This window comes from Parvibaculum sp. MBR-TMA-1.3b-4.2 (assembly GCF_053628815.1).
The window spans coordinates 2,979,647-3,088,555 of record NZ_JBRJHC010000001.1; the positions used below are offsets into that span (position 1 = coordinate 2,979,647).

The 108,909-nt window shown below is 62.7% G+C and carries 110 protein-coding genes, 1 tRNA gene, 1 other RNA gene, 1 pseudogene and 1 riboswitch (1 of these 114 running past the window's edge); of the genes and pseudogenes, 69 read left to right on the plus strand and 44 right to left on the minus strand.

The genetic code is table 11. From position 1 onward, the window contains the following. Positions 1 to 199, plus strand: the 3' end of a protein-coding gene (locus tag ACSSVQ_RS14200; protein ID WP_454184045.1) for an alpha/beta fold hydrolase. The gene continues 836 nt to the left of window position 1, outside the view; the window shows 199 of its 1,035 coding nt (coding positions 837–1,035); its start codon lies off the left edge, out of view; it ends in the stop codon at positions 197 to 199. 15 nt (positions 200 to 214) lie between these two features. On the opposite strand, the gene pyk is transcribed toward ACSSVQ_RS14200, so the two are convergent. Both pyk and ACSSVQ_RS14210 read right to left on the minus strand, forming a co-directional pair. Further along, positions 215 to 1,633, minus strand: a complete 1,419-nt coding sequence (pyk, locus tag ACSSVQ_RS14205; protein WP_454184046.1) for a pyruvate kinase — start codon at positions 1,631 to 1,633, stop codon at positions 215 to 217. Between the two features lie 19 nt (positions 1,634 to 1,652). Beyond that, a complete protein-coding gene (locus ACSSVQ_RS14210; RefSeq protein ID WP_454184047.1) occupies positions 1,653 to 2,993 on the minus strand; it encodes a glycerate kinase type-2 family protein in 1,341 nt (446 codons plus the stop codon). Positions 2,994 to 3,097: 104 nt separating this feature from the next. Between ACSSVQ_RS14210 and ACSSVQ_RS14215 the strand changes: the two genes are divergently transcribed. The 3 genes from ACSSVQ_RS14215 (at position 3,098) to ACSSVQ_RS14225 (ending at position 4,674) form a co-directional block, all read left to right on the plus strand. After that, positions 3,098 to 3,919 carry a hypothetical protein gene (locus ACSSVQ_RS14215; protein WP_454184048.1) on the plus strand — a complete coding sequence of 274 codons (822 nt, stop codon included), beginning with the start codon at positions 3,098 to 3,100 and terminating at the stop codon, positions 3,917 to 3,919. Positions 3,920 to 3,942: 23 nt separating this feature from the next. Then, complete coding sequence (locus ACSSVQ_RS14220) at positions 3,943 to 4,242, plus strand: DUF1244 domain-containing protein (RefSeq protein ID WP_454184049.1); 300 nt, start codon at positions 3,943 to 3,945, stop codon at positions 4,240 to 4,242. A 144-nt stretch (positions 4,243 to 4,386) separates the two neighbouring features. Further along, positions 4,387 to 4,674: a DUF2312 domain-containing protein gene (locus ACSSVQ_RS14225; protein ID WP_454184050.1), complete on the plus strand. Its 288-nt coding sequence runs from the start codon at positions 4,387 to 4,389 to the stop codon at positions 4,672 to 4,674. A gap of 78 nt (positions 4,675 to 4,752) precedes the next feature. On the opposite strand, the gene ACSSVQ_RS14230 is transcribed toward ACSSVQ_RS14225, so the two are convergent. After that, positions 4,753 to 5,478, minus strand: a complete 726-nt coding sequence (locus tag ACSSVQ_RS14230) for a hypothetical protein (protein ID WP_454184051.1) — start codon at positions 5,476 to 5,478, stop codon at positions 4,753 to 4,755. Between the two features lie 121 nt (positions 5,479 to 5,599). Here ACSSVQ_RS14230 and ACSSVQ_RS14235 point away from each other — a divergent pair, with 121 nt between their 5' ends. The 3 genes from ACSSVQ_RS14235 to ACSSVQ_RS14245 all read left to right on the plus strand — a co-directional run bounded on the left by ACSSVQ_RS14235 (position 5,600) and on the right by ACSSVQ_RS14245 (position 9,196). Further along, positions 5,600 to 6,529, plus strand: a complete 930-nt coding sequence (locus ACSSVQ_RS14235) for a hypothetical protein (protein WP_454184052.1) — start codon at positions 5,600 to 5,602, stop codon at positions 6,527 to 6,529. A 243-nt stretch (positions 6,530 to 6,772) separates the two neighbouring features. After that, positions 6,773 to 8,584: an alpha/beta fold hydrolase gene (locus ACSSVQ_RS14240; RefSeq protein WP_454184053.1), complete on the plus strand. Its 1,812-nt coding sequence runs from the start codon at positions 6,773 to 6,775 to the stop codon at positions 8,582 to 8,584. A 141-nt stretch (positions 8,585 to 8,725) separates the two neighbouring features. Further along, positions 8,726 to 9,196: a hypothetical protein gene (locus tag ACSSVQ_RS14245; RefSeq protein ID WP_454184054.1), complete on the plus strand. Its 471-nt coding sequence runs from the start codon at positions 8,726 to 8,728 to the stop codon at positions 9,194 to 9,196. Positions 9,197 to 9,312: 116 nt separating this feature from the next. Here the strand turns inward: ACSSVQ_RS14245 and ACSSVQ_RS14250 are convergent, their stop codons facing one another. Next, positions 9,313 to 10,848 carry a sigma-54-dependent transcriptional regulator gene (locus ACSSVQ_RS14250; RefSeq protein WP_454184055.1) on the minus strand — a complete coding sequence of 512 codons (1,536 nt, stop codon included), beginning with the start codon at positions 10,846 to 10,848 and terminating at the stop codon, positions 9,313 to 9,315. A 374-nt stretch (positions 10,849 to 11,222) separates the two neighbouring features. Between ACSSVQ_RS14250 and ACSSVQ_RS14255 the strand changes: the two genes are divergently transcribed. From ACSSVQ_RS14255 to ACSSVQ_RS14300, 10 genes and pseudogenes are all read left to right on the plus strand, one after another. Next, a complete protein-coding gene (locus ACSSVQ_RS14255; protein ID WP_454184056.1) occupies positions 11,223 to 12,065 on the plus strand; it encodes an OmpA family protein in 843 nt (280 codons plus the stop codon). 220 nt (positions 12,066 to 12,285) lie between these two features. Then, entirely contained in the window at positions 12,286 to 14,121 is a 1,836-nt protein-coding gene (locus ACSSVQ_RS14260; RefSeq protein WP_454184057.1) for a M3 family oligoendopeptidase, read from the plus strand. Then, positions 14,121 to 15,551, plus strand: a complete 1,431-nt coding sequence (locus ACSSVQ_RS14265) for an ABC1 kinase family protein (RefSeq protein WP_454184058.1) — start codon at positions 14,121 to 14,123, stop codon at positions 15,549 to 15,551. The genes ACSSVQ_RS14260 and ACSSVQ_RS14265 overlap by 1 nt, the downstream gene beginning before the upstream one ends. A 154-nt stretch (positions 15,552 to 15,705) precedes the next feature. Further along, a complete protein-coding gene (locus ACSSVQ_RS14270) occupies positions 15,706 to 15,852 on the plus strand; it encodes an aa3-type cytochrome c oxidase subunit IV (RefSeq protein WP_293328807.1) in 147 nt (48 codons plus the stop codon). 167 nt (positions 15,853 to 16,019) lie between these two features. Continuing rightward, positions 16,020 to 17,153, plus strand: a complete 1,134-nt coding sequence (locus ACSSVQ_RS14275; RefSeq protein ID WP_293328806.1) for a Re/Si-specific NAD(P)(+) transhydrogenase subunit alpha — start codon at positions 16,020 to 16,022, stop codon at positions 17,151 to 17,153. Positions 17,154 to 17,167: 14 nt separating this feature from the next. Beyond that, a pseudogene (locus tag ACSSVQ_RS14280) lies at positions 17,168 to 17,470 on the plus strand (NAD(P) transhydrogenase subunit alpha); the annotation flags it as partial. A gap of 15 nt (positions 17,471 to 17,485) precedes the next feature. Continuing rightward, positions 17,486 to 18,898, plus strand: a complete 1,413-nt coding sequence (locus tag ACSSVQ_RS14285) for an NAD(P)(+) transhydrogenase (Re/Si-specific) subunit beta (protein ID WP_454184059.1) — start codon at positions 17,486 to 17,488, stop codon at positions 18,896 to 18,898. 101 nt (positions 18,899 to 18,999) lie between these two features. Continuing rightward, positions 19,000 to 19,377 (plus strand): DUF4345 family protein, encoded by a 378-nt coding sequence (locus ACSSVQ_RS14290; protein WP_454184060.1) that lies wholly within the window; start codon positions 19,000 to 19,002, stop codon positions 19,375 to 19,377. 22 nt (positions 19,378 to 19,399) lie between these two features. After that, entirely contained in the window at positions 19,400 to 19,750 is a 351-nt protein-coding gene (locus ACSSVQ_RS14295; protein WP_167090543.1) for a DUF6614 family protein, read from the plus strand. 5 nt (positions 19,751 to 19,755) lie between these two features. Further along, on the plus strand, positions 19,756 to 20,238 hold the full coding sequence (locus ACSSVQ_RS14300) for an N-acetyltransferase family protein (protein ID WP_454184061.1): 483 nt from the start codon (positions 19,756 to 19,758) through the stop codon (positions 20,236 to 20,238). Positions 20,239 to 20,243: 5 nt separating this feature from the next. On the opposite strand, the gene ACSSVQ_RS14305 is transcribed toward ACSSVQ_RS14300, so the two are convergent. Both ACSSVQ_RS14305 and ACSSVQ_RS14310 read right to left on the minus strand, forming a co-directional pair. Next, positions 20,244 to 21,848: a Rieske (2Fe-2S) protein gene (locus ACSSVQ_RS14305; RefSeq protein WP_454184062.1), complete on the minus strand. Its 1,605-nt coding sequence runs from the start codon at positions 21,846 to 21,848 to the stop codon at positions 20,244 to 20,246. Between the two features lie 94 nt (positions 21,849 to 21,942). After that, entirely contained in the window at positions 21,943 to 22,563 is a 621-nt protein-coding gene (locus ACSSVQ_RS14310) for a TetR/AcrR family transcriptional regulator (protein WP_454184063.1), read from the minus strand. A gap of 80 nt (positions 22,564 to 22,643) precedes the next feature. On the opposite strand from ACSSVQ_RS14310, the gene ACSSVQ_RS14315 reads away from it, so the two are divergent. Then, positions 22,644 to 23,714, plus strand: a complete 1,071-nt coding sequence (locus tag ACSSVQ_RS14315; RefSeq protein WP_454184064.1) for an aromatic ring-hydroxylating oxygenase subunit alpha — start codon at positions 22,644 to 22,646, stop codon at positions 23,712 to 23,714. A 60-nt stretch (positions 23,715 to 23,774) separates the two neighbouring features. On the opposite strand, the gene rpsU is transcribed toward ACSSVQ_RS14315, so the two are convergent. Next, positions 23,775 to 24,014: a 30S ribosomal protein S21 gene (rpsU, locus tag ACSSVQ_RS14320; protein WP_205305178.1), complete on the minus strand. Its 240-nt coding sequence runs from the start codon at positions 24,012 to 24,014 to the stop codon at positions 23,775 to 23,777. A gap of 66 nt (positions 24,015 to 24,080) precedes the next feature. Between rpsU and def the strand changes: the two genes are divergently transcribed. Continuing rightward, positions 24,081 to 24,746, plus strand: coding sequence for a peptide deformylase (gene def / locus ACSSVQ_RS14325; RefSeq protein ID WP_454184065.1), 666 nt, complete (start codon positions 24,081 to 24,083; stop codon positions 24,744 to 24,746). Further along, the gene (locus ACSSVQ_RS14330) at positions 24,739 to 25,401 is read left to right on the plus strand and encodes a COQ9 family protein (protein WP_454184066.1); all 663 of its coding nucleotides are present in this window, start codon (positions 24,739 to 24,741) and stop codon (positions 25,399 to 25,401) included. Before def ends, ACSSVQ_RS14330 begins: the two co-directional genes overlap by 8 nt. Before the next feature lie 15 nt (positions 25,402 to 25,416). Here ACSSVQ_RS14330 and ACSSVQ_RS14335 read toward each other — a convergent pair whose 3' ends face one another. From ACSSVQ_RS14335 to purE, 3 genes are read right to left on the minus strand one after another with little or no spacing between them, the layout of a single operon-like run. After that, entirely contained in the window at positions 25,417 to 26,088 is a 672-nt protein-coding gene (locus ACSSVQ_RS14335) for a PAS domain-containing protein (RefSeq protein WP_454184067.1), read from the minus strand. Positions 26,089 to 26,127: 39 nt separating this feature from the next. Further along, positions 26,128 to 27,270, minus strand: coding sequence for a 5-(carboxyamino)imidazole ribonucleotide synthase (locus tag ACSSVQ_RS14340; protein ID WP_454184068.1), 1,143 nt, complete (start codon positions 27,268 to 27,270; stop codon positions 26,128 to 26,130). Between the two features lie 3 nt (positions 27,271 to 27,273). Continuing rightward, positions 27,274 to 27,789: a 5-(carboxyamino)imidazole ribonucleotide mutase gene (gene purE / locus ACSSVQ_RS14345; protein WP_454184069.1), complete on the minus strand. Its 516-nt coding sequence runs from the start codon at positions 27,787 to 27,789 to the stop codon at positions 27,274 to 27,276. A 282-nt stretch (positions 27,790 to 28,071) separates the two neighbouring features. Between purE and ACSSVQ_RS14350 the strand changes: the two genes are divergently transcribed. Next, the gene (locus ACSSVQ_RS14350) at positions 28,072 to 28,716 is read left to right on the plus strand and encodes a GGDEF domain-containing protein (RefSeq protein WP_454184070.1); all 645 of its coding nucleotides are present in this window, start codon (positions 28,072 to 28,074) and stop codon (positions 28,714 to 28,716) included. 21 nt (positions 28,717 to 28,737) lie between these two features. Here ACSSVQ_RS14350 and ACSSVQ_RS14355 read toward each other — a convergent pair whose 3' ends face one another. Next, positions 28,738 to 28,944 (minus strand): YdcH family protein, encoded by a 207-nt coding sequence (locus tag ACSSVQ_RS14355; RefSeq protein ID WP_293328794.1) that lies wholly within the window; start codon positions 28,942 to 28,944, stop codon positions 28,738 to 28,740. A 113-nt stretch (positions 28,945 to 29,057) separates the two neighbouring features. On the opposite strand from ACSSVQ_RS14355, the gene ACSSVQ_RS14360 reads away from it, so the two are divergent. Continuing rightward, the gene (locus ACSSVQ_RS14360) at positions 29,058 to 29,564 is read left to right on the plus strand and encodes a TIGR02444 family protein (RefSeq protein WP_454184071.1); all 507 of its coding nucleotides are present in this window, start codon (positions 29,058 to 29,060) and stop codon (positions 29,562 to 29,564) included. Positions 29,565 to 29,568: 4 nt separating this feature from the next. Here the strand turns inward: ACSSVQ_RS14360 and ACSSVQ_RS14365 are convergent, their stop codons facing one another. Then, positions 29,569 to 30,168, minus strand: coding sequence for a UbiX family flavin prenyltransferase (locus ACSSVQ_RS14365; protein WP_454184703.1), 600 nt, complete (start codon positions 30,166 to 30,168; stop codon positions 29,569 to 29,571). Positions 30,169 to 30,368: 200 nt separating this feature from the next. Between ACSSVQ_RS14365 and ACSSVQ_RS14370 the strand changes: the two genes are divergently transcribed. Beyond that, on the plus strand, positions 30,369 to 30,545 hold the full coding sequence (locus ACSSVQ_RS14370; protein WP_293328792.1) for a DUF465 domain-containing protein: 177 nt from the start codon (positions 30,369 to 30,371) through the stop codon (positions 30,543 to 30,545). A gap of 92 nt (positions 30,546 to 30,637) precedes the next feature. Here the strand turns inward: ACSSVQ_RS14370 and ACSSVQ_RS14375 are convergent, their stop codons facing one another. Further along, the gene (locus ACSSVQ_RS14375; protein ID WP_454184072.1) at positions 30,638 to 31,396 is read right to left on the minus strand and encodes a sulfite exporter TauE/SafE family protein; all 759 of its coding nucleotides are present in this window, start codon (positions 31,394 to 31,396) and stop codon (positions 30,638 to 30,640) included. Between the two features lie 109 nt (positions 31,397 to 31,505). Between ACSSVQ_RS14375 and ACSSVQ_RS14380 the strand changes: the two genes are divergently transcribed. The 3 genes from ACSSVQ_RS14380 (at position 31,506) to ACSSVQ_RS14390 (ending at position 34,838) form a co-directional block, all read left to right on the plus strand. Next, positions 31,506 to 31,988 carry a hypothetical protein gene (locus ACSSVQ_RS14380; RefSeq protein WP_454184073.1) on the plus strand — a complete coding sequence of 161 codons (483 nt, stop codon included), beginning with the start codon at positions 31,506 to 31,508 and terminating at the stop codon, positions 31,986 to 31,988. A 66-nt stretch (positions 31,989 to 32,054) separates the two neighbouring features. Beyond that, positions 32,055 to 33,956, plus strand: a complete 1,902-nt coding sequence (locus ACSSVQ_RS14385; protein WP_454184074.1) for a propionyl-CoA synthetase — start codon at positions 32,055 to 32,057, stop codon at positions 33,954 to 33,956. A gap of 39 nt (positions 33,957 to 33,995) precedes the next feature. Beyond that, positions 33,996 to 34,838, plus strand: a complete 843-nt coding sequence (locus tag ACSSVQ_RS14390) for an SDR family NAD(P)-dependent oxidoreductase (protein WP_454184075.1) — start codon at positions 33,996 to 33,998, stop codon at positions 34,836 to 34,838. 56 nt (positions 34,839 to 34,894) lie between these two features. Here the strand turns inward: ACSSVQ_RS14390 and ACSSVQ_RS14395 are convergent, their stop codons facing one another. Together ACSSVQ_RS14395 and ACSSVQ_RS14400 are read right to left on the minus strand one after the other, a co-directional pair. After that, positions 34,895 to 35,665 carry a DUF1013 domain-containing protein gene (locus ACSSVQ_RS14395; protein WP_454184076.1) on the minus strand — a complete coding sequence of 257 codons (771 nt, stop codon included), beginning with the start codon at positions 35,663 to 35,665 and terminating at the stop codon, positions 34,895 to 34,897. Between the two features lie 124 nt (positions 35,666 to 35,789). After that, positions 35,790 to 36,794 (minus strand): NAD(P)H-quinone oxidoreductase, encoded by a 1,005-nt coding sequence (locus tag ACSSVQ_RS14400; RefSeq protein ID WP_454184077.1) that lies wholly within the window; start codon positions 36,792 to 36,794, stop codon positions 35,790 to 35,792. 142 nt (positions 36,795 to 36,936) lie between these two features. On the opposite strand from ACSSVQ_RS14400, the gene ACSSVQ_RS14405 reads away from it, so the two are divergent. Together ACSSVQ_RS14405 and rcdA are read left to right on the plus strand one after the other, a co-directional pair. Continuing rightward, a complete protein-coding gene (locus ACSSVQ_RS14405; protein WP_293328786.1) occupies positions 36,937 to 37,134 on the plus strand; it encodes a DUF1192 domain-containing protein in 198 nt (65 codons plus the stop codon). Positions 37,135 to 37,536: 402 nt separating this feature from the next. Beyond that, complete coding sequence (rcdA, locus tag ACSSVQ_RS14410; RefSeq protein WP_293328785.1) at positions 37,537 to 38,091, plus strand: protease adaptor protein RcdA; 555 nt, start codon at positions 37,537 to 37,539, stop codon at positions 38,089 to 38,091. Between the two features lie 87 nt (positions 38,092 to 38,178). Here rcdA and rpmE read toward each other — a convergent pair whose 3' ends face one another. Continuing rightward, the gene (rpmE, locus tag ACSSVQ_RS14415; protein ID WP_167090499.1) at positions 38,179 to 38,397 is read right to left on the minus strand and encodes a 50S ribosomal protein L31; all 219 of its coding nucleotides are present in this window, start codon (positions 38,395 to 38,397) and stop codon (positions 38,179 to 38,181) included. 313 nt (positions 38,398 to 38,710) lie between these two features. On the opposite strand from rpmE, the gene ACSSVQ_RS14420 reads away from it, so the two are divergent. Both ACSSVQ_RS14420 and ACSSVQ_RS14425 read left to right on the plus strand, forming a co-directional pair. After that, complete coding sequence (locus tag ACSSVQ_RS14420) at positions 38,711 to 40,552, plus strand: ABC transporter transmembrane domain-containing protein (protein ID WP_454184078.1); 1,842 nt, start codon at positions 38,711 to 38,713, stop codon at positions 40,550 to 40,552. A 38-nt stretch (positions 40,553 to 40,590) separates the two neighbouring features. Continuing rightward, complete coding sequence (locus tag ACSSVQ_RS14425) at positions 40,591 to 41,694, plus strand: strictosidine synthase family protein (protein WP_454184079.1); 1,104 nt, start codon at positions 40,591 to 40,593, stop codon at positions 41,692 to 41,694. Positions 41,695 to 41,814: 120 nt separating this feature from the next. On the opposite strand, the gene ACSSVQ_RS14430 is transcribed toward ACSSVQ_RS14425, so the two are convergent. The 7 genes from ACSSVQ_RS14430 to thiE all read right to left on the minus strand — a co-directional run bounded on the left by ACSSVQ_RS14430 (position 41,815) and on the right by thiE (position 47,860). Continuing rightward, positions 41,815 to 42,837, minus strand: a complete 1,023-nt coding sequence (locus ACSSVQ_RS14430) for a peptidoglycan -binding protein (protein ID WP_454184080.1) — start codon at positions 42,835 to 42,837, stop codon at positions 41,815 to 41,817. Between the two features lie 4 nt (positions 42,838 to 42,841). Then, positions 42,842 to 43,756 carry a flagellar motor protein MotA gene (locus tag ACSSVQ_RS14435; RefSeq protein ID WP_293328781.1) on the minus strand — a complete coding sequence of 305 codons (915 nt, stop codon included), beginning with the start codon at positions 43,754 to 43,756 and terminating at the stop codon, positions 42,842 to 42,844. A gap of 11 nt (positions 43,757 to 43,767) precedes the next feature. Next, positions 43,768 to 44,193 carry an OmpA family protein gene (locus ACSSVQ_RS14440; protein WP_454184081.1) on the minus strand — a complete coding sequence of 142 codons (426 nt, stop codon included), beginning with the start codon at positions 44,191 to 44,193 and terminating at the stop codon, positions 43,768 to 43,770. Positions 44,194 to 44,396: 203 nt separating this feature from the next. Further along, on the minus strand, positions 44,397 to 45,200 hold the full coding sequence (locus tag ACSSVQ_RS14445; RefSeq protein WP_454184082.1) for an inositol monophosphatase family protein: 804 nt from the start codon (positions 45,198 to 45,200) through the stop codon (positions 44,397 to 44,399). Positions 45,201 to 45,226: 26 nt separating this feature from the next. Beyond that, a complete protein-coding gene (efp, locus tag ACSSVQ_RS14450) occupies positions 45,227 to 45,790 on the minus strand; it encodes an elongation factor P (RefSeq protein ID WP_293328778.1) in 564 nt (187 codons plus the stop codon). 295 nt (positions 45,791 to 46,085) lie between these two features. After that, entirely contained in the window at positions 46,086 to 47,192 is a 1,107-nt protein-coding gene (locus tag ACSSVQ_RS14455; protein ID WP_454184083.1) for a tetratricopeptide repeat protein, read from the minus strand. After that, positions 47,189 to 47,860, minus strand: a complete 672-nt coding sequence (gene thiE, locus ACSSVQ_RS14460; protein ID WP_454184084.1) for a thiamine phosphate synthase — start codon at positions 47,858 to 47,860, stop codon at positions 47,189 to 47,191. The genes ACSSVQ_RS14455 and thiE overlap by 4 nt, the downstream gene beginning before the upstream one ends. A 380-nt stretch (positions 47,861 to 48,240) precedes the next feature. Between thiE and ACSSVQ_RS14465 the strand changes: the two genes are divergently transcribed. Further along, positions 48,241 to 48,708 carry a hypothetical protein gene (locus ACSSVQ_RS14465; protein WP_454184085.1) on the plus strand — a complete coding sequence of 156 codons (468 nt, stop codon included), beginning with the start codon at positions 48,241 to 48,243 and terminating at the stop codon, positions 48,706 to 48,708. Between the two features lie 64 nt (positions 48,709 to 48,772). On the opposite strand, the gene ACSSVQ_RS14470 is transcribed toward ACSSVQ_RS14465, so the two are convergent. From ACSSVQ_RS14470 to tkt, 4 genes are read right to left on the minus strand one after another with little or no spacing between them, the layout of a single operon-like run. Further along, positions 48,773 to 49,792 carry a class I fructose-bisphosphate aldolase gene (locus tag ACSSVQ_RS14470; RefSeq protein ID WP_454184086.1) on the minus strand — a complete coding sequence of 340 codons (1,020 nt, stop codon included), beginning with the start codon at positions 49,790 to 49,792 and terminating at the stop codon, positions 48,773 to 48,775. A gap of 31 nt (positions 49,793 to 49,823) precedes the next feature. Next, the gene (locus tag ACSSVQ_RS14475) at positions 49,824 to 51,035 is read right to left on the minus strand and encodes a phosphoglycerate kinase (RefSeq protein ID WP_454184087.1); all 1,212 of its coding nucleotides are present in this window, start codon (positions 51,033 to 51,035) and stop codon (positions 49,824 to 49,826) included. Positions 51,036 to 51,054: 19 nt separating this feature from the next. After that, the gene (gene gap, locus ACSSVQ_RS14480; protein WP_293328771.1) at positions 51,055 to 52,062 is read right to left on the minus strand and encodes a type I glyceraldehyde-3-phosphate dehydrogenase; all 1,008 of its coding nucleotides are present in this window, start codon (positions 52,060 to 52,062) and stop codon (positions 51,055 to 51,057) included. A gap of 25 nt (positions 52,063 to 52,087) precedes the next feature. Continuing rightward, positions 52,088 to 54,055 (minus strand): transketolase, encoded by a 1,968-nt coding sequence (gene tkt / locus ACSSVQ_RS14485; protein ID WP_454184704.1) that lies wholly within the window; start codon positions 54,053 to 54,055, stop codon positions 52,088 to 52,090. A gap of 557 nt (positions 54,056 to 54,612) precedes the next feature. Here tkt and ACSSVQ_RS14490 point away from each other — a divergent pair. The 22 genes from ACSSVQ_RS14490 (at position 54,613) to thiD (ending at position 74,473) form a co-directional block, all read left to right on the plus strand. Further along, positions 54,613 to 54,879, plus strand: a complete 267-nt coding sequence (locus ACSSVQ_RS14490) for a DUF4164 family protein (protein WP_293328770.1) — start codon at positions 54,613 to 54,615, stop codon at positions 54,877 to 54,879. Positions 54,880 to 54,908: 29 nt separating this feature from the next. Next, positions 54,909 to 55,268, plus strand: a complete 360-nt coding sequence (locus tag ACSSVQ_RS14495) for a cell division protein ZapA (RefSeq protein ID WP_293328769.1) — start codon at positions 54,909 to 54,911, stop codon at positions 55,266 to 55,268. A gap of 63 nt (positions 55,269 to 55,331) precedes the next feature. Then, positions 55,332 to 55,488, plus strand: a non-coding RNA gene (ssrS, locus tag ACSSVQ_RS14500) — 6S RNA. 39 nt (positions 55,489 to 55,527) lie between these two features. Next, positions 55,528 to 56,124 carry a 5-formyltetrahydrofolate cyclo-ligase gene (locus ACSSVQ_RS14505; protein WP_454184088.1) on the plus strand — a complete coding sequence of 199 codons (597 nt, stop codon included), beginning with the start codon at positions 55,528 to 55,530 and terminating at the stop codon, positions 56,122 to 56,124. Positions 56,125 to 56,193: 69 nt separating this feature from the next. Next, on the plus strand, positions 56,194 to 57,018 hold the full coding sequence (locus tag ACSSVQ_RS14510; RefSeq protein ID WP_454184089.1) for a TIGR00282 family metallophosphoesterase: 825 nt from the start codon (positions 56,194 to 56,196) through the stop codon (positions 57,016 to 57,018). Positions 57,019 to 57,029: 11 nt separating this feature from the next. Further along, entirely contained in the window at positions 57,030 to 58,073 is a 1,044-nt protein-coding gene (locus tag ACSSVQ_RS14515) for a glycosyltransferase family protein (protein WP_454184090.1), read from the plus strand. A 416-nt stretch (positions 58,074 to 58,489) separates the two neighbouring features. Then, positions 58,490 to 59,236, plus strand: a complete 747-nt coding sequence (locus ACSSVQ_RS14520; RefSeq protein WP_454184091.1) for a YebC/PmpR family DNA-binding transcriptional regulator — start codon at positions 58,490 to 58,492, stop codon at positions 59,234 to 59,236. A 72-nt stretch (positions 59,237 to 59,308) separates the two neighbouring features. Further along, entirely contained in the window at positions 59,309 to 59,830 is a 522-nt protein-coding gene (gene ruvC / locus ACSSVQ_RS14525) for a crossover junction endodeoxyribonuclease RuvC (RefSeq protein WP_454184705.1), read from the plus strand. Continuing rightward, positions 59,827 to 60,450: a Holliday junction branch migration protein RuvA gene (gene ruvA, locus ACSSVQ_RS14530; RefSeq protein WP_293328764.1), complete on the plus strand. Its 624-nt coding sequence runs from the start codon at positions 59,827 to 59,829 to the stop codon at positions 60,448 to 60,450. The genes ruvC and ruvA overlap by 4 nt, the downstream gene beginning before the upstream one ends. Beyond that, on the plus strand, positions 60,447 to 61,490 hold the full coding sequence (ruvB, locus tag ACSSVQ_RS14535) for a Holliday junction branch migration DNA helicase RuvB (protein ID WP_454184092.1): 1,044 nt from the start codon (positions 60,447 to 60,449) through the stop codon (positions 61,488 to 61,490). The genes ruvA and ruvB overlap by 4 nt, the downstream gene beginning before the upstream one ends. Further along, positions 61,487 to 61,978, plus strand: coding sequence for a YbgC/FadM family acyl-CoA thioesterase (locus tag ACSSVQ_RS14540; protein WP_454184093.1), 492 nt, complete (start codon positions 61,487 to 61,489; stop codon positions 61,976 to 61,978). The genes ruvB and ACSSVQ_RS14540 overlap by 4 nt, the downstream gene beginning before the upstream one ends. 207 nt (positions 61,979 to 62,185) lie before the next feature. After that, entirely contained in the window at positions 62,186 to 62,911 is a 726-nt protein-coding gene (gene tolQ / locus ACSSVQ_RS14545; RefSeq protein ID WP_293328761.1) for a protein TolQ, read from the plus strand. A 3-nt stretch (positions 62,912 to 62,914) separates the two neighbouring features. Continuing rightward, the gene (gene tolR / locus ACSSVQ_RS14550; RefSeq protein WP_454184094.1) at positions 62,915 to 63,379 is read left to right on the plus strand and encodes a protein TolR; all 465 of its coding nucleotides are present in this window, start codon (positions 62,915 to 62,917) and stop codon (positions 63,377 to 63,379) included. An 8-nt stretch (positions 63,380 to 63,387) separates the two neighbouring features. Continuing rightward, positions 63,388 to 64,272 carry a hypothetical protein gene (locus ACSSVQ_RS14555; protein WP_454184095.1) on the plus strand — a complete coding sequence of 295 codons (885 nt, stop codon included), beginning with the start codon at positions 63,388 to 63,390 and terminating at the stop codon, positions 64,270 to 64,272. 22 nt (positions 64,273 to 64,294) lie between these two features. Next, positions 64,295 to 65,656 (plus strand): Tol-Pal system beta propeller repeat protein TolB, encoded by a 1,362-nt coding sequence (gene tolB, locus ACSSVQ_RS14560; RefSeq protein WP_454184096.1) that lies wholly within the window; start codon positions 64,295 to 64,297, stop codon positions 65,654 to 65,656. 359 nt (positions 65,657 to 66,015) lie between these two features. Then, positions 66,016 to 66,528, plus strand: coding sequence for a peptidoglycan-associated lipoprotein Pal (pal, locus tag ACSSVQ_RS14565; RefSeq protein WP_293328758.1), 513 nt, complete (start codon positions 66,016 to 66,018; stop codon positions 66,526 to 66,528). 166 nt (positions 66,529 to 66,694) lie between these two features. Beyond that, positions 66,695 to 67,618 (plus strand): tol-pal system protein YbgF, encoded by a 924-nt coding sequence (ybgF, locus tag ACSSVQ_RS14570; protein WP_454184097.1) that lies wholly within the window; start codon positions 66,695 to 66,697, stop codon positions 67,616 to 67,618. An 8-nt stretch (positions 67,619 to 67,626) separates the two neighbouring features. Continuing rightward, entirely contained in the window at positions 67,627 to 68,934 is a 1,308-nt protein-coding gene (gene tilS, locus ACSSVQ_RS14575) for a tRNA lysidine(34) synthetase TilS (RefSeq protein WP_454184098.1), read from the plus strand. Between the two features lie 210 nt (positions 68,935 to 69,144). Next, the gene (gene ftsH / locus ACSSVQ_RS14580; protein WP_293329240.1) at positions 69,145 to 71,076 is read left to right on the plus strand and encodes an ATP-dependent zinc metalloprotease FtsH; all 1,932 of its coding nucleotides are present in this window, start codon (positions 69,145 to 69,147) and stop codon (positions 71,074 to 71,076) included. 73 nt (positions 71,077 to 71,149) lie between these two features. After that, a complete protein-coding gene (folP, locus tag ACSSVQ_RS14585; protein ID WP_454184099.1) occupies positions 71,150 to 71,971 on the plus strand; it encodes a dihydropteroate synthase in 822 nt (273 codons plus the stop codon). A gap of 253 nt (positions 71,972 to 72,224) precedes the next feature. After that, positions 72,225 to 73,571 (plus strand): phosphoglucosamine mutase, encoded by a 1,347-nt coding sequence (gene glmM, locus ACSSVQ_RS14590; RefSeq protein WP_454184100.1) that lies wholly within the window; start codon positions 72,225 to 72,227, stop codon positions 73,569 to 73,571. Positions 73,572 to 73,618: 47 nt separating this feature from the next. Then, positions 73,619 to 74,473: a bifunctional hydroxymethylpyrimidine kinase/phosphomethylpyrimidine kinase gene (gene thiD / locus ACSSVQ_RS14595; protein WP_454184101.1), complete on the plus strand. Its 855-nt coding sequence runs from the start codon at positions 73,619 to 73,621 to the stop codon at positions 74,471 to 74,473. Here thiD and ACSSVQ_RS14600 read toward each other — a convergent pair. Continuing rightward, a complete protein-coding gene (locus tag ACSSVQ_RS14600) occupies positions 74,462 to 75,886 on the minus strand; it encodes an aminotransferase-like domain-containing protein (RefSeq protein WP_454184102.1) in 1,425 nt (474 codons plus the stop codon). The genes thiD and ACSSVQ_RS14600 overlap by 12 nt on opposite strands. Before the next feature lie 134 nt (positions 75,887 to 76,020). Between ACSSVQ_RS14600 and ACSSVQ_RS14605 the strand changes: the two genes are divergently transcribed. Continuing rightward, positions 76,021 to 76,818: a PhzF family phenazine biosynthesis protein gene (locus ACSSVQ_RS14605; RefSeq protein WP_454184103.1), complete on the plus strand. Its 798-nt coding sequence runs from the start codon at positions 76,021 to 76,023 to the stop codon at positions 76,816 to 76,818. Positions 76,819 to 76,855: 37 nt separating this feature from the next. Beyond that, complete coding sequence (locus tag ACSSVQ_RS14610) at positions 76,856 to 77,449, plus strand: LysE family translocator (RefSeq protein WP_293329071.1); 594 nt, start codon at positions 76,856 to 76,858, stop codon at positions 77,447 to 77,449. On the opposite strand, the gene ACSSVQ_RS14615 is transcribed toward ACSSVQ_RS14610, so the two are convergent. Further along, on the minus strand, positions 77,446 to 78,342 hold the full coding sequence (locus ACSSVQ_RS14615) for a DMT family transporter (RefSeq protein WP_454184104.1): 897 nt from the start codon (positions 78,340 to 78,342) through the stop codon (positions 77,446 to 77,448). The two genes, ACSSVQ_RS14610 and ACSSVQ_RS14615, sit on opposite strands and share 4 nt — an antisense overlap. A gap of 205 nt (positions 78,343 to 78,547) precedes the next feature. Here ACSSVQ_RS14615 and ACSSVQ_RS14620 point away from each other — a divergent pair, with 205 nt between their 5' ends. Beyond that, entirely contained in the window at positions 78,548 to 79,720 is a 1,173-nt protein-coding gene (locus ACSSVQ_RS14620) for a phosphoserine transaminase (protein WP_454184105.1), read from the plus strand. Between the two features lie 150 nt (positions 79,721 to 79,870). After that, positions 79,871 to 81,448: a phosphoglycerate dehydrogenase gene (gene serA, locus ACSSVQ_RS14625; protein ID WP_293329074.1), complete on the plus strand. Its 1,578-nt coding sequence runs from the start codon at positions 79,871 to 79,873 to the stop codon at positions 81,446 to 81,448. A gap of 72 nt (positions 81,449 to 81,520) precedes the next feature. On the opposite strand, the gene ACSSVQ_RS14630 is transcribed toward serA, so the two are convergent. Then, positions 81,521 to 82,408 carry a hypothetical protein gene (locus ACSSVQ_RS14630; RefSeq protein WP_454184106.1) on the minus strand — a complete coding sequence of 296 codons (888 nt, stop codon included), beginning with the start codon at positions 82,406 to 82,408 and terminating at the stop codon, positions 81,521 to 81,523. A 195-nt stretch (positions 82,409 to 82,603) separates the two neighbouring features. On the opposite strand from ACSSVQ_RS14630, the gene ACSSVQ_RS14635 reads away from it, so the two are divergent. The 3 genes from ACSSVQ_RS14635 to ACSSVQ_RS14645 all read left to right on the plus strand — a co-directional run bounded on the left by ACSSVQ_RS14635 (position 82,604) and on the right by ACSSVQ_RS14645 (position 85,673). Beyond that, positions 82,604 to 83,896: an adenylosuccinate synthase gene (locus ACSSVQ_RS14635; protein WP_454184107.1), complete on the plus strand. Its 1,293-nt coding sequence runs from the start codon at positions 82,604 to 82,606 to the stop codon at positions 83,894 to 83,896. Between the two features lie 4 nt (positions 83,897 to 83,900). Further along, a complete protein-coding gene (locus ACSSVQ_RS14640; protein WP_454184108.1) occupies positions 83,901 to 84,716 on the plus strand; it encodes a CPBP family glutamic-type intramembrane protease in 816 nt (271 codons plus the stop codon). Between the two features lie 174 nt (positions 84,717 to 84,890). Continuing rightward, a complete protein-coding gene (locus ACSSVQ_RS14645) occupies positions 84,891 to 85,673 on the plus strand; it encodes a CPBP family intramembrane glutamic endopeptidase (protein ID WP_454184109.1) in 783 nt (260 codons plus the stop codon). Between the two features lie 53 nt (positions 85,674 to 85,726). Here the strand turns inward: ACSSVQ_RS14645 and ACSSVQ_RS14650 are convergent, their stop codons facing one another. After that, entirely contained in the window at positions 85,727 to 86,137 is a 411-nt protein-coding gene (locus ACSSVQ_RS14650) for an MAPEG family protein (RefSeq protein WP_293328545.1), read from the minus strand. Positions 86,138 to 86,325: 188 nt separating this feature from the next. Continuing rightward, a riboswitch (TPP riboswitch) is annotated at positions 86,326 to 86,438 on the plus strand. An 82-nt stretch (positions 86,439 to 86,520) separates the two neighbouring features. Between ACSSVQ_RS14650 and thiC the strand changes: the two genes are divergently transcribed. After that, positions 86,521 to 88,377 carry a phosphomethylpyrimidine synthase ThiC gene (thiC, locus tag ACSSVQ_RS14655; protein WP_454184110.1) on the plus strand — a complete coding sequence of 619 codons (1,857 nt, stop codon included), beginning with the start codon at positions 86,521 to 86,523 and terminating at the stop codon, positions 88,375 to 88,377. Between the two features lie 65 nt (positions 88,378 to 88,442). Continuing rightward, on the plus strand, positions 88,443 to 88,817 hold the full coding sequence (locus ACSSVQ_RS14660; RefSeq protein WP_454184111.1) for a bleomycin resistance protein: 375 nt from the start codon (positions 88,443 to 88,445) through the stop codon (positions 88,815 to 88,817). Positions 88,818 to 88,906: 89 nt separating this feature from the next. On the opposite strand, the gene ACSSVQ_RS14665 is transcribed toward ACSSVQ_RS14660, so the two are convergent. Further along, positions 88,907 to 89,719: a hypothetical protein gene (locus ACSSVQ_RS14665; protein WP_454184112.1), complete on the minus strand. Its 813-nt coding sequence runs from the start codon at positions 89,717 to 89,719 to the stop codon at positions 88,907 to 88,909. A 209-nt stretch (positions 89,720 to 89,928) separates the two neighbouring features. Here ACSSVQ_RS14665 and ACSSVQ_RS14670 point away from each other — a divergent pair, with 209 nt between their 5' ends. Further along, a complete protein-coding gene (locus ACSSVQ_RS14670) occupies positions 89,929 to 90,435 on the plus strand; it encodes a mismatch-specific DNA-glycosylase (protein ID WP_454184113.1) in 507 nt (168 codons plus the stop codon). On the opposite strand, the gene ACSSVQ_RS14675 is transcribed toward ACSSVQ_RS14670, so the two are convergent. The 3 genes from ACSSVQ_RS14675 to ACSSVQ_RS14685 form a co-directional block, all read right to left on the minus strand. Then, a complete protein-coding gene (locus ACSSVQ_RS14675; protein WP_454184114.1) occupies positions 90,425 to 91,195 on the minus strand; it encodes a sulfite exporter TauE/SafE family protein in 771 nt (256 codons plus the stop codon). The two genes, ACSSVQ_RS14670 and ACSSVQ_RS14675, sit on opposite strands and share 11 nt — an antisense overlap. Positions 91,196 to 91,436: 241 nt before the next feature. After that, entirely contained in the window at positions 91,437 to 93,167 is a 1,731-nt protein-coding gene (locus ACSSVQ_RS14680; RefSeq protein ID WP_454184115.1) for an N-acyl-D-amino-acid deacylase family protein, read from the minus strand. An 11-nt stretch (positions 93,168 to 93,178) separates the two neighbouring features. Then, positions 93,179 to 93,997: a TetR/AcrR family transcriptional regulator gene (locus ACSSVQ_RS14685; protein WP_454184116.1), complete on the minus strand. Its 819-nt coding sequence runs from the start codon at positions 93,995 to 93,997 to the stop codon at positions 93,179 to 93,181. Positions 93,998 to 94,143: 146 nt separating this feature from the next. Between ACSSVQ_RS14685 and msrA the strand changes: the two genes are divergently transcribed. Continuing rightward, the gene (gene msrA, locus ACSSVQ_RS14690; RefSeq protein WP_454184117.1) at positions 94,144 to 94,800 is read left to right on the plus strand and encodes a peptide-methionine (S)-S-oxide reductase MsrA; all 657 of its coding nucleotides are present in this window, start codon (positions 94,144 to 94,146) and stop codon (positions 94,798 to 94,800) included. Between the two features lie 9 nt (positions 94,801 to 94,809). Here the strand turns inward: msrA and ACSSVQ_RS14695 are convergent, their stop codons facing one another. From ACSSVQ_RS14695 to ACSSVQ_RS14705, 3 genes are all read right to left on the minus strand, one after another. Next, positions 94,810 to 95,928 (minus strand): AI-2E family transporter, encoded by a 1,119-nt coding sequence (locus tag ACSSVQ_RS14695; protein ID WP_454184118.1) that lies wholly within the window; start codon positions 95,926 to 95,928, stop codon positions 94,810 to 94,812. Between the two features lie 93 nt (positions 95,929 to 96,021). Then, positions 96,022 to 96,927 (minus strand): RNA polymerase sigma factor RpoH, encoded by a 906-nt coding sequence (gene rpoH / locus ACSSVQ_RS14700; RefSeq protein WP_454184119.1) that lies wholly within the window; start codon positions 96,925 to 96,927, stop codon positions 96,022 to 96,024. A gap of 167 nt (positions 96,928 to 97,094) precedes the next feature. Beyond that, positions 97,095 to 98,132, minus strand: coding sequence for an RluA family pseudouridine synthase (locus tag ACSSVQ_RS14705; RefSeq protein WP_454184706.1), 1,038 nt, complete (start codon positions 98,130 to 98,132; stop codon positions 97,095 to 97,097). An 88-nt stretch (positions 98,133 to 98,220) separates the two neighbouring features. Between ACSSVQ_RS14705 and ACSSVQ_RS14710 the strand changes: the two genes are divergently transcribed. The 4 genes from ACSSVQ_RS14710 to ACSSVQ_RS14725 all read left to right on the plus strand — a co-directional run bounded on the left by ACSSVQ_RS14710 (position 98,221) and on the right by ACSSVQ_RS14725 (position 102,483). Next, the gene (locus ACSSVQ_RS14710; protein WP_454184120.1) at positions 98,221 to 98,622 is read left to right on the plus strand and encodes a DUF6476 family protein; all 402 of its coding nucleotides are present in this window, start codon (positions 98,221 to 98,223) and stop codon (positions 98,620 to 98,622) included. Positions 98,623 to 99,147: 525 nt separating this feature from the next. Continuing rightward, positions 99,148 to 99,223, plus strand: a tRNA-Glu gene (locus ACSSVQ_RS14715). 163 nt (positions 99,224 to 99,386) lie between these two features. Then, entirely contained in the window at positions 99,387 to 101,330 is a 1,944-nt protein-coding gene (locus ACSSVQ_RS14720) for a glycosyltransferase family 2 protein (protein WP_454184121.1), read from the plus strand. Continuing rightward, the gene (locus ACSSVQ_RS14725; RefSeq protein ID WP_454184122.1) at positions 101,320 to 102,483 is read left to right on the plus strand and encodes a hypothetical protein; all 1,164 of its coding nucleotides are present in this window, start codon (positions 101,320 to 101,322) and stop codon (positions 102,481 to 102,483) included. The genes ACSSVQ_RS14720 and ACSSVQ_RS14725 overlap by 11 nt, the downstream gene beginning before the upstream one ends. Before the next feature lie 13 nt (positions 102,484 to 102,496). Here ACSSVQ_RS14725 and ACSSVQ_RS14730 read toward each other — a convergent pair whose 3' ends face one another. The 5 genes from ACSSVQ_RS14730 to cysQ form a co-directional block, all read right to left on the minus strand. After that, complete coding sequence (locus tag ACSSVQ_RS14730) at positions 102,497 to 103,276, minus strand: hypothetical protein (protein ID WP_454184123.1); 780 nt, start codon at positions 103,274 to 103,276, stop codon at positions 102,497 to 102,499. 226 nt (positions 103,277 to 103,502) lie between these two features. Further along, positions 103,503 to 103,910, minus strand: a complete 408-nt coding sequence (locus ACSSVQ_RS14735) for an MAPEG family protein (RefSeq protein WP_454184124.1) — start codon at positions 103,908 to 103,910, stop codon at positions 103,503 to 103,505. 77 nt (positions 103,911 to 103,987) lie between these two features. Then, positions 103,988 to 104,908 carry a hypothetical protein gene (locus tag ACSSVQ_RS14740; RefSeq protein WP_454184125.1) on the minus strand — a complete coding sequence of 307 codons (921 nt, stop codon included), beginning with the start codon at positions 104,906 to 104,908 and terminating at the stop codon, positions 103,988 to 103,990. Positions 104,909 to 105,016: 108 nt separating this feature from the next. After that, positions 105,017 to 105,667, minus strand: coding sequence for a DUF1134 domain-containing protein (locus tag ACSSVQ_RS14745; protein WP_454184126.1), 651 nt, complete (start codon positions 105,665 to 105,667; stop codon positions 105,017 to 105,019). Positions 105,668 to 106,174: 507 nt separating this feature from the next. Then, complete coding sequence (cysQ, locus tag ACSSVQ_RS14750) at positions 106,175 to 107,002, minus strand: 3'(2'),5'-bisphosphate nucleotidase CysQ (RefSeq protein ID WP_454184127.1); 828 nt, start codon at positions 107,000 to 107,002, stop codon at positions 106,175 to 106,177. A 256-nt stretch (positions 107,003 to 107,258) separates the two neighbouring features. Between cysQ and chpT the strand changes: the two genes are divergently transcribed. Next, entirely contained in the window at positions 107,259 to 107,906 is a 648-nt protein-coding gene (gene chpT / locus ACSSVQ_RS14755) for a histidine phosphotransferase ChpT (protein ID WP_454184128.1), read from the plus strand. Between the two features lie 117 nt (positions 107,907 to 108,023). Here the strand turns inward: chpT and ctrA are convergent, their stop codons facing one another. After that, complete coding sequence (gene ctrA, locus ACSSVQ_RS14760; protein WP_167090362.1) at positions 108,024 to 108,737, minus strand: response regulator transcription factor CtrA; 714 nt, start codon at positions 108,735 to 108,737, stop codon at positions 108,024 to 108,026. Positions 108,738 to 108,909: the final 172 nt, after the last annotated feature.

Sequence of the window (108,909 nt, forward strand, 5' to 3'; positions counted from 1 at the left end):
TCATTCCTATGCCTTCCACAATGCTGTGAAAGGCTCGGAACTCGTCAAACTCAAAGGGGTGGGGCACATGCCCCATTACGAGCGGCGGGAGGTTGTCGCGGATGCGGTGCTGAGGCTCGTGCGCGGGCAAGCGCCGCGTCGAGGCGAGGTCACGGTGCAGCCGGATGAAAGCGTTGAAATCCGCGAAGCGGCGGACTGACCGGGGATCCGGCGTCTAGCGATCCACGAAGGCGATCCGCAGCATGTTCGTCGCGCCGGGTGTGCCGAGCGGTACGCCCGCGGTGATGACGATGCGCTCGCCGGGCTGGGCGAGACTTTCCTCAAGCGCAATGCCGCAGGCGCGTTCCACCATGTCGTCGAGATCTTTCGCATCCGCCGTCAGCACGCAGTGAAGGCCCCAGACAAGGGTGAGGCGGCGCGCAGTCTCCCGTATGGGGGTCAGCACGAGGATCGGGATCAGGGGCCGCTCTCGCGCCGCGCGAAGCCCCGTGGAGCCTGAATTGGTCCAGCAGGCGATGGCGGCGGCATTGAGCGTGTCGGCCACGGAGTGCGCGGCGGCGCTGATGGCGTCCGCGCCGGTCGCTTCGGGTTCGGTGCGCTGGGCATAGATGATGCCGGGATAGGTCGGGTCGGCTTCGACGGATTCCGAGACGCGGCTCATCATGTGTACGGCTTCGACGGGAAACTGGCCCGCCGCCGATTCCGCCGAGAGCATGATCGCATCCGCCCCCTCGAAGACGGCGGTCGCCACGTCCGACACTTCTGCGCGTGTGGGCGTAGGCGAGGAAATCATCGATTCCAGCATCTGGGTCGCCACCACCACCGGCTTGCCGGCGCGGCGGGCGGCGCGGGTCAGGCGCTTCTGCCAGCCGGGCACCTGCTCCAGCGGCAGCTCCACGCCGAGATCGCCGCGCGCCACCATGATGGCGTCGGAAATTTCTAGAATTTCTTCCAGATGGTTCAGCGCCTGCGGCTTCTCGATCTTGCCGAGAATGGCGGCGCGTCCCTGAGCGATCTTGCGAGCTTCGGCAATGTCGTCCGGGCGCTGGATAAAGGACAGTGCGATCCAGTCCACGCCAAGATCCAGCGCGGCGTCGAAATCGCGGCGGTCCTTTTCGGTGAGAGCCTTCAGCGGCAGGATCGTGTCGGGGCAGCTCACGCCCTTGCGGTTGGTGAGGCGGCCGCCGACCAGCACTTCCGTATCGACGAACTCCTTGCCTTTCTTCGTAACGCGCAGCCGGATCTTGCCGTCATCGAGCAGCAGTGCGTCGCCTTCCATCAGCGCATCGAATATTTCGGGATGCGGCATGGGCGCGCGCTCGCGCGTGCCGGGCTCCTTTTTCATGTCGAGGCGGAAAGAGTCGCCGTTTTCCAGCATGGCCGCGCCGTCATGCATTTCGCCGATGCGCAGTTTCGGACCCTGCAGGTCGGCGAGAATGCCGATGGGACGGCCCACTTCCGCTTCGACCTGCCGGATGGCGCCATGCAGGCGCTTGAGGCCTGGATGATCGAGATGGCTCATATTCAGCCGGAAGACATCCGCGCCGGCCTCCCAGAGTGCGCGGATCATTTCCGGGCTGTCGGAAGAGGGGCCGAGCGTTGCGATGATTTTGACGTTGCGCCTGCGTGTCACGGGGGGCTCCAAGGGTCTTTCATTCCTGAGACGAAGGGGATTCGTCCGGTTCGACAAGGATGACCCGAAAGTCATTCACATTCGTGAACGAAGGGCCGGTCTTCAAGAGATCGTCTATTCTGGCGAAGAATGCGCCGGAGTTATGTCGGTCGAGGTGTTTTTTAGCGTCCAGCCCGGCTTTGGCGGCGCGTGAAAGCGTATCCGGCAGCGCAAAGGCGCCTGCCGGGTCGTTAGCGTCGCCCGATCCGCCGTCGATCCCGTCGGTGTCGGCGGCCAGCGCGGCGATCCCGGACGCGCCGTCGAGGGCGAGTGCCAGGGCCAGCGCATATTCCTGGCTCGGGCCGCCTTGCGTGCCCGGTTCGGCATTGGGGCCGAAAGTGACCGAGACTTCGCCGCCCGACAGGATGGCCGTGCGCACGCCCTCGTTTCGGAGCTTCAGGGTGAGGGCGGCGTGCTTCGCGGCGACCTCGCGCGCCTCGCCCTCCACGGCGTCGCCCAGCAGCAAGGGTTCGTATCCCCGCTCGCGGGCGAGCGTCGCTGCCGCTTTGAGGGCGGCGTTGCCGCTGGCGACGATGCGGTAGCTGTCTTCCGCGAAAGCGGGATCGCCAGGCTTGGGCGTTTCGCCCGCCGCGTCGAGCGCGGCGGCGATACGGGCCGCGATCCCGCCATCCAGATGCTTTTCGAGCCGGGCGAGGATCGCGCGGGCTTCATCCAGTGTCGTCGGATCGGTGACGGTAGGGCCGGAGGCGATGGTGCTGGGATCGTCGCCTGCCACGTCGGAGATGGTGAGCGTCGTGCAGGGCGCGGGGTGTATGGCGGCGGCAAGCCGTCCGCCCTTGATGCGCGATAGATGTTTGCGCAGGCCGTTCATGGCGGTGATGGGCAGGCCGGCTGCGAAGAGTGCGCGGGTGACGGCCTGCTTGTCGGCGAGCGTCAGCCCTTGCGCCGGCAGCGTTGCGAGGGCGGACCCGCCGCCCGACAGCAGCACAAGCGCGCGGTCGTGCAGGGTCAGGCTTTCGGCAAGGGCCAGCAGGCGGGTGCTGCCGTCCAGCCCCGCTTCGTCGGGGACGGGATGTGCGGCTTCGATCACCTCCACATGGCGGGTGGGGCAAGCATGGCCGTAGCGGGTGAGCGCAAGGCCGCGAATTTCGGTGCCGGGCCAGTATTCGTCGTACCAGTCTTCCGCGGCGGCAGCCATGGAGGCGGCGGCCTTGCCGATGGCGAAGATGACGAGACGGCCCGGATTTTCAGGCGGGGCGGGCAGGCAGGGCGGCAGGCATTGTGCAGGCAGGGCCGCGCGCAGACCCGCCTCGTAGAGGGCGGTGAGCTGCTTTCGCCATTCGTCGTTTTGCGCGCGCATCAAGTCTCCTGCATTCGCTGCCGATGCGTTTACGGGCCGATCCGGTATTATGCGCCGCGCAAGGATTTGTCACGTTAGAGATCGTTTCAGGAGAGGAGACCCGTTTGTCCCCGGCCATATCCGACCGCCGCGATGCCGTGCGTTTTGCGCTCGCCTATCCGTTCGAGAAACCGCAAGGCTCCTTCGTCTGGGCCGACGGGCGGGTGCTGCCGCTCGACACGCTCGATCTCGGCAATCTGGGCGATACGCGGGTGCGCTCTCCTGCGGGAAACGGCGCGCTGGGCGAGTTGATGTCGGCGCTCTATGGCGATGAGAGGGCCGGGCAGGAAGAGTGGCTCGACGAGCGCGTGATCGTGCTGGCGCATGGCTCCAACTCCGCGCCGGAGCGGCTTTTGCAGAAATTCCCCGGCGGGGAGGGGGTGCCCGAGATCGTGCCCGTGCTCAAGGCGCGGATCGACGACTGGGCGGTGGTCTATGCGGCGGCACTTTCAGGCTATGCCTCCATACCGGCGACGCTCGAGCCGGTGGACACCGCATCGGCGGAGGTGCATGTGACGCTGCTCACGCGGCGTCAGCTCGAGATCATGAATGCGACGGAGGATCTCGGCGTCGAGTATAATTTGCACCGTATCGATTCATCGCTTCTCTATCTGGAAGACCTCCATGCCTCTTCCGGTCTTGAAGTGGATGCCTATATCTCGTGTCATGGGGCGATGAGGATGGACGGAAAGCCGGTGGCGCTTGCCGCCGTGCCCCAGTCCGGCCACGGGTTTGAGGCGCTGGTCCAGCCCGACATGCAGAAGCGTCTCCACGGTCTGACCGCGCCGGAGTTGCCTTTCGACGATTTCGTGGCGGGCAATATCAAGGGCGAAGCAGGCCGTGCGCGAACGCTCGAGGCGATTGCGCGGCATTGCCGGAGCGAGTGATCAACGGGAAAGCGAGGCGAAAGATGGACAAGCAGACGCAAACGGAACTCGAAGCGGCGGCCTTTCGCAGGCTCCTCCAGCATTTGCGTGAGCGCCACGATGTGCAGAATATCGATCTGATGATCCAGGCGGGCTTCTGCCGGAACTGCCTTGCCAACTGGTACAAGGATGCGGCGGCGGAAAAGGGTCTCGATCTCTCCAAGGATGACGCCCGCGAGATTGTTTATGGAGAACCTTTCGCCGACTGGAAGGCCAAGTACCAGAAGGAAGCGACGCCGGAACAGCAGGCGGCTTTCGAGGCGGCCTCCAAGGCTCATGGCTGATTAGGCGTGGATAAAGGAGCGCGCATATTGCGGCACATCCGATATCCACAGTTTTTTGAAATGCATTTCTTGCCGGATGGCAGCGCAGTCCTATATCGTCCCGGCCCTTGATCCTTAAAATCGCAAGAAGGCGGGACGGCGCACATGGCTGACGGCAACACACCTGTGGAGACCAATGTGAATACGGGCGTGAATACGGGTGGCGTGGCGCAGGACCAGCTGCGTTCGATCGTGGAGCGCATCGAGCGGCTGGAAGAAGAAAAGGCCGCCATCGCCAACGATATCAAGGAAGTCTATGCCGAAGCCAAGGGCAACGGCTTCGACACCAAGACGCTGCGGCAGGTCGTACGCCTGCGCAAACAGGACAAGGCCGAACGCCAGGAGCAGGAAGCGGTTCTGGAACTCTATATGCACGCGCTCGGTATGGTGTAGAGAACGTAGATATCCCGGATAGGCGCCACTGGCGGACGCATCCTGTCCGAACCTCTCCTGATTTTTCTGCGTTCCGTTTTACTGCGCGGTCGGATCGAATGCCGTGCCGTCGCCTATCTCATTCAGTGTTGGCGGGCTGTGCCTTGCGAAGCTGCTCCAGGTGAATTTCGTCTGGTCGGAATCGATCGACGAGACACCGTGTTTTCTGCGCCCTGTCAGAAAATTGTAGCTGTCTGAGGAAATGGAACCGTCCGCGCGGTTCACCTCGTAGCTGTCGAAGCCAATCAAGACGAAATGCCCGTCCTGCCACCGAAAGGTGAAGCCGAGGCGTCCCATGCCGGAGCTCGTGCCGGAAAAAAGCCCGAGGGACACATGCAATGTGTCGTTTTCGATCCGCACACCGCCGCCGGTCACACTGTCGATAACGTCTTCGAGAGCAGGGGAGTCGTGACGCGGTATCAGGCGGTGGTTGCTCGCGATTCTTCGATATTGACCGTCTCCATCGGAGAAATAGATCGCGAGCATATAGGGGTTGGTGTCGAAGGATTGAGACGGTCTCAGTGCGGGGTCGTTGTCGCGCAGCAGGAGAGCGAAATCCTTGTGCCCGTCCCGGTTCAAGTCGCCCCACACTAAGGAAGAAGACCGCCACCCATCGGGTACGACAGCTTGCGCCCTGTCTACCATGGGAGGGAGGGTCGGATAGGCAACCGGACGGATATTTGCGGAGACGGCGGGAGCAGCAGCGCCGCACAGGACCGACAGGAACGCCCCGAAAGCAACAGAACGGGATCCAGGTGTTCGCATCGCACACTTCCTTGCTGAAAGGCGTTGTCGCATCGATTGCAGTTTCCGGGATCGGGCGTGCGTCCACAATGATGCCACAAGCATAGGAATACTATCCGCGGACGCAAATGAGGAGCTCGCCATGAAAAGAAAACATCGCCCAGGCAACAAGTTTCAGGTGCTCACCGTGACGGCGCTTATGGCCGGATCATTTGGAATGTCCGCTCAAGCGGATGCGGCCACGAATGTGGCGCCCGAAACGCCGCCGATCCATATTCAGCAGGAGGCCTGGGTGGTGAGAGATGACGCACCGGCAGTCCGGCAAGATTACGAAGAAGCCGCGGCGGTGTGCCGCAAAGCAGGAGCGGCCCTCGACTTCACGCCGCTGAGTTCCGATGCGATCGCCAAGTTGGGGCATACCTATTACGACATCTGGTATGAGGGCTCCAACATGTCGATCCATTCGGTCAGCTGGGGATTCAAGATGGGGCCCTCAGGCACAAAACAGTGCCACTTCACAGAGATCCGCAGTGAACGTGAGGCCGTCGCCAATGCGCATGGGGCGTATTCGATCAATCTGGACGATGGCACAGTCGTAAGAGATCCGGCGTATCGGGTTGTCCGAAACGCCGCCCCTGCGGGGAGCCAGGCACAAGAGACGAAAGCCCAAACCGAAGAAGCCGCGGTGATGGCCGAGTTGAGAAAGCAAGGCTATGGCGGCATAGCCGATCAGGCGGAGACAACGACATCCCAGACGACAATCGCCGGCCAACCGTGCCTGATGACAAAACGCAAGGATGGGGGAAGCGCGTGCTTCTGGTCCGGCGGTGCAAAATGGGGCTTCAAGGATGAAGGGTCTATCGACGACATCGGATACATCTCCGGCTATGACCCGGATCTGACCCATGTCGACGAGGTGCAGCTTCCCGGCGCGGAGATTCCGCTATCGTCCAAACCCTCAGATGGTGTCGGCACGCAACTTGTCACCAACCAGATGACGGTAGGCCAGAACCCCGAGGCCGATCCGTTCAAGGTTCCGGACGACCTGCGGTCGAAAACGTCAATACGTTAGGCTTGCCATTATATGAATGGTATCGAGAGCTATCCGGGCTCGGTGCGGTCTGAGCCGGACAGTCCTTTGATTATTCATTCGTCTACGGATGAGTTCGGCCGATCGAAGGTCTCGGGCGCGATGTGTTGCGGCGGTCCGGGCGGGGGTCGTCGTTTCCCTTTTATCTTTCGTCCAAACTTGGCAAGCTATGGGGTGCTGGCGCCTTCGTCTTGAACGCGGCCCGGCAGGCGTTCGGGGGTGGATGTGGCCGATAAAGAGGCCGGCAATCGCGAAAGCGGGGCCGGGGAGCCGAATATAGTGGACGGTGTGGAAGCTGCCGCCGCGGACATGAATTTCTCCGCGGTGGTCGATGCCGTCTACACCTATGCCTCCGACCCCTATCACTGGGAGGAGATGACGCGCTTCCTCAGGCAGATCGAGCTGGGCGAGGAGCAGCCGGACATGGCTGCCTCGGTGGAAAATATCCGGTCGCATCTGGAACGCGCGCAGGAGATCGCAGGCCGGCTCCATGGCGAACAGGCGGAGGACGATGTCTCCCGCTCCTATGCCTATCTCGTTTTCGGGCGAAACAGGCGGGTGCTTGCCCGCTCGCGCGGCGCGGAGGTTTTTCTGGCGCCCTATGCGGCGCAGGGTGTGTCGCCGGGCGCGCGGCTTTCCTTTTCGATGCCGGAGAACGAGGCAAGGCTGGGCGAGGTAATCGGGCAGCTCAAATCCACGGCGGATGGATTGCCCCTGCTGTTCCGTCTTTATGACGAGGCGGGAGACGAGTCGGTCGTCGGCTATGCGGTGCCGGAAGCCAACCTTCCGCGCGGTCTGCGCGATACGATTTCGCTGCCGATGGAAGAGCGTGACGGGGCGATAGCCATTATCGCGCCGGAACCGGACCCGCCCGCGCGGCGCAACCATGTCTTTCGCCGGGCGCTGGGCCTCAGCCGCGCAGAAGCAAGGCTGGCCTCGCATCTCCAGGAGGGGCTGTCGCTGAAGGAGGCGTCGGAGGATCTGGGCGTCACCGTCAATACCGCCCGAAATCAGCTCAAAAGCATCTTCGAAAAACTCGGCATCAACCGGCAGAGCGATCTCGTCCGGCATCTGACGCAGTTGAGCCAGCTATCGGCCTATATCCGTTTCGGAACCGAGGAAGAGGCGAAAATCGCAGGTTTCGGGACGGCCATTCACGATGTGCCGCACCGTTTCGTCGAGCTGAACGACGGGCGGCGCATTGCCTATCGCGTTTATGGACGTCTCAATGGAACGCCAGTGGTGCTGATGCAAAGCTCGCTCAGGAGCAGCCTGGTCTGGCACAGGGAGGCGCAATCGGCCGCGGAACTCGGCGTCAGGCTGATCGTTATCGAGCGGCCGGGGACCGGCTATTCGACCGCCGACCCCGAGATGACATTCGAAAGTGCGGCGCGCGATGTCGAGGAATGGGCGGACAAGATCGGGCTTGAAAAGTTTTCCCTGCTGACGCGGTCGTCCTCCGCGCCTTTCGGGCTCGCGGTTGCCGCGCGCATGGGATCGCGCATCGTGAAATACATGATGGTGGCGCCGCGTTTCGGGGCGCCGGAAGGCGAGCCGGGGCGGCGCGGCATGCTCGGCTATTTCTTCAGCAATCTGCGCCGCTATCCCTGGGTGCTGGATTCCACGCTTTTCATTCTGCGGGCCAAGATGTCCCGGCGTTTCATGCGGCCGCTGGTTTTCAGCTTTTTCGAGCAGTCCCCGCGAGACATCGCCTATCTGGAGGACGAGCCGGACCTGGTGGAAGACATGATCGACGCCGTGATGGAATCGGTGGCGCTGACCTATAGCGGGCTGCTGAGGGAATCGGCGCTTTTTCTGGAGGGTGTGAACATCGATCTGACGGGGCTTTCTGCGCCGCTTCACATCTGGCATGGGGAAGAAGACCGGATCGTGCCGCTGGCGGAACTTCGGCGCCGGATCGATGAGATGAAGCTCGAGCTTGCCGAATTCCGCACCATAGCGGGTGAGGGGCATGCCGTGGTCTCGCGTCTCCACCGGGAGGTTCTGGAAGCGCTTGTCGGAGACGATGCCGGTTAGGCAACGCCCTCCGGCCGCCGGGTGGCTCCGGCGATTTATGGTCCATTTGCACTATTAAGCCATGTGCCTCGGCCACTTACCAATTGTCGCATGCTGGCGGACGGACATGGGGTGCCGTCCGGGCAATGGAGACAATGGGTCATGAAAAAGATCGCGATTGCAGGTTTTGCAGCGGGGCTGGCGGTGATGCTGGCCGGGTGCCAGACAACGGGTATCGGCGGGGCGAACACGGCGGCCGCCTATATGGGCGCGGCCAATGCGGCCAGCGGGGCCTATATGGGCGGCGGCGGTGCGCCGGCTGGTTCCACCATGGCGGCCTCGCAGGTGGATGACGGCAAGAAGAGTTGCGAGCAGCTCCGGGCTGAAATCGAAGAAACGCAGGCTATCGAACAGGCGGCGAGCTCGGATGCGTCGAGCGCCGCGATGACGTCGACCGTGTCGAATGTGGCGACGTCTTTCGTCGGCTATTTCGGGGGCGTGGGCGCCATGCAGGCTACGAACGCGGCCGGGCAGCTCACCGGGCAGCAAAAGGCTCAGGCCGAGCAGCGTGCCCGCGACGCAGGCGTTCGCCGCCAGGTGCTGACAGGGATCTATCAGGGAAAGAACTGCTGAAGCTGGGGATGGCGTCGACGGTATCCGCGGGCTGCCGTCCGGCGTGACACCCGAACGCCCACCCCTGGCGGCATGCGGATGGGAGGGGAAGCGCTTGCGCTTCCCCTCTTTCCATATCAGCGTTCGCGAACTTCGAGGCCGAGATCGCGGACCTTGCGGTACAGCGTGGAGCGGCCGATGCCCAGACGGCGGGCAACTTCGGTCATGTGGCCGCGATATTTCTCGATGGCGAGGCGGATCATTTCCGCCTCGATATCCTCAAGCTTGCGCACATTGCCCGCATCGTCGGTGACGGAAATGCCGTCTACGAAGTTGGAGCGGGCAAAATCGGCCAGCGTGTGCTGCTGCGGCGCGGGCTGCGGGCGATAGGCCGGCTGCTCGGCGGCAACAGGCGCCGCCGCCGGCGCCTCGTTGTAATAGTCCGGTTGCGGGGCAGGGGCCGGAGAGGCGGACGCTTCGGCATAGCCGCCGATCATGCTGGCGACCTGCGGGAAGTCGTCCACGTTCAGGCTTTCGCCGTCCGCCAGCACGATCGCACGGAAGACCGTGTTTTCGATCTGCCGCACGTTTCCCGGCCAGTCGAAGGCGCGCAGCATGGCCAGCGCCTGATCGGAGATGCCGATCACCTGCTTGTTTTCCTCCGCGGCGAGGCGTCGAACGAAATGCGCGACGAGTTCGGGAATGTCTTCCTTGCGTTCGCGCAGCGGCGGCACATGGATGGGGAAGACGTTCAGCCGGTAATAGAGATCTTCGCGGAAGCGGCCTTCCTTGACCATTTCGAGCAGGTCGCGGTTCGTCGCCGAGATGAGGCGGATATCGACCTTGACCGGCTTCTTGGAGCCGACGGGATCGACTTCGCCCTGCTGCAGGGCCCGCAGGAGTTTCACCTGCATGTCGAGCGGCAGTTCGCCGATTTCATCGAGGAAGAGGGTGCCGCCATTGGCTTCCTGGAACTTGCCGGCATGCTTGTCGGCAGCGCCGGTGAAGGCGCCTTTTTCATGGCCGAAGAGAATGCTCTCGACGAGATTTTCCGGGATGGCGCCGCAGTTCACGGTCACGAAGGGTTTGCCGGCCCGGTCGCTCTCGCCCTGAATGGCCGAGGCGATCAGCTCCTTGCCGACACCGGATTCGCCTTCGATGAGGATCGGAATGTTGGACTGCGCGGCGCGCTTGCCGAGGCGGATGACGTTTTCCATCGCCTTGCTGGAGGCGATGAGGTCTTCGAAGGTGAGTTTGCCCTGCTGCTTCTTCTGCAAACGGGAGATTTCACCCGTCAGCGCGTTGACCTTGAGCGCGTTGCGGATCGACACATGCAGGCGTTCGGGGCTGACGGGCTTCACCACGAAATCCGTCGCGCCCGCGCGCATGACATTCACCACCGTCTCGATGCCACCATGGGCGGTCAGCACGATGACCGGCAGGTTGGGCTTTTGCGGTGTGACGCGCTCCAGCACTTCAAGGCCGCCCACGCCCGGCATGACCAGGTCGAGCACCATGAGCGATATTTCCGAGCCCGACGGCCCCTGAAGGTAGTCGAGGGCAGCCTCGCCGCTCTCCACGGGCACCGCGCGATAGCCGTCGCGCTTCACCACTTCTTCCAGGATGCGGCGCTGAGCGGGATCGTCGTCCACGATCAGAATCGATTGTGTCATTCTCGTCCTCGATTATGGGCAGTCCCGCTACTTGGTTCGGGAGATGGCCTTGGCTCAGGCTCTATACTGGGGGGCATTGGTAAAAGGCCGCTTAATCCCGGGACACGAAGTGCCAAAAAGGGGCGATTCCGTAAAAGGACAGCATTACTGACCTAATATGACGCTAATTTGGGCGGATATTATGGAATTTGCGCATTCGTTAACGCCGCACTGTGGCCGCCACGGCACGACTGACGCAGAAATGTCATATCGACTGCGATAGCTGTTGAAGGGATTGGGGATTCCTGCAACCAATTGACCGAGCGCTTTCCAGAATGGGCCGGTCCTAGGACGGCCTATGCGGGGGCATGTGCGAAATAGTGACGGAGATGGGGATGAAAATCTTTTCCCGGCTGACAGCGTTGGCCTCCCTCCTTGTGTTGGCAGGCTGCGGCACGTGGACGGCCGAATCCTACCTGCATGAGGACATTCAGGGAGATACGTTCAACGCGTGCCTCGCGCGCGAATATCAGGATCGCGCCACGTCCGAGGCTTATGTGGATTGCAACTGGGTGGACACTGCCCAGATCGTGAAGAAGGGTCGTGCCGCTGCGGCCGGCCAGAATGTGATGCCGTACGATCCGGCCACCATGGGCGTTCTGCCGGGCGATCTCCCGGAACTTCAGGATGCTCGTCAGAAGCTGCTCGCAGCTCTCGACGATGGCGGACGCACGAGCGAACGTGCCTGCGCCTGCGCCAAGGCGCAGCGTTATTATGATGGCTGGGTGGAACAGGCGAGCGACAACAAGCTCGGCGAAAACGGTTCCTGGCTCGGTGGCGAAGGTGGTCCGGTGCAGCCGGGTCGCGTGGAAGCCGAGAAGGCCGCTTTCTGGGAAGCTCTGACCGACTGCCAGAAGAAGGCTGCCGGCCCCTGGACCATCTATTTCGGTTTCGACAAGTACAACCTGACGCCGGAAGCCCAGGCCGTGATCGACCAGATCGTGTCCGAGACTTCCACGCCGCTGGCTGTGGTTGGTCACACCGATACGTCCGGTTCCAGCGCCTACAACCAGGCTCTTGGCCAGCGTCGTGCCGACTCGGTTGCCGGTGCTCTTTCCGCTCAGGGCAAGGAACTGTGCGAGAAGGCTTCGAAGGGCGAAACGGACCTCGCCGTGCAGACCGGCGACGGTGTGCGTGAGCCGCTCAACCGCCGCGCGGTTGTGACGACCTGCCAGTAAAACGGTAGCGTCATCGAAAAGATCGGGCCCCGGCAGCGATGCCGGGGCCCTTTTTCGTGCGGGTTCCGCTCCGTTGCGCCGGTACCCTGCGGGCGGCGTCATTAAATTACCGCGCTTTCGTTGAAGGCTTGTGCCGGGCGCTCAATATAGGATTGAGTGTCCTTGTCGCCCCTTCCGCCGCTTGCGCCTTTTTTGTCCAGTCACCCGGAGCCGCCCCACCATGAGTAACCTCTCCCCCCAGGAAGCCGCCGGTCTGCCCAATGCGGCCAATGACGACCTGTCGCTCGGCAAATTGCCGGTCTGGGACCTCGCCGATCTTTATGCCGGGCCGGACGCGCCGGAGGTGTCGCGCGATTTCAGGCGGGCGGAGGAGGCGGCCCAAACCTTCGCCGCCAATTTCCGCGGGCGGGTGGAGGAGATCGCATCCTCTCCGCGCGGCGGGGACGTGCTGGCGTCGATGATCGAGACCTATGAGACGATCGAGGATCTGCTCGGGCGGCTCATCTCCTATGCGGGGCTTCGCTATGCGGGCAACAGCGTCGACCCCGCGCGGGCGAAGTTCTATGGCGATACGCAGGAGCGCGTGACCGCGATTTCCACGGAGCTTCTTTTCTTCACGCTGGAACTCAACCGGATCGAGGATGAGGTGATGGAGCGCGCGCTGGAGAGCCCGGCGCTGGCGCATTACGAACCCTGGCTGCGCGATCTCAGGGCGATGCGGCCCTATCAGCTTTCCGACGAGGTCGAGACCCTGCTGCACGAGAAAAGCGTCTCGGGGCATGCCGCATGGAGCCGCCTTTTCGACGAGACGATGGCGCGACTCACTTTCGAAATCGATGGCGAGAAGCTTCAGCTGGAAGGCGCGCTGCACCGGCTTTCCGACAAGGACCAAGCCACGCGCGAAAAGGCTGCTCATGCGCTTTCTGCTGTGTTCGCGGAGAATGCGGGCCTTTTCACGCTCGTCACCAATACGCTGGCCAAGGACAAGGAAATCGAGGACCGCAAACGCGGGTTCACCGATATTGCCCAGTCCCGCCACATCGCCAACCGCGTGGAGCCGGAAGTGGTCGAGGCGCTGGTGGGCGCCGTGGCGGACGCCTATCCGCGCCTGTCGCATCGCTATTATGCGATGAAGGCGAAATGGCTCGGCGTCGACCGTCTGGAATATTGGGACCGCAATGCGCCGCTGCCGGAAACGGATGACGAAGTCATCTCATGGGACCGGGCGCGCGATACCGTGCTGGAGGCCTATGGCGGGTTCACGCCGGAGATGGCGCGAATCGCCACGCCGTTTTTCGAAAAGGGCTGGATTGATGCGCCGCTCAGGCCCGGCAAGGCGTCCGGCGCCTTCGCACATCCGACCGTGCCGAGTGCGCATCCTTATGTGTTGCTCAACTATCAGGGCAAGACGCGCGATGTGATGACGCTTGCCCATGAACTCGGTCATGGCGTGCATCAGGTGCTGGCGGCAAAGCAGGGCGCGCTGATGGCCGATACGCCGCTGACGCTTGCCGAAACCGCCAGCGTCTTCGGCGAGATGCTGACCTTCCGCAAGCTGCTGGCGGGGGCGAGCGATCCGGCGCGGCGCAAGGCGATGCTGGCGGGCAAGGTCGAGGACATGCTCAACACCGTGGTCCGTCAGATCGCTTTTTACAGTTTCGAGCGGCGCATCCATGAAGCGCGCCGCGAGGGCGAACTCACCTCCGAAGATATCGGCCGCATCTGGATGGAGGTGCAGGGTGAAAGCCTCGGTCCGGCGGTGCATCTCGGCGAGGGCTATGAGCATTACTGGTGCTACATCTCGCACTTCATCCATTCGCCCTTTTACGTCTACGCTTATGCGTTTGGCGATTGCCTCGTGAATTCGCTCTATGCGGTTTATGAGCGCGCGCCGGAGGGCTTTGCGGAGCGCTATATGCAGATGCTGGCGGCGGGCGGAACGCTGCGCCACAAGGAACTTCTGGCGCCTTTCGGTCTCGATGCGAGCGACCCTGCCTTCTGGCAGCAGGGGCTTTCGGTGATCGAACGCTTCATCGACGAGCTGGAGACGCTTTGATGGCGGATCGGCCTTCCGGCGACGGAGACCGCCCGGCACGGGATGCGGAAGGCAATCGCCTCGGGCGGCGGCTGCAGCGTTATGCGCAGGTCGGCGGCGGCATGAGCGGCGTTGCCGCGCGGCTCGTCGGCAACCGGCTTTTCGGTGACAGGCTCAACGAGAGTACGGCGCGCGAGCTGCGCGAGGCGCTGGGCGGCATGAAGGGGCCGATCATGAAGATCGCCCAGCTTCTGTCCTCCATTCCCGAAGCCGTGCCGAAAGAATTTGCCGAAGAACTGTCTCAACTCCAGTCCTCCGCCCCGCCCATGGGCTGGCCCTTCGTAAAGCGCCGCATGCGTGCCGAACTCGGCGCCGACTGGCAATCGCATTTCAAGTCTTTCGAGCGCGACGCGGCGTTTGCGGCGTCGCTGGGCCAGGTGCATCGTGCGGTGGCGCCGGACGGACGCGCGGTCGTTTCCAAACTGCAATATCCGGACATGCAGTCCGCGGTGGAGGCCGATCTCAGCCAGTTGCGTGTGCTGTTGCAGATCTTTCGCCGCGTGGACAGTGCGATCGACACAAGGGAAATCTATCAGGAACTGTCCGAAAGGCTGCGCGAGGAACTCGATTATGAGCGCGAGGCGGCGCATATGCGGCTTTACGATCTCATCTTCGAGGCCGATCCGCGCATCATCGTGCCGGCGCCCGTGCCGGAACTGAGCACGAAGCGACTGCTGACCATGACGCGGCTTGATGGCGAGCCGATCCTGTCCTTCCGCGATCATCCGCTGGAAGACCGCAACGAGATTGCGCGCTCCATGTTCGCGGCCTGGTGGCATCCCTTCGCGCGCTATGGCGTCATCCATGGCGATCCGCATCTGGGCAATTACACGGTGCGGACGCAGGACGACGTGCCGGCCCAGAGCAGCACCAACAAGGGCGGCGCCAGCGAGAGCGGTTGGGCGATCAACCTGCTCGACTATGGATGCATCCGCATCTTCCCGCCGGCCTTCGTCGCGGGCGTGATCGAGCTCTACCACGCCATCGCGTCGGATGATCGCGACCGGGCGGCGGCGGCCTATGAGCGCTGGGGCTTTACCGGGCTCAACAATGAGATGATCGACACGCTCAATATCTGGGCGAAATTCATCTATGGGCCGCTGCTGGACGACCGGGTGCGCTCGATTGCCGACGGGGTGAGCCCGGCCGAATATGGCCGCAAGGAAGCCTATCGTGTGCATCAGGCGCTGAAGGAACTCGGGCCCGTGACGCCGCCGCGCGAATTCGTCTTCATGGACCGGGCGGCAATCGGCCTCGGGGCGGTGTTCCTGCATCTGGATGCCGAGTTGAATTTCCATGAAATGTTCATGGAGGCGATCGAGGGCTTCGACGTGGCGGCGCTCGAGACGCGCCAGCGCGAAGCGCTCGACGCGGCGGGTGTTCCAGCCTGACCGCCGTGAGGCTGCGTGAACGGAATTGCACAATAGGTTGAAGGGGTTTGGGCAAGAGCGGCCGGTCGATTTGCTTGCCGAGCGGAACACCTTTGCTATAGTCCGCACGCTCTGAATACCGGTACGAGCAGCAAAATAGAGGGGCGTTACGCAGATGGAAAAATTGGCTCAAGAGGGCTGGGGCGAGGAAATGGATGCGCAGGAGCATCTCGCCACCTATGAAGGCTTCATTACGTTCTCGAAGTACGGCACGGCTGCCGTGGCTCTTTTCGTAATCTTTCTGGCGATCGTTACGCTCTGATCGCCGAAGTTTGTGGGCGGGGACTTGACGTTCTCGCTCACCTGTATATTTACGAATAATTCTAATTTGCGACTGGCTGCCCGCTCGGGGAGCCCGTCCCGCTTTGCGGACCTCGAGTTTCGGTCCGCGTTCCCAGATGGCGGAATGACCCCAAGAGGCGGAAATTCATGAAGCTAGCAATTCCGAAAGAACGGTCCGATGGCGAGACCCGCGTCGCAGCGTCGCCGGAGACTGTGAAGAAGCTTGTCGGCCTCGGTGTCGATGTGGTGCTCGAAACGGGAGCCGGCGTCGCGGCGTCGCTGCCGGATGCGCTGTTCGAGGAAGCCGGTGCCAAGATCGGCTCCAGCCTCGAAGAGACGCTCAAGGATGCGGACCTCGTCTTCAAGGTTCGCGGGCCCTCCGACGAAGAGCTGGGGATGATGAAGCAGGGCGCCGTGCTGGCGGCCACGCTCAATCCCTATGACAACAAGGACCGGCTGAAGGTCTACGCCGAAAAAGGCATCACGACCTTTGCGATGGAGCTGATGCCGCGCATCACGCGCGCCCAGTCCATGGACATCCTGTCCTCGCAGTCGAACCTTGCGGGCTACAAGTCGGTCGTCAACGCGGCGGCGCATTACAGCCGCGCCTTTCCGATGATGATGACGGCGGCGGGCACGATTGCCGCGGCACGCTGCTTCGTGATGGGTGTCGGCGTTGCGGGCCTGCAGGCGATTGCGACCGCGCGGCGTCTCGGCGCCGTCGTGAGCGCGACCGATGTGCGCTCGGCGACCAAGGAGCAGGTGGAAAGCCTCGGCGCGACTTTCGTCATGGTCGAATCGGAAGAATCCGGCGATGCCGCCGGCGGCTATGCCAAGGAAATGAGCGAGGACTATCAGCGCCGTCAGGCCGAACTCGTCGCTTCGCACATCAAGAAGCAGGACGTGGTCATCACCACGGCGCTCATTCCGGGCCGTCCGGCGCCGCGTCTTCTCACCGAAGAGATGGTGAAGACGATGAAGCCCGGCTCCATCATCGTCGATCTCGCCGCCGAACGCGGCGGCAACTGCGAACTGACCGAAGCCGGCCAGATCGTCGAGAAGCATGGCGTGACCATCATCGGCGAACTGAACCTCGCCGGTCAGCTCGCGACCGATGCGTCGGCGCTTTACGCCAAGAACCTTTTCAACTTCATCACCCCTCATATCGACAAGGAGAGCGGCACGCTCACCATCGATTGGGAAGATGAGACCGTCACCGGCACGGCGCTGACGCGCGAGGGCCGAGTGATCCATCCCTCATTCACCGAAGGAGGCAACTGATGGAAGCGGCCGTTATCGATCCTTTTGTTTTCCGTCTGGCGATCTTCGTGCTCGCGATTTTCGTCGGTTATTACGTGGTCTGGAGCGTGACCCCGGCATTGCATACGCCGCTCATGTCCGTGACCAATGCCGTCTCTTCGGTGGTGATCGTCGGTGCGTTGATCGCCGTCGGTCTCGATGCGACGCAGGCCGGCGATTCCGGTCTTGTCTCCAAGGGCTTCGGCTTCATTGCCGTCATCCTTGCCGCGGTAAACATCTTCGGTGGCTTCCTCGTCACCGCGCGGATGCTTGCCATGTACAAAAAGAAACAGCGGTAAGAGGGGCCCAAAGACATGTCAGCCAATCTCGCGGCACTGCTCTATCTCGCATCGGGCGTGCTCTTCATCCTCGCGCTGCGCGGGCTCTCCTCGCCGGTAACCTCCCGGCAGGGCAACATTTACGGCATGGTGGGTATGGCGATCGCCATCGGCACCACGCTGTTCCTGCTTCAGGCGCAGAACACGCTCACCTGGCTGCTGATCGTCGTCGGTCTGGCCATCGGTGGCGGTATCGGCGCCATCATCGCGCGGCGCATCGCCATGACGGCGATGCCGCAGCTCGTGGCGGCGTTCCATTCGCTGGTCGGTCTCGCGGCGGTGTTCATCGCCTGGTCGGCCTATCTGGCACCCGAAGCCTATGGCATCGGCACACTGGGGGCGATCCATGCGTCCAACCTGATCGAAATGTCGATCGGCGCGGCCATCGGTGCGATCACCTTCTCCGGCTCGCTCATCGCCTTTGCCAAGCTCAACGGCAATATGTCGGGTGCGCCGATCATGCTGCCCGCGCGTCACCTCATCAATATCGTGATCGCGGCGGCCATCGTCGCGGGCGTGATCTGGATCGTGCTGGATCCGGCTAACCAGTCGGTCGAGCTTTTCCTCTTCATCACGCTGGCGGCCTTCCTGATCGGCTTCCTGCTGATCATCCCGATCGGCGGCGCGGACATGCCGGTGGTGGTGTCCATGCTCAACTCCTATTCGGGTTGGGCGGCGGCCGGTATCGGCTTCACGCTGGGCAATCTCGCGCTCATCATCACGGGCGCGCTGGTCGGCTCTTCGGGTGCGATCCTGTCCTACATCATGTGCAAGGGCATGAACCGCTCCTTCATCAGCGTGATCCTGGGCGGCTTCGGTGCCGATGCGGGCGCAGCGGCCGGTGCGGGGCAGGCGGAAACGCGGCCCGTGAAGCAGGGGTCGGCGGACGATGCGGCCTTCATCATGAAGAATGCCAGCTCCGTCATCATCGTGCCCGGTTACGGCATGGCGGTGGCGCAGGCCCAGCATGTGCTGCGCGAAATGGCCGATCTGCTGAAGGAAGAAGGCGTGAAGGTTTCCTACGCCATTCATCCCGTGGCGGGCCGTATGCCCGGCCATATGAATGTGCTGCTGGCGGAAGCTAATGTGCCTTACGACGAAGTCTTCGAGCTGGAAGACATCAACAGCCAGTTCGGTCAGACCGATGTGGCTTTCGTCATCGGCGCCAACGACGTGACCAACCCCTCGGCGAAATCCGATCCGCAGAGCCCGATCTACGGCATGCCGGTTCTCGACGTCGAAAAGGCGGGCACGGTGCTCTTCGTCAAGCGCGGCATGGGCTCGGGCTATGCGGGCGTCGAAAACGAACTCTTCTTCCGCGACAACACGATGATGCTGTTCGGCGATGCGAAGAAGATGGTCGAAGGCATCATCAAGCAGCTCGACTGATCCGTCGCCTGACGGAATACTGGACGAACAGGGCGGGCGGTGTTCACATGAGCACCGCCCGTTTTCTATGCGGTTATCCAATCTCAAGGGGGGACTGAAACATGGTCTGGATCGCGCGAATCGCCGTGGCGCTGGTGGGACTCTTTTCGCTGGCCATGGGGCTGATGGCGCTTGCCTCGCCCGTGCAGCTCGGGACGACGCTGGGGATAGGGGCTTTGACGCCGCTGGGGCTCAATGCGCTCCGGGCGGATCTCGGCGCCTTCTTCCTTGCGAGCGCCATAGCAAGCGCGCTGGCGCTCATTGCCGGCCGGGCAAGCTGGATGTGGGGCGTGGCGTGCCTTTACGGCCTTGCGGTTGCCGGACGCTTCCTTGGTATCCTCGTCGACGGCGCGCCGGAGGGAATCGCGCAGCCGGTCACGGTGGAGCTGGTGCTGGTCGTCCTGTCGGTATTCGGTGCAAAGACGCTCGGCCGGAAATGACGTCCTCTGAAGGAGAGAGCGCATGGACATCTATCACATCTGGTGCGGGCTGAAGCCGGACGTCCGGGACCATGAATTCGTCGACGCTTTTTCGAGTTATATGGAGCTTCTGGAGCGCGAAGGCGTGATCGCGGGCTGGCGTCTGACGCGCAAGAAGCTCGGCCTCGCGCCCGCGCATCTCGGCGAGTTCCACATCATGATCGAGGTGCAGGACCTGACCCAGCTCGATACCGCCTTCAACTGGGTGGCAAGCCGCGCCGAGCCAGTGGAGGGCGAGCATTACGGGCTGAACTCGCTGGTGGAGAATGTCAGCTTCGCCCTCTATCGCGATTTCCCCGATCCCGTGCGGGAATATGGGGAAGAAAGGTTCTGAAGGCTGTGAGCGATATCCTTATCCGTAATGCCGTTTTTCCGGCGGACGGAGAAGCGGTGACCGGCCTTATCGGCGAGTTGAACGATGCGGAATCGCAGATCGAGCCTAACCGGGCCGATGCGAGTGCAGCGGCGGCGCATTTCGGCTGGCTGCGGGATCATGTCGAGCGCCATGACGGCGAATGGCTCGTTGCCGAGCAGCAGGGCTGGATCGCGGGGTTCGGTTGCTACATCGTCGAGGAAGCAAATGGCGCCTATATCCGCCCGGCATTCCGGCGATACGCCATGATCCTCGATGTGAGCGTGACGGCGGATGCGCGCGGGCAGGGGATCGGGCGGCAGCTCATTCAGGAAATCGAGGACCGTGCAGGCGAGCGCAGGCTTGGCGAGGTTCGTCTGGGCGTGCTGGGCGGCAATGCGAATGCGATCCGCCTCTATGAAGAACTCGGCTATGGCGACTATGAGCGCGTGATGCGGAAGCTGCTTTAGAGGTTCTACTCGTCGGCGACGAAATCGAGCGCCTGATGGGCGGAACGTAGCGCATGGCGGCGCTTCAACGGCGTATGCAGGAAGCGGTTTACAGCCGCCAGCATAAGCGGTACATGGGCGCCATCCGGGTCTTCAAGCCATTCGTCGCGCGCGGCCATGAGCGTCTTCAACAGATGCGCCGAGACGATCGGTTCGGTCTGACCGTGATCCAGCATGCCAATCAATTCGCTCTCGAAGAATGCTGCAGGGTCTTCAACGCTCCAGCCTGAAACGTCTTGCGCGCCATCGGTATAAGCGGCGTTCCTGCCGATGAAACAGGCCATTTGCAGCAAGCCTTGCGGCCATAGATCGGGCTGGGCGCCGCAAAGTTCGCGCACCGCATGAGCGAAGGTGAGCATATGGGTAAAGTCCAGCCAGCCTACATTGTCCGACACCGCATTCCTGATCTGCTCCTGCCGGCTTGCGTCGAAATGCAGGAACTGCCACATGGCGGCTTCCAGCAGGACTGCGTGAAGACGCTGTGGCGGCAGCGCGGATGCCTTGACGGTCATGTCGAGCGCGTGCCGGATGGAGGCCGAGCGTAGCTCTTCCGGCGACGGGCATTCCTCGCCTTTTCTGTCCCATCGCATGAGAGCGTCGCCATAGAAGCGGAACTCGGGGATCAGGTCTTCCCGCGTCGCCAGAACCAGAGAGCGAATGAGCGGATAGAGGATGGCGGGCGCGGCCTTTTCGCCGAGGCGGTCGATCAGCGTTCCCGCTTTTTGCACATAGATTGCCGAATGGCCGAAATCGGCATAGTGGGCGAGCGCCGCGCGGGCGAGGGCGGGTCGGAGGGTCTTGAAGTCCGCTCCTGTCTTCAACGCCGTGCGGACAAGGCTGATCGCTCTTTTCTCGTTCTCTTCCTCTATGGCGGCGGCAAGCTGGTCGGCATCGAAGGCGGCGGTGCCTTCAGGGTAGGGGAATTCGTTCTCCCGCAGCGTGTCCCAACTCAGATGAGCTAGGATTTCGAGCAATGGCACGAATAGCTCGGTTTCCCCGCTTGCGGAAACGGGGTGCGTTTCGCGCAGCCGGAGCCATTCCGCCGCCGCGGGATGGGCATGTGTCATGCCGAATTCAAAACGTGGGGACGCTACTTCCAGGGCGTGGCGGATGGCGTCCAGCGGATCGCCGCCCAGCTTGATGAAGCGGGCCAGCTCGCGCGCCATGCGGTCGTACTCGAAGCGATGCGATGCCGCCATGAGACGATGCAGGGCCTGCGCCCTGCCATGTTCGGCAGGTGGGTCCGAGATGTCGATCCAGATTTCCTCGCCGCGCAGTTCGGTGGGATAGACGCGAAGATCGTCACCGCCAAGCAGCGTCCTGCCCGAGGCGAGGTCGAATTTCCAGTTGTGCCAGTTGCAGGTGAGCGTGCAGCCGGAAGAGGTTTCCGACAGGCTGCCTTCCGACAGCGGATAGCCTTCATGCGGGCAGCGATTATTGCAGGCGAAGATCCGGTCGCCCGACAGGAAGAGTACGATCTGGCGGCCTTCAAGCCTGACGATTTTTCGTCCCGTCCCGGCGAGATCTTTCAGACGCGCGGCCAGGACCATATCGGGTTCCGTATCGCTCATAGCCTCCTCCCGGCTATTTCTTGAAGAACTCTGGGACGTGGAAAGGCGGGAGGCAAACGTAAATGCGGGATATTTTCTGCAACCGGCGTGGCTTTTACGCAGGCCGCGTTGCGACTGCCAGCGCGGCGGCGACGATTTCTTCCATCAGCGGTCCGGGGGTTTCGGCATGCGGGCGGCCGGGGCCGATCATCAGGCCGCTGCCTTCCAGCATGCCGACTATGATTTCGGCGCGGTGGCGGATTTGGGTCTCCGGCAGGGCGGGGGTCAGCCGGGCGATGGCTTCCGAGAGCAGGTCGAGTTCGGTTCGGTAGAGTTCGGCCATGGCCGCTTTCGCATGGTCGTCATGCGCGGCCAGCGCCCAGAATTCCCAATAGAGAATGGAGCCCTCGGGTTTCCTGATGTCGTCCAGCACATAGCGGATAAGGGCCTCGAAGGCGGCTTCGGGGGCTGCGTCCTGTGCCGGCCATGTCTCGCTCGCCTGGCGGTGGCGTGCGCAGATATGGTCCGCCAGTGCCGCCACCAGCGCCGATTTCGACGGGAAATAATACTGGAGATTGCCGAGCGCGATGCCGCAGCGCTCGGCCAGCCTGCGCATGGTCAGGCCGGAATAGCCCTCCTCGATCATCATCCGCTCCGCCTCGTGCAGCACGCTTTCCATGCGCTCGCGGCCGCGATTCCGGGCGGGCAGGGGGGCGGGAGAGGCTGGGTCGGTCATGCCGCCAGCATAGCCCGTGTTGACAATTAGGTCGATTGACTTAATTTAGGTCATATGACTTATTTTGAGGGATTGGCGTGATGTCGGGAACGAATGTCTATGCGGGTGTGTCGGACAGGATGGAAACGGCGATGTCGTTGCCGCCTGCGGCTTTTCGGGATAAGGCGGTCTTCGAAGCGGAAACGGACAGGATCTTCCGGCGCCAGTGGATGCCGGTGGCGCGGGTCGAGCAACTCGCCGAAGCGGGCGATTTCCTGACGCTCGATCTGGCGGGCGTGCCGCTCATCCTGTCGCGCGATGAAGAGGGCGTGTTTCATGCGCTGTCGCGGGTCTGCCGTCATCGCTCCATGCCTGTGGCGGAGGGCGAGGGCAATGTGAAAGCCTTCACCTGTCCCTATCATCTCTGGCGCTATGGGCTCGATGGACGGCTTCTCTCCGCCCCCGCCATGGAGCGGTCGGAGGCGTTCGATCAGGGCAAGTGCGGCCTGCCGTCCTTTGCGGTCGATGTCTGGCAGGGCTGGATCTTCGTCAATCTGGATGAGGGGGCCGCGCCGCTTGCCGCCGCTCTGGAAGGGCTCACGCCGCTGGTCGCGGAGGACGGGCTTGCCGATATGCGCATCGTTAGCTCCCTGACCTTTCCCTCGCCCTGGAACTGGAAAGTGCTGGTGGAGAACTTCATCGAGTCCTACCACCATATCGGCCCGCATGCGGAAAGCCTGCAGCAGAGCAATCCCGCGTTCGGCACCTATGTGCCGGAGCTGCCGGAGGGCACGAATTTTACGGCGCTGGAAAATCCGCCGGTCGAGGGCGCGGACCCGTTCTCTGTCTATGTCGGCTTTCCCGCCTTCCTTCTGGTCGTGCTGCGCGGCGAAACGACGTCCGCCGTCTGGTATCGGCTCGATATCCGCGACGAGGCCAGTTTCGACCTCACGATCAACATTCTGATGAAGGAGCCGGAAGCCTCCGATGCCGAACTTGTTGCGGGTACCGCGGAGGTGCTGCGCCATATCCATATCGAGGACATTGCCGTTTGCGACGGGGTGCAGGCGGGGCTTTCAAGCCCGGTGGCGGCGGCCGGCCCGCTCAGCCATCTGGAGCGCGGTCTCTGGCATTTTCATCGCTACCTGAAGCGCGTGACGGGTAACGGATAAAACAAAAACGCCCCCGGAAATCCGGGGGCGTTCTCGCTTGATCCTGACGGATCGAATTTCTTATTTGCGGCCGATGCCGGCTTCACGCTGGGCGCGCTTGCGAGCGAGCTTACGGGCGCGGCGAATGGCTTCCGCCTTTTCGCGAGCGCGCTTCTCGGAGGGCTTCTCGTAGAAGTTCCGCAGCTTCATTTCGCGGAAAACACCCTCGCGCTGAAGCTTCTTCTTCAGGGCCTTCATGGCCTGATCGACATTGTTGTCGCGGACGAGTACCTGCACGAGAAAATCCTGCTTATGGTTCAATAAGTTAGTCGCGGACCCGTTTTCAGGGCCCGCGACAGGGGGCTTAAGTATCAAAAGAATCGGGGTTTGTCCACACTGGCCCTCAAAAGCATCGACGAAAAGCGTCGAAATGCCCGACTTGCCGGAACGGGGCGCAGCTTACATATTCGCGGCATGGCCATTCGCAAGATCGCCCGTATGGGCCATCCGGTGCTCGCCCGGAAGGCCGAAAAGGTTCCCGATCCGACCTCCGAGGAGGTACGGACGCTGGTGCGCGACATGATCGAGACCATGATCGACGCCAATGGCGCCGGTCTCGCCGCCCCGCAGGTGCATGAGCCCTGGCGGATCGTCGTCTTTCAGGCACCGCCGGAGCGCGCGCCGGAAGGTGTGGATGAAGAAGAGCAGTTCGACCATACCGCGCCCCTCACCGTGCTGGTGAACCCGGAGATCGAGATCATGAGCCCGGGCACCGAAGAGGGCTGGGAGGGGTGCCTGTCGGTTCCCGGTCTTCGCGGGCTCGTGCCGCGATCCACCCATATCGCCTATCGCGGGGTGACGCCCAGGGGCGAGACCATCGAGCGCGAGGCGCGGGGGTTTCATGCCCGTGTCGTGCAGCATGAATGCGACCATCTGGACGGTATTCTCTATCCTCAGCGGATGGACGATCTGTCGAAGCTGATTTTCGAGAGCGAGGCGAAGCACTGGCTGGACCTGGCGCAGGAACGGGAGCCGGACGAACGGGATGCCTGAAAAGATGACGTCGAAGGACAAGAACCGCGCCGCCATATTGAAAGCGGCCCTGCCGCATGTGGCGTTCGACGGATGGACGCCCGCCGTGATGCGTCAGGCGGCGCAGGAGGCGGGGATCGGTCATGAGGCGATGCGCGTTGCCTTTCCCGGCGGCGTGAACGATCTCATCGACTATTTCCTGGCCGATGGCGACCGCCGCATGGCGGAGACGCTGGCCGGCCGGGGTCTCGACAATATGAAGATCCGCGAAAAGGTGACGCTCGCGGTGCGCAGCCGGATCGAGGCCGATGCGGATCATCGCGAGGCGCTGCGCCGCGCCGTGAGCTATGCCGCGCTGCCCGTGGCCGGCGCGCTGGGGCCGCGCTCGCTCTACCGGACGGTCGATGCCATCTGGCGGGCGGTCGGCGATACGTCGGCCGATTTCAATTTCTATACGAAGCGCGCTATTCTGGCCGCCGTCTATTCGGCGGTGACGCTGCATTGGCTGGGCGACGAAACGGAAGATTTCTCGAGCACATGGGCGTTTCTCGACCGCCGTATCGAGGATGTGATGCGGATCGAAAAGGCCAAGGCCGGACTTCGAGGGTTTGCGGAGAAGCTGCCCGATCCCGTCGGGCTGATGGGCCGCCTGCGCTATCCCGGCACGCGCGGATAAGGTGCCGGGCCCTCCCTAATAGGGGGTGCCGAAGCCGAGATCGATCCAGGTGAATTCAGTGATCGCGGTCGCAATGGCCGCGCTTTCCGGCGGGCTCTTGTAGTCGATCATCTCGCCGGGGGCGTGCATGCCGATGACCTTCGGTGTCCCGTCCGGCAGGGGTTTCAGCGGCAGATAGAGGCTCTGGATCGAGCTGTGCCGTCCGGAGGTGTTCACATTCTCATAACGCCCGAAAAAGCCGCAGGGGCGCGTCACCGCTTCGGCAAAACTTCTGGCGAGCGTGTCGCGGATGGACGGGTCCATCATTTCGTAGAGGTTCATGCCGGTCGGGTTCATGCCCAGGCGTTCGCAGGCGCGCGTACCCACAAGCCGGTAGCGGATATCGTAGGGGCCTTCGACCGTCAATTTGCTCATATCCGGCATCCAGGGTGCCAACTTGGTGAGCCGGAGCTGGCCTCCATCGGGGAGAATCTCGTCCCCGGCGCTTTCGCGCCAGCACTCCATCAATATCCGAAAAGACGGGGTGTCGAAGGAAGGCGTCGAGGTGCTTCCTGCTTCATAGGGAGCGTACTCCGTCATGAATGCCTGGAAGTCTGCGTCTCTTTTTCCCGTCAAATGGGCATATTTCATCGCCCGTTTCCCCGCCATTCCCGCGAGCGTCGCGCGGGTTGCGCGTTTTAGTGGCATCCCGAACCGGGACCGAAAAACCACATTGAAAAATCGAGGTTAATTCGGCGTTACCGCGGGGCGCTCTCCGATCGGGAAAAGCCGGGTGACATGTCCCATTTTCCGGCCCGCCCGGATTTCCGCCTTTCCATAGAGGTGGATGGCGCAGCCCGGGTCGGCGGCAAGCGCCGTCCAGTCGGCGGCGTCCTCTCCAATCAGATTGGTCATCACCGCGTCGCTATGGCGGGCGGCGGAGCCCAATGGCCAGCCGCAAATGGCCCGGACATGCTGTTCGAACTGTCCGACAAGGCAGGCATCCATGGTCCAGTGACCGGAATTATGGACGCGGGGGGCGATTTCATTGACCAGCAGCCGGTCCTTGTCGCCCTTGCCATTGGATGGCAGCAGGAAGAGTTCCACGCCCATCACGCCCACATAATCCAGCTCGCGGACCAGGGTCGAGGCGATTTCGATGGCCTCGGCAGCGATCCCGGGCGTCAGCGTGGCGGGGGCAAAGCTGCGGTCCAGTATGTGGTTCTTGTGAACGTTCTCCACCGGGTCGTAGGCCGCGATAGCGCCGTCCTGCCCGCGGGCGACGATGACGGAGATTTCCCGCTCGAACGGCACGAAGCCTTCCAGAATGGCGGGGGCGTTGCCGATCTCGTCGAGGGCGGCTTGCGGCGCGGTGCCCGCTTCGATCCGGGTCTGGCCCTTGCCGTCATAGCCGAAACGGCGCGTCTTCAGGATGGATGGCGTGCCGAGATCGGCGATGGCCTGAGCAAGGCCCGCCGCATCGTCGACGGCGCGGAAGGGGGCGGTGCGGATGCCCTGTTCGGCGATGAAGGTTTTCTCCGCCAGACGGTCCTGCGCCGTCGCCAGCGCCAGCGCGCCGGGGCGCACCGGCGCATGTTCCGTCAGGATACGAACCGTTTCAGCCGGCACATTCTCGAATTCATAGGTCACGACATCGACATTGTCGGCGAAGCGGGCAAGGGCTTCCGCATCGTCATAGGCGGCGACCGTCTTTTCGGCGGCCACGTCGAAGGCGGGAGAGTTCTCGTCCGGGCAATAGACATGCACGGTGAGGCCGAGTTCGGCGGCGGCGGTGGCGAGCATGCGGCCGAGCTGGCCGCCGCCCAGAATGCCGATGCAGCCGCCCGGGGCGACCGGCTCTCCTGTCGAAGCGTTGACGGTGCGGTTCATGGCTCAGGCCGGTGCGTCGCCGATGGAGGCCGATTGCTTCGCCCGGTATTCGTCGAGGCGGGCCGCCAAGGCGTCGTCGTTCAGCGCCAGCACGGCTGCTGCCAGCAAGGCGGCGTTCTTGGCGCCCGCATCGCCGATGGCGAGCGTGCCGACCGGAATGCCGCCGGGCATTTGAACGATGGACAGAAGGCTGTCCTGGCCCGACAGCGCGCGGCTTTGCACAGGCACGCCGAAAACCGGCAGCGGCGTGAGCGAGGCCGTCATGCCGGGCAGATGGGCCGCGCCGCCTGCGCCTGCTATGATGACCTTGAGACCGCGCTCACGCGCTGTGCGCGCATAGTCGTACATGCGGTCCGGGGTGCGGTGTGCGGAGACGATCCGGGCCTCGTGAGGGATGCCGAGCGCCTCCAGAATGTCGGCGGCGTTCTTCATGGTCGGCCAGTCGGACTGGCTTCCCATGATGATGCCGACAAGGGGGCTTTCGGCCGGATCTTTGTCTGTGGAGCCCGATACAGCCATTTTCTGTCCGTTGCGCTGGCGGCGCTATTTGCCGCGCGGAAAGGCGGGGAGTATAGGCATGGAGACGTCTTTGACAAGATTCGGACCGACGTGGAGGTTTTGCTGCCCGGGAATTATGGAAATGTGTAGTCAGAAGTGGCATTTTCAGGGGATAGCAGGCCATCACAGGGGCTCGGAGGCACCGCGATGAAACTGGGCGGCATAGGGTCTACCCGGTCGACGACTTCACGCTCGCGAAGCGCAGCTTCTGCCGCGTCGGACGGTGACGGGCGGGAGGCTTCGGTGCGCCATGTGCAAGACAGCGTCCAGGTGCTGGGTATCCCTGAGGAAGAGCTGACCCCGAAAGTGCGAGATGCCCTGATGGGCCTCATGCAGGAGGTGGAAGAGCTTCGCCGCAACGTGTCGGAAATACAGAAGCGTCTGCGCGAAGCGGAACATCTGGCCGACCACGACCCGCTGATCCCCGTGCTGAACCGCCGGGCCTTCGTCCGGGAGATCGGCCGCGTCGTCGCCATGGGCAAACGCTATGGGGATACGGCGGGGATCGTCTATCTCGACATCGACCGTTTCAAGGAAATCAACGACCTCCATGGCCATGCGGCAGGCGATGGTGTGTTGAAATTCGTGGCCTCGCAGACGGCTGCCCATATCAGGGACACCGACATCATGGGCAGGCTGGGTGGCGACGAGATCGCCGTTCTTCTTGCGCATACGGATGAAAAGAATACGCAGGCCAAGGCGCGTGAGCTGAAGGCGCTGATCGGTGCGGAGCCTTTCAATTATGAAGGCGTCGCCATTCCGGTAACGGTCTCCGTGGGCGCCACGTCCTTTGGCGGCGAGGATAATCCGGACACGGCGCTTTCGCGGGCGGATGCGCGGATGTATCTCGACAAGAAGCAGATGGACGAGGGCGGCAAAGGCCGTTGATCGTCCCGTTGCCTGAATATGTCAGGCGATGATATCGGGAAAGAGAATATCGTCTATTTCCTGAATGCGGTCGCGCAGGACGAGCTTGCGCTTCTTCAGCCGCTTCACCTGAAGCTGATCGGGCATGGGCAGCGTTTCGAGCGCCAGGATCGCGTCATCGAGGTCGCGGTGTTCCAGCTTCAGTTGCGCCAGTTCGTTGCGCAGATCTTCTTCGTCCTGTTCGGTCATGCGGCGAGCCATGCGAGAGGGGCGACAAGTGCAACCCGTTTCATACCCCTACATGGTATGGGGGAACAAGCGCGCTTCGCGGAAAGGCCGGACGGGAAATGGAGCATGACGCCATGAACGAGGCAAATCGGTTCAGGACTTTCTCATCGAGCTATTACGGCCGGCCCGGCGTGGAGCATGCCCTGCTGACGCTGCAGGACGAGCACGGGCTGGAGGTCAATCTCGTTCTGCTTTGCCTGTTCGCGGCGTCGGAGGGCTATCCGGCCTTTGGCGAGGAGGCGTTCGGAACCTTCGGGCGCATTGCCGGGCGCTGGTCGCACGAGGCGGTGGAGCCGCTGCGCCGGGCGCGGCGCGGGCTCAAGACCATGTTGCCCGACGAGGCGGCGGCCGCCCTTCGCGAAAAGGTGAAGGCGCTGGAACTCGATGCTGAATTCGCCATGCAGGACGCGCTGGAGGCGGCCCTGCGCGCGCAGGGCGCGCCCGGTTCCGACGCGGCGGGTGCGCGCGGGACGGCGCTGCACAATCTTCAGGCCTATCTGGCGGATAAGGGCATGGCGCTGGGCGCGACGCGCGAAGGGCTTTTCCAGCTCCTGCTGGATGCCGCGTTCGGGGCGCGGTGAGCGGTCAGGAAGGTTTTTTGCCGCGCGATGCCGGCCGGCGCCTGCCGCCCGTCAGGTCTTCGCCCCAGCGCTTCGTCTCGTCGGCTTCCAGACCGAAAAGATCCAGCACGCGCGCGGTGGACTGGGTCACGATATCGTCCACGCTTTCGGGGTTGGCGTAAAAAGCGGGCACAGGCGGGGCGATGATGGCGCCCATCTCCGAAAGCTGGGTCATGCTGCGCAGATGGCCGGTATGAAGCGGTGTCTCGCGGACCATCAGCACCAGCCTCCGCCTTTCCTTCAGCACGACATCGGCCGCCCGGGTAAGGAGGCCGGAGGTTACGCCTGTCGCGATTTCGGACATCGAGCGGATCGAGCAGGGGGCGACCACCATGCCCATGGTCTTGAAGGAGCCGGAGGAAATCGCTGCGCCCACATCGTCCTGCCGATAGACGGTGTGAGCGAGTTTTTCGACGTCTTTCGGATTGAAGGGTGTCTCGTAGCCGATGGTCATTTCCGCGGCCCTGGACAGGACGAGATGCGGCTCGACATCAAGCGAATTCAGCATCTGCAGAAGACGAATCCCGTAGGTCACGCCGGACGCGCCCGAGATGCCGACGATCATGCGCCGGGGCGGGTTTTGCGGCGCCGGGCCGGATGTTATGGAGCCCGTCTCTCCGGATTTCGGCTTTCTGCTCATATTTCAATTACTTACGTTGAATCAGCCGGAATAATCCACAGCTTTTTTACAGGACCGTTCGACAGCGGTTGCAAAAGGAGTCAGAATTTTTGTCCCCTCCAGCGTAACGAAAGGTAGGTCGCAATATGGCACTGGATTCTCACATTGCCGAACTTCGTGATCGACATAAGGCTCTGGAAGAGGAGATCAACAGCGAGCTGCTTCATTCCAGCAGCGACGATCTCCACATCGCGGAACTCAAGAAGAAAAAACTCAAGCTGAAAGAGGAAATCGAGCGATTAGGCACCGAAACGGCCGCCTGATCGTCGGCGCAAACGGATAGATGGGAGCGCCGGGCTATTGCCCGGCGCTTTTGTATTTGGAGGCTCCGGTGTATTGGCGGCCGCCGGGGGGATCAGGCCAGAAGCGCCGATCCGCCGTCCCAGAGCAGCTTCAGCCCCACCAGGAACACCAGGATATAGGCTAGCCGGTAGAACGGCTTTTCCGGGATGACATGCAGCGCCTTGATGCCGAGCAGCATGCCGATGGGCGCCAGCGGCAGCAGGATGGCGGAAGTTTCCAGATTGCCGACGGAAAGCTCGCCCAGATAGGCATAGGGCGGCAGCTTGATGAGGTTCACCAGCCAGAAGAAAAAGACGCTGGTGCCGACATAGAGCTTCTTGTCGAGCTTTTGCGGCAGCATATAGACCTGAAAGGGCGGGCCGCCCGCATGGGCGATGAAACTGGTGAAGCCGCCAATGCAGCCCCAGACCGAGCCCTTCACGGCATGGGGCGGTTTGGGCGCTTGCGCGGCGCGCCGGCCGATCCAGTGGTCGAGCGCGAAGATGACCGCGATGCCGCCGACTAGCAGCAGGATGACGGCTTCCGACAGATAGCGCGCCGTGAGCGCGGCAACCAGGATGCCGAGCGCGGCGCCGGGCACGAGGATTTTCAGATTGTGCCGGTCGAAGCTGTGGCGATAGGCCCAGATGCCGATCACGTCCATCGCGCAGAGAATGGGCAGCATGATGCCCGCCGCCTGCAGCGGCGGCACGGCGAGCGCCATGAGAGGTACGCCCAGAATGCCAAGGCCGCCTGCGAACCCTCCCTTGGAGAGACCGACGATCAGCATGGCGGGGATGGCGGCTGCGTAAAACCAGGGGTCGGTAATCATGGCCGGTGTTCTAGCGGGATTTGGCAGCCGGTGCAGCCGTTGCGTGGATTTTCTGTTCCCGTGGGGGTGGGTATAGTCGTTTCTCGAAATGCCCAGTGTGGGGGGACACATGTTGAGGCGTATTCTGGCAATTGTGAGCTTCGCACTTGCCATTCATCTGCTGGCGGAGGCGCTGTTGGCGCTCAGGGATTTTCCGGTGCCGCTTGGACCGGCTATCCACCATCCCGAACGGGTTGTCCGCAATCTCGGCGGGCTTGTGTTCTTGATTTTGGTCTGGAGCGCGACATTTATATTTCCCTTGGTAGGGACCGTCGCATCATTTTGCAGCGGCGTTCATCTCTACCGGGGTTTGCGAGCGCATGCTCCCCTTTGGCGTCTGTTGTGGGTCTCCAATAGTGCTTTCATGATTTTCACAGTTTTGTACCTGTTATTCGTCCAATTTGTCGCGAACCATCGAGCCTCGATCCGCTTCGCCCCCCTCGCGGATTATGTCAGCTATTATAGCGTGCTGCTGGTACCGTTTTCCGTGATCGCGATCTATCTGATCATCCTGTTCTCGCGCGGTGCCGATGCCGATCTGTCGCAGGACTGAGCGACTCCCTGAACCCCATCACCCGTGCTAAAAAAGTTCCAACAATGAATACGGGAGAGCGGCACGATGGGACGCTACAGTGACGTTTACGAGAGCTGGCAGAAAGATCCGGAAGGATTCTGGCGCGATGCCGCGGGCGAGATCGACTGGTTCACGCCCGTCGACAAGGTCCGCGAGATGCGCGATGGCGGGCTGGCCGACTGGTTTGCCGGGGCAAGCTGCAACACCTGCTGGAATGCACTCGACCGTCACGTAGAGGCGGGACATGGCGACCGTCTCGCGCTCATCTACGATTCAGCGATGATGGGCAAGGTGAAGAAGTTCACCTATGCGGAGCTGACGGACAAGGTTGCGACTTTCGCGGGCGTGCTCAAGAGCAAGGGTGTCGGCAAGGGCGACCGCGTCATCGTCTATATGCCCATGGTGCCGCAGGCCGCGGTGGCGATGCTCGCCTGCGCCCGCCTCGGGGCGATCCACTCGGTCGTGTTCGGCGGCTTCGCGGCCAAGGAGCTGGCGACGCGCATCGACGATGCCAAGCCGAAGCTCATCGTGTCCGCCTCCTGCGGGCTCGAGCCGGGCCGCGTCATCGCCTACAAGCCGCTGCTCGACCGCGCCATCGAGATGGCCTCGCACAAGCCCGAGGCCTGCATCGTCTTCCAGCGCGAGATGGAAGAGGCCTCCCTGGTTGAGGGCCGCGACTTCGACTGGAAGGCGGAGATGGACGAGGCCGCCGCCGCGGGCAACAAGCCCGATTGCGTGGCGCTCGATGCAACCGATCCGCTTTATGTGCTCTATACTTCCGGCACGACCGGCAAGCCCAAGGGCGTGGTGCGCGACAATGGCGGGCATATGGCCGCGCTCAAATGGACGATGAAAAACATCTATGGCGTCGATCCGGGCGATGTGTTCTGGGCGGCGTCCGATGTCGGCTGGGTGGTCGGCCATTCCTATATCGTCTATGCGCCGCTGCTGCATGGCGCCACCACCATCCTCTTCGAGGGCAAGCCCGTGGGCACGCCGGATGCAGGCACCTTCTGGCGCGTCATTGCAGACCATGGCGTGAAGGCGCTCTTTACCGCGCCGACCGCGTTCCGTGCGATCAAGAAGGAAGATCCGAAGGGCGAGTTCATCGGCAAATACGATCTCTCCTCGCTCGATACGCTGTTCCTGGCGGGTGAGCGCGCAGACCCCGATACCATTCAGTGGGCGGAACGTATGCTCAATGTGCCGGTGATCGACCATTGGTGGCAGACGGAAACGGGCTGGCCCATCGCCGCCAATCCCGTCGGGCTCGAAAAGCTGCCCGTCAAATACGGATCGCCCAGCGTCGCCATGCCGGGCTATGAAATCCATGTGGTGGACGAGGCGAACAAGCAGGTGTCGCCCAACACGACGGGCGCCATCGTGGTGAAGCTGCCGCTGCCGCCGGGCTGCCTGCCGACCTTGTGGGAAAATGACGACGGCTTCCGCGAAGCCTATCTCGTGGATTATCCCGGCTATTACAAGACGGCGGATGCAGGCTATCTGGACGAGGACGGCTATCTCTTCGTGATGAGCCGCACCGACGACATCATCAATGTGGCGGGCCACAGGCTTTCCACCGGCGGGATGGAAGAAGTCCTGGCGGAACTGCCCGATGTTGCCGAATGCGCCGTGATCGGCATTGCCGATGCGACCAAGGGGCAGGTGCCGGTGGGCTTCCTCGTGCTCAATTCGGGCGTCGACCGGCCTGCCGAGGAGATCGAAAAGGAAGCCGTCGCCATCATTCGCGACCGTATCGGCGCGGTGGCGTCCTTCAAAAAGGCTATGGTGGTTCAGCGCCTGCCCAAGACGCGTTCGGGCAAGGTGCTGCGCGGCACGATGCGCAAGATCGCGGACGGTCAGGACTGGGCCATGCCCGCGACCATCGACGATCCGGCGATCCTGGACGAGATCGCCATAGTGCTTGGCGATGCCGGGTTGAAATAGACCGGCTGAGCCGGCGAAACAGCGAGGCGGGGGCGAGCCATGACGGCGACCGACATTCTTCAGGACAAGGTTGCGATCGTGACGGGCGGTGCGCGCGGGATCGGCAAGGCCATCGCGCGGACATTCGCCGATCAGGGCGCGAAGGTGATGATCGCCGACATCGACGAAGAGGAAGGCGAAGCGGCGGCTGCCGAAATCGTCGGCCGGGGCGGCGAAGCGGCTTTCGCCTATTGCGATGTGGGCGAGCGGCTGGATGTGCGCAACATGGTCTGCGCCACGACCGACACATGGGGCCGGGTCGACATCCTGGTCAACAATGCCGGTATCGCGCTGGGCGGAGACTTCCTGACGCTGGACGAAGAGAGCTTCGACAAGGTCATCCGGACCAATCTCAAGGGCGCGTTTCTGGTCGGCCAGGCGGTTGCGCAGCAAATGGTGGCGCAGGTGGAGGAGGGCGGTGAGCCGGGCTCCATCATCAACATGTCGTCGGTGAACGCGATCGTGGCCATTCCGAGCCAGGCGGCCTATGCGGCATCCAAGGGCGGGATCAAGCAACTCACCGAGACCATGGCGATCTCGCTCGCGCCCCACGGCATCCGCGTCAATGCCATCGGACCGGGCAGCATTCAGACCGACATGCTGACCGGCGTGAACGACGACAAGCGGGCCAAGGACGTCATTCTGTCGCGCACGCCGCTGGGCCGCATCGGCCAGCCGGACGAGGTGGCGTCGGTTGCCGTTTTCCTCGCCTCGTCGGGTGCGAGCTATGTGACGGGGCAGACGATCTACGCCGATGGCGGGCGTCTTGCGCTGAACTACACGATGGAGGGAACGTCGAAGGCCGACGCCCTGACCGGCAAGAAAAATCCGGGTCCGGAATAATCCGGCCCGGATTTCATGTCTCTGGATTTCATGCCTCTGGCGAAAGGCGGTGAGGATCAGCGGTCGCTGTCGTCTTCGCCCTTATCTTCTTCGCCGGTCGTCACATCCTTGAGCTTGGCGAAGACGGAATCGGGATCGTATTCCCTTTCCTTTTCTTCTTCCTGCGCAGCGGGGACGGGCGGTTCGCCGGCTGCCGCTTCCAGTTCGGCCGGATAGGGGTCGGCCGGGCGACCGGCGGTCTCGCTGGTCGGCAGAAGCGTGGTGTCGTCCTCGCTGAGGCCGAGCTTCTTGCGTTCGCGCTCCAGCTTCTTGGCGGCCTTCTGGACCGCCTCATCGAGTTCGATCTGCGAGCACAGGCCCAGCGTCACCGGATCGACCGGCTTGATGTTGGCCGAGTTCCAGTGGCTGCGGTCGCGCACGCTCTGAATGGTCGGCTTGGTCGTGCCGACAAGCTTGCCGACCTGCGCATCGGAAAGTTCCGGATGGTAGCGCAGCAGCCAGGCAATCGCGTCGGGGCGGTCCTGACGGCGCGAGACGGGCGTATAGCGCGGGCCTTTGCGGGCGACGACCGGCGGCAGCTTGTGCTTGCTTTCGGAGGATTTGAGACGGGCGTCGGAATCGTTCTGGCAGCGCTCGATCTCGGCGCGGGAGAGCTGGCCGGCGGCCACAGGGTCCATCCCCTTGATGCCCGCGGCAACGTCGCCATCGGCGATGCCCTTCACTTCAAGCACATGCAGGCCGCAATATTCCGCAATCTGGTCGAAAGTCAGCGCGGTATTTTCGACGAGCCAGACGGCGGTCGCCTTCGGCATAAGCGGCTGGGTCATATCATCTCCTCTGGTTCACCCGGGTTTCAGCTGGATGACCCCTTTTCTCCTGATCGAGAATTGAGTGGGTATGCCGCTTATATAATTTCAAACGGCTCTCAATGAAAGCCCGATCCGGGCCCCGTCACTCCAAAGTGAGGACGAGCTTGCCGATATGGGCGCTGGATTCCATGCGTTCATGGGCCTTTGCGGCGTCCCGGAGCGGGAAAGTGGCGTCGATGACCGGTTTTACCCGGCCGGCCTCCAGCAGCGGCCAGACTTTTTCCCGCAGCGCCGCGGCAATGCCCGCTTTTTCTTCGATTCCCCGGGCCCGCAGCGTGGAACCCGTCAGCGTCAGCCGTTTCAGCATGATCGGCATGAAATTCACCTCCGCCGTGGAGCCGTTCAGAAAGGCGATGGAGACGATCCGGCCGTCCTGCGCGGCGGCCTTGATGTTACGGGGAATATAGTCCCCGCCCACCATGTCGAGGATCACGTCCACGCCGCGGCCCTTGGTGAGGGATTTGGTTTCTTCCACGAAATCCTGGGTTTTGTAGTCGATGGCGGCTTCCGCGCCGAGCTTGAGGCAGGCCTCGCATTTTTCGGGCGAGCCGGCCGTGGCAAAGGCGCGGGCGCCCATCAGCGAGGCGAGCTGGATCGCCGTCGTGCCGATGCCGCTGGTGCCGCCATGGACGAGAAAGGTTTCGCCCGCCTTCAGCGCGCCGCGCTCGAAGACATTGGTCCAGACGGTGAAAAAGGTTTCAGGCAGGGCCGCGGCCTCGGTCAGGCTGAGCCCGGCGGGCACCGGCAGGGCGTGGCTTTCATGGGCGAGGCAATATTCGGCATAGCCGCCGCCGCCCACCAGCGCGCAAACCCTGTCGCCCAGGCGCCAGTTGGTGACGCCGGGCCCCATGCCGACGATTTCGCCGGCGACTTCCAGGCCGGGCGTTTCCGGTGCGCCGGGCGGCGCCGGGTAGAGGCCCAGGCGCTGAAAGACGTCCGGCCGGTTGACCCCCGCCGCGCCGACCCGGATCAGGATCTCGCCATGTCCAGGCTCGGGGCGGTCGATCTCCACCGGCACCAGCACGTCGGGGCCGCCGGGTTCGTCGATGGCGATGGCGGTCATCCGGGCGGGCAGGGCGTTGGACATGGGGCATTCCTCAAAGGGGCTTGGTTGGGGGGCTTGGGAGTTCGGATACCGGACAATCCTTGCGGCCGGCTTGCAGGTCAAGACCGGCGCTTCCACACTGGGCGGGAGACGTGACACGTCCGGAAATGAGAGGACGAAAACGATGGATGACGACAATGAACCTCGCCGCCGGCGGGCCGCCTCGCTGAGCGCATTTCTGAGCGAGGATCTGAGCCTTCTCGGTATCGAGGAGCTTCAGGACCGAATCACTGCGCTGGAAGGTGAAATAGACCGTGTGCGCAATTTTCTGGATAGCAAGCGAGGCAGTCGGTCGGAAGCCGAAGCGCTGTTCAAAAAGTAGGCAGTCACGCAACCTGTTGAAATAAAAAGATTAATTCGGCTGTTCTGTGACAATTTTCTGACTGCCGCCCTTGCGGCAAATTGCCACAAGGGTAAGCTTCTGTTAGTAAGAGGTTGCTAGGGTGACCTTGCGTAAATCCAGCCATCTGGATTTTGAGTGGCTCCTATCCACTCTGTTTGACGCCTCCCTGTTTTAACTGAGCCGCGGTTCGCCGCGGCTCTTTTTTGTCTCAGCATTGTAAAATTTGTCCCGGTATCTTTGTCCGGGCGGCTTTTCCGGCTAGATTTCCGTCACATCCCCCTGTGTATGACCCGTTGCGGCACAGCCTGCGCTGGCATGGCTCTTGATGCCTGTTCGTCAGATTGTTTCGAGATGGACCACCCGACAGGGCGGGAGATGGCAATGACGAGAAATGAAAACCCCGGTGAGATCGTTTTCGCAGAGCCCGGCACAGGGCTCGCGGCGACCATGCAGCGCGAACTCTTCGAGCGCACATACGAAGAGGGCATGCAGCTCGTGGAGCAGACCTCGGCCTATCTGGACGGGGATGGCCGGGATGCGGCGCGCTATCTCAACCGCCATGCCTCGCTTGCCTATGCGACGGAGAGCATGCGCCTGACCACCAGGCTGATGCAGGTGGCCGCCTGGCTCCTGATCCGCAAGGCGGTGGTGAGCGCCGAGGTGTCGCCGGAAGAGGCGGAGGACGAGCGCTACCGGCTCTCGACCAAGGAACTGGCCAATACGGCCTCCATGAAGGACACGCCGGGCCTGCCGGGGGACTTCCTCGAGCTCGTCGAGCGCTCCGAGCGTCTTTATGACCGGGTGCAGAGGCTGGACGACCAGTTGAGGCGCGGTGTCGATACGCGGGCGCAGGCCGTCAATCCGGTGGCCGAGCAGATCCGCCGGGCCGAGGATTTCTTCCAGGAGAATGTGCTGCGCTTTCCGGTTCCCGAATAAGCGCCGCGTTCGTCCTTCAAGCAAAACGAAAGCCCCGCCTTCCATATGGAAAGCGGGGCTTTTTCGTGTCTTTCGGGCGGAACCGCCTTACTTGATGAAGTCGAACTTCTTCTTGAAGCGGCTCACGCGACCGCCACGGTCGACGAGCTGCGCCGAACCGCCCGTCCAGGCCGGATGGGTGGTCGGGTCGATATCGAGCGTCATCGTGTCGCCTTCCGCGCCCCAGGTGCTGCGGGTCTGGAAGGTGGTCCCGTCGGTCATGGCCACGTTGATGACGTGGTACTCGGGATGAATGTCTTTCTTCATGGCTCGCGCCTTCCTGAAGGGCTGAATGTCGCGGATGCCGGCGCGCGACGGCTCATCGCCCGCGCTGCCGGAATGGGGGCTTATAACGAAGAGACCCGTCCGGTGCAAGAGGTTTGGCGGGCCTTTCCGGCGGTTTCCTTACGCATTTGTAATTGCCTCAAGCGGGACATATCGGCGCGGGCGGGCCCCGCCAGATTGTTGGCCGTCCAAGGGGTTGATATACAACCTCACCGGAACATGCCGCGGGCCCGCTTTTGCCACAAAGCCTTTTGCCCGGACCGGCCCTTTTTGCCAACAGTTTCCAGGTCTATCGATGAGCAGGTCAGCCAATACCGTCGCCGAAGCCATTGAGGAAGAGGCCCTGCGCCGTACGCCGGCGCGTGGCGTGAAACCCATCGGCAAGCTCAGACCGTTTCTGGGGCGCTACAAGGGCATGCTGCTGATGGCGCTGATCTCCCTCATGGGGGCGACGCTGGCCACGCTGGCCTTTCCGCTGGCCACGGGCCGCATCATCGATCACGGCTTCAATGCCGAGGATGCGTCGCTGATCGACCAGTATTTCCTGGCCCTGATCGGGGTGGCCCTGGTGCTTGGCGTTTCTTCGGCCTCGCGCTTCTTTTTCGTGAGCTGGCTTGGCGAGCGCGTGGTCGCCGATATCCGCAGCGCCGTCTATGCGCATGTGCTGCGCCTGTCGCCCGCCTTTTTCGAGATGACGCGAACGGGCGAGGTGCTGTCGCGGCTCACCGCCGATACGACGCTTATCAAGCAGGTGGTGGGATCGTCGGCCTCGGTGGCGCTGCGCAATCTCTTCCTGTTCATCGGCGCCGTGTCGATGATGGCCTATACGAGCCCCAAGCTGTCGCTTTATGTGCTCTTCGCGATCCCCGCGATCATGTTGCCCCTCATCCTGCTGGGGCGCTGGGTCAGGCGGCTTTCGCGCGACAGCCAGGACCGGCTGGCGGATTCGAGCGCCTTCGGAAGCGAAAGCCTCAACGCGGTGCAGACCGTGCAGGCTTTCACGCATGAAAAGATCGAGATCGAGCGGTTCACCGAGACGGTGGAGCGGACCTTCAATGCCGCGCGCGGGCGCATCACGGCGCGGGCCGTGCTGACGGCGCTGATTTTTTTCGTCGGCATGTCGAGCGTGGTGGTGGTGCTCTGGCTCGGCGCGAAGGCCGTGCTGGTGGGCACGATGACGGGCGGCAATCTCGCCGAATTCATTCTCTATGCGCTTTTTGCGGCGACCTCGCTCGCTTCGCTTTCGGAAGTCTGGGGCGACATGCAGATGGCGGCCGGCGCGACGGAGCGGCTGGTGGAATTGCTGCATGTGGAACCGGAAATTCAGGCGCCGGCCAACCCCAAGGCGTTGCCGAGCCGTGTGGCGGGTGCCATCGGCTTCGACAAGGTCACCTTTTCCTATCCGACGCGGCCCGACTTTTCGGCACTGCACGAGTTTTCGCTGGATGTGACGCCGGGCGAGACGGTGGCGCTGGTGGGGCCGTCCGGTGCGGGCAAGAGCACGGTCTTCCAGCTCCTGCTGCGTTTCTACGACCCGCAATCGGGCAGGGTGATGCTGGACGGCATCGATCTGGCGGAGGCCGACCCGGAGGAAGTGCGCAAGCATCTGGCCGTGGTGCCGCAGGACACGGTGATGTTCGGCGCGTCGGTTGCCGAGAACATCCGCTATGGCCGCCCGGAGGCGAGCGATGCGGAAGTGCGCGCGGCGGCAGAGGCGGCCCGCATCGCCGAGTTCGCCGAAGCGCTGCCCCAGGGCTACGACACCCATGTGGGCGAGCGGGGCGTGACGCTGTCCGGCGGGCAGCGCCAGCGTATCGCCATTGCGCGCGCCATCCTGCGCGATGCGCCGGTGCTGCTGCTGGACGAAGCGACGAGCGCGCTCGACAGCGAAAGCGAGCATCTGGTGCAGGCCGCCCTTGAAGAGCTGATGCAGAACCGCACGACGCTGGTCATCGCGCACAGGCTCGCCACCGTGCTCAAGGCCGACCGGATTATCGTCATGGAGAACGGCCGGGTGGTCGAAACGGGCACCCATGCGGAGCTCGTGTCCAATGGCGGGCTTTACGGGAGGCTCGCCAAGCTGCAATTTGCAGGTGGATCCGTCGAGGCGCTGCAGGCCGAAGCGGCCGCTCAATAGAGACGAAACAGATAACAAGACCAACAGGGGAGGGGCGGATGCCCAGATGGCTGGTGTATTCGGGCCTGGCCGTATTCGCGGTGGTGTTTGCCGGCAGCGTGCTGACCTGGCGTTTTCTGTCGGCCGCGGGCTATTTCACCGAGGTTCAGACGGAAGTGGCCGCCGACTGTCATGAAATCCGCTCCGTGCCGGGGCCGGAAGACATCGTGGTGGACCGGCAACGCGGCGTCGCCTTCGTTTCCGCTTATGACAGGCGGGCCGTCATGGCGGGCGGCGAGGGGAGCGATGCCGTGCGAGGCGGGATCTACCTCATCGACCTCAAGGGGCCGCGCAAGGATTGGGGGCTCAGTCCCGTCACGCCGCGCGAGCCTGAAAGTTTCCGCCCTCATGGCATATCGCTTTACGAAGACGCGGCGGGGACGCGGCGGCTCTTCGTCGTCAATCATCCGGCGAATGCGGCCAGCGAAATCCTCATCTACGACATCGGCGACGACAACCAGCTGACACTTGCGCAGACCGTGCGCAGCTCGCTTATCGTGTCGCCCAATGATGTGGTGGCGGTGGGCCCCGACAGCTTCTACGCGACCAACGATCACGGAACCTCTTCGCCGACGGGCAAGATGGTGGACGACTTCCTGCTGCTGCGGAACGGCAATATCGTCTATTACGATGGCAGCGAGATGCGCGTCGCCGCGGATACGCTGGGCTATCCCAACGGTATCAATGTGAGCCCGGACGGGTCGCGGATCTATGTGGCGACGACCATGGAGGCAGCGCTGCATGTCTATAAGCGCGAACCGCAAAGCGGGGTGCTGGAGGCGTTCGATTTCGCACGGCTCGGGACGGGGACGGACAATATCGACGTGCTGCCGGACGGGACGCTGCTCATCGGGTCGCATCCCGATCTCGTCATGTTCATGGAGCATGCCGGAGACCCCAAGGCGCTGTCGCCTGGACAGGTGGTGCGCGTCGAACCCGCCAGCGAAGGCGGCGGCAAGGCGGGAACGATCTATCTCAACAAGGGCGAACAGATTTCCGGTCTGTCGGTCGCGGCGGGCTATAAGGACCAGATGCTCATCGGCGCGGTGTTCGAGCCGAAGATTCTGGCCTGCAAGCAGAGCACGGAAATCAAGTCGTATTGACGGGGCATAAATCATCGTCATTCCGGGCTCGCCCCGGAATCCATGATGCCGTTCCGTATGTACCGAGAGTTCGACATGGACCCCGGATCAAGTCCGGGGTGACGGAAGAAGAGAGTTGTCTCACCGTTCCGTCAGCTTGAACTCGATGCGGCGGTTGCGCCGGTTGGCTTCGGGCGAGGTGCCTTTCACCAGCGGCTGGTATTCGCCGAAGCCGGCGGCGACGAGCCGTTTGGGCGGGACGCCTTCGTTTTCCAGCAGGTGAACCACTTTCAGCGCACGGGCGGTGGAGAGTTCCCAGTTGGACGGAAACTCCGGCGTGTTGATCGGATTGGCGTCGGTGTGGCCGTCCACGCGCAGCACCCAGGGGATGTCCGCGGGGATGTCCTTTGCGATCTGCTTCACCGCGTCGGCGATCTGCGTCAGCTCGCGGTTTCCTTCCGGGCTCAGATCGGCGGAGCCTGAATCGAAGAAGATTTCCGACTGCATGACGAAGCGGTCGCCCACGACCTCGATGTCCTTTCGGTCGCCGAGAATTTTACGCAGGCGGCCGAAGAAGTCCGACCGGTAGCGGGCCAGTTCCTGCACCTTCTGGGCGAGCGCGGCATTGAGGCGTTTGCCGAGATTGGCAATCTGGGCCTGGGATTCCTCGTCCTTTTTCTCCGCCGCGTCGAGCGATGCCTGAAGCTGGGCCAGCTGGTGGCGCATGGCGGCGATCTGCTCGTTCAGCAGGGCGACCTGCTGGAGCGCATCGTCGGAAATCTTTTTCTGCTTGTCGAGCCTGTCCTGAAGCGCGGACACCTTGTCGCCGGAGCCTTTTGCATCGGAGAGCATGCCGGAAAGGCGGTTCTTCTCGTCATTGGCGGCGGAGAGCGACGCCTGCAAGGAGGCGATGGTCGACTGCAAATCGGCTTTCTCGCGCTTCGACACGGCGAGCTGGCTCGTCAGTTCGGCAATCTGGCTTTTCAGATAGTCGAGCGCGGAATCCTTGTTGGAGACGATCTGCGTCAGGAAGAACTGCGTAATCATGAAGATCGTCAGCAGGAAGATGAGGACGAGCAACAGGCTCGACATGGCGTCGACGAAGCCGGGCCAGTAGTCGGTGCTCGGGGCGCGTCCCCTGATCTTTCTGGAGCCGATGGCCATGCGGTCAGTCCGTCTTGCCGAGTTTTTTCGTCAGCTCTTCCAGAAGCGCCTGTTCCTTGCGCATCTGATCGGTGAGCGCCGTGACCTGTCCGGCCAGCGCCATCAGCGCCTGCGCGGAGGGGTGGCCGTCCTGTTCCAGAAGCTTTTCGATGGCCTCGAGGCGTTCCGTGGCGCCCGCGCCGGCCAGTTCGCCGTCATGGGCGATGCTGGTCACGGTGGAGAGCCATTCTTCCAGTTCGTTGTAGAAGCGGTTCTGCGCCTGGCCCGCCTGAAGGTCGAGAAAGCCCAGCACAAGCGATCCGGACAGACCGAAGAGAGAGGAGGAGAACGCCGTGCCCATGCCCTGCAGCGGGCCTTCGAGGCCTGCCTTCAGATTGGTGAAGACGGCGGCGGGGTCGGCGGATTCCACGCTCAGGCTGCCGATGGTGCCGGCGACCGAGGTGACGGTGGTGAGCAGGCCCCAGAAGGTGCCCAAGAGGCCCAGAAAGACGAGCAGGCCGATCATGTAGCGCGAGATTTCGCGCTGTTCTTCGAGGCGCGAGCCCAGCGAATCCAGAATGGAGCGCATGGACGAGGTGTTGAGCGTCATGCGGCCCTTGCGCTCGCCCAGCATGGTCGCCATCGGGGCGAGGAGCTTCGGCGCGGAGGAAATCGCGAGACCGGGATCGCTGCGGCGGAACTCGTTCACCCAGCGCACCTCGTCGGTGAGGCTCATCACCTGCCGGAACGCATAGAGAATGCCGATGGCGAGAACGCCGAGGATCAGGCCGTTCAGGCCCGGATTGGACATGAAGGCCGTCTCGATCTGCGGCGCGAGGATCACGACGAGGAAACCCGCCAGCACGAGAAAGAGCAGCATTCGTGTCAGGTAGGGGCCGGGTTTGGACAGTTCGAAACCGCCACCATCTCTTTTCGCCATGTCCGTTCCTGCTATCTGCCTGCGTAATCGATATCGACGCGGTCGGTCGGGCCGCTATCCTCCACGCCTCCGAGCGCCCGCACAAGGATGCGTTCCTTCACAATGCCTTCGCGGACGAGAAGGCCGCGCACCTTGCGCGCGCGCCTGAGCGAGATGCGGCGCGCGTCGAGGCTCTGGCCGCGCGGCGGGCCCGCATAGGCGACGATCATCAGCCGGCCGCTCTTCTTCCGGAAATCATGTGCGAAGGCGAGGATCTGTTCTTCCGCGCTCTTCGAGACGGTCGCGTCGCCTTCGGCAAAGGGGATGCGGGCAAGAACCGGCGAAGGCGGCGGAAGGGGCTTTTCGCCCTGAGCGGAGATGGCGGTCATATCGACCGAGGCGGCGCGCGCGGTATTTGCGCCAAGGGCGAGGCACAGGCCCGCAAGCAGGCAAAGCATTGCCTTGCTTCCTCGTCCGCCATACCCGAAGTCATTCACGACCACCCGTCTCATGGGGAGAAGTCTAGCGCGGCGGGGCGGGGGCGAACAGGGGAGAAGAGGGCGCGCGGGGTATCCATCGAGACGGATTTCCACATAGTCGCCCGTCCGGCCTTGCGAGGGGCCGGGCGCCGCTCAATGGCGCGGGGGTGCGAAGGGCAGGGTCAGCCTTCGCGGCGTGCCTTCTTCAGCAGTTTTTCAAGTTGGCTGCGGAGCTGGTCGTTGCCTGCGATGATGTTGCCGGTAGCCAGCATGCGGTCGGAGCCGTCGATGTCGCTGACGAAGCCGCCTGCTTCACGCACCAGCACAATACCCGCCGCGATGTCCCAGGTGGAAAGCGCGGCTTCCCAATAGGCGTCGAAACGGCCGGCGGCGACGTAAGCGAGGTCCAGCGCCGCGGAGCCGGTGCGGCGCACGCCCGACACTTCGTTCATCACCGCAGAGAGTTCGGTCAGGAAGCCCTGATGGCCGGGGCGCCCCAGATGGGGAATGCCGCAGCAGACGACCGACTGGGCCAGGTCGCGGCGCGAGGCCACGCGAATGCGCCGGTCGTTAAGGAAAGCGCCGCCGCCTTTTTCCGCGATGAACATTTCATCCGTGACCGGATTATAGACGAGCCCGGCCACGATCTGGCCGTCGCGTTCCAGCCCGATGGAGATCGCGAACATCGGAATGCCGTGCAGGAAGTTCGTCGTGCCGTCCAGCGGGTCGATGATCCAGCGATGCGATTTGTCGGGTCCTTCGACCGTGCCGCTTTCTTCCATCAGGAAGCCGTAGCCGGGGCGGGCTCTGGAAAGTTCCTCGAACAGGATCTTTTCCGCCTTGCGGTCGGCATTGGAGACGAAATCCCCGGGGCCTTTCAGCGAGACCTGAAGGTTTTCGACTTCGCCGAAATCGCGCTGGAGACCACGCGCGGCCTTGCGCGCGGCGGCGATCATGACGGTAATGGCTGGGCTGTGACGCGACATGTGATGTTCTTTTGCGGGAAATGAAATCAGTCGGCGCGGCGCAGATAGGTGATTTCGTTCGTGTCCACGACGATCTTTTCGCCGGTGGTCACGAAGGGCGGCACCATGCAGCGGACGCCGTTTTCCAGCATGGCGGGCTTGTAGGAGCTGGCCGCCGTCTGGCCCTTCACCGTGGGTTCGGTTTCCACCACTTCGAGCGTTACCTGATCGGGGAGCGAAATGCCGAGCGGCTTGCCTTCATGGCTTTCCACCGTGACCTTCATGCCGTCCTGCAGGAAGGCGGCGCGCTCGCCGACCCATTCCTTCTGGAGTTCGATCTGCTCGTAGCTCTGATCGTCCATGAAGGTCAGCATCCCGTCGCTCTCATAGAGATAGGTGTAGTCGTTCTGTTCGAGGCGGACGCGTTCGACCGTTTCGGCGGAGCGGAAGCGTTCGTTGAGCTTGCGGCCGTCGACGAGGTTCTTGAGTTCCACCTGCGCGAAGGCGCCGCCCTTGCCGGGCTTCACATGCTGGACCTTCACAGCCGCCCAGAGGCCGCCATCATGCTCGATCACATTGCCGGGGCGGATTTCATTGCCGTTGATCTTCATCGCGATTGAACTTCTCGGTTCTGCGGCCTCCGGGAGGCCGGCTTTTTCAGAATATGAATGTCGCGGCGGGCGGGCCGGAGAGGCACATCGGGGTCGCCACCGGGCTCGTTTCCGGGGGGCGCCCTCGGGACCGGCCTCGCGCTCCAAAGCCGCAATGCGCGCTCTGATAACATCAGGCGGCCCTAAATGACAGGGATATTGCGCGGCCGATCTTCCGAAAAGGGCTCGGGTCTTCGCGTTCCGGGGGCTTTCCGGGGCGGCTCGGTGGCTATCCGGGCCGCTGCCGGGGCGACCGTTACCGGGGCGGCACCACCGCGTCGCGGGCTTCCTTCAGGTTCTTGTCGAGTTTCTCGATCTGCTGCTTCACCTTGGCCTTGATCTCAGGGGTGATATCCGGGGCCATGGCGGCGCGCAGCGTCTCGTCTTTCTGGCCATTGCGCTCGGCGAGCGTGAGCCAGAGAAGGGCGGACACCAGATCGCGTTTCACGCCCTGACCCAGGAAATAGAGCCGGGCCAGCCGGTCCTGCGCCAGCGCATTGCCGCGAATGGCGGCCTCGGTGAACCAATGGGCGGCCTTGGCTTCGTCCTTGGCGATGCCTTCGCCGCTGTAATAGGCGAAAGCCAGCGCCGTCTGGGCCTTGGGCAGGCCGCGCTTGGCGGCGGCGCCGAAGCGCTGCACGGCTTCGGCCTTGTTTTGAGGCACGCCCACGCCGTCCTGCAGCATCAGGCCGAACTGGTAGCTCGCTTCGGGATGCCCCTTGTCGGAGGCCGCCTTGAAATTCGCCGCCGCCAGGGCGAGGTCCTTGTTGACGCCCTTGCCGGTCGCATAGAGCACGGCGAGGTTGTAGTTACCGGCCGGATCGCCGTTCTTGCCGGCTTCCCGGAAGAGCGCTGCGGCTGCGGCAAGGTCCTGCGGACCGCCCGTACCGGAGAGTTTCATCAGGCCGAGTTCGGTCTGGGCAAGGGCGACGCCGCCCTTGGCCGCGGCATCGAAGTGGGCCCGCGCCCGGGCAAAATCGATCTTGCCGTTAATGCCGCCCATTTCCAGCAGGCCGAGCGCGTAATGGGCGCTCGCATTGCCCTGCGTGGCGGCCATGCCGAACCAGCGCTCTGCCTTTTTCGGATCGCGGTCCACGCCCTGACCATTGTTGTAGATCGCCCCCATCATCAGTTGGGCCTTGACGTTTCCGCCTTCCGCGAGGGGTTCGGCCAGGCGGCGCGCCTTTTTGAAGTCGCCTGCGTTATAGGCGGCGACGGCCGCGCTCATGGCGTTTCCGGCCTCGGGCGCGCCCGATTGTGCCGCTCCCTCCGCGTCAAGCGGGGTCAGGTCGGCATGAGCGGCGGCGGGGACGCCGAAGACGATGGCCGATGCGGTCAGCAGCAGGACGGGGAGCCGGGTCATGAACTCACGCTTTCTTCGCTCATTATGTGGTTGAAGGCGCGCACGGCTGCCGCCGGTCCTTCAGGATAGGTCCAGACGCCCGAGGATACGGCAAGGAAGTCGGCGCCGGCCCGCACGAGCGGGGCGGCATTGTCGGTCTTGATGCCGCCGATCGCCACGCAGGGGACTTCGAATACTTCCGACCACCAGGCCAGAATTTCAGGGTCGGCGACACTCTTGGCGTTTTTTGTGTCAGTTGGATAAAAGGCACCGAAAGCAACGTAGTCGGCGCCCCTTTCGGCCACTTCCATGGCCAGATGGCGGTTGTCGTGACAGGTCACGCCGACAATGTGGTCCGGGCCCAGCAGCTTGCGGGCTTCGGCATAGGGCATGTCGTCCTGGCCGATATGCGCGCCGTCGGCCCCCATCTCGGCGGCAAGGTCGGGCCGGTCGTTGACCAGAAAAGCGACATCGCGTTCCTGCGCCACGGGCATCAGCGCCTCGATTGCGCGGCGGATCGCGTCGTCGCTTTCCGGCGTTTCGTCCTCGCGCTTCAGGCGGAGCTGCAGGCAGGCGACGTCGCCCCCGTCCAGCGCCATGCGCAGCGTATCGGCAAAGGCGCGCGGTTCCAGCCGAGGCGGGGTGATGAGGTAAAGGCGGCAGCGAAAATTGTCTTCTGTGGAGCTCATGCCGCAGGTTTTAGCGCGAAGCGGCGACCGGCGCATCCGTTTTGAGGGCGGGTCAGTCTTTCACGATATTCAGCAGATCGAGCAGGCCATAGATCGCGAAACCCCAGAAAACGAGTCCGAGAACCATCCCCGGAGCGATATACCAGCCCTCCGGCAGCCGCCGTGCGTCCGCCTCATCCCCCGAGTGCGGAGCGCATGCCTCTCGTCTCGTTCCCACGTCCATGCTGCAAGCCCAACATCCAAAATGTCACCGATATGGATGTTTACGACATGCAAAGTTCATGTGAAGCCTGCTTCCACCCATAATGGGTAGGGGGCGATTGGCAGTTTGCCGCGGTCTCCAGCTATTCTGACTCAGTGATTGAGGGATCTGTTTCAGCATGAAAAAAACCGTCCGCGGGCAACCTTATTCGCGGCTCATTGCCTATTCCGTTGCCGAGTTCATCCTGCGTTGCGCGGAAATATCGGGGGTGCATTTCAATCACGACTACGAAATGGTCATCCTGTTTCTGGCTATTTCAACGCGGAATACGCAAAACGTCATGGCCGATCCGGAACTGCGCAAGCGATATGCAAGCTATAGCGAACCCATTCCGGTTTCCCTCTATACGCCGATCAGCCGTCTGGCTTTGTCCCGGTCGACCGGCCTGCCCCGCGAAACGGTGCGCCGCAAGGTTGCCAAAATGATCGAGCTGGGGGTGGTCGTGGAGGATGAACGTGGCGGGTTGCGCGTGCCGCCCGACCTCAATGAGGAAGACAATTTTGTGGAGACGCTGCGGCCGCAAATGATGAATTTGCGGCGGCTGTTCTCCACCCTTGCGGAGACAGGTGAGTTCAAGTCCGACTGACGTCAACAAAACGCCCCGCCGTCGGGTGACGGCGGGGCGCTGATTTGTCAGTTCTGGGACCGGATCAGGCGGCCTTTTCAAGGTCCTTTTTCCAGCCGGCCTGCGTGGCAAGGCCGTTCATCTTCGCACGATGCGCGAAGGCGGCTTGCGCGGCGGCCACATTCTCCGCCTTGCCGCCCCAGGTGGTAAGCGGGGCGTGCTGGAGCGCACGGCCGTAGGAGAAGGACATCTTCCAGGGGAAGCCGCCGATCGCGTTCATGGCATTGAGATGCGCCGTCGCGTCCTCGTCCGACTGGCCGCCGGAAAGATAGACGATGCCGGGGATCGCGGCCGGTACGACCTTCTTGAAGCAGGCGATGGTGCGCTGGGCGACTTCCTCGACGGAAGCCTGCTTTGCGCATTTCTTGCCGGAGATCACCATGTTCGGCTTCAGGATGGTGCCTTCGAGGTTCACGCGGTGGGCGGCGAGGCGGGCGAAGACCACGCGCAGCGTTGCTTCCGTCACTTCGTCGCAGCGGTCGATGTCATGGCCGCCATCCATCAGCACTTCCGGCTCGACGATCGGCACGATCTTCTGCTCCTGGCAGAGCGCGGCGTAGCGCGCCAGCGCCTCGGCATTGGCCTCGATGCTGCCCTGGGTCGGGATGCCGTCGGCAATGTCGATCACGGCGCGCCATTTCGCGAAGCGGGCGCCGAGGTCGTAATATTCGGCCAGGCGCTCGCGCAGGCCGTCGAGGCCTTCGGTGATTTTCTCGCCGGGAAAGCCGGCCATTTCCTTGGCGCCCATATCGACCTTGATGCCGGGGATGGAGCCCGCGGCCTTGATGAGGTCCACGAGGGGCGTGCCGTCCTTGGCCTTCTGGCGGATGGTTTCGTCATAGAGGATGACGCCGGAAATATTGTTCTTCATCGCCTCTTCGGTGCGGAAGAGCATTTCGCGGTAGTCGCGGCGATTGTCTTCGGTCGACTCGAGATTGATCGAGTCGAAACGCTTCTTGATCGTGCCGGTGCTTTCGTCGGCGGCCAGAATGCCTTTGCCGGGCGCGACCATGGCTTCTGCGATGGATTCAAGCGTTTCAGTCATTTTTTCCATTCTCCAGATCGGATACTGCCGCTCAGGCGGCGTTTTCAAGCGCTGCCACGCCGGGCAGTTCCACACCTTCCATCCACTCGAGGAAGGCCCCGCCGGCGGCGGATACATAGGTAAATTCGTCGGCGGCGCCTGCTTCGTTCAGGGCCGCCACCGTGTCGCCGCCGCCCGCGACGGAGATCAGATTCCCCATCTTGGTGAGCATCGCGGCATGGCGCGCGGCGGTCATGGTTCCCTCGTCGAAAGGCGGTATTTCAAATGCGCCGAGAGGGCCATTCCACACCACCGTCTTCGCGGTTTCAAACCGTCCCGACAGATGCGCCAATGTATCCGGTCCGACATCGAGGATCATCATGTCCTCGGGGACCTCGTTGACGTTGACCGTGCGGGTTTCCACGTTCTTCTTGAGTTCCTTCGCGACCACCGCGTCGGTGGGCAGCAGGATTTCGCAATTGGCGGCACGCGCATTCGCCAGGATGTGGCGGGCGGTATCGAGGAGGTCGAGCTCGCAAAGCGATTTGCCGACCTGTTTGCCCTGCGCGGCGAGGAAGGTATTGGCCATGCCGCCGCCTATGACGAGGCAGTCCACCTTCTTCACGAGATTTCCCAGAAGCGCGATCTTGGTGGAGACCTTCGCGCCGCCGACAATGGCGACCACGGGACGCGCCGGATTGCCGAGCGCGGCGTCGAGCGCCTTCAGTTCTGCTTCCATCGCCCGGCCCGCATAGGAGGGCAGGTAGTGCACGATGCCTTCGGTGGAGGCATGGGCGCGATGGGCACAGGAAAAGGCGTCGTTTACGTAGACGTCGCCGATCTCGGCAAGCTGACGCGCGAAATCCGCGTCATTGTGTTCTTCGCCCGGATGGAAGCGCGTGTTTTCCAGCACGACGATGCCGCCATCTTCCATGGCGCTGCTGACGCCCGCGGCTTCGCCGCCGATGCAATCCTGCGCGAAGCCGACCGGCTGTCCCACCCATTCATGCATCGCATCCGCGACGGGCTTGAGGCTCATCTCGGCTATGCGTTTGCCCTTGGGGCGGTCGAAATGCGACAGCACGAGGACCTTCGCCCCCTGGGACGCCAGTTCCTTCAGTGTCGGCGCCACACGCTCCAGGCGCGTGCCGTCGGTGATCTTTCCGTCGGCCATGGGCACGTTCAGATCGGCGCGCACAAGAACGCGCCGGCCCTTGAGGGGGCCGGCGGCAATCAGATCGTCGAGAGTCTTGTAGGACCCCATATCGTTTTCTCCGTATTCGTCAGAGCAGTTTGCCCATGGCGACAGCGGTGTCGCCCATACGGTTGGAGAAGCCCCATTCATTGTCGTACCAGCTCATCACGCGGACGAGGCTGCCGTCGATGATCTGGGTCTGGGTCAGATCGAAAGTGGAGGAGGCCTTGTTGTGGTTGAAGTCGCTGGAGACGAGCGGCTCCTTGTTGACGCCCAGCACACCCTTCAGGGCACCCCTGGAGGCGGCGATCATGGCTTCGTTGATCTCTTCCACCGTGACCTTGTTCTTCGGCGTGAAGACGAGGTCGATCAGCGACACGTTCGGGGTCGGCACGCGGATCGAGGTGCCGTCGAGCTTGCCCTTGAGTTCCGGCAGCACGAGGCCGATGGCCTTGGCCGCACCGGTGGAGGTCGGGATCATGTTGACCGCGGCGGCGCGGGCGCGGCGCGGATCCTTGTGCAGCGTGTCCACGGTCTGCTGGTCGCCGGTATAGGCGTGGATCGTCGTCATGTAGCCCTGCTTGAGGCCGCACAGCTGGTTCAGGACCATGGCGACGGGCGCGAGGCAGTTCGTGGTGCAGGAGGCGTTGGAGACGACCTTGTGGCTCTTGCGCAGATCCTTGGTGTTCACGCCATAGACGATGGTGGCGTCCGCGTTCTCGGCGGGCGCGGAAACCAGAACCTTCTTGGCGCCGGCGGTCAGATGCGCGGAGGCCTTCTCCTTGGAGGCGAAGATGCCGGTGCATTCCAGCGCGATGTCCACGCCGAGTTCGTCCCAGGGAAGCTGGGCCGGATCGCGTTCTGCGAGCACCTGGATCTTGCCGCGGCCCAGATCCATTGTCGATTTGGTGGTTTTCACCTTGCCGGGGAAGGGACCGTGCACGCTGTCGAAACGCAGCAGCTGGGCATTGGCCTCGACGGAGCCCAGATCGTTGATAGCGACCACTTCAATGTCCTTGCGGCCCGATTCTGCGATGGCGCGCAGAACCAGACGCCCGATGCGACCGAAACCGTTAATCGCGACGCGAACAGCCATGCTTTTCTTTCTCCAAGTTGCGGTGTCAGGACCGTGCGGCGAGGCACTTTCTCGCGGCTTCCGCCGTGGCCTCAGGGGTAATGTTGAAATGTTTGTACAGGTCCCCGGCAGGGGCGCTGGCGCCAAAACCGTTCATTCCGACGAAATCTCCGTCAGGCGCAACGTAGCGGTCCCAACCGTAGCGGACCGCTGCCTCGATCGCGACACGCACCGTGCCGGGGCCGAGGATTTCTTTCCGGTACTGATCCGGCTGTGCGTCGAAAAGCTCCGAGCAGGGCATGGAGACGACGCGCGTACCGATATTTTCCTTTTCGAGAATGCGCTTTGCGTTCATCGCGATCTCGACTTCCGAGCCGGTGGCGATGAGCGTCACTTTCGCCTCGAGGGTCGTGCCGGCCAGCTCATAGGCGCCGCGGGCACAGAGATTTTCATCCGTGTGCTCGGTGCGCAGCGTCGGCAGGCCCTGACGCGACAGCGCGAGGATCGACGGCGTGTCCGCCGCTTCCAGCGAAAGCTGCCAGCATTCGGCCGTTTCCACCACGTCGGCGGGCCGGAACACATTGAGGTTCGGCATGGCGCGCAGGCTTGCCAGATGTTCCACCGGCTGATGGGTGGGGCCGTCTTCGCCGAGGCCGATGGAATCATGCGTCATCACATAGACGACGCGCTGGCCCATCAGCGCCGACAGGCGGATCGCCGGGCGGCAGTAATCGGTGAAGACGAGGAAGGTGCCGGAATAGGGGATCAGGCCCTTATGGAGCGCGATGCCGTTCATGGCGGCGGCCATGCCGTGCTCGCGCACACCGTAATGGATGAAACTTCCGGAAAAATCGTCCGGCGTGATCGCCTTCTGGTCTTTCGAGCGGGTGTTGTTGGAGCCGGTGAGGTCGGCCGAGCCGCCCACGGTTTCCGGCAACACCGCATTGATGACGTTGAGCGTTTCCTCGGAGGATTTACGCGTCGCCCATTTCGGCTTTTCTTCCGAGACCTTGCGCTTGAAGGCGGCGATGGCCTTGGCGAGTTCGGGCTTCAGCTCGCCTTTCAGGCGGCGTTCCAGCTCGGCGCGCTTTTCCTGGTCGAGCGCCTTGAAGCGGTCTTCCCAGGCCTTGCGCGCCTTGGCGTTGCGGCAGCCGGCGATGCGCCAGGCATCCAGAACGTCGCTCGGGATGGAGAACGGTTCCGCGTCCCAGCCGAGTTCCGTGCGGGTGAGGGCGATTTCCTCTTCGCCGAGGGCGGCGCCATGCGAGGACGACTTGCCCTGCTTGTTGGGCGAGCCGTAGCCGATCACGGTCCGGCAGGCGATGAGGCTCGGCTTGTCGCTGTTGCGGGCCGCTTCGATCGCGGCTTCGATTTCAGCCGGGTTGTGGCCGTCGATTCGCGATGCTTCCCAGCCGGCGGCCTCGAATCGCTTCAGCGCGTCGCCGGTTTCCGACAGGCTCAGCGGTCCGTCGATGGAAATTTCATTGTCGTCGTAAAGCACGATGAGCTTGGAGAGCTTCAGATGGCCCGCCAGGCTGATCGCCTCATGGCTGATGCCTTCCATGAGGTCGCCGTCGGAGGCGATGACATAGGTGTAGTGGTTGACCACTTCGTCGCCGAACTGCGCGGCGAGCATGCGCTCGGCAAGCGCCATGCCGACCGAGGTGGCGATGCCCTGGCCGAGCGGCCCGGTGGTCGTTTCCACGCCCGAGGCATGGCCATATTCGGGATGGCCGGCCGTGATGGCGCCGAGCTGGCGGAAATTCTCGATCTGCTCGATCGTCATGTCCTCATAGCCGAGCAGATAGTTCAGCGCATAAAGGAGCATGGAGCCATGGCCGGCGGAGAGCACGAAGCGGTCGCGGTCGGGCCAGTTCGGCGTACGCGGATCGATCTTCAGGAACTTCGTGAAGAGAACGGTCGCGATGTCGGCGGTGCCCATCGGCATGCCGGGATGGCCGGAATTCGCCTTCTGGACGGCGTCCATGGCCAGGGCGCGAATGGCATTGGCCATGCGGTCGTGGCTTGCGGTCGCGTTTTTACCGGTCGCGTTCTCGGAAGACTTGTCGGCGGCGGCGGAATTTTCGGTTGTCGTCATCTGTCACTCGATAGCCGGGCGAACCGGAATACGGTCCGGGCGGCGAGATTGGGTTCGCAGAGGGGGATCCCCACCGGAACCCGGCTACATGGCCTGAAAACGGCCGGCAATAACGGCCTATACGTAGCTCCGGAAATCGACTGAGCAGGCCTGATCATGTGCTCGGATCGGCCCTTGCCGAGAGCGGCGCCACAATGACCATGGCCTCCCTAGGAGTCAATGCCGGATCGGCCTCAAAAGGCGCATTATCGTGCGGTTTTCCGGCGCGGGCGAAATCGCGGGTCAAATGAGCCCGGAAAGGGCGTTTTCCTTTCCCGCATAAGAGGGTGCCGCGAGCCCCTGGGGTGCGTCAGATTGACCTCAAGGGGCTGGCACGTCACTCTTATTGCGGCTATGGCTTTGCGCCCGACGAGCAGTTGCGGCCTGGCGCGGCCGACAGGGCGGCGTTCCACCCTTCCCGGATCTTGAAAAAGATGAGCAAACTTGACGATGCCATTCAGCGCTTCAACGGTTCTCTGGACCGTCTGGAAGCGGCTATCAACCGGCAGGGCCAGCGGCTGGAAGCGGCTCAAAAGCTCCAGGGCGAGATCGACACGCTGCAGGACGACCGCTCGGCGATGGCCGAAGAGCTCGATGAAATCAAGTCCGAGGCCAGACGGCTCAATGAATTGAACGAACGTGCGTCGGAAACCCTTTCCAATGCGATAGAGGGAATTCGCGAGGTTCTGGCGGAAGCCTGAGAACCGAAGAGGCATCCGGAGGAAATCTGATGGGACAGGTCAAAGTATCGATCAACGACCGCTCTTACGCCGTTTCCTGCGGCGATGGCGAGGAAGACCATGTTCGCGAGCTGGCGGCCTATGTGAACCGGCATGTCGCGTCGCTGGCCGACGAAGTGGGGCAGGTGGGCGAGGCGCGGCTTTTGCTGATGGCAAGCCTGCTGATCTCCGACGAATTGTCCGAAGCCATGCAGAAGAACCGGATGCTGGAAGAGGAAATCGAAAAGCTGACCGGCGCCCGCGCCTCGGCGGAGGAGCGCAGCTCCCAGTCGGAAAACGCCATTGCCGAGGTGCTGGACGGCGCGGCGCGGCGTATCGAGGAGCTGTCCAAGCGTATCGAGGCTGCGTGAAAGCGCCTCTCCCTCCTTGCCTTTGCTTGACGCGGAGCCCATCTGGGCAGATTAGAATGGATGCGGGTGCTGCCTGGTTCGTGAGAACAAATTTGTCTCGGGGCCTTACGCTTCTGAAGGGAGCTGTTCCTGGGGAGGACCGTGGTCTTCTTCACACGGCGCCCACCTACTTATGTAGGTCTCCGAGGAAGCACAGTTCCACGGCCAAGGCGGCCCCGCTCTTTCTCCTTTCTCCCTGCCGGCCGGATGAGGCTTCTTCATGAGCGGTGCCGACGACCTGGCCCGCGCGAAAGAGGCCGCCCGGGTGGCCGCGCGCGCGCGGCGCGAACAGGCGCATCGCGATCTCGGCGCGACGGCGCCGGCGCTTTTCGCCGAGCATTTCTTTCATGATCTTCCCCTGCCGCGTCATGGCGTGATCGCCGGATATGTGCCGCTCAACCATGAGGCCGATCCGGGCGAATTGCTGGCGGAGGCCGGGAAGCGGGGCTACCGCACCTGTCTGCCGCGCGTGGCGGCAAAGGCCAGCCCGCTCCGGTTTCTGCAATGGGCGCCGGGCGATCCGCTGGCCGCGGGCGCGCATGGCACGAAAGAGCCGATGACGGGGCGGCCGGAGCTTCAGCCCGACATTATTATCGTGCCCATGCTCGCTTACGAGCCGGGCGGGCTCCGGCTTGGCTATGGCGGGGGATATTACGACCGGACGCTGGCCGCGTTGCGCGCGGCGGGGCGGCAGGTTCTGGCGGTGGGGCTTGCCTATGCCGAGCAGGGCACGGACCATTTGCCCGAGGACCCGCATGACGAGCGCCTCGACTGGATCGTGACCGAGCGGCGTGCAATCTCCTTCGCCAAGCCCTAAAAAGGCGACAAGACCCAAATCCGAATACGTTGCCGGGTGGCGCTCGAGGCCCGGCGCGGGAGCTTTCATATGAGACTGTTATTTCTGGGAGATCTGGTCGGCCGGTCGGCGCGCGATGCGGTGGTGTCGCATCTGCCGTCGCTGCGCAAGCGGCTGGATGTCGATTGCGTCGTGGTGAACGGCGAGAATGCCGCGGGCGGATTCGGCATTACCGGCGCCATCTGCGAGGAGCTTTTCGATGCAGGCACCGACGCGATCACGCTCGGCAATCATGCCTGGGACCAAAAGGAAGCGCTGGTTCATATCGAGCGTGAGGGCCGGCTGATCCGGCCGGCGAATTTCCCCGCGGGCACGCCGGGGCGCGGCGCGGCGCTGATCGAGGCGCGTTCGGGCGCGCAGGTGTTGGTGGTCAATGCCATGGGGCGCGTCTTCATGGATGCGCTGGACGATCCTTTTGCCGCTGTGGAGCGCGAACTGGGCGCCTGTCCTCTGGGCGTGGCGGCGGATGCCATCCTGGTCGATTTTCACGGCGAGGCGACGTCGGAGAAAATGGCGATGGGTCATTTCTGCGACGGGCGGGCGAGCCTTGTAGTCGGAACGCACAGCCATGTGCCGACGGCGGATGCGCAGATCCTGCCGGGCGGCACGGCCTATCAGACCGATGCGGGCATGTGCGGCGATTATGATTCCGTGATCGGCATGGAGAAGGAAGAGCCGCTCAACCGCTTCACGACCAAAATCCCGAGCGGGCGTTTTCAGCCTGCGCTGGGGCCGGCCACGATCTGCGGCGTGCTGGTGGAGACGGACAGTTCGACCGGGCTTGCCACCCGGGTGGAGCCGGTGCGCATGGGCGGGCGGCTTCATGCCGCCATGCCGCAATGGACCGATGCGTGAGGACCGTACCCATGGAGATCGCTCCCATGAAGATCGTCATCGTCGGCAACTATAATGAGAAGAAGGCCGGGGCGAATTTCTACGCGACGGTGCGCAAACTCACCAATGGCTTCACGCGTAACGGGCATCACGTCATGCCGTTCAGCGACCGCGATGTGGCGCGGGAGGAAAGCGGCTGGGGGATCGGGCGCGCCGGCGGGCGGGGCGCCAATCGGCGTCTCGTCGAGCTTGTGCGGAATTTCAAGCCCGACCTTCTGATCCTGTTCCATGCCGACAAGATCGCCAATGACACGATCCGGGACATTCGCGCATTCCGGCCGGACATGCCGGTGGCGGTGGTCAATCTCGACCCGCTTTTCCTGCCGGAAAACCCGCCCCGCATCCGCCGTTTCGCGGAAGTGGCCGATGTGACCTTCATCACGACGGCGGGCGCGCGGCTTCAGGAATTCGCCACGCCGACGCATCGCGTCGCCTTCGTTCCCAATCCGGTCGATCCTTCCGTCGAAAGCCTCGAATGTTTCGCGCGGGAGGATCAGGCGAGCGATCTCATCTGCACCATCGGCAGCGAGCAGGGGACGCCTTGGCGGGGCGAGTTCATGCGGGCCCTGCGCGACAAGGTGCCGGGGTGCCGTTATGCCTATTACGGGCTGGACGAGCAGCCCTCGGTCTTCGGCAGCGCCTATTTCGAGGCGATTGGCGATGCGAAAATGGGGCTCAATCTCAGCCGGGCCGACGATCATTACCTCTATTCGTCGGACCGCTTTGCGCAATATGCGGGGAACGGCCTTCTCACCTTCGTCGCGCGCGAAACCGGCTATGACGACATCTTCACGGATGAGGAGTTCGTCTTCTATCGGGACATGGAGGATCTGGCGGACCGCCTGCGTTTCTTCCTTGCGCATGACGGGGACCGGCAGCGCGTGGCGCGCAACGGCCATGCCCGGTATCACGCGCTTTTCAACGAAAGGCTTGTCGCCCGCTTCATCGAGCAGGTGGCCGTGAAGGGCGAGGCCGGGGATGGCTTTGCCTGGCCGACGACCGTGCATTCGGGGTAGGAAACCCGCCCTTCATTCCCAAGAAAACAGCCCCGCCGCTCACATCCGAGGTGGGTGGAGGATGCGGGCGACGGGGCGTTTCTATGCCTCAGCGTTCTGCGTCGGCAAATGCCGGTTTACGGATTGGGCGGGTCGTAAACCGGGCTTTATGTGCCGCCGGGTGTTGGAGTGGTTGGGCATGCACCCCTGGGTGGCAGCGGCAACAATTTGAAAGCTAGTCATCAATTGTTAACTGCACGTTAAAGGGGTGTGCCAAAAAGAAAAGCAACCTATGCGTGTTTTAGCTTAATCATTTTCCGTGCGATTTTGTGGCCTATGGATTTCGCCGCCGCTGGCACATATAAAGGCGCTTCGGGCCCGGTTCTAGAGCGGGGCATCCCCGAAATTTCCAATCGGATCAGGGTTTTGGAGGCGGCATGGCCGGCCATTCGCAATTCAAGAACATTATGTATCGCAAGGGCGCGCAAGATAAGAAACGCGCCAAACTGTTCGCCAAACTGGCGAAAGAAATCACCGTCGCGGCCAAAATGGGAATGCCCGAGCCGGAACACAACCCGCGATTGCGTGCCGCGATTCAGGCAGCGCGTGCCGAGAATATGCCCAAGGACAATATCGAGCGCGCGATCAAGAAGAGTACCGATCAGGGCGGCGAGAACTATGAAGAGATGCGCTATGAGGGCTTCGGCCCGGGCGGCGTGGGGGTCATCGTCGAGGCGCTGACCGACAACCGCAACCGCACGGCGAGCGCGGTGCGCGCGGTTTTCTCCAAGCATGGCGGAAATCTGGGCGAAACCGGCGCCGTCTCCTTCATGTTCGACCAGGTGGGCCAGATCATCTATCCGGCGGACAAGGGCGAGGCGGAAGCCATGCTGGAAGCCGCCATCGAGGCCGGCGCGGAGGACTGCATCTCCAGCGAGGACGGTCACGAGTTCATTTGCGCGCCCGACGACCTTCATGAAGTGGCGCAGGCGCTGGAATCGACGCTGGGCGAGGCCAATTCCGCCCGCATCGTCTGGAAGCCGCAGAACACGATCGAGCTGGACGACGACAAGTCCGAGACCATGATGAAGCTGCTCGACGCTCTGGACGACGATGACGATGTGCAGCAGGTTTATGCGAACTTCGAAATGTCCGATTCGTTCATGGAGAAGCTTTCCGCCTGACCGCGCATGACGCTGCCATAAGCGGCGCGCGGGACGGCGTTGCTCAAGCAGCAGAAAGGCTCGTTCGTCCTCATGCCCGCCGCGATCAAATATCTGGGTATCGATCCGGGATTGCGGTTCACGGGCTGGGGCGTGATCGAGCAGTCGGGCTCGACCCTGCGCCATATTGCCGACGGGACAATTTCCTCCACCGCATCGCTCAGCCTTGCCGAGCGCCTCGTCGAGATCGAGGCGGGGCTTTCGGCGGTGCTGGCGGCGCATGAGCCGGCCCATGTGGCGGTGGAACAGGCTTTCGTCGCGCGCGACGCCGCCGCGGCGCTCAAGCTCGGTCAGGCGCGGGGGATCGCGTTGCTCGTTCCCTCGCGCGCCGGGCTTCCCGTTGCCGAATATGCCCCCAATCACATCAAGAAAGCCGTGGTCGGCGCAGGCCATGCCGACAAGGCGCAGATCCGCCTCATGGTCGGCATGTTGCTGCCCGGTGCACAGATGAAGACCGAACACGCCGCCGATGCACTTGCCATTGCGATCTGCCATGCGCATTCGGGCGCGGGCAGCGCCCGGCTTGCCGCGGCGCTGCAGAAGGCGGGCGCATGATCGGCAAGCTGAAGGGGCTGGTGGACAGCGCAGGCGAGGACTGGGTCGTGATCGATGTGAACGGCGTCGGCTATCACGTCCATTGTTCCTCGCGCACGCTGGCTCATCTTCCCGCGCCGGGCGAGCCGGTGACGCTCTCCATCGAAACCAAGGTCAGCGACGATGCGATCCGGCTGATCGGTTTCGAGAGCGACCGCGAGCGCGACTGGTTCCGCCTGCTTCTGTCGGTGCAGGGCGTGGGGATGCGTGTGGCGCTTGCCATTCTCGGCACGCTGGCGCCGACGGATCTCGCCCGCGCCATTGCGCTCGACGACAAGAAGGCCATTTCCGCCGCGCCGGGTGTCGGGCCGAAAGTGGCAGGCCGGATTGTCTCTGAATTGAAGGACAAGGCACCGGCGTCCGAAGACCTCAATGCCGTGCTCGATGTGGGCGTTGCGTTGCAGGCCTCCGAGGCGGGCGCGGCGGGCCGGGCAAGCCGGGATGCGGTCTCGGCGCTGGTCAATCTGGGCTATCAGCAGGCGCAGGCCGCGGGCGCGGTGGCGGCGGCGGCAAAGAAGCTCGATGAGGATGCCAGTACCGAACAACTCATCCGGGTGGGCCTGAAGGAGCTGGCGCGATGAGCGAACGCATTGTGAGCGCGGGCCTTCGCGAAGAGGACGAGCTGGAGCGCGGCCTGCGTCCGCAGGTGCTGGCCGATTTCACGGGCCAGGCGCGGGCCTGCGAAAACCTGTCGGTCTTCATCGAGGCGGCACGCGCGCGCGGCGAGGCGCTCGACCATGTGCTGCTGGCAGGCCCTCCCGGTCTCGGCAAGACGACGCTGGCGCAGATCGTGGCGCGCGAACTGGGCGTGAATTTCAAGGCGACTTCGGGTCCCGTCATTTCCAAGGCGGGCGACCTCGCCGCGCTGCTCACCAATCTCGAAGCCAACGACGTTCTCTTCATCGACGAGATTCACCGGCTCTCGCCCGCCGTTGAGGAAATCCTTTATCCGGCGATGGAGGATTTCCAGCTCGATCTCATCATCGGCGAGGGGCCGGGCGCGCGGTCGGTCCGGATCGAGCTTGCGCCCTTCACGTTGGTCGGGGCGACGACGCGGACGGGGCTTCTCACCACGCCGTTGCGCGACCGCTTCGGCATTCCGGTCCGGCTCAATTTCTACGAGGTTTCCGAGCTAGAACTCATCGTGCGCCGCGGGGCGAGCGTGCTGGGTGTGGAGATGACGCGCGAAGGTGCGCATGAGATTGCCCGCCGCGCGCGGGGAACGCCGCGCGTTGCCGGGCGGCTTTTGCGCCGGGTCCGCGACTTCGCCGCCGTGGAAGGGGCAAGCCCCATCGACGCGGCGGTAGCCGACCGGGCGCTCAGGAAGCTCGAAGTGGACGAATTGGGCCTTGATGCGCTCGATCACCGCTATCTCAGGGCCATTGCGCTCAATTTCGGCGGCGGGCCCGTCGGGATCGAGACCATTGCCGCCTCGCTGTCGGAACCGCGCGATGCGATCGAGGAAATTATCGAGCCCTATCTGATCCAGCAGGGGCTTGTCGCGCGCACGCCGCGCGGGCGCCTGCTGACGGCGGCTGCCTTCACCCATCTGGGCGTGCCCGCGCCGGTCGCGGATCCCGGGCAGGCGCGGCTTTTCGATGAAGGGGGCGAGCGCGAATGAGCGGTGCGGAGACCCCCGGCTGGCCCGATGTCGCGGGCTGTCTCGACGGCACTCTCCACCGGTTGCCGGTGCGGGTCTATTACGAGGACACGGATTTTTCCGGCGTCGTCTATCACGCCAATTATCTGCGCTTCGCAGAGCGGGGCCGTTCCGACTTCCTGCGCCTGATCGGCGTCCATCATACCGACCTTTTCGATGGCGACGATCCGCTGGCCTTCGCGATCCATCGCATGGAGATGGATTTCGTGAAACCGGCGCGAATCGACGATCTGCTCGAAGTCAGGACCCGCTATGTGCGGGCCAGCGGGGCGCGAATCGAAGCTGATCAGGAAATCGTGCGTCTGGTATCGGGCGACGGGACGGCGACCGGCGACGGCGAGGTGCTGTGGCGGGCGCATGTTTATGCGGCCTGTATCGACACCACGGGCCGTCCCAGGCGTCTCCCGGCGGGTGTCCGCGCGGCGATGGCGCCGCTTATCGCAAATTAATCGCTGACATTATGTTGTCTCTTGGCAACATTAGGACGTTCAACCGCGCCGCATCCGCCGCGGCGCGCGTTGCGCCACGCTGTTGACATAATTGGAAGAACAAATCAGCCGCATTTGGGGGGCTTAACAGGTGTCGATTGGCACCGTGGACAGCTCGTTACACGTCACAACCCCTCAACAGGCTCGAGTACGAGGAGAGGCTGCTGAATGGATCCCGCTACCGCTACCAATGTCATCGCCAATGCCGGTGTAGACGCCGTGCCTGTGGACTTCTCGGTCTGGGGCCTGTTCATGCGCGCCGACGTCATCGTGAAAATCGTGATGCTCGGCCTTCTTTTCGCGTCGGTCTGGTCCTGGGCCATCATTTTCGACAAATGGTGGCGCTTCGGTCGGGTGGAACGGCGCGCCGACCAGTTCGAACGGATTTTCTGGTCCGGCCGCTCGCTGGACGATCTCTATCAGGAGATGGGGCACCGTCCCGAGCATCCGCTTTCGACGCTTTTCATTGCCGCGATGCGCGAATGGCGACGCTCCAAGGATGCGGTGTCCGACAGTTTCGTCGGGCTGAAAGAGCGGGTGGACAAGGTGATGCAGGTCACCATCAGCCGCGAAATCGCCTCGCTTGAGAGCCGGTTGCTGTTCCTTGCGACGGTCGGTTCGGTCGCGCCCTTTGTCGGCCTGTTCGGCACCGTCTGGGGCATCATGAACTCCTTCCAGTCCATCGCGATCAGCCGCGACACCAATCTTGCCGTGGTGGCGCCGGGTATCGCCGAGGCGTTGTTTGCGACCGCTCTGGGTCTGCTCGCGGCCATTCCGGCGGTGGTCTTCTACAACCGCTTCTCCAACCAGCTTGGCCGCATTGCCGGCCGGATGGAGACTTTTGCCGACGAGTTCTCCGCCATCCTGTCCCGCCAGCTCGACGAGCGGGGGTAAGGCATGGCTTTCAACGTACAGCAGGGAAGAGGAGGACGGCGGGGACGCTACTATTCGCGTCCGCCCATGAGCGAGATCAACGTGACGCCCATGGTGGACGTCATGCTGGTGTTGCTGATCGTTTTCATGGTGGCGGCGCCGCTTCTGACGGTGGGCGTGCCGGTGGACCTGCCCAAGACGCAGGCCGAACCGCTGACCGGCGATACCGAGCCGCTGACCATCACCATCGCCAAGGATGGAAAAGTGTTCGTGCAGGAGACGGAGGTCGATCCGGACAAGCTGGTCGATCAGCTCCTTGCGATAGGAGAGAACGGATACAAGCAGCGGATCTTCGTGCGTGCCGACAAGGATGTCACGCATGGCAAGGTCATGGAGATCATGGGACGGATCAGCGCGGCCGGGTTTTCCAAGGTCGGGCTCGTCACGGATACGGATACAAGCCCGCCTTCCGGGGCAGGTAAACGGTAACTCAGGGAATGCGCAGTTCGCTTCTCTATTCCGTCGGGATGCATGTCGTCATCCTCGGTCTGGCAATCGTGGTTCTTCCTTCGCCGGATGAACTGCCGTCCGTGGAGACGCGCGCGCTGCCGGTGGATCTCGTCACGATCGACGAGTTCACCAATCTCAAGCGGCAGGTGAAGACGGAAAAGAAGGTCGAAAAGCCGAAGGAGGCGCCGAAACCGCCGGCCCCTGAACGGCCCGAGCCGAAGAGCGAGCCGAAATCCGAGCCGACACCGGCCCCGCCCGCGCCCAAGGCGCCGCAGCAGGCGAAAGCGGAGGCGAAGCCGGAAGCCAGGCCCGAGCCCTTGCCGACCAAGGAAGCGAAGAAGGAGCCGAAGCCCGCGCCGAAGGAGAAACCGAAGCCCAAGCCGAAACCGGCAAAGAAGGTTCAGAAATCCGCGCCGGCGGAAAAGAAGAAGAGCTTCGATCCGAACCGGCTGGCGGCGCTTTTGAACAAGATGCCTGAGGACAATGCGCCCAAGCGGCCGCAACAGCAGGCCGAGGCGCAGGTGGATGCGCCCAGGACCGACGATCCGGATATGCCGCTGACCATGTCTGAGGTCGATGCGTTCCGGGTGCAGATGGCGAAGTGCTGGACCGTGCCGGCGGGTGCCGCGGGTGCGGAGAAACTGGCGGTGAAGATCAGGGTCTTCCTCAATCCCGATGGCTCGCTCGGGCAGCCGCCGGAATTGATGGACCGGACGAAACTGATTACGGGCGGGGCGACCTATCGGGCGGCGGCGGATGCCGCGTTGCGGGCGGTGCGGCTCTGCCAGCCCTTCAAGATGCCGGCGGACAAATACAATAGCTGGCGCGAAATCGAGCTGAACTTCGATCCAAGACAGATGCTAGGCGGGTAGCACCATGTGCAAAGGAAGCGTGATGACGGTGAAATTGACGGCTCCGTTCGCGGAAGAGACCGGAAGGCGGCTTGCCAGGATGCTCGCGGCCTGTCTGGTTGTCGTGTTTGCCGCGATGACGGCGGCGCCTGCGCGCGCCGCGCTGCAGATCGACATCACGCAGGGCAATGTCGATCCGCTGCCCATCGCCATCACGAATTTCATGGGCGGAAACGAGAAGGACAAGTCGGTCGGGTCGGATATCGCCTCCGTCGTGTCCAACGATCTGGAGCGGTCGGGGCTTTTCCGTCCGCTGCCGCAGCGCTCCTTCATTCAGCAGATCGGGGCGATCAACGTCCAGCCGCGTTTCGGCGACTGGCGCATCATCAATGCGCAGGCGCTGGTGACCGGCAAGGCGACGACGGAAACGGACGGGCGGCTGCGTGTCGAGTTCCGGCTCTGGGACGTGCTGGGCGAACAGCAGCTCACCGGGCTTCAGTTTTTCACCAGCCCCGACAACTGGCGCCGCGTGGCGCATCTGATTTCCGATGCGATCTACAAGCGGCTGACGGGTGAGGAAGGCTATTTCGATACGCGGATCGTCTATGTCGCGGAGAGCGGGCCGAAGAACAAGCGCGTGAAGCGGCTGGCCATCATGGACCAGGACGGCCACAACCCGCGCATGCTGACCAGCGGCAATTATATGGTGCTGACGCCGCGCTTCAGCCCGAACTCGCAGGAAATCACCTATCTGTCCTACCGGAACAACAATCCCCGCGTCTTCATCCTCGATATCGAGACGGGCCAGCAGGAAGCGGTCGGCGATTTCCCCGGCATGACCTATGCGCCGCGTTTCTCCCCGGACGGGCAGAAGATCATCATGAGCCTGCAGCGCGGCGGCAATGCGGATATCTACACGATGGATTTGCGCAGCCGCCGGGTGACGAAGCTGACCGATACGGCGGCGATCGACACCTCGCCCAGCTTCTCGCCGGACGGATCGCAGGTCGTCTTCGAATCCGACCGCGGCGGGTCGCAGCAGCTTTACGTGATGAATGCCGACGGCACGAACCAGCGCCGGATCAGCTTCGGCAATGGCCGCTATGCGACGCCGGTCTGGTCGCCGCGCGGCGACCTCATCGCCTTCACCAAGATGTCTTCGGGCCGTTTCGTGATCGGGGTGATGAAGCCCGACGGGTCGGGCGAGCGCGTGCTGACGGAGGGCTATCACAATGAAGCCCCGACATGGTCGCCGAATGGCCGTGTTATCATGTTCTTCCGCGAAACGCGCGGCGCGCAGGGCGGGCCGCACCTGTGGTCGGTCGACGTGACCGGGTACAATGAAAGGCCGGTGCCGACGGCGGGCTTTGCGTCCGACCCGGCATGGTCGCCAAGACTTCAATAAGGCGGCTCCAGTAGAGGGGAGCCGGATTTGAAATTCATTGCCGCCTTTCCGGCGGGATGAAGGGTTGGTGTAAAAATGTCACTGGGCGGTACCCTGAAGCGACAATCGGCAGGATGCTTCTTGCAGATTAGTCAGGGTGCGGATAATCTTATGTGGCGGTACAGCAACCCACAGCGTCCGTTCCGGGCACATGGCAGGCCTTCCGGTCCTGCGCTTGGGGCCTTCGGGGACGGGCGGATGTCAGAGAAATGTTGCCGGCGAATATTTCGGGCCGCCGTCAACGGATCGTTCATCGAGGCGCCCGCGAATTCGAGCGCTGAGGCGCCATGGCCGCCAGAGATCACAAGGAGTTTATCTCAATGAAGTCCCCCAAAGTTGGCCTGCGGTTCGCTGTTGCGGCCGCCGCTATGCTTATCGTGGCTGCTTGCAGCTCCACGGACGACGAAACCGCGACCGCTCCCTCCACCTCTATCGACAGCGGCGCGGCGAGCACCGTGACGCCCGGCAGCCAGGAAGACCTGGTCACCAATGTCGGCGATCGCGTGTTCTTCGACACCGACAAGTCCACGCTGGATAGCGAAGCCCGTGCGACCCTGCAGCGTCAGGCCGCATGGATGAAGACCTATCCGAACCTTGCCTTCACGGTCGAAGGCCATGCCGACGAACGCGGCACGCGCGATTACAACCTCGGTCTGGGGTCGCGCCGCGCCAATGCGGTGAAGGACTATCTCGTCAGCCTGGGTGTGCCGGCGTCCCGCCTCAGCACCATTTCCTACGGCAAGGAGCGTCCGGTCTGCCTCGACAGCACCGAAACCTGCTGGGCGCAGAACCGTCGTTCGGTGACCGTCGTCACGGGCGGCGCCACGAGCTGACCGTTTTTCGGTCCCGCGACATGCGTGCCCCCTTGCGATCCCGCACGGGGGCACGTTGCTTTTCGGAGAAGCGGTTTGCACTTGCCGTGAAAACCGCCCAAATTTCGTCTTGTTTGGCGCTATAGGATGGCGCTGATCGGAAGTGATACCGGTATTGAGGATAACCATGCTTAAAGGCACCAAGGCCCCGACCTCGAGAAGGCTCGCGGGGGGCCTTGCAGCAGGCATTCTTCTGGCCGCGTCGATCGGCGTCGGCGGATTGCATGCGCAGGAAAGCAATCCCGACTGGCTGGATTGGCAGAAGCAGGGCGGCAATGCGCCCGACGGGCGGGGAAGTACCCAGGGCGGCGTCAGCGCGCCGGGCACGGTGACGACCGGCGCAATTGGCGGGTCGGGTGCCGATACCCAGTCCCGTCTCCTGCAGCTCGAGGATCAGGTGCGCCGGCTGACCGGCCAGCTCGACGAAATGAGCCATCGGCTGCAGCAGACCGACCAGCGGCTCCAGCAGCTCCAGCAGAATATGGATCTTCGCCTGAGCAAGCTTGAAGGCGGCTCGGGTGCGGGCGCGCAGGCTTCGGCGTCGCCGATGTCCACCAGCCCTCAAAACATCTCCCCGCAGAGCTCTTCCGGCGTATTGGGCACGATGCCTGCCGGGAGCAATGCGTCGAGCGCCGCCGCGGCCACGGCATCCGTGTCGCTGCCCGAGGGCACGCCAGAGGTGCAATATGAATATGCGCGCGGCCTGCTGAAGCAGGGACGCTATGGCGATGCGCGCAGCGCTTTCGAGGAATTCCTGAAAGTTCATCCCAACGACACGCTGTCGGGCAATGCGCAGTACTGGCTGGGCGAGACCTATTATGCGCAAGGCCAGTACAAGAATGCGGCGGATGCCTTTCTCAATGGCTACACCACCTACAAGGCCAGCCAGAAGGCGCCGGACAGCCTGTTGAAGCTCGGTATGACCATGATCGTTCTCGGGCAGAAGGACGCGGCCTGTTCCGTCTTCGGCGAATTGGGCAACAAGTTTCCCAATGCCTCTCCGGCCATTGTGGCTCGCGCCCAGCGGGAGCGGCAAAAGGCCGGGTGCTGACCGACGGGATGGCTTCGTCTGGCGAAGGCGCCCTGCGCCAGAGCGAATTCGACAAACGGCTGAACGCATTGTCGCCCGGCAGGAAGATTGCCGTGGCGCTGTCGGGCGGGCCTGACTCCCTGGCGCTTCTCCTTCATGCCGCGCGCTGGGCGAAACGGCGCAAGGGCGGATCGGTGCTGGCGCTGACCGTCGATCACGGTCTTCGGGCCGAGGCCGCCGACGAAGCCCGTCAGGCAGGCGTTCAGGCCCGCGCACTCGGCGTTTCCCATCGCATTCTGAAATGGACCGGCAAGAAGCCCTCGCATGGCATTCAGGCGGCGGCGCGCGAGGCGCGTTATGCGCTGATGGCGGAAGCCTGCCGGGAGGAAGGCGTCGGCGAGCTGCTGCTTGCGCATCATCTGGAAGATCAGGCGGAGACCTTCCTGTTGCGTCTGGCGCGGGGCAGCGGGGTGGACGGGCTGTCGGCGATGGTCGCCACGCGCGATTATGACGGGCAGGCGCCGCGATTGAGGCTGTTGCGCCCGCTCCTCGACGTGCCGCGCGCGCGGCTTGCCGCCGGCGTGGCAAAGGCGGGGCTCACGCCGTCGCAGGATCCCAGCAACGAGGATGACCGCTATGAGCGCGTCCGTTTGCGCCGGGCGCTGCCGCAGCTTGCCGAGATCGGGCTCGATGCCGCCACGCTCGCCCGGTCGGCCGAGCGCATGGCGCGGGCGCGCGAGGCGCTGGACGGCGAGGCGGAGCGGTTCATTGCGGTCCATGCGGATTTGACGGATTGGGGCAGCGCGCTGATCGAAAGCGAGGCGCTCACCGACGCCTTCGACGAAATCGCGCTCAGGGTTCTGTCCCGGCTGGGCCGGGCGGTCGGCGGCGGGGCCTGGCCGCTTCGCGACGAGGCGCTGCGGGCGATACTGGATGCCATCCGCTCGGGCGGGCTAGGGCGGGGGCGGACGCTTTCGGGCTGCAAATTCGCCGTGAAAGGCCGCCGGATCGCGGTGACGCGGGAGCTGGCGGCGGCCCGTGCCGCGCCGCCGGTCGCGCTCCTGCCGGGCGGAGAGGGCGTCTGGGATGGGCGTTTCCGTGTTTTTCTGCCGGAGGCGCCGGCGCGGCGCGGCGGCTATCGGGCGGATTTGCTCGGCGCGGAGGGGCTCAAAACCCTGCGGGCGGAAGGTGTGGCGCTGCCGGAGGCCCCCGCGCAGGTGCTTGCCGCAATGCCGGCACTTTTCGCCGGTAAGCGTCTCATTGCCGCGCCCTTTGGCGAGGCGGCGGCGGGGATTGGCCGGGCGAAGGTGAAATTTCGTGCGATTCCGGTTCGTTAAGCCTGTCTCATAACGTCTTGTTACCAGCCGGGCTGCTAGCATTTCTCGAGACAATCGACGGTGACGGCTCTTGGTAAACCCTTTCGGGTTCACTATCTTGTCACTAGATTAGAAAAGGTCGAAAAGTCGCCGGCCCGCGCGTTCCGCGCATGGCATGGTGCCTGCACAAAGGCTGACTACGTATTCGTTCAGCCGAGGAAGGTCCGAGAGTTGTCCAATTTCAGGAATTTCGCTCTGTGGGTGATTATTGCGCTGCTTCTGGTTGCGCTGTTCAACCTGTTCCAGAGCCCCGTCCAGCAAACATCCTCATCCGAGATTAATTTCTCGCGTCTGCTCTCCGAAGTGGATGCCGGCAAGGTGAGGGATGTCACGATTTCCGGCGACAAGATCACCGGCCATTACACCGACGGGAAGAATTTCAGCACCTATGCGCCGCAGGACCCGAGCCTGATCGACCGGCTTTACGACAAGGGCGTGCAGATTACCGCCAAGCCGACCGATGAGGGCGTGCCGACCATTCTGAGCGTGCTGATCTCCTGGTTCCCGATGCTGCTGCTGATCGCCGTCTGGATTTACGTCATGCGGCAGATGCAGGGCGGCGGCGGCAAGGCGATGGGCTTCGGCAAGTCCAAGGCCAAGCTGCTGACCGAGCGCCATGGCCGCGTCATGTTCGACGATGTGGCCGGTATCGACGAGGCCAAGGAAGACCTGACCGAGATCGTGGACTTCCTGCGCGACCCGCAGAAGTTCCAGCGCCTCGGCGGCCGTATCCCCAAGGGCGTGCTGCTGGTGGGCCCGCCCGGTACGGGTAAGACGCTTCTGGCGCGTGCCATTGCGGGCGAGGCCAATGTGCCGTTCTTCACCATTTCGGGTTCCGACTTCGTGGAAATGTTCGTCGGCGTGGGCGCGAGCCGCGTGCGCGACATGTTCGAACAGGCCAAGAAGAATGCGCCCTGCATCATCTTCATCGACGAAATCGATGCGGTGGGCCGTCATCGCGGCGCCGGTCTCGGCGGCGGCAATGACGAGCGCGAGCAGACGCTGAACCAGCTCCTGGTGGAGATGGACGGCTTCGAGCCCAATGAAGGCATCATCCTGATCGCCGCGACCAACCGTCCCGACGTGCTGGACCCGGCGCTCCTGCGTCCCGGCCGTTTCGACCGTCAGGTCGTGGTGCCGAACCCGGATGTGGTGGGCCGCGAAAAGATCCTGAAGGTTCACATGAAGAAGGTGCCGCTGGCCCCCGATGTCGATGCGCGGACGATTGCGCGCGGCACGCCGGGCTTTTCGGGCGCCGATCTGGCGAACCTCGTCAATGAGGCCGCGCTGATGGCGGCGCGCCGCGGCAAGCGCCTCGTCACCATGGCGGAGTTCGAGGATGCCAAGGACAAGGTCATGATGGGCGCGGAACGCCGCTCCATGGTCATGACCGAGGAAGAGAAGAAGCTGACCGCCTATCATGAAGGCGGGCATGCGCTGGTGGCGCTGCATCAGCCGGCTTCCGATCCGATCCACAAGGCGACGATCATCCCGCGCGGTCGTGCGCTGGGCATGGTGATGCGCCTGCCGGAGCGCGACCAGATTTCGATCACGCGCGAAAAGCTCAAGGCCGACCTCGCGGTTGCCATGGGCGGACGTATCGCCGAGGAAGTCATCTTCGGCCACGAGAAGGTCACGTCCGGCGCTAGCTCCGACATCCAGATGGCGACGAACATGGCCAAGTCCATGGTCACGCGCTGGGGCATGAGCGACAAGCTCGGCCCGCTTGCCTATCACGAGAATGAGGACGAGGTGTTCCTCGGCCATTCCGTGGCGCGGCAGCAGAACATGTCGGAAGAGACGCAGCGCATGATTGATAGCGAAGTGCGCCGCATCGTCGACGACGGCTACAACACGGCCAAGCAGATCCTCACCGATCATATCGACGAGCTGCATACCATCGCCAAGGGCCTGCTCGAATACGAGACGCTTTCGGGTGACGAGATCAGCAACCTGCTCAAGGGCGAGCTGCCGGTCCGCGACAGCGGCGAACCGATGCCGCCGACCGACAGCGGTCCTTCGTCCTCCGTGCCGACCACGGGCGGCAAGAAGGGCGACGAAGGCGGCCCGGTGGGCGTTCCGCCTGCGCCGCAGGGAACCTGATCGCAGTCGAATACGAATGATTGAGGGAGGCTTCGGCCTCCCTTTTTCGTGTGCCTGATGGTATGAACGCGACATGTCCGCGCCCGATCCAAAAATCCTCGGCATTCTCAACGTCACGCCGGATTCCTTTTCCGACGGCGGCAAATATTTCGAGCCCGGCGCGGCCATCGCGCATGGGCGGGAATTGCTTTCGGCAGGAGCGGACCTGCTCGACATCGGGCCCTCTTCGTCCAATCCGGATGCAAAGCCCGTCGGCGCGGAAGAGGAGATCAGGCGCATCGCGCCGGTGCTCGATGCGCTGATCGAAGCGGGGGCGGAAATCTCCGTCGACAGTTTCGAGCCGAAGACCCAGATCTATGCGCTGGAGCGGGGTGTGGCCTGGCTCAACGATATTCAGGGCTTTCCCGATGAAAGCCTCTATCCCCGGCTGGCGGATGCCTCTTGCGGGCTCATTGTCATGCATTCGGTGCAGGGGCGAGGCAATGCCGACCGGCGGGCCGCGCCCGAAGGCGACATGATCGAGCATATCTGCCGTTTCTTCGAGGCGCGGCTGGAAGCCTTTTCCAAGGCGGGGATCGCGACGGAGCGTGTCGTGCTCGATCCCGGCATGGGTTTCTTTCTGGGGTCGGCACCCGAAACATCGTTTTCGGTGCTGGCGCGGGTCGGCGAGATCAAGGCCCGTTTCGGCCTGCCGGTGCTGATTTCGGTGTCGCGCAAGAGCTTCCTGCGCAAGGTGACGGGGCGTGCGCCGGGCGAGGCCTCGGCGGCGACGCTTGCCGCGGAGGTGCTGGCGGCGCTGAACGGGGCGGACATGATCCGCACCCATGAGCCCGGCCCTCTCGTCGATGCGTTGAAGGTGCTTAAGGCGCATGACGCCGGAAAAACTCCACACTGAAAGAAACGGCAAGAAAACGTTAACTGCGTTGCAAGCGGGCGGCCTTATATTTGCAGCGAGAGCAGATGCCGGTCGGATGGAATCTTGTTTCGAGATTCCATCCGACCGGGAAAATCTGTTCTCCACCTTTCGTTCGGACCGTCTCGAAGACGGTCAGGGGGAGGCCGCCTTTAGGCCGGTTCAAATCGGGAATTCATCGATTTGCCGCAATGGGCGTGTAGCGCAGCCGGATTGAGACTTATTGAGGACCTTCATGTCGCGCAAATATTTCGGGACCGACGGCATTCGCGGAACCGCCAATACAGGCAACATGACCGCCGAGACCGCGTTGCGCGTGGGCATGGCGGCGGGGCGCGTGTTCCGTCGTGGCGATCATCGTCATCGCGTGGTGATCGGCAAGGATACGCGGCTGTCGGGCTATATGCTGGAGCCTGCACTGACCGCCGGTTTCACCTCCATGGGCATGGATGTCTTCCTGTTCGGCCCGCTGCCGACGCCGGCCATTGCGATGATGACGCGCTCTCTGCGCGCCGATCTCGGCGTGATGATTTCTGCCTCGCATAATTCCTTCGAAGACAACGGCATCAAGCTTTTCGGTCCGGACGGCTTCAAGCTGTCCGACGAGGTGGAACTCGAGATCGAGTACCACATGGACAATGGCCTGAAAGACAATCTGGCCGATGCGCGCGAGCTTGGCCGCGCCAAGCGTATCGACGATGCGCAGGCGCGCTACATCGAGCATGTGAAGCACACCTTCCCGAAGGACCTGACGCTGGAAGGCCTGCGCATTGTGATCGATTGCGCCAATGGGGCTGCCTACAAGGTTGCGCCCGCCGCGCTGTGGGAACTGGGCGCCGAAGTGGTGACGGTGGGCACCGAGCCCAATGGCTACAACATCAACGAGGATTGCGGTTCCACGGCGACCGAGCGCATGTGCGGGGTGGTGCGCGAGCGCCGCGCCGATATCGGCATCGCACTCGACGGCGATGCGGACCGCGTCATCATCGCCGATGAAAACGGCCGGGTGATCGACGGCGACCAGATCATGGGGCTCGTCGCGCGCCACTGGAAGGAAATGGGCACGCTTTCCGCGCCGGGTGTCGTGGCGACGGTAATGTCCAATCTGGGGCTCGAGCGGTTCCTGAAATCCATCGACCTGTCGCTTCACCGCACGCAGGTCGGCGACCGCTATGTCGTGGAATATATGCGCCGGCACGGCTTCAACGTCGGCGGCGAGCAGTCCGGCCATATCGTGCTCAAGGATTTCTCCACCACGGGCGACGGGCTGATTGCCGCGCTGCAGGTGCTTTCCGTGCTCAAGGTGAATGACAGGCCGTTGAGCGAGCTCGCGCATGTCTTCGATCCCGTGCCGCAGATCCTGAAGAATGTGCGTTTCCGCAAGGGCGAGCCTCTGGGCCAGGAACAGGTGCAGGAGGCGATCAGGGAAGGCGAGAACCGGCTTTCGAAGAACGGCCGCCTGGTAATCCGCAAATCCGGTACGGAGCCGCTGATCCGCGTGATGGGCGAATGCGATGACGAGGGATTGGTGAACGCCGTCGTCAACGATATTGTGTCGGCTATCGAAGCCAACGCCGCTTGAGGGCCGCCTGAGGCCCAAATGCGGGCGGTAAACGCCGGAACAGCAATATGACCAATAACGCCAGGGGCGAGCCGCAGGGCCGCGTATTGATCGTGGCCGGTTCGGATTCGGGCGGCGGCGCCGGAATTCAGGCCGACATCAAGGCCGTGACCATGATGGGCGGTTTCGCCATGACGGCGGTGACCGCCGTGACCGTGCAGAACACGCTGGGCGTGACCGGCATTCACGAAATTCCGCCGCAGATCGTTCGTGACCAGATGAAAGCCGTCCTCTCCGACATCGGCGCCGATGCGGTGAAGACCGGCATGCTGCACAGCGTGGAGATCATCGAGGGCGCTGCCGCCGAGATCGAGGCGGGGGCCGCCGAGGCGGCGCTGGTCGTCGACCCGGTGATGATCGCCAAGGGCGGGGCGCGGCTGCTGGCGGAAAATGCCGTCGATGCGCTGCGCCAGATCCTCATTCCCATGGCCACGCTGCTCACCCCCAATGTGCCGGAAGCCGAAGCGCTGACGGGCCGCGAGATCAGGACGCTGGACGGCCAGAAGGCGGCGGCCGATGCCTTGCTCGGCCTCGGCGCGGATGCGGTGCTCATCAAGGGCGGCCATCTGGAAGGGACCATCGTCACCGACGTGCTGGCGACGCAGGAAGCGATGCACACCATGACGAGTCCGCGCATCGATACCCGGCATACCCATGGCACCGGCTGCGCGCTTGCCTCCGCCATCGCGGCGCTGCTGTCGCAGGGCGTTGAAATGACGCTGGCGGTGGAGGCAGCGCGCGATTATGTGCATGAGGCGATCCGCACCGCGCCGGGCTTCGGCGAGGGGCATGGGCCGCTCAACTTTCTTGCTTTGCCGGACGAGGACGAGACGCCCGAAATGGGGTCGATGCTACGCCATTAGAGGTGTGGAGAGCGGTCCGCTTTCGAGCAGCTCACGCATGATGGTGAGGCCTGCCGACAATTGATTGTGCGAAGCGGGCTGGCCGATCGCCAGACGGATATGGCGCGAGGTGCGGTCCGTGCGCCCCACCATGAAGTCGTCGCCTGCTGCGATGGCAAGGCCCTTGGCGCGGGCGGCTTCCACGAAATGATGCGCCCGCCATGTGTCGGGCAGTTCCACCCAGGCATAAAGCGACGCGTCATTCTGGCGTAGGGCATATCCCGACAGCGCCTTTTTCGTCATGCGGTGGCGTTCCGCGACTTCCGCGCGCATCAACCCGCAGAGCGTTCGCGCTTCGCCGTCTTCGACAAGCGTTGCGGCCAGCTCCGCCATCAGGGGCGGCACGGTCTGGCCGAAGCCGTATTGGATGGCGCGGGCGCGGTCGAGCATTTGCCGTGGCGGCACGAGGAAGCCGATGCGCAGGCCCGCGCCCAGCGTTTTGGCGAGGCTGGTGACGAAATAGCTGATCTCCGGCGCGAAACAGGCGATGGGTGGCGGCCTGTCGGTGAGGAGCGCGCCATAGACATCGTCCTCGATGATGGCGATCTCATGCGCGCGGGCGATCTCCGCGATTTCCCTGCGCCTTTCCTCGCTCATCACGGCGCTGGTCGGGTTTTGCAGATTGGGCACGATGAAAAGCGCGGCAGGCGCGTGCTCCTTCGCGGCGCGGGCGAGGGCGTCCGGTACGATGCCTTCGTCGTCTATCTCCACGCCGACAATGCGGCGTCCCATCAGTGCCGCCTGCTGCGTCACTGCCTGATAGGTCAGCTCTTCGGCGAGGATGATGTCGCCCGGCGCGGTGGTGGCGAGGATCGCGGTGAGAATGCCTTGCGAGGCGCCGGAACAGATGACGATATCGTCGGCGCCCGGCGCGAAGTCGCCATGGGCCAGCCATTGCGCCGCCGCCGCGCGATGACGCGGGCTGCCGCCGGGGGCGAGATAGACGTTGAAGGGCTCTTCCGCCGGGCGCGGTTCGGCCATGGTGGCGGCGAGCGCGCGCGACATGATGTCGGTCTGGCCCACGGTCGGCGCGAAGGCCGCCTTCATGGCGATCTCCGTGCCTTCGGGCAGGGTGACGAACGCAGCCGAGCCGACGCCCCTGTTGCCGCGCGATGGCGCTTCCGCGCCGGCGATGAAGGTGCCGCGTCCGACTTCTCCTGACACCTCGCCCCGGCTTGCCGCCAGCGCATAGGCGCGCGTCACCGTGCCGACCGTGACGCCGAGCGCATAGGCAAGCCGGCGCATGGGCGGTAGTTGCATGCCCGGTTCGGCGTAGCCATTTACGATGGCGTCGCGCAGGGAATCGGCAATGGCCCGGTAGCGCGGGCCGGGGCGGGCGGCAATATCGTCGAGGTCGAAACCGTAAATTGTCATGGGTACAATAAATGCATTGTGCGCGGATATTGTCCCCATCATATTGCCTGAACGGTGAAATTGCACCGAAAAATGGTCGAAACCAAGCTAATACGACCAAATTGTATCGATACAATTTGGCGAGGAGTTCAGAGATGACAACGCCCCTCTATCAGGTAGATGCCTTTGCCGATCGTGTTTTCGAGGGCAATCCCGCCGCCGTGGTGCCGCTTGAAAGCTGGCTGCCCGATGAGGTGATGCAGTCGCTTGCCGCGGAGAACAATCTCGCCGAGACCGCCTTCTTCGTGCCGGAGGGCGAGGGGTTCCATCTGCGCTGGTTCACGCCGACGGTGGAGGCCGATCTTTGCGGCCATGCGACGCTGGCGACCTCGCATGTGCTTTACGCGCATCTGGGGTACGACGCCCCGCAGATTTCCTTTCAGACGCGCAGCGGCGAACTCATCGTGAAGCGCGAGGGCGACAAATATGCGATGGACTTCCCGGCGGCCAAGGCAAAGCCGATGCCCGAGCCCGCGGGGCTTGCGGATGCGCTGGGCATCAGGCCGCGTATCTATGTCCGCACGCCCAATGTGATGGCGATCTTCGATAGCGCCGATGAAGTGCGCGCGCTGAAACCGGATTTCGCGGCGCTGAAACGGATCATGACGCCGTTCAACGCGGTGCTGATCGCCAGCGCGGAAGCGGAAGAGGGCTCGGAATTCGATTTCGTCTCCCGCGTCTTCGCGCCCGCGCATGGCATTGATGAGGACCCGGTAACGGGATCGTCCTACTGCACCAGCGTGCCCTATTGGGCGAAGAAACTCGGCAAACCCGATCTCGTCGCCCGGCAGGTCTCGGCGCGCGGCGGCACGGTCTGGTGCACGGATGCGGGCGAGCGCGTGATTATTCGCGGGCGCTGCGCGGACTATCTCAAGGGCGAATTCTCCCTCTGAGTTTTACGTCGTTTCTCAATCGAAGGCAGGTGTGGTCATGCATGGCGACGCCCTGGCGCTTGCTGCGCTTTTCATCGCGACGATGAGTTTCACGCCGGGCCCGGCCAATCTGAGCATGCTCTCGGTCGGCGCCTCGGTGGGGCTTGCGCGCGCGATGCCCTATCTCGTCGGTATCTGGCTCGGCGGGCTTATCGTTATCGTGTCGGGCGCTGCGGGGCTCGGGGCGCTTTTCGTGGCTGCGCCGCAGCTCTTTCTCGGGCTGAAGATTGTCGGCTTCGCCTATATCTGCTGGCTTGCATGGAAGCTCGCGCGGGCGGGCTTCGGCGGGAAGACGCATGATATCGCGCCGTCTTTCTGGGCGGGCGCCGGGCTTCATCCGGTCAATCCGAAAGCCTTCGTGCAGGTGGGGGTGGTCTTTTCCACCTTCGTCACGCGGGAGGCGGCCTATTTTCCGCAAGCCCTGCTGCTCGGCGGGTTCTGCTTCGTCACCATGGTGGCGGCGACCTCGCTCTGGGGCGCGGGCGGCGATGCCATTCGCCGCTTCGTGCAGAACGAAGGCGTCATGCGCGCAACGGCCGTGCTGGCGTCTGTGCTGATGGTGGCGAGCGTCGGGGCGGCGCTGCTGTTCTAGTCTTTGCGACGGCGCCACTCGCTCACTGCGATGCCGACCAGTATGAGCGCCAGGCCGATCAGTACACGGAGTTGAAGCTCCTCTCCGAAGAGGAGGAAACCCGCCAGCGCGGCAAAGGCGGGGACGAGGTAGTTGGTCAGCGCCACGAAGGTGGCGCCTGCCTGGTCGACGATCCGGAAGAAAAGCAGCGTGGCAAGCCCGGTGGAGAGAAAGCCGAGTCCGGCGGCGCTCAAGAGCGGGATCGTGCCTGCGTCCAGCAGCGCCGCGGGCGGCGTGACCGTGCCGGCGAGCACGACGCCCATGGTTGCGCCCGCCGTCAGAACCCCGGCGGCCTTTGTAACGAGTGGCATGTCGGGCGCGCGGCGGGCCATCACATTGTTGCAGGCAAAGCAGAATGCGCCCGCGAGAACGGCCAGTTCCCCCATCAGTTTCGAGCCGTCGCCGCTCACATCGGCAAGGGCGGCCGGACCGATCACCACGACAAGACCGCCAAACCCGATCCCGAAGCCTGCGAATCGGGGGAGCGTGATCCGTTCTTCCGGCACGAAAAAATAGGCGAGGGCGAGCGTGGCCAGCGGCACGAACCCGATCAGGATGCCTGCCAGGGAAGAGGCGATTTGCTGCTGCCCCCAGCTAATCGCGAAGAAGGGCAGGATATTGCCGACGAGGCCGAGCGCGGCGAACCAGCTCCAGTTCCGCAGGCGAGCAGTCAGCGTCTCGTTCCTGAACAGCAGAATAGCGATAAGGAGCAAACCGCCGAAGCTCAGCCGCAGCGCCATGACCCATTCCGGCGTCATGCCCCGAAGCGCCAGCTTGGTGAAGGCGAAGGCCGACCCCCAGCAGAAGACGAGCAGGGCAAGCAGGATCCAGCGATAGAGCGGGTGTGAGGTCATGAAAATTTCGTCGATCGGGAAGGCGTGGCTTTTTTGGCAGCGTAATGCGGTTTTTTCTCGGTGGCGAAGGGCCATGCGACATGTTTCACATTCCTGCGGCCCCGTTTCACGCGACATCCATTTGACTTCCTCAGGGCGCAAGCATAGCTATTGCGGCGGGACACCCCTCCCCAACGAGGGGCAAACTATCTGAGAGGATAGCTATATGACCGCTCAAGAGCGTCCGGCTGTGCGTCCGGCTAATCCGCACTTTTCTTCCGGCCCCTGCGCGAAGCGCCCCGGCTGGGCCCTCGAAAATCTCAAATCCGCCGTTCTCGGCCGCAGCCATCGTTCGAAGCTTGGCAAGGCACGTCTTGCCGACGCCATCGAGAAGACGCGCGCGGTGCTGAACGTGCCCGCCGACTACAAGATCGGCATCGTCCCCGCCTCCGACACGGGCGCCGTCGAAATGGCGCTCTGGTCGCTTCTCGGCGCGCGCGGTGTGGACATGCTCGCCTGGGAAAGCTTCGGGCAGGGCTGGGTCACCGACGTTGCCAAACAGCTCAAGCTTGAAAACGCCCGTATCCTGAAAGCTGATTACGGTCAGCTTCCCGATCTCGGCGACGTCGATTTCAAGAACGATGTCGTCTTCACCTGGAACGGCACGACCTCTGGCGTGCGCGTGCCGAACGGCGAATGGATCGCCGACGACCGCGAAGGCCTGACGATCTGCGATGCGACCTCCGCCGCCTTCGCGCAGGACCTCGCCTGGCCGAAGCTCGATGTCGTCACCTTCTCCTGGCAGAAGGTGCTGGGCGGCGAGGCCGCGCATGGCGTGCTGATCCTCAGCCCGCGCGCGGTGGAGCGGCTGGAAAGCTACACGCCCGCATGGCCGATGCCGAAGATCTTCCGCCTCACCAAGGGCGGTAAGCTCATCGAAGGCATCTTCAAGGGCGAGACGATCAACACGCCGTCCATGCTTTGCGTGGAAGACTATATCGATGCGCTGGACTGGGCCGATTCCATCGGCGGGCTGAAGGCGCTCATTGCGCGCGCCGATGCCAACACGGCCGTTATTGCTGAGTGGGCGGAACGCACCCCGTGGGTCGACTTCCTCGCCGAGAAGGTCGAGACGCGCTCCAACACCTCCGTCTGCCTCAAGGTCGTGGACCCCAAGGTCGCCGCGCTTTCCGACGACGACCAGGCGGCCTTCGCCAAGAAGATGTCCTCGCTTCTCGAAAGCGAAGGCGTGGCGATGGATGTGAACGGCTATCGCGACGCGCCGGCCGGTCTTCGCATCTGGGCGGGTGCCACCATCGAGGTGTCCGACATGCAGGCGCTGATGCCCTGGCTCGACTGGGCCTTTGCCGAAGCGCTCGCCTCGCTCGAAGCGGCCTGAGTTTCCGAACGAACAAGGTTCTGCCCCTACGCCGACGACCGAGTGTTTCGCGGCGGTGGGGCAGGACATCCAATCCCCTTTGATTTTCCCTTCGTCATCGCGCAGCGAAATCCCGCGCCGGACGAAAAAGGTTCAAGACAGGAGGCATGAATGCCCAAGGTTCTTATTTCCGACAAGCTCTCTCCCGCCGCCGCGCAGATCTTCAAGGATCGCGGCATCGAGGTCGACGTGAAGCCCGGCCTCGACAAGGAAGAACTCATCAAGATCATCGGCGAATATGACGGTCTTGCCATCCGCTCCGCGACCAAGGTGACGCCGCCCGTCATCGAAGCCGCGAAGAAGCTGAAAGTCGTCGGCCGCGCCGGTATCGGCGTCGACAATGTCGACCTTCCCGCCGCGACGGCGGCCGGCGTCATCGTGATGAACACGCCGTTCGGCAACTCCATCACCACCGCGGAACATGCCGTGGCGATGATGCTCTCGCTTGCCCGCCAGATCCCGGATGCGAATGCCTCCACCCATGCGGGCAAGTGGGAAAAGTCGAAATTCATGGGTGTCGAAGTCACCGGCAAGACGCTGGGCGTCATCGGCGCCGGTAATATCGGCTCCATCGTCATCGACCGCGCCAAGGGCCTGCGCATGAAGGTCATCGCCTTCGATCCCTTCCTGACGCCGGAGCGCGCGTCCGATATGGGCATTGAAAAGGTCGAGCTGGACGATCTGCTGGGCCGCGCGGACTTCATCACGCTGCACACGCCGCTCACCGACAAGACGCGCAACATCATCGACGCCAAGGCGCTTGCGAAGTGCAAGAAGGGCGTGCGCATCATCAACTGCGCGCGTGGCGGCCTCATCGTCGAAGCCGATCTGAAGGCAGCGCTGGAAAGCGGCCAGGTCGCGGGCGCGGCGCTCGACGTGTTCGAGGAAGAGCCGGCCAAGGACAATGCGCTGTTCGGCATGGAAAACGTCGTCTGCACGCCGCATCTGGGCGCCTCCACCTCGGAAGCGCAGGAGAATGTGGCGCTTCAGGTCGCCGAGCAGATTTCCGACTATCTGCTGACGGGCGCGATCGTGAACTCGATCAACGTGCCGGCTGTCTCGGCGGATGAAGCGCCGAAGCTTTCGCCCTTCATCAAGCTTGCCGAGCAGCTCGGTTCCTTTGCCGGTCAGGCGACGGAAACCGGTATCTCCGGTATCAAGATCGAGTATGAAGGCGATGTCGCGGAGATGAATACCCGCGTGCTCACCAATGCGCTGCTCTGCGGCTTGCTCAAGCCGCTGCTGTCGGACGTCAACATGATCTCCGCCCCGGTGATCGCGAAGGAACGCGACATCAAGGTGGAAGAAGTGAAGCGCGAACAGCAGGGCGCCTATGAGACCTATATCCGCCTCACCGTGAAGACGGAGCGTCAGGAGCGTTCGGTGGCCGGTACGGTCTTCACCGGCGGCCTGCCGCGCATCATTCAGGTGAAGGGCGTGGATATGGAAGCCGCGCTTGGCGAGCATATGCTCTATGTCACCAATAACGACAAGCCGGGCTTCATCGGCTCCATCGGCTCCACGCTGGGCGAAGCAGGCATCAATATCGCCAACTTCAACCTCGGCCGCGAAAAGGAAGGCGGCGGCGCCATCTGCCTCATCGAGGTGGACAGCGACGTGCCGCAGGACGTGCTCGACAAGATCGAGGCGCTGCCGAATGTGGTTCAGGCCAAGAGCATGAAGTTCTGAGCCGAATCGGGCTTTACGGAATGAGCAAAGGGCGGCCTTCGGGCCGCCCTTTTTAGATTGGACCGTGACTCGTCAAACTCTGTCATCTATTTCTTTGTTGTTCTTGATGTCGTCGACAAGCCTAAAAATATAATCAGCTATTATTATAGAGTTCACGCTCGATTTTTGTGTTTTGTATATTACTATACCGTGAGATACGGCATGCCTATTTGGAGTTGGGTTTTTTTCGGCCTCTTTTATCTCATCTATTGTTCTTACTTTTTTGTATACGTGGTCTTGAATGCATCTATGAAGTGTTATTTCAAGAAATCCTATTCCGAGTCCAGAATTCGCATTACTTTCATTTATATTTTTTCTGAAATCAATTTGGCTAGCTATGTTTTTATTTGTATTTCTGTTGTGAAGTTCATTTCGAATTACTCTTTCGATCTCAGGAAACAAAAGCCGAGGTGTGCAGCGGAAGAGACCTGCCTGATGAGCTTTTAGCGCCTCTCGCATAGTTTCTTTGGCTTCTTCGTCGATCAAATAGGATTCTAAGTCATCCAATAATATCTGAATGACATCATCCCAGTTCTCTGTATAGTATTTAGATATACGTTTATCTAATTCTGTATCTGATATTTCTTCACTTTCATTGAGAAGGAAAATGGGTGTTGTCGAGTGGGGAAGCCATCCGATGCGCTCCAATCTTTGGAGATTTTGGAACGACTTCTTTAGAGCATAAAATGATATAGAAATATTTGATGCAATTTTATTTATAGATTCTGCGAAATGGTATATCTGCTCGACGGTTTCTTGACTAATTTTTATATTAGGTATTTTTATTTTTTGTAAATTTATCTTGTAATTAGCTAGATTTGGATATGAATTTACTATTAAATTGGCGATCAAGTCGGCATTTTTATTCTGCTTGATTCTCTTTTCTTCGTTTTTTCTATCTTCATTGCTATTCTTTGTCATTATTTTCAGCCTGACTCATCAAATTTCATGGGCCATTGTGCATGACTAAGCCTCTTTCCATATGTTGGATGATCGGATAGACAATCGCAAAGCCCCGGGCGGAAGATGCGCGGGGCTTTTGGCGTGTCTGGCGGCCCGGTTTTTCCTGGGCCATGGCCGCGGAGCGCCGGCCACTGGATTTCAAAGGCTAAAGCGATGGCGAATGTAGCGGTTGTCGGGTCCCAATGGGGCGACGAGGGCAAGGGCAAGATTGTGGACTGGCTGTCCGAGCGCGCCGATGTGGTGGTGCGTTTCCAGGGCGGGCACAATGCGGGCCATACGCTGGTCATCGACGGCGTGACCTACAAGCTGTCGCTGCTGCCGTCCGGCGTGGTGCGCGAAGGCAAGCTCTCCGTCATCGGCAATGGCGTGGTGGTCGACCCCTGGGCGCTGCTGGACGAGATTTCCCGGCTGGCGGAGCAGGGCGTGAAGATCGGTCCGGATCGGCTGCGCATTGCGGAGAATGCGACGCTCATCCTGCCGCTGCACCGCGAACTCGACGAGATCCGAGAGAACTCCAATAGCGGCACCAAGATCGGCACCACCAAGCGCGGCATCGGTCCGGCCTATGAAGACAAGGTGGGCCGCCGCGCGCTGCGCGTGATGGACCTGATGGACCTCGATGCTTTGGCCGACAAGGTGGAGAAGATGCTGGCGCATCACAATGCGCTGCGCCGCGGCCTCGGTCAGGCGCCGGTCGACGGCGACAAGCTCACCGCGCAGCTCAAGGAAATCGCACCGTCGATCCTGCCGTACATGGATTCGGTCTGGCGTCTGCTGGACGGGGTGCGCCGCAAGGGCAGCCGCATCCTGTTCGAGGGTGCGCAGGGCACGCTGCTCGACATCGATCACGGCACCTATCCCTATGTGACGTCCTCCAACACCGTGTCCGCGCAGGCCGCGACCGGCTCCGGCATGGGGCCTGCCGCCATCGACACGGTGCTCGGCATCACCAAGGCCTATACGACGCGTGTGGGCGAGGGGCCGTTCCCGACCGAACTCGACGACGAGATCGGCCAGAAGCTCGGCGAGCGGGGCCGCGAATTCGGCGTGGTGACGGGGCGCAAGCGCCGTTGCGGCTGGTTCGACGCGGTGCTTGTGCGCCAGGCCATCAAGACCAGCGGTATCACCGATGTGGCGCTGACCAAGCTCGACGTGCTGGACGGCTTCGACGAGGTGAAGATCTGCACCGGCTACAAGCTGGACGGTCAGGTGCTCGACTATCTGCCGGGCGGGGCGGCGCTGCAGGCGCGTGTGGAGCCGATTTACGAGACGCTGGAAGGCTGGCAGGAAACCACCTTCGGCGCGCGGACATGGGCGGAACTGCCCGCGCAGGCGATCAAATATGTGCGCCATATCGAGGAGCTGATCGAATGCCCGGTCACGCTTCTGTCGACCTCGCCGGAGCGCGAGGACACGATCCTGATGAAGGATCCCTTCGAGGACTGACGCGATGCCTTGGGGACCCGACAGCGAAAGGGTAGTGACGCCATCCGCTGAGACACCCAAGTCAATGCGCGCTGGGGACGGGCGGTTTCGCCTCCGCGATGCGGTCATCATAATTGCCGGTATGCTGATCGGTCAGTTTATCGGACCGGTTTTTTACGTTTCGGGGCTCGCGTCGGAATTGGGCATAGAGGATGACGACCGCCTGTTTTCGGTGGCGTATGCGGAGCCTTACCTGAACCATCTCGTTCTGGTGACCATTCTCTACGCCTATCTCCTGATGCTGCCGTGGATATTAATTCTCTTGTACGTCAGGCGGATCACGCTAAGGGAGATCGGTCTGGTGCGGACGGATCGGCGTTGGTTTGGCATCGCCCTTCTGTTCTTTCTCGTTCTTTACGGGATCAGCGCCGGCTTGATGCATTTTCTGGATGCGGAAACGATCGAAGCGATCTACCGGAAGATGGATGGTTTGATCAGTTCCGAACCGGCCTGGGCGGTTTTGTCGGTGTTGCTGGTGGTCGTCATCGGACCCGTGCTACAGGAGATTGCATTTCGTAGTGCTCTTTTTCACGGGCTTTCGCGGCATATGCCGAGACTCGCGGCGGCGGCGCTTTCGGTCGCTGTCTTCGTGGTCATTCAACTGCAATACACGCTGGCGGATGGGGTGGTCGCCAGCGTGACGTCCGCGCAAGTGGCGATGCTCGGCGCCGCCCTCATGTTTCTTTACATGAAGAGCGGGTCGCTCTGGCCGGGAATCGCGCTCCATGCGCTGAACAATGGCGTCTCGCTCATCTTCTTCTTCGTTCTCCTGCAGCACTGAAAAGGGCGCAGCCAGTTCAGCACCCTTCAAGACTTCGATCCCGATTCGGTCAGACGCTGATGCCCGATCACGCCGCTTTAGACTTCGCCGGAGCGTGAGGCTACGATCTTGTTGAAGAATCCGTTCGCGGACTGATAACCGCCGTTGGCTTTTCGGGCGAGAAGGAGCAGCTTGATGGAGATGCCGCCCGCCGGGACAGCACAGCGGGAGGGGACCGTTTCGGTTGGTTTCCGCCTGCGCGATGCGCTCATCATCGTCTTCGGCAATATTGTCGGGCAGTTGGCCGGGGCGCTGGGCTATGGCGTGTGGTTGGCCTTTGCGATGGGGACGGCCGAGGGGCTGGCGCTGAAAATCCAGCTCGATCCCTGGCGCAATCATCTCGTTCTGGTGAGCGGCCTCAGCGGCTATCTCTTCATGCTGCCCTGGATACTTCATCTGTTGCGCAAGCGGCGGATCACGTTGTCGGGCATCGGTTTCCGGTGGCCGGGCATGCGCTGGTTCGTCTACGCCTTGCTGGCTTTCATCGCGCTCAAGGCGTTCAGCGTCTGGCTCATGTCCCTTCTGGACGAAGCGACGATCGAGAAGAGCTACCGGACGATGGAGGGCGTTGTCGCGACCGGCCCGTTATGGGTGTTCATGTCCGCGCTCATGGTGGTCGTGGCCGCGCCCCTTCTGGAAGAGACGGCTTTTCGCGGGGCGCTTTATCAGGGGCTTTCCCGCCACATGCCGCGCCTTGCCGCCGCCCTTCTCGCCACAATCGCCTTTACCGCGATCCATCTGCAATATGCGCTGGCGGGCGGGGTGGTCGCCAGCGTGACGACCGCGCAAGTGGCGATGCTCGGCGCGATGCTCATGTTTCTCTACATGAAAAGCCGCTCGCTCTGGCCGGGGATCGCGCTCCATGCGCTGAACAATGGCGTCTCGCTTATCTTCCTCTTCGCTCTCCTGCGGCATTGAAAAAGGGCGCCGCGAAAACGCAGCGCCCTTCATGTCCTTCGCGATGCGAGCCGTCAGAAGGTCACGATCTGGTAGAAGATGATCAGATAGCCGACCACGGCGACCGCCCAGGCGATGGTGCGGATGCCGAGGAAGGTGAGCCCCAGCGTGTAGACCAGCGCATGGACGATGCGCCCGATCAGGAACAGCTCCGCGCCGAGCACGGTCAGGCTCGTATGGATGCCCGCCAGATGCGCCGGAATGACGAGGCAGGCATAGATCAGCAAATTCTCGATCAGGTTCGACGCGGCCCGTTTCGCGCGCGGGCCCGCGCCGGCGGCGGTGGATCCTTCGTCGCGATTGCCGATGCCCCATTGCATGCCCATGGCGGACACATTGGCGTTGGCATAGATCACGATGAGAATGAACAGAAGCGCCGCGCTCCAGACGAGGACGGACAGTTCGATCGGCATGGATGAAATCATTTTGGTTTTCTCCCCCTTGGGTCGGAATGAGGGCTCTGCCACAAGCCCGGCCTCCGTTCCGTCGTCGGGACACCCCTCCGGGAACGGACGACTCACCGGAGTCTATGCCGCTCCCGGGCCGGCTGCACTCATCATTATGTGACCGAATGTCGGCCCTTTACTGAAGGGGCGGGCAGAGTCACACTGCGCGTCTTACCGAGGGGGGCCGGCGGCAGCCGGCTGAGATGAGCCTGATACCGGTTCACCACCCTTACCACCTGATCCGGGTCATGCCGGCGAAGGGACGGGATCTGCCGGGTATCTTGCCGATATATGTCCGGTCAGCCGCTTTCGCGCCATTTTTCCCGGATTTCCAGGGGCCTCGGGCCCAAGGGAGTCCTGCGATGAACGTCAAGCCGACTATCGAGCATATGGAAGTGACCACCGGGCCGCTTCCCGCCAGCCTCAAAACCCATACCGCGCCGGAGGCCTTCCCCGACATTCGGGTGCCGTTCCGCGAGATCGCGCTGCATCCGAGCGCCGAAGAGCCGCCCGTGCGCGTCTATGACACCTCGGGCCCCTATACGGATCCGGAGGCGATCATCGATGTGGAGGCGGGCCTTGCGCGCCCGCGCGCTGCATGGGTGAGCGCGCGCGGCGGCGTCGAGGCCTATGAGGGCCGCGAGGTGAAGCCGGAGGACAATGGCAATGTCGGCGAGAGCCATCTCGCCCGTGAATTTCCCGTCCGCAACCGGCCCCTGCGCGGCAAGCCGGGGGAGATGGTGACGCAGCTCGAATATGCGCGCGCCGGTATCGTGACTGCCGAAATGGCCTATATCGCCGAGCGCGAAAATCTCGGCCGCAAGCAGGCGCTCGCCAATGCCGCGCACAAGATCGCCGAGGGCGAGAGCTTCGGCGCGGATATTCCCGAATTCATCACGCCGGAATTCGTGCGCAAGGAAGTGGCCGAAGGCCGCGCCATCATTCCTGCCAACATCAACCATCCGGAACTTGAGCCGATGATCATCGGCCGCAATTTCCTGGTGAAGATCAACGCCAATATCGGCAATTCCGCCGTCGCGTCGTCGGTCGCGGAAGAAGTCGACAAGATGGTCTGGGCGATCCGCTGGGGTGCGGACACGGTGATGGACCTTTCCACCGGACGCAACATTCACAACACACGCGAATGGATCATCCGCAATTCGCCGGTGCCCATCGGCACGGTGCCGATCTATCAGGCGCTCGAAAAGGTGGACGGCGTCGCCGAAGACCTCACTTGGGAGGTTTTCCGCGACACGCTGATCGAGCAGGCGGAGCAGGGGGTGGATTATTTCACCATCCATGCGGGCGTGCGTCTGGCTTACGTGCCGCTGTCGGCCAAGCGCGTAACGGGCATCGTGTCGCGCGGCGGCTCCATCATGGCGAAGTGGTGCCTTGCGCATCACAAGGAGAGCTTCCTCTACGAGCATTTCGAAGACATTTGCGACATCATGCGCGCTTACGATGTGTCCTTCTCGCTGGGCGACGGGCTTCGCCCCGGCTCCATCGCGGATGCGAATGACGAGGCGCAGTTCGCCGAGCTCGAAACGCTGGGCGAGCTCACGCAGATCGCCTGGAAGAAGGGCTGTCAGGTGATGATCGAGGGGCCGGGTCATGTGCCGATGCACAAGATCAAGGTCAATATGGACAAGCAGTTGAAGCATTGCGGCGGCGCGCCCTTCTATACGCTCGGGCCGCTCACCACCGACATCGCGCCGGGTTACGATCACATCACGAGCGGTATCGGCGCGGCGATGATCGGCTGGTTCGGCTGCGCCATGCTTTGCTATGTGACGCCCAAGGAACATCTCGGCCTGCCGGACCGGCAGGACGTGAAGGAAGGCGTCATCACCTACAAGATCGCGGCCCATGCCGCCGACCTTGCCAAGGGTCACCCGGCGGCGCAGATCCGTGACGATGCGCTCAGCCGCGCGCGCTTCGAGTTCCGCTGGGAAGACCAGTTCAACCTCGCGCTCGACCCGGAACGCGCCAAGGAGTTCCACGACCAGACGCTGCCCAAGGAGGCGCACAAGGTCGCGCATTTCTGCTCCATGTGCGGGCCGAAATTCTGCTCGATGAAGATCACGCAGGAAGTGCGCGACTATGCCGAAAGCGGTATGGCGGAAAAGGCCGGCGAGTTCCGCAATTCCGGCGGCGAGATCTATCTGGAAGAGGCCGACGCCGCGAACAAGGCGGCGAACAAGGCGCTGGGCGGTTCCTGATAAGACGACGTGTCGCCCCGGGATTTATTCCCGGGGCCCACTCGCCTCGAAACCACGGAACGCTCATGACCGACTATGCCCGCGCCATTCCTGTTCTCGCCTCGCTCGACCTCGACCAGTCGAAAAATTTCTATACGGAGAAGCTCGGCTTCGCGGCGGAGCGCTATGGCGATTATCTCATCGTGAAGCGCGACGACATGGAGCTTCATTTCTGGCTGACGGATGACCGCATCCATCCCGAAAACACCTCCTGCTACATCAGGGGCGGGCAGGTGCCCGCGCTTTACGAGGAATATTCGAAAGCGGGGATCGGGATGGACCCCATCGGCGGGGAACGCATTTCCGATTTCGTCGTGCGGCCCTGGAACATGAAGGAGTTCTATGTCTGGGACTGCCACGGCAATCTGCTGAAATTCGGTTGCGCGCCGGAAGAGATCTGACGGACCTACCCCAAAAAGCTGAGCCCCGCCTTCCTTGCGGAGGGCGGGGCTCGTGACGACCGGCCTGAAGAGACTGGAACGGCGGTCGATCAGACGATGTGGTTTTGTATTGCCGTCTCCGGCGCCGGAGGCACGCTGCCCAGCGCATCGTTCGGCAAATTGGTTACCGGGTCGTCCTCGCGGTTGCGGTCCTTCAGGCTCTTGTCCGCGCCGAAATAGAATCGCACGCCGATCCGGGCCGCGCGGTAGTCATGGTCGCCCGCGCCTGCATTGGCAAAGAGCGCCATGCCCGGCGCGTCGGCGAGATGCGGCATATATTCGACATCGGCAAGGCCCGTCGTGTCGCGTGTCGGGTCGTTTTCCGCGCCGAGGCCGAGCCGCAAATTGTCATCCGCATACCAATAGCCGGTCAGCGAACCATAGAAGCCGTTATCGACATGATGGCCGGCCTGATAGCCGGATTGCATCGCCACGGTGAAGGGGCCGGAGTAGAGCTCGCCTTCGCCGCCGATCCGGCTCACGCCGTAAAACCCGGTCGGGCCGTTGACGTCCGCCTTGAGATAGCTCGCCGTCAGGCCGACAAGCCCGGTTGAGGGGTCGCGCATGAAGATATGTTCGCCGACACCGAGCAGATTGCTGCCCTGGCGCGAGCCGAGCAGGGCATCGGTCTGGAAGCCGAAATCATGCGTGAGCGGTGCGGTGACGGAGCCGTCCAGCGTTTCGCCCCACATGGCGTCGCTGTTATTGGTTTTGTTGTAGAGACCGCTGATGGCGGCCTTGGCGTTCAATTGGCCCACGGCCGGCGCGCTTGCCGCGTGCGCCGTTCCCGCTGTGGCCGCCGTGAGGGCGACGCCAATGGCGGCCGCTCCCAGTGTGGCTGGAATCCCTGTTACTTTTCGCATTTCGTGAGTCTCCGATTTGGAGGGTCTTGAGCCCTGACTTCGAGGGGATTTCGCGCACGGAATGAAGGTGTCCGCCCCGGCCGGAAGTGCGGGGGTAAGGGGGGAGCGGCCGGCCGGAGCGGATCTGCATTCGCCTCTTGACGTGCGAGCTTGCTATTATCGTTCCCGCCGGGATTTCAGGTAGATGGCAGAGGGCTGAATTCTTCTTAATGTCAGAGACACACATCCTCCCCGACATGTTGAGGCCGGGCCTCCGGCTCGTCTTTATCGGCACGGCGGCCAGCACGCGCTCGGCGGCGGAGGGCGCTTACTATGCGCATCCGCAGAACCGATTCTGGCGCACGCTGCATGAGGTCGGCCTCACGCCGCGACGCTTCGCCCCGCATGAATTCCGTGACCTGACGAAACTCGGCATCGGCTTCACCGATGTGTCGAAAACCGGTTCCGGCATGGACCATGAAATCGAGGCGGGGGATTTCGATGCGGCGGGGCTTCGCGCGCGGCTGGCGAAAGCGAAGCCGCAGGCCATCGCGTTTACCAGCAAGCGCGCGGCGAGCTTCTATCTCGGCAAGCCAACAGGGAAGATCGCCTATGGCCGCCAGCCGGATGTCGAAGGCGAGCCCGTCACCTTCGTCCTCACCTCGCCCTCCGGCGCGGCGACGCGCTACTGGTCATTGGAACCGTGGGAAGAGTTGGCGGATTGGTTCAGCCCCTGATCGCTTCCACCAGCGTCACCAAAGCGATGATCGTCAGCAGGCTCAGTGCGATGCGGCGGTAGAGCGTGTCATGTGCCTTGCCGAAGAGCCAGTGACCGGTGATGTTGCCGAGGATCAGCGCCGGGCTCAGCATGATGGCGAGCAAGATGATCTTCAGCCCCACAATGCCCGAGATGAGGCCCGTCGCGATGGATCCTACATCGGTGAAGAAGAAGAACATCAGGAGCGAGGACCGGTTGACCGCCGCCGCCGTGGGGCGCGCGAGGAAATAGACCATCACGGGCGGGCCGGGCATCGCCATGCCGCCGGAGAGCATGCCCGCAAAGCCGCCCACGCCCAGCACGGCGGGAACGGGGAGGTGTTCGGGCAGGCGCGCGCCGGTCGCCATCAGCGCCACCGTTGCGAGCAGGATCACCGCGATGGCGATGCGCAAGGCGTCGCCGGGCACGACACTCAGCGCATAGACGCCGAGCGGAATGCAGACGAAAGCGGCGGGGACGAGCAGTTTCAGCGATTTCCAGTCGGCCTTCTTGCGCGCCATGGGCACGAGCTGCGAGGAGCCGATCAGGTCGAGCATCAGCGCCATGGGCACGGCTTGCGCCGGATGCATGATGAGCGACAACAGCGGCACCACGGAAAGGCCGAAGCCGAAACCGGCGAAGGCTTTCAGCGTGGTGGAAAACAGTACCGCTGCGAAGGCGAGCGCCAGGTCGGGCGCGGGCGGCATCGCGTCGGCGAAGACGGAAATCAGGGTATCCATGAAACCATGTACTCAAGAAGAACGCGGGCCCGAAGGCCCGCGTCCGGAAGGGGTGATGTTTTGACGTGTTCGTCTTTCTGAACAAAATCGTCATTGCGAGCGCCCGTCAGGGCGCGCGGCAATCCAGAGCCGCAGCTTTAGCGCTGGATTGCTTCGTCGAGGAGCCTGTCCTTGGGCTTGCTCAAGGCAAGACCCGAGGGCTCCTCGCAATGACGCTCCTGCATATGTTTCTACGCTTTCCTTACGCGGCGGGCGCTGCCTGCTCGCCGCGAATGAGATGGCCGGGCAGGTTGCCGGTCGGCTCGTCGTTTTCCGACACGACCACGCCGGAGAGGATCGTGGCGCGGTAGCCCTTTGCGCCCTGCCAGAGGCGGCGGCCGCCCGCGGGCAGGTCGAAGCGCATTTCAGGATGGGTGAAGGTGAGGTTCTCGAAATCGATCACATTCACATCCGCCTTCATGCCGGGTTTCAGCACGCCGCGGTCATGCAGGCCATACTGTTCCGCCGTGTCCTTGGTCTGGATACGGATGATGTCCTGGATCGGCATTTTCGCCCCGCGCGAGCGATCGCGCGCCCAATGCGTCAGCATGAAGGTCGGCGTGCCGCCATCGCAGATCGCGCCGACATGCGCGCCGCCATCGGCAAGGCTGAGGCCCGTCTGCGGGTGGCGCAGCGTTGCCTCGATGGCCGTGTAATCATTGGTCGAATAGCCGAAGAGCGGGAAATAGAGCATCGCCTGACCGTCATTCAGCATCATCGCGTCATAGGCGACTTCCGCGGGCGTCTTGCCTTCGCGTTCGGCGATGGCGGCGATCGAATCTTCCGGCGCGGGCTCGTAGTTTTCCTTCTCGCCCATCGGATACATCTTGTGGAAGCTCGTGGTAATGAAGGTGCCGAAATCGCCGAGCTTGTCGACATTCTTGCCGCCGGTGATTTCCGCGCGCACCGCCGGGTCCTTCAGCTTCTCCAGGCGCTCCTTGAAGGGCATCTCCGCGTAAGGTCGGTATTCGGGGAAACCGATAAAGGGATGCACCGAGGTCTGCCAGCCCATGAGGAGGCCGACGGGCCGTCCGGAATGCTGGCCGCGAATATTGGTGACGCCTTCAGCCCGCGCTTCGTCCAGATGGTCGAGCATCTTCTGGTAGAGGTCGGGGGCTTCGTCGATCTGCTGGATCTGGAAAGTCACCATGCGGCCGGTGTCCTTTGCCATTTTCAGCATCCAGTCGAATTCCTTTTCCATCTCGCGATGCGTCGCCGCGATCTGGAAAACGCCGCCGCCATAGGCTTTCAGCGCGTCGGCGATGCCGAAGAGTTCGTCGGTCGCCGCCAGCGTGCCGGGCACGGGGTCGCCCTGCAGCGTGTTGTGGAGGTCGGTGCGCGAGGTGGAAAAGCCGAGCGCGCCCGCCTTCAGGCTTTCATAGGTGAGGTCACGCATCTTTGCGATGTCTTCCGGCGTTGCCGGTTCGTTGTCGATGCCGCGCTGGCCCATCACATAGACGCGGAGCGAGCAATGCGGCATCTGCGCGCCGATATCGACGGCGTAGCTGCGCTTGTCGAGCGCGTCCATATATTCGGGGAAGCTTTCCCATTCCCATTTGATGCCCTCATGCATCGCCGCGCCGGGGATGTCTTCCACCGCTTCCATGAGGTCGATGAGTTCGTCGCGCGATTCCGGTTTCACCGGCGCGAAGCCGACGCCGCAATTGCCCATCACCACCGTCGTCACGCCATGCTGCGAGGAGGGGGTGAGATAGGGGTCCCAGGTCGCCTGCGCGTCGTAATGGGTGTGGATATCCACAAAGCCCGGCGTGACCATCAGGCCCTTCGCGTCGATCTCGCGCTTGCCCTTGCCGGTCACTTTGCCGACTTCGCTGATCTTGTTGCCGTCGATGGCGATATCCCCGGTAAAGGGGTCGGTGCCCGTCCCGTCGACAATCGTGCCGCCGCGGATTACCAGATCGTGCTCAGCCATTTTATCCTCCCTCAGGATGCATTTGTTTTGTCGGGCGCCTGTTTCGGCGTTTGGTCGTCATTGCTGTTCAAGAGGTCGCGCACCTGTCTCTGCGGGGCGGCGAGCTGCATGGTTCGAACCTTGCCCGCAATCATGCCCAACCTTGCCCCATCGGCGCCCCAACCAAGCAGCAGCGTGTGCACCGTGGCGTCCGGCAGCCCGCCGGCCTCGCCCCAGGCCGCGCCGCGGCGCGTCACTTTCAGAAGCTGGATCGCGCCCTGCAGCGCCCCCCAGATCATCAGTGCGCGCTCACGCGCATCGCCCTTGTCGAGAACGCCTTTGGCCTCCGCGTCGGCGATCAAATCGGCCAGACGCTGCAGACTTCCGCGCGTCACATCGAAGACCATGCGCACATCCTGTTCGGACAGCACATTGGCCGGGTTGCCGAGATAATGCGTGACGAGGCCGAACTCGGCAGGCGAGGCCACCGCGAAAAGTTCATAGGTCTGGGCCGCACCGATGATGCGGGCAAGCGTAAAGTCTTGTTCTGACAGGCTTTCTTCCCGCGCCCAGCCGTCGATCCGGTCGGCTGTGTCAGCGTTCAGCACGCCGATATGGGTGGCGACCAGCCGTTGCAGTTCGCGCACCACCGCCTCTTTCGACGGGTAATAGCGATAGACGGCGGCGACGGAGCGGCCCATGCGTTCCGCGAGCCCGTGCAGCGTCAGATTGTCGAGCCCGCCTTCCACCGCAAGGTCCAGCGCCACCGACAGGATTTCGCGCATCTTGCGCGCCCTGTTCTGCGCCACGGTGGGCGAGAATTCGCCGCTATCGGGAAAAATGTAAATCATGTTCACGGTTTTAAATGGCAGGCCGGAAGGAGGCAAGCGATTTGAGTCCGCAGCGCATGAAGGGGTGAAGAGCGGGGCAAGGCGCATTATCTTGCAGGTAAGACGATATCAACACCATGCGCCCCGACCGGGCGAGGGAGGTTTCCATGTTTTCCATGCGCAAATCCGCTGAAATGCCCGCCCGCGACGAGGCTCTTCCGGGCCGCGGCGACCCCATCCCGACTGCCGAGACGCATTTTCTCAATGGCGCGCCCCTCAAGGGGCCTTACCCGGCCGGCGCCGAGAAGGCGATGTTCGGCCTTGGCTGTTTTTGGGGGGCGGAAAAGCGTTTCTGGGATATTCCCGGCGTTTACGTCACCGCCGTCGGCTATGCGGCGGGTTACACGCCCAACCCGACCTACCGTGAAGTCTGCACCGGGCAGACCGGGCATAATGAGGTCGTGCTGGTCGTCTACGACCCGAAGCAGGTCAGCTATGAGCAGCTTTTGAAAGTGTTCTGGGAGAGCCACAACCCGACCCATGGCATGCGGCAGGGAAACGATGTCGGCACGCAATACCGTTCCGGCATCTATGTTTTTTCCGGCGCGCAGCGCGACGCGGCGGAGGCGGCGCGCGCCGCCTATCAGGCGGAACTCTCAAAGCGCGGGATCGGCGAGATCACGACGGAAATTCTCGACGCGCCCGAGTTCTATTTCGCCGAGGACTACCACCAGCAATATCTCGCCAAGAATCCCGACGGTTATTGCGGGCTTGGCGGTACCGGCGTGAGCTGCCCCGTGGGGACGGGCGTCGTCGCCGATTGACGCCCGGCCTCACTCCGGCAGAGGCGCATGCGGCCGGGGCGTGCCGTCGATGAAATAGCTGATCGGCTTCAGATGCTCCACATGGGCGCAGATGGCATTGGCGATCACGAGGATCGGGACGGCGAGGACAGCGCCGATCACGCCCCATAGCCAGCCCCAGAAAACGATCGAGACGAACACGATGGCCGCATTCAGGGTGTGGCGCTTGCCGAGGATGGTCGGCGTCACGATCTGCGACTCGATGGCGTTCCAGAAGAAGTAGATAAGCGGGGCGTAAAATGCCTCGGCGAGATTGCCGAAGGCGATATAGGAGGCAAAGCCGGTGAGCGCCATGCCGGCGATAACGCCCGCGTAGGGCACGAAATTGAAAAGCGCGGCGAGCGCGCCCCAGAGCAGCGGATCGGGAAGGCCCAGCGCCCACATGCTCAAACCGATGGCGACACCCAGGCCGATATTGATGAGCGTGATCGACGCCAGATAGTGCGATATTTCGCGCTCGATGGTTCGCAGAATGCGCCGCGCCTTCTCCTTTTCGCCCGCTTTTTCAACAGCGCTCACGATCCGCGAATAGAGAACTTCGATCGACGAAAGCAGAAAATAGAGCAGCACGAAGAAGACGAGGATCGACGCGCCTTTCTGGCCGGCGACGGCCATCAATTGCTGCAGAAGCCCGGGCTCGCGCACGATGACGGTTTGCGCGGGCTGCTTGCTTCCCATGGACCGCGCGACCTCTTCCACCGTCTCGGATGCTTCCTGCATCTGTTGGACCGGTTTGCTGAGGGCGGCCGTGTCATGGCGCAGCTGGCTCAGGGCTTCGGGTATTTTCTGGGCCCATTCGGAAACCGGGCCGTAGAGCAGAAAAACGCCAAGGCAGAAAGTGGCGATCAGTGTGATGACCAGGATGGCGGAGGTGAGAGCTGCGGGAAGACGCCGAAAAAGGCGCATGCGCAGGAGCGGGCTCAGGATGAAGCTCGCCACGATCGACGCCGTAATGGGGGCGATCAGGTTTTGCGCAGCATAGGCGGTGTAGAGAACTGCGAGGACGGCGAGGATGGCGAGTGCCGTCTCGGATTTCATGATTCCGCGAAAGGCGCGGCCGGAATGGCCGTCGCTGTCGGGCTGTCCCAAATGCAGGGTCTCCCTGTTGCGAAAAAAGCTTGGGGAAGCGAATGACAATGACGGCCCGCCCGATACGGGCAGGCCGTCACATATTGCGTTTCGTTACTGGGTTTCCAGCGCTTCCTTGCGGGCGTCTGCCTGCTCGCGCATGGCGTTCTTCATCGCCTTTTGCAGCTTCTCGAAGGCGCGAACTTCGATCTGGCGCACACGCTCGCGGCTGATGCCGTATTCCTGGCTCAGTTCCTCCAGCGTGGCCGGGTCGTCCTTCAGGCGGCGCTCGGTGAGGATGTGCATCTCGCGCTCGTTCAGCGACTGCATGGCGGTGGCCAGCATCTCGCGGCGCAGATTCATTTCCTCGCTATCGCCGAGTTCCGATTCCTGATCCGGCGCGTCGTCCACCAGCCAGTCCTGCCACTCGCCGCTTTCGCTGTCCTGTCGGAGCGGCGCGTTGAGCGAGTTGTCGGGACCCGCCATGCGGCGGTTCATGGAGATGACCTCGTCCTCGGTCACGCCGAGGCGGTCGGCGATCTCGGTCACCTGTTCGTGCCGCAAATCGCCATCCTCTATGGCCTGGATCTGGCCCTTCACCTTGCGCAGGTTGAAGAAGAGCTTCTTCTGCGCGGCCGTGGTGCCCATCTTCACGAGCGACCAGGAGCGCAAAATGTATTCCTGAATGGAAGCGCGGATCCACCACATGGCATAGGTGGCGAGCCGGAAGCCCTTTTCCGGTTCGAAGCGCTTCACAGCCTGCATCAGGCCGACATTGCCTTCGGAGATGACTTCGCCGATGGGCAGGCCATAGCCGCGATAGCCCATGGCGATCTTCGCCACGAGGCGCAGATGGCTCGTCACCATCTTGTGGGCGGCTTCGGAATCCTCATGCTCCTTCCAGCGTTTGGCGAGCATGTATTCTTCCTGCGGCTCCAGCATCGGAAATTTGCGGATTTCCTGCAGGTAGCGAGACAGGCTGCCTTCCGGATTAGGCGCCGGGGCGAGTTTCGTAGCCATGAGAACCCCTCAATCTGGATCGCCGGCAGGAAGTGCCGGGGTCCGCTGACGTTCAAACAAGTTGGTCCGCTTCCTTCAAGAAAAGGGGCCTTTGCGGGCCCGGGCCAGCCTGACAGCCTCTCCAATATGGGGAGGAAAGCTGGCGAGAAAAGGACCTTTGTTAGTAATTATACTAATTCTAAACTATCTATCAAGCTTTTAATATCATTGGGTATGGGGGCCTCAAAGCGCATTTTCTCGTGGCTCACGGGATGCTCAAAGGCGAGCAAATGGGCGTGAAGCGCCTGACGGTCGAGGCTCTCAAGTGCCTGCTGCGCTTCGGGCGGCAGCTTCACTTTCCGGGTCTTCTGGCTGCCGCCATAGACAGGATCGCCCAGCAGCGGGTGGCCGATCGAGGTCATGTGGACGCGGATCTGGTGGGTGCGCCCGGTTTCCAGATGGCAGGTGACGAGCGAGACGAGCGGCGGCTCGCCCCAGCTTTTCAGCGTCTTGTAGTGCGTGATTGCTTCCCGCGCGCCGCTCGCGGCGCTGGAGCGCACGGTCGCCATCTTGCGGCGGTTCTGGGTGGAGCGCGCAATGGGCGCATCCACTGTGCCGGAGGTGGGCTCCGGGCGGCTCCAGACGAGCGCGGTATAGGCGCGTTCCAGCTTGCCGTCCCGGCCATGGGCGGCGAATTGCGCGGCGAGGCCCTGATGCGCCCGGTCGCTTTTGGCGACCACCATGACGCCGCTCGTCTCCTTGTCGAGGCGGTGGACGATGCCGGGGCGTTTCTCGCCGCCAATGCCGGAGAGCTGATCGCCGCAATGGGCGATGAGGGCGTTGACGAGCGTCATGTCGGGATTGCCGGGCGCAGGATGCACGACCAGCCCGGCGGGCTTCACGATCACGATGAGGTCGGCATCCTCGTAAAGAATGTCGAGCGGGATTTCCTGGCCGACCGGCTCGGCGGGCCGGGGCGCGGGCACGGTGACGACGATATGCTCGCCCTCGCGCACCTTGTAGGCCGGGTCGGTGGCCGGTTTGGGCGCGGCGCCGGGTTTTGCCGTCAGCAGAACCTGCCCCGTTTCGAGAAGCTGGCGAATGCGCGCGCGCGAAAGCGGCGCATCCGGCGCCTTCGCCTTGCCTGCGAGGGTCGTGGTAAGATATTTGTCGAGCCGGGCGCCGGCATCTTCGCCGGTGACGGTGAAGCCGTAGCGTGTGCCCATACCGTCTGACGCCGTTATCTTGTCGTCCTGAGTGGTAGGCTGAGCCGCATCGCTATAGGGCATTTCATTCGAATCTCTGGAGATGTTCATGACCGACGATAACGCCCGGCCGCAGGGTATGGAAACGGCCCCGGAAGGCAATTCGCCGGATGGCGCAGGTCCGCCGCCTCAGGATATGCGTCTCCTGACGCTGGTCGTTGTCGGCATGGGCGTGGTGCTCGTGATCGGTTTTGCCTTTGTCGTGGGGGTCCTGATTTACCGTTCTTCGGGCGATACGAAGACGGTCGAGCATCCCAAGGGATATTTCGGAACGCATGACGTGGACGTCGCGCGCGGGCAGAAGGTTCGCGCGATGAACATGACCGATGACAGGATGGCCGTGCTGGTCGGTTCGGACAGCGCCGAAGAGATCGTCGTCTTGTCCACGAAGACCGGCGCAGAGCTCGGCCGGTTCCGCCTCAATCCCGTTTCCGGCCTGGCAGCCAGGTAAGACGGGCTCTCGCAGCTTTCATCGCAAATTCCACGGCAATTCAGGCGTCCGGCGCATCATCGGCGGCGGGACTTGCTGCGCTTTTGCGCGTTCGATCGGATTTCAGGGGAGGGAGGGAGCCGCCAGCGCCGGGGAGGAGGGAGGAGAGGCGCTGGCGGCTTCAAGAAACACGATCGGGGAGGAGGTCGATCACTGTGTTTCGTGAGTTATATATCTCGCACTCGTGACAATCTGTCAACACTGTTTCTTGTGCAATGCAAAATAATTTTGCGGGATGGAATGAGTTAGATATGCTCATTAATGCATTGTAATTAAATGTATAATGTTTCTCTATGTGAGTGTTTCTACGTAAACCGGGATGAGTATGCGGTGGTTTGACGCAGTGCAGAGGGGTGTTTTTAGGGTGCAGCCCCTAGCTAGCGCAGCGGAGCCGGCGAAAATCCCGGCACAACGAGGCCGTTCAAGCCGATTGCACTTGATCCGGGATGCCAAACCGTCATATACGAGGCGCCCGTACCGGACCGCGTCCCCTTCGTCTAGTGGTCCAGGACGCCGCCCTCTCACGGCGGAAACAGGGGTTCGAGTCCCCTAGGGGATGCCAGTCCGATGCATGTAAAACCCGCCGAATTCCGGCGGGTTTTTGCTTTTGAAGTGCCAATTCGGGGCCGGTTTCCCGCGCCGCGTATCCGCTTTCTTAACTCTGTTCCTGCTTAATTCGCCCTTATCCGCGCGCCACTGTTCCGTGCCGCCTTCAAGGGCTGGAAATGAATAGAGCTTTTCCTCAATCCGCTCCCATATCCACCGGTCTTTCCCTGATGCCGAAGGGCGATCAGTCTGCCTTGCATATCAAGGTCGGCCAGCGTCTGCTGGGCAAGGGGTTGCTGACGCCGGATACGCTCGCGGCGGCGATGGAAGAGCAGGACCGGTGGGGGTCCCACCTCGGTCATGTGCTGTTGGGGAAGGGGATAGTCCGGCCGATCGACTATTTCCGCACGCTGGCGGATGTGCTGAGGGTTCCGTTCGTCAACCTCCAGGTGCATCCGGTTGATCCCAGCCTGTGTTTCTACGGAGACCGGAACGACTACGCTTCCGTGGGGCTCATCCCCTGGCAGCGCGAAAGCGGCCGCGTCATTCTCGCGACGACGGCGGTCACGCCCCGGCAGCATGAATGGGCGCGCACCCGGTTCGGGCGCAAGGGCTATGCATTCGTCATTACGTCGCCCTATGACATTTTCTGGCAGACCCAGCGGCTCTTTCGCGAGGAAGACAGCGCGCAGGCGCTCGATGCGCTTTATTCCCGGATGCCGGAGCATTCCGCGAAGATCACGATGACCGTTCCCCAGCGCAACGGTTTGATCGCGCTGGGCATTCTTTATCTGGCGCTCTGCGTGGCCCGGCCCGGGGATGTCTTCGTGGGGACAATGGCGGTGCTCACCGTCTTTTATCTTGTGACATTCCTTTTCAAGTTTCTGCTCACTTGGGTAGGGGCGAACCGGAATGTGGACGTGCAGATCTCGGATGGCGATGTCGGTGCGATCCGCGATCAGGATTTGCCCGTCTATACGGTTCTGGTGCCGATGTATCGCGAGGCGAGCGTGTTGCCGCTGCTGGTCAATTCGCTGAAAGGGCTGGACTATCCCGCTTCCAAGCTCGATGTGAAATTTATCCTCGAGGAGGATGACGAGGAGACGATTGCCGCTGCCAAGGAACTCGGTATGCCGGCCAGCTTCGAAATCGTCCGCGTGCCGCATTCCGAGCCGAAAACGAAGCCCAAGGCCTGCAACTACGCCCTTACCTTTGCGCGGGGCGAGTTCGCGACCATCTATGATGCGGAGGATATGCCGGAGCCCGACCAGCTGAAAAAGGCGGTTATCGCCTTCAGGCGGTCGGAAAGCAGCGTGGCCTGCCTGCAGGCGCGCCTGAACTATTTCAACCGCCAGGATAATTGGCTGACGCGGATGTTCACGCTGGAATATTCGCAGTGGTTCGATTTTCTCCTGCCCGGGCTCGACTGGCTGAAGGTCCCCATTCCGCTGGGCGGTACCTCCAATCATTTTCGTGTCTCGGTGTTGCGGCAGGTCGGCGCCTGGGATCCCTATAATGTGACGGAGGATGCCGATCTCGGCGTCCGTTTCGCGCAGGAAGGCTATACGGTCGGCGTCATCAACTCGACGACCTATGAAGAAGCCAACGGCGTTCTGCCGAGCTGGATCAAGCAGCGGTCGCGATGGGTGAAAGGCTATATGCAGACCTGGCTGGTGCATATGCGTCATCCCTATCATCTGTGGCGGTCCATCGGGCCCAAGGGGTTTTTGAGTTTTCAGCTCTTCGTGGGCGGGCCGCCGCTCGTCATGCTCATCAATCCGTTTTTCTGGCTGGTGACGATTGTCAGCCTGACGACGAACTGGATTCAACTGGGCGATCTTCTGCCGGAACCGGTTGCTTTCATTGCGGCGTTCAATCTGATCGTCGGCAATCTCTTCCTTGTCTATTTCGGCATCATCGCCGCCCTGAAGCGGCGCTATTACGACTTGGTCCTTCAGGGCATTCTTCAGCCCTTCTATTGGGTTCTGCATTCGGTCGCCGCCTACAAGGCGCTGTGGCAGCTCATTACGATGCCGCATTACTGGGAGAAGACGGAACACGGCACGAGCCTTCAGACCAAGCATGCGCTTGCGCAACTGGAAGGGGCTGCGAATGGCAAATAGTGTGACGCTCCCGGCGCCGCGCAAGGCGACAACGGCCTTCGTCGTCATCGTGCCGGCGCTGGCCTTCTTCGTTCTGGTGGCGGCGCAACTGCCTGCCTTGCATCATCTGGTGCCCGCTCTTCAGGGGTTCTGGAGTGACCGTCCCGGCGAGATGGAGGTTGCGCCTCACGCCTGGATATCGCTCTTCGTCGTTGCGGTGCTGAATGTCTTGCCGGGCATCTGGAATTTGCATGCCGCGCTGATCATGGTGTCGTCGCTTGGCGCCGCCTTTTCTCTCGGACTGCTTTTCAAGGCGATGCAGAGCGATCGCTGGAGGGTGTGGGAAGCCGTTTTGCTGCTCGCGCTTGTGGCCGCGCAGCCGCTTGTCATCTACCTGACGGTCAACGCGAATGAATCGATCCCCTTTGCGCTGGCCTTCGGCATGCTCGTTTATGCTGCCAACAGGCTCGATGTGAACGGGGATGTGCAGAGCCAGATGACGTTCGGACTGTTTCTGCCGTTGCTGGCGCTGGTTCGGCCGGAGGTGGCGGTTTTTATTCCGGTACTTGCTTTTCTGGTGCCGCTGAGAGATCGCGCGGCGCGGCGTGACATACGCGCGTTCACGGCGCTTTTCCTCGTTTCGATCCTGCCGACCTTTCTGGTCCTGTTCAGCCTCTACTGTCTGGTTTCGAGCCTTGAAGCGAGCCCGCTGGAGTTCCTGCGGCTCTTCCTTGATCCTGTTTCCTCATTGGCCTCGGCGCCTGGAGATATGGTCGAGGCGCAGCTTTATCCCATGCTGTATCTGACGCCGCTGGTCATCTTCATGCTTGGATATACGTTGCTCGTCGGGCAGGGGCGGCGTCACATGGGCGGCGCTTTCGTTGCGCTAGCGCTGCCCGCCATGCTCGCCGGGGCCAATGCGCTGTTCGGCTGGGGTGTGGATTATCGGATGCCGGCTGCGGTGCTGGTCGCAACGTCGGCGGCCTGGATCGCATCGACCGAACTTCAGGCGAAAGGCCGCAAAGGCGCCATCGTCGCATTGGGGCTTTGCGCGGCTCTGGGCTGGGGTGCGCCCTTGATCGGCGGTGCGAAGGAGTTTGCCGGGCCGGCCCCGCAGCATGCCGTCGAGCGGCCAGGTGTGACCGGGCTTCTCCGTCTCGCTCCTCAGTATTGAGTAAGGGACGCGGTCAGAAATTGACCCAGATTGCCGCGATCACCGCGCGTTCGGCAGGGGTGCGACTGCCCGCGACCGTCGCGAATCCACCGAACTGGAAGGATACGGAATCCGTCAGCCGCCGGACGGCGGAAAGCTGAAGCTTATGCTGCCGCCCCTGATAGGCGAGGTTGGAGCCATCGCCCGATGAAAAAACATTGAGCGACTGGAGGAGCAGGAGCCAGTTCCTGCTGGTGCGGACGCCCAATGTCAGGTCCGGGCGGATCTCGTCCTTGTAGCCGTTCGTCCGCAGCCGATAGGCCAGTTCGGCATCGATGTAGGAGGGGTAGCCGAAGAGCGGAAAGGTATAGCCGTAGAGAGCCCGAAGCTCCGCATCCGTGCCTTCCGACGTCAGAAGCGAACGGCCCGGCAGCAGGGCCGAAGCCTGCAGGGAAAATATCTGATCGGCGTCGTTCCAGATTACCCGCCGGACGCCGATCTCCGTATTGCCAAAGCCGGTCGCGCTCTGGGCCGGGGGCTCGGGATGGAGATTGGAAACCTCGATTTTCGTGATCAGCGTCGTTTCGTCGTCGATACCGAATTCGCCGTAGAGCTCGACGCTCTCCTTGCGGAAGCGCGACGTGCTGCGGCTGCTGCCATTGTCATCGAATTCATCGGTGGCGCGGCTCACTGTGACGGTGGTGATGGCCTGCGTTTTTCCGGCTTCCTGCGGCCAGGCCCCGGCCAGCGCGTGGCTTGTCATGAGGCCCGTGACACATGCGGCGGTATAGAGGAGGCGCGTCAAACTTGGCATAGAGGCTTCCGCGGACATTGTGGTGGCGCCGGTCGGCGGGGCGAACCCGCAGGGACGTGGCGGCCTTCCGATTCCGGGCTGAGAGTAGATAAGGAAGCTCTACGCAAGGTTAACGAGGTGTAACGCTTCCGGGCACATATCCGTGTGATCCGGTCTGAACGTCAAAAGGCGCGCCACGGCTTTTCGCGGCGCGCCTTTGTCGGTATCGGGCGGTCTTAGGGGCGCGCTAGATGGCGATACCGGCAAGTGTCATTACAAGTCCGATCAATGCGCCGATGAGCAGGAGCACCGTCGAGAGGATGCCAATGGTGAAGCCGGTGGAGCGTTTCAGCGCTTCCCTGTAGTAGCCGCGCGCATAGACGATGCGTCCGAGCGGATAGAAGACACCTACCAGCGCGGCCCATTGATCGCCGATCGTCAGCGCGAAGAGCCAGAGAGCGGGCAGGAAGAAAGCGAGCCCTTCCGTGGTGTTGCCCTGGACGCGCAGTACGCGGAGGAACTCTTCAGGGCCATCCATGCGCGGCGCGGGGACTTCGAAACGCTGACGGGCCTTGCCGACCTGCAAGGCCATCCAGAAATAAACGAGAAGTACGAAAATCGTGACCAGTCCGGTCAATGGATAGGCGAAAGCCATGGTCCTCTCCTCCGATGGAGTTCATCCGTATGAGGAGAGCAGGAGCCTGCGGTCCGTGCAATGATTCTTAAGCGGGATCAGTGGGGCAGGCCGGCCTCAAGGGCGCGGATACGCTCATCCAGCGGAGAAGCCCCCGGTTTTCCGGCGTGCTTCTCGCCGTTATCGTCCATGGGGTTTTCGGCGGAGGCGGGCAGGGCGGCAGAGGGGCCCTCCGATGGCGTGCCATAGGCGGTCTGCACCCTGTCGGTCAGTTCTTCCAGCGTGTCGGCGACCCCGTCACCCTGAGGGGCGCCCTGCTGGCCGTCTTCGGGCGTTTCGCCGGTTTTTTCCTCGGCCTCGTCGCCGGTCTCTGCCTTAGCCGTTTCCTCGGGCTCTTCTTTTGGCGCTTCCTCTGACGCTTCTTCGGGCGCTTTACGGGGCTTATCGCGTGGAGCGATTTCCTCGACGATGTTGTTGAGATCGTAGGCGAGGCGGGCCGCTCTCTCGCCGATGTGCCGTAGGCTGGCTTGGGATTGTTCCTTGCGGTGGTCGTTCTGTGACAGGGCGGCCTCGAAATCTGCGATGCGCTGGTTCATGGCGGCAAGGTGGTCATCCTGCGCCTGCCGTTCGGCCTGCGAGCGGGCAAGCTCGGCCTCCAGCTCGGTCAGGCGCGCGCGTAGGCGCTCCATCTCCCGGGCCGTCTCGGCTTCCGTTTCGGCGGCTTCCGTTTCGGATTGGCGCTGCTGTTCCTCCACCCCATCGGTGCCGGGGAAGGAGGACGGTTCATTGGTTTCCTGGGCTTCCAGTTTTTCCAGGCGGCTACTCAGCTCGGTCAGGCGGGCGTTCCGGTCGTTCAGCATGTCGCGCAGGGCGTCATGCTCCTCTCCGGCCGGATCGGTTCCGGCCAGATTGCGTGTGGTGACGGTGACGGCGCGCCGCCAGATGAACTGACTTGCAATGATGGCGAACAGTGTTGCTATCAGAAAGCCAAGCGCGAACAGCATCAGGCTTTCGATCATGGACACCTCTTACTGGCAGGCGGACGACAATCGGCGCCAAACTGCCAGAAAAGAGGGGTCCATTCCAGTCGACATGTCCTCAATCAGGACAGTTTCACCGCAGGTGTGTCAGAAGGGCAGCCATTCGCGCTCGCGGCTGTAGTTCAGATAGCCCACCGAGGCACCCAGCCGGATTCCGATGCCCGAGCGCATGGGTGCCAGGATGATATCGCCGCGCTGCTGGTAGTTCACGCCAACACCGCCCACAAGATAGGCGCTGCCCTCCACACCCGGAAAGCGCTGGTAGATCGCGTCCGTATTCGGCAGGTCGTAGACGAGGGTAAAGACCTTCACCGCGTCGCCGCCGAAATCCCAGCCCGCGCTCGGTCCCTGCCAGTAGACCTTGGACCGGCCACCTTGCTTCATGACGAGATCGCCCTGGCCGTAGCGCAGGCCGATGATGAAGGCGCCGCTGGCTTCCTCGCCCTTGATAAAGGCGTTGGGCTGGCCGTATTGCGCGAAGACCCGGTGTACGGCCTTGGCCAGGCCTTCCGACACGCCGCCGAAGAAATCACCTGCTGCGGCAACGACTTCCTGCTCGGTATAGGTCTTTTCCGACTTGCTCTCGACCTTGGGCGCCTGGGTGGCGTCGTTCGGTCCGGCCATGGCCGGCAGAGAAGCCGTCGCGGAGGCGGTTGCAACCAGTCCCGCCATGCAGACGCCTTTCAGCAAGGTGCGAGCCTTGCGTGAGGTCTCAGGGGAACGTGTCGTGATGGCCATTCGGATTTCTCCCATTTGCTAAAGACGTCCGTCGAACCGGAGGACCGGTTCCCATCGGGAATCACTGTCTCTTTCAGGCACTTTAACGCAGGTTTTACAAAGCCGGTGCGACGGAGCGTCGGCTTTCTGCACGCCATGTCGAGGACAGTGGGTAGCCGGGCCAGATGGTCGCGAGGTGAAGAAAACTGGTCTTTTTCAAGGCAATTACGGAATTTCAGCAGCGATGGGCGGGTGCTACGCCCCGTTTCACTATGGGACAAAAGGCCATTGGCATGAGCGTTGCTCTACTGAGGGTAACGGTTTCCCGCCGAGGCCCCTTTTGTATTGCGTACTGGCCTGGCGGGGCCGGCGCGAGCCTCCGGCGGTCGGGGGGCCAGTTCCGGGCTCGCGCCGGCCGCAATTCTTCAGTCGACTTTGGGGCAGCCTCGACAGCACCGCCTTGGACGAAAAGGGCCCGCTTCGGAAACGAGGCGGGCCCTGACTTTTTATCGAATGTTGCAGAACCGCTCAGGCGAGCGAGCCCTTGGCGACGAAGAAGGGGTTGTCGAGGCCCCGCTCGGTCTTGCCGTAAAGCAGGGGCGTACCGTCGAGCTGGGTGACGGAGCCGCCGGCGGCCGCCAGGACCGCATGACCGGCTGCGGTGTCCCATTCCATGGTTCGGCCATGGCGGGGATAGATGTCTGCTTCGCCCGCTGCGACCAGGCAGAATTTCAGCGACGAGCCCGCAGCCAGAAATTCCTTCACCTTGTAGAGGCTCAGATATTCGTCCGTCTTCTGATCGCGGTGGGTCCGGCTGGCGACGACGACCATGCCTTCCTCGGACGGACGGCGAACGGCAATGCGCCTTGGTTCGGCTGCGCCCTCGATCAGCCCTTCCGCATCCGGTGCCAGCTCCTGCTCGTAGGCCTGGCCGGGGCCATAGCCGAGGAAAAGCCTGTTCTTGGCAGGCGCATAGACGACGCCTGCGACAGGTACGCGATCCTCGATGAGCGCGATATTGACCGTGAATTCGCCGTTCTTGTTCACGAATTCCTTGGTGCCGTCGAGCGGATCGACCAGGAAGAAGCGGTTGGAAAATTCCGGGATGTAGCCGGCGGCGGCCTTTTCTTCCGATACGACCGGAATGTCGGGCGTTACCTTTGCCAGCTCGCGCAGGATAATATCCTCCGCCTCCTGATCGGCGGCTGTGACCGGACTGTTATCGTCCTTTTGCTTCACCTCGAAGTCGGTCGCGTAATGGCGCATGATGGCGGCGCCCGCTATCAGGGCGATACGGCGCAATTCCCGAGCGAGCGTTCCTCGGTCGGTTGCAGGGGCAGGGCTGGACGCTGTCACGAAGCGGGATCCTCCGGCTGGCGGTTCGAAGATGCGGGAGAACAGCACCGGACCGGTGCAGGGTCAAGCCATGATAGGTCCGTTAAACGAAAGGGTGTCGGGCTGGTTTTGTCCGCGTTGCGATGCTATCAGATTTTAAAGGCTTGGAGCCGATCCGGCTCGACATCGATGAGACTGAGCCGTTTTTATTCCGGCGAATGCGCCATGAGGAACGGTTCGGGGCTAAACGGGGATTCCACACTTCTCGCGGGGCAAAATGACTGAAATGACCGAAGTGCCGGCGCTGGAACTGGCGGCGCTGATGTGCAGCCGGGTTTGCCATGACGTCATCAGCCCGGTAGGGGCGATCGTCAACGGGCTCGAAGTTCTGGCCGAGGACGATGATGAGGAGATGCGTGCGCACGCGATCAAGCTCATCACCGACAGCGCCGCTCAGGCCTCCGCCAAGCTGCAATTCGCGCGTCTGGCTTTCGGCGCCGCGGGCTCTGCCGGTGCGGAGATCGATCTGGCCGATGCGCGCGCCGTGATCGAGGCGATGACGGCCGGGGACCGCGTCAAGATCGTTTGGGAAGCGCCCGCCGCCAATATGGGCAAGGACTATGTGAAGCTGTTGCTCAACATGGTGCTCATCGGCATGGCCGCAGTGCCGCGCGGGGGCGAGGTCGTCGTGAAAATCGAAGGCGAGATTTCCGCACCGACCATTCTGGTGCGTTCGATCGGGCAGGCGGCCCGTATTCCCGACGAGACCTCGCGTTTCCTGCATGGTCCCGACACGGAGGCTTTTCTCGATGCCCGCGCCGCGCAGCCCTATTTCACCGGCGCGGTGGCCCGGTCGCTCGGCCTCGATATCGAGGCGCGCATGGAAGGCGAGGATTTCGCGATCGTGGCGAAGCCCAAAGGCTGACCCCGGCATTTACCGGCACCTAAGATAATAGAATAAGACAATAGAAAAGGGCGTCTCCCGCGGGAGACGCCCTTTTTTACTCAACCTTGCGTGACAGTGGAGCCCCCCGGCTCTCCATCAGGCGCTTGCGGTCGCCTTGGCGGGAACGCTGTTCTCCGCCGGGTCACGCAGCACATAGCCCCGTCCCCACACGGTCTCGATATAATGGTCGCCGCCTGTCGAGGCCGCGAGTTTCTTGCGCAGCTTGCAGATGAAGACGTCGATGATCTTCAGCTCCGGCTCGTCCATGCCGCCATAGAGATGGTTCAGGAACATCTCCTTGGTGAGCGTGGTGCCCTTGCGCAGCGAAAGGAGTTCCAGCATCTGGTATTCCTTGCCGGTGAGGTGCACGCGATTGCCTTCCACCTCGACGGTCTTGGTATCCAGATTGACGGTCAGCTTGCCCGTATTGATGACCGACTGCGAATGACCCTTGGAGCGGCGCACCACGGCGTGAATGCGGGCGATCAGCTCGTCCTTATGGAACGGCTTGGTCATGTAGTCGTCGGCACCGAAGCCCAGGCCGCGAACCTTGTTTTCGATCCCGGCAAGGCCGGAAAGGATCAGGATCGGGGTGGTGATCTTGCCTACGCGCAGCTGCTTCAGGACCTCGTAACCGCTCATATCGGGCAGGTTCAGGTCGAGAAGAATAATGTCGTAGTCATAGAGTTTGCCGAGATCGACGCCCTCTTCCCCCAGATCGGTCGTATACACATTGAAGCCGTCAGACTTCAGCATCAACTCGATGCTCTGCGCTGTCGCGCTATCGTCTTCTATGAGCAGAACTCGCATGAGTGCCCCCTTTGAGACAAGGCCAGCCATCCACCCGGCACCATTGGCCCAGTTAATCGATGTTAGGGAAGGTAAGGCGATTTGGTTAATAAAGGTTAATCGCAAGCAAAAAAATTCTGAAAATTTTATCTAGTTTTGCTCGCAGCCATTCAAAAACAGTGATTATGCCATG

What these genes read in the sequence shown, in the direction of transcription:
- ACSSVQ_RS14475 (WP_454184087.1), bottom strand. Translation starts at nt 51,035, where the DNA reads ATGGGGTCCTACAAGACTCTCGACGATCTGATTGCCGCCGGCCCCCTC.
- ACSSVQ_RS14725 (WP_454184122.1), top strand. Translation starts at nt 101,320, where the DNA reads ATGGCAAATAGTGTGACGCTCCCGGCGCCGCGCAAGGCGACAACGGCC.
- ACSSVQ_RS14330 (WP_454184066.1), top strand. Translation starts at nt 24,739, where the DNA reads ATGCCTGAAAAGATGACGTCGAAGGACAAGAACCGCGCCGCCATATTG.
- tkt (WP_454184704.1), bottom strand. Translation starts at nt 54,055, where the DNA reads ATGGCCAATGCCATTCGCGCCCTGGCCATGGACGCCGTCCAGAAGGCG.
- ACSSVQ_RS14220 (WP_454184049.1), top strand. Translation starts at nt 3,943, where the DNA reads ATGGACAAGCAGACGCAAACGGAACTCGAAGCGGCGGCCTTTCGCAGG.
- ACSSVQ_RS14555 (WP_454184095.1), top strand. Translation starts at nt 63,388, where the DNA reads ATGCGCAGTTCGCTTCTCTATTCCGTCGGGATGCATGTCGTCATCCTC.
- ACSSVQ_RS14290 (WP_454184060.1), top strand. Translation starts at nt 19,000, where the DNA reads ATGGTCTGGATCGCGCGAATCGCCGTGGCGCTGGTGGGACTCTTTTCG.
- efp (WP_293328778.1), bottom strand. Translation starts at nt 45,790, where the DNA reads ATGAAGATCAACGGCAATGAAATCCGCCCCGGCAATGTGATCGAGCAT.
- ACSSVQ_RS14540 (WP_454184093.1), top strand. Translation starts at nt 61,487, where the DNA reads ATGAGCGGTGCGGAGACCCCCGGCTGGCCCGATGTCGCGGGCTGTCTC.
- ACSSVQ_RS14505 (WP_454184088.1), top strand. Translation starts at nt 55,528, where the DNA reads ATGAGCGGTGCCGACGACCTGGCCCGCGCGAAAGAGGCCGCCCGGGTG.
- ACSSVQ_RS14370 (WP_293328792.1), top strand. Translation starts at nt 30,369, where the DNA reads ATGGCACTGGATTCTCACATTGCCGAACTTCGTGATCGACATAAGGCT.
- folP (WP_454184099.1), top strand. Translation starts at nt 71,150, where the DNA reads ATGTCCGCGCCCGATCCAAAAATCCTCGGCATTCTCAACGTCACGCCG.
- ACSSVQ_RS14265 (WP_454184058.1), top strand. Translation starts at nt 14,121, where the DNA reads ATGGCGGATCGGCCTTCCGGCGACGGAGACCGCCCGGCACGGGATGCG.
- tolB (WP_454184096.1), top strand. Translation starts at nt 64,295, where the DNA reads ATGACGGTGAAATTGACGGCTCCGTTCGCGGAAGAGACCGGAAGGCGG.
- ACSSVQ_RS14375 (WP_454184072.1), bottom strand. Translation starts at nt 31,396, where the DNA reads ATGATTACCGACCCCTGGTTTTACGCAGCCGCCATCCCCGCCATGCTG.
- glmM (WP_454184100.1), top strand. Translation starts at nt 72,225, where the DNA reads ATGTCGCGCAAATATTTCGGGACCGACGGCATTCGCGGAACCGCCAAT.
- ACSSVQ_RS14275 (WP_293328806.1), top strand. Translation starts at nt 16,020, where the DNA reads ATGAAGCTAGCAATTCCGAAAGAACGGTCCGATGGCGAGACCCGCGTC.
- ACSSVQ_RS14425 (WP_454184079.1), top strand. Translation starts at nt 40,591, where the DNA reads ATGCCCAGATGGCTGGTGTATTCGGGCCTGGCCGTATTCGCGGTGGTG.
- ACSSVQ_RS14445 (WP_454184082.1), bottom strand. Translation starts at nt 45,200, where the DNA reads ATGTCGCGTCACAGCCCAGCCATTACCGTCATGATCGCCGCCGCGCGC.
- rpmE (WP_167090499.1), bottom strand. Translation starts at nt 38,397, where the DNA reads ATGAAGAAAGACATTCATCCCGAGTACCACGTCATCAACGTGGCCATG.
- ruvA (WP_293328764.1), top strand. Translation starts at nt 59,827, where the DNA reads ATGATCGGCAAGCTGAAGGGGCTGGTGGACAGCGCAGGCGAGGACTGG.
- ACSSVQ_RS14510 (WP_454184089.1), top strand. Translation starts at nt 56,194, where the DNA reads ATGAGACTGTTATTTCTGGGAGATCTGGTCGGCCGGTCGGCGCGCGAT.
- rcdA (WP_293328785.1), top strand. Translation starts at nt 37,537, where the DNA reads ATGACGAGAAATGAAAACCCCGGTGAGATCGTTTTCGCAGAGCCCGGC.
- tolR (WP_454184094.1), top strand. Translation starts at nt 62,915, where the DNA reads ATGGCTTTCAACGTACAGCAGGGAAGAGGAGGACGGCGGGGACGCTAC.
- ACSSVQ_RS14420 (WP_454184078.1), top strand. Translation starts at nt 38,711, where the DNA reads ATGAGCAGGTCAGCCAATACCGTCGCCGAAGCCATTGAGGAAGAGGCC.
- ACSSVQ_RS14260 (WP_454184057.1), top strand. Translation starts at nt 12,286, where the DNA reads ATGAGTAACCTCTCCCCCCAGGAAGCCGCCGGTCTGCCCAATGCGGCC.
- ACSSVQ_RS14465 (WP_454184085.1), top strand. Translation starts at nt 48,241, where the DNA reads ATGAAAAAAACCGTCCGCGGGCAACCTTATTCGCGGCTCATTGCCTAT.
- ACSSVQ_RS14605 (WP_454184103.1), top strand. Translation starts at nt 76,021, where the DNA reads ATGACAACGCCCCTCTATCAGGTAGATGCCTTTGCCGATCGTGTTTTC.
- ACSSVQ_RS14635 (WP_454184107.1), top strand. Translation starts at nt 82,604, where the DNA reads ATGGCGAATGTAGCGGTTGTCGGGTCCCAATGGGGCGACGAGGGCAAG.
- ACSSVQ_RS14380 (WP_454184073.1), top strand. Translation starts at nt 31,506, where the DNA reads ATGTTGAGGCGTATTCTGGCAATTGTGAGCTTCGCACTTGCCATTCAT.
- ACSSVQ_RS14245 (WP_454184054.1), top strand. Translation starts at nt 8,726, where the DNA reads ATGAAAAAGATCGCGATTGCAGGTTTTGCAGCGGGGCTGGCGGTGATG.
- chpT (WP_454184128.1), top strand. Translation starts at nt 107,259, where the DNA reads ATGACTGAAATGACCGAAGTGCCGGCGCTGGAACTGGCGGCGCTGATG.
- ACSSVQ_RS14250 (WP_454184055.1), bottom strand. Translation starts at nt 10,848, where the DNA reads ATGACACAATCGATTCTGATCGTGGACGACGATCCCGCTCAGCGCCGC.
- rpoH (WP_454184119.1), bottom strand. Translation starts at nt 96,927, where the DNA reads ATGGCTACGAAACTCGCCCCGGCGCCTAATCCGGAAGGCAGCCTGTCT.
- ACSSVQ_RS14430 (WP_454184080.1), bottom strand. Translation starts at nt 42,837, where the DNA reads ATGGCCATCGGCTCCAGAAAGATCAGGGGACGCGCCCCGAGCACCGAC.
- ACSSVQ_RS14665 (WP_454184112.1), bottom strand. Translation starts at nt 89,719, where the DNA reads ATGCGAAAAGTAACAGGGATTCCAGCCACACTGGGAGCGGCCGCCATT.
- ACSSVQ_RS14515 (WP_454184090.1), top strand. Translation starts at nt 57,030, where the DNA reads ATGGAGATCGCTCCCATGAAGATCGTCATCGTCGGCAACTATAATGAG.
- ruvC (WP_454184705.1), top strand. Translation starts at nt 59,309, where the DNA reads ATGCCCGCCGCGATCAAATATCTGGGTATCGATCCGGGATTGCGGTTC.
- msrA (WP_454184117.1), top strand. Translation starts at nt 94,144, where the DNA reads ATGTTTTCCATGCGCAAATCCGCTGAAATGCCCGCCCGCGACGAGGCT.
- ACSSVQ_RS14730 (WP_454184123.1), bottom strand. Translation starts at nt 103,276, where the DNA reads ATGCCAAGTTTGACGCGCCTCCTCTATACCGCCGCATGTGTCACGGGC.
- tilS (WP_454184098.1), top strand. Translation starts at nt 67,627, where the DNA reads ATGGCTTCGTCTGGCGAAGGCGCCCTGCGCCAGAGCGAATTCGACAAA.
- ACSSVQ_RS14675 (WP_454184114.1), bottom strand. Translation starts at nt 91,195, where the DNA reads ATGGATACCCTGATTTCCGTCTTCGCCGACGCGATGCCGCCCGCGCCC.
- ACSSVQ_RS14660 (WP_454184111.1), top strand. Translation starts at nt 88,443, where the DNA reads ATGACCGACTATGCCCGCGCCATTCCTGTTCTCGCCTCGCTCGACCTC.
- ACSSVQ_RS14490 (WP_293328770.1), top strand. Translation starts at nt 54,613, where the DNA reads ATGAGCAAACTTGACGATGCCATTCAGCGCTTCAACGGTTCTCTGGAC.
- ACSSVQ_RS14210 (WP_454184047.1), bottom strand. Translation starts at nt 2,993, where the DNA reads ATGCGCGCGCAAAACGACGAATGGCGAAAGCAGCTCACCGCCCTCTAC.
- ACSSVQ_RS14455 (WP_454184083.1), bottom strand. Translation starts at nt 47,192, where the DNA reads ATGACCCGGCTCCCCGTCCTGCTGCTGACCGCATCGGCCATCGTCTTC.
- ctrA (WP_167090362.1), bottom strand. Translation starts at nt 108,737, where the DNA reads ATGCGAGTTCTGCTCATAGAAGACGATAGCGCGACAGCGCAGAGCATC.
- ACSSVQ_RS14405 (WP_293328786.1), top strand. Translation starts at nt 36,937, where the DNA reads ATGGATGACGACAATGAACCTCGCCGCCGGCGGGCCGCCTCGCTGAGC.
- ACSSVQ_RS14285 (WP_454184059.1), top strand. Translation starts at nt 17,486, where the DNA reads ATGTCAGCCAATCTCGCGGCACTGCTCTATCTCGCATCGGGCGTGCTC.
- ACSSVQ_RS14440 (WP_454184081.1), bottom strand. Translation starts at nt 44,193, where the DNA reads ATGCTTTGCCTGCTTGCGGGCCTGTGCCTCGCCCTTGGCGCAAATACC.
- thiC (WP_454184110.1), top strand. Translation starts at nt 86,521, where the DNA reads ATGAACGTCAAGCCGACTATCGAGCATATGGAAGTGACCACCGGGCCG.
- ACSSVQ_RS14610 (WP_293329071.1), top strand. Translation starts at nt 76,856, where the DNA reads ATGCATGGCGACGCCCTGGCGCTTGCTGCGCTTTTCATCGCGACGATG.
- ACSSVQ_RS14315 (WP_454184064.1), top strand. Translation starts at nt 22,644, where the DNA reads ATGTCGGGAACGAATGTCTATGCGGGTGTGTCGGACAGGATGGAAACG.
- ACSSVQ_RS14680 (WP_454184115.1), bottom strand. Translation starts at nt 93,167, where the DNA reads ATGGCTGAGCACGATCTGGTAATCCGCGGCGGCACGATTGTCGACGGG.
- ACSSVQ_RS14600 (WP_454184102.1), bottom strand. Translation starts at nt 75,886, where the DNA reads ATGACAATTTACGGTTTCGACCTCGACGATATTGCCGCCCGCCCCGGC.
- ACSSVQ_RS14390 (WP_454184075.1), top strand. Translation starts at nt 33,996, where the DNA reads ATGACGGCGACCGACATTCTTCAGGACAAGGTTGCGATCGTGACGGGC.
- ybgF (WP_454184097.1), top strand. Translation starts at nt 66,695, where the DNA reads ATGCTTAAAGGCACCAAGGCCCCGACCTCGAGAAGGCTCGCGGGGGGC.
- ACSSVQ_RS14310 (WP_454184063.1), bottom strand. Translation starts at nt 22,563, where the DNA reads ATGACCGACCCAGCCTCTCCCGCCCCCCTGCCCGCCCGGAATCGCGGC.
- ACSSVQ_RS14640 (WP_454184108.1), top strand. Translation starts at nt 83,901, where the DNA reads ATGCCTTGGGGACCCGACAGCGAAAGGGTAGTGACGCCATCCGCTGAG.
- gap (WP_293328771.1), bottom strand. Translation starts at nt 52,062, where the DNA reads ATGGCTGTTCGCGTCGCGATTAACGGTTTCGGTCGCATCGGGCGTCTG.
- ACSSVQ_RS14745 (WP_454184126.1), bottom strand. Translation starts at nt 105,667, where the DNA reads ATGGCCATCACGACACGTTCCCCTGAGACCTCACGCAAGGCTCGCACC.
- ACSSVQ_RS14360 (WP_454184071.1), top strand. Translation starts at nt 29,058, where the DNA reads ATGAACGAGGCAAATCGGTTCAGGACTTTCTCATCGAGCTATTACGGC.
- ACSSVQ_RS14710 (WP_454184120.1), top strand. Translation starts at nt 98,221, where the DNA reads ATGACCGACGATAACGCCCGGCCGCAGGGTATGGAAACGGCCCCGGAA.
- ACSSVQ_RS14720 (WP_454184121.1), top strand. Translation starts at nt 99,387, where the DNA reads ATGAATAGAGCTTTTCCTCAATCCGCTCCCATATCCACCGGTCTTTCC.
- ruvB (WP_454184092.1), top strand. Translation starts at nt 60,447, where the DNA reads ATGAGCGAACGCATTGTGAGCGCGGGCCTTCGCGAAGAGGACGAGCTG.
- ACSSVQ_RS14615 (WP_454184104.1), bottom strand. Translation starts at nt 78,342, where the DNA reads ATGACCTCACACCCGCTCTATCGCTGGATCCTGCTTGCCCTGCTCGTC.
- ACSSVQ_RS14305 (WP_454184062.1), bottom strand. Translation starts at nt 21,848, where the DNA reads ATGAGCGATACGGAACCCGATATGGTCCTGGCCGCGCGTCTGAAAGAT.
- ACSSVQ_RS14435 (WP_293328781.1), bottom strand. Translation starts at nt 43,756, where the DNA reads ATGGCGAAAAGAGATGGTGGCGGTTTCGAACTGTCCAAACCCGGCCCC.
- ACSSVQ_RS14225 (WP_454184050.1), top strand. Translation starts at nt 4,387, where the DNA reads ATGGCTGACGGCAACACACCTGTGGAGACCAATGTGAATACGGGCGTG.
- ACSSVQ_RS14630 (WP_454184106.1), bottom strand. Translation starts at nt 82,408, where the DNA reads ATGACAAAGAATAGCAATGAAGATAGAAAAAACGAAGAAAAGAGAATC.
- ACSSVQ_RS14235 (WP_454184052.1), top strand. Translation starts at nt 5,600, where the DNA reads ATGAAAAGAAAACATCGCCCAGGCAACAAGTTTCAGGTGCTCACCGTG.
- serA (WP_293329074.1), top strand. Translation starts at nt 79,871, where the DNA reads ATGCCCAAGGTTCTTATTTCCGACAAGCTCTCTCCCGCCGCCGCGCAG.
- ACSSVQ_RS14620 (WP_454184105.1), top strand. Translation starts at nt 78,548, where the DNA reads ATGACCGCTCAAGAGCGTCCGGCTGTGCGTCCGGCTAATCCGCACTTT.
- ACSSVQ_RS14230 (WP_454184051.1), bottom strand. Translation starts at nt 5,478, where the DNA reads ATGCGAACACCTGGATCCCGTTCTGTTGCTTTCGGGGCGTTCCTGTCG.
- ACSSVQ_RS14385 (WP_454184074.1), top strand. Translation starts at nt 32,055, where the DNA reads ATGGGACGCTACAGTGACGTTTACGAGAGCTGGCAGAAAGATCCGGAA.
- ACSSVQ_RS14740 (WP_454184125.1), bottom strand. Translation starts at nt 104,908, where the DNA reads ATGATCGAAAGCCTGATGCTGTTCGCGCTTGGCTTTCTGATAGCAACA.
- ACSSVQ_RS14685 (WP_454184116.1), bottom strand. Translation starts at nt 93,997, where the DNA reads ATGATTTACATTTTTCCCGATAGCGGCGAATTCTCGCCCACCGTGGCG.
- ACSSVQ_RS14355 (WP_293328794.1), bottom strand. Translation starts at nt 28,944, where the DNA reads ATGACCGAACAGGACGAAGAAGATCTGCGCAACGAACTGGCGCAACTG.
- ACSSVQ_RS14335 (WP_454184067.1), bottom strand. Translation starts at nt 26,088, where the DNA reads ATGCCACTAAAACGCGCAACCCGCGCGACGCTCGCGGGAATGGCGGGG.
- ACSSVQ_RS14705 (WP_454184706.1), bottom strand. Translation starts at nt 98,132, where the DNA reads ATGGGCACACGCTACGGCTTCACCGTCACCGGCGAAGATGCCGGCGCC.
- ACSSVQ_RS14650 (WP_293328545.1), bottom strand. Translation starts at nt 86,137, where the DNA reads ATGATTTCATCCATGCCGATCGAACTGTCCGTCCTCGTCTGGAGCGCG.
- ACSSVQ_RS14645 (WP_454184109.1), top strand. Translation starts at nt 84,891, where the DNA reads ATGGAGATGCCGCCCGCCGGGACAGCACAGCGGGAGGGGACCGTTTCG.
- ACSSVQ_RS14495 (WP_293328769.1), top strand. Translation starts at nt 54,909, where the DNA reads ATGGGACAGGTCAAAGTATCGATCAACGACCGCTCTTACGCCGTTTCC.
- thiD (WP_454184101.1), top strand. Translation starts at nt 73,619, where the DNA reads ATGACCAATAACGCCAGGGGCGAGCCGCAGGGCCGCGTATTGATCGTG.
- ACSSVQ_RS14670 (WP_454184113.1), top strand. Translation starts at nt 89,929, where the DNA reads ATGTCAGAGACACACATCCTCCCCGACATGTTGAGGCCGGGCCTCCGG.
- thiE (WP_454184084.1), bottom strand. Translation starts at nt 47,860, where the DNA reads ATGAGCTCCACAGAAGACAATTTTCGCTGCCGCCTTTACCTCATCACC.
- ACSSVQ_RS14400 (WP_454184077.1), bottom strand. Translation starts at nt 36,794, where the DNA reads ATGTCCAACGCCCTGCCCGCCCGGATGACCGCCATCGCCATCGACGAA.
- ACSSVQ_RS14295 (WP_167090543.1), top strand. Translation starts at nt 19,400, where the DNA reads ATGGACATCTATCACATCTGGTGCGGGCTGAAGCCGGACGTCCGGGAC.
- ACSSVQ_RS14270 (WP_293328807.1), top strand. Translation starts at nt 15,706, where the DNA reads ATGGAAAAATTGGCTCAAGAGGGCTGGGGCGAGGAAATGGATGCGCAG.
- ACSSVQ_RS14365 (WP_454184703.1), bottom strand. Translation starts at nt 30,168, where the DNA reads ATGATCGTCGGCATCTCGGGCGCGTCCGGCGTGACCTACGGGATTCGT.
- ACSSVQ_RS14255 (WP_454184056.1), top strand. Translation starts at nt 11,223, where the DNA reads ATGAAAATCTTTTCCCGGCTGACAGCGTTGGCCTCCCTCCTTGTGTTG.
- tolQ (WP_293328761.1), top strand. Translation starts at nt 62,186, where the DNA reads ATGGATCCCGCTACCGCTACCAATGTCATCGCCAATGCCGGTGTAGAC.
- purE (WP_454184069.1), bottom strand. Translation starts at nt 27,789, where the DNA reads ATGGCTGTATCGGGCTCCACAGACAAAGATCCGGCCGAAAGCCCCCTT.
- pal (WP_293328758.1), top strand. Translation starts at nt 66,016, where the DNA reads ATGAAGTCCCCCAAAGTTGGCCTGCGGTTCGCTGTTGCGGCCGCCGCT.
- ACSSVQ_RS14470 (WP_454184086.1), bottom strand. Translation starts at nt 49,792, where the DNA reads ATGACTGAAACGCTTGAATCCATCGCAGAAGCCATGGTCGCGCCCGGC.
- ACSSVQ_RS14735 (WP_454184124.1), bottom strand. Translation starts at nt 103,910, where the DNA reads ATGGCTTTCGCCTATCCATTGACCGGACTGGTCACGATTTTCGTACTT.
- ACSSVQ_RS14340 (WP_454184068.1), bottom strand. Translation starts at nt 27,270, where the DNA reads ATGAACCGCACCGTCAACGCTTCGACAGGAGAGCCGGTCGCCCCGGGC.
- ACSSVQ_RS14395 (WP_454184076.1), bottom strand. Translation starts at nt 35,665, where the DNA reads ATGACCCAGCCGCTTATGCCGAAGGCGACCGCCGTCTGGCTCGTCGAA.
- ACSSVQ_RS14520 (WP_454184091.1), top strand. Translation starts at nt 58,490, where the DNA reads ATGGCCGGCCATTCGCAATTCAAGAACATTATGTATCGCAAGGGCGCG.